Origin of the sequence: Bradyrhizobium barranii subsp. apii (assembly GCF_011516635.5) — a bacterium.
In the GTDB taxonomy this organism is placed as follows: domain Bacteria; phylum Pseudomonadota; class Alphaproteobacteria; order Rhizobiales; family Xanthobacteraceae; genus Bradyrhizobium; species Bradyrhizobium barranii.
On record NZ_CP096255.1, the window covers coordinates 4413149 to 4523481 of the forward strand.

At 64.5% G+C, this 110333-nt stretch carries 106 protein-coding genes, 2 tRNA genes and 11 pseudogenes (2 of these 119 running past the window's edge); 70 read left to right on the forward strand and 49 right to left on the reverse strand.

The genetic code is table 11. From position 1 onward, the window contains the following. Positions 1-1439: the 3' portion of an acyl-CoA carboxylase subunit beta gene (locus tag HAP41_RS20835; protein ID WP_166097198.1), read on the forward strand. It extends 94 nt beyond the left edge of the window; 1439 of the gene's 1533 nt are visible here — the last part of the coding sequence; its start codon lies beyond the left edge, outside the window; it ends in the stop codon at positions 1437-1439. 110 nt (positions 1440-1549) lie between these two features. Next, positions 1550-1897: a hypothetical protein gene (locus HAP41_RS20840; RefSeq protein ID WP_166097197.1), complete on the forward strand. Its 348-nt coding sequence runs from the start codon at positions 1550-1552 to the stop codon at positions 1895-1897. A gap of 105 nt (positions 1898-2002) precedes the next feature. Here the strand turns inward: HAP41_RS20840 and HAP41_RS20845 are convergent, their stop codons facing one another. After that, entirely contained in the window at positions 2003-2659 is a 657-nt protein-coding gene (locus HAP41_RS20845; protein ID WP_166097196.1) for a glutathione S-transferase family protein, read from the reverse strand. Positions 2660-2856: 197 nt separating this feature from the next. Next, the gene (locus HAP41_RS20850) at positions 2857-4815 is read right to left on the reverse strand and encodes an alpha/beta hydrolase domain-containing protein (protein WP_166097195.1); all 1959 of its coding nucleotides are present in this window, start codon (positions 4813-4815) and stop codon (positions 2857-2859) included. A gap of 106 nt (positions 4816-4921) precedes the next feature. Between HAP41_RS20850 and HAP41_RS20855 the strand changes: the two genes are divergently transcribed. From HAP41_RS20855 to HAP41_RS20870, 4 genes and pseudogenes are all read left to right on the forward strand, one after another. Continuing rightward, positions 4922-5086 (forward strand): hypothetical protein, encoded by a 165-nt coding sequence (locus HAP41_RS20855; RefSeq protein WP_166050469.1) that lies wholly within the window; start codon positions 4922-4924, stop codon positions 5084-5086. A gap of 40 nt (positions 5087-5126) precedes the next feature. Then, positions 5127-5962 (forward strand): annotated as a pseudogene (locus HAP41_RS20860) (IS5 family transposase). A 15-nt stretch (positions 5963-5977) separates the two neighbouring features. Continuing rightward, positions 5978-6190, forward strand: a pseudogene (locus tag HAP41_RS20865) (hypothetical protein); the annotation flags it as partial. Between the two features lie 134 nt (positions 6191-6324). Next, positions 6325-6606: a twin-arginine translocation (Tat) gene (locus tag HAP41_RS20870; protein WP_166097194.1), complete on the forward strand. Its 282-nt coding sequence runs from the start codon at positions 6325-6327 to the stop codon at positions 6604-6606. Between the two features lie 149 nt (positions 6607-6755). On the opposite strand, the gene HAP41_RS20875 is transcribed toward HAP41_RS20870, so the two are convergent. The 3 genes and pseudogenes from HAP41_RS20875 to HAP41_RS20885 form a co-directional block, all read right to left on the reverse strand. After that, on the reverse strand, positions 6756-6980 hold the full coding sequence (locus tag HAP41_RS20875; protein WP_166105877.1) for a GCG_CRPN prefix-to-repeats domain-containing protein: 225 nt from the start codon (positions 6978-6980) through the stop codon (positions 6756-6758). A 283-nt stretch (positions 6981-7263) separates the two neighbouring features. Further along, the gene (locus HAP41_RS20880) at positions 7264-8274 is read right to left on the reverse strand and encodes an alpha/beta fold hydrolase (RefSeq protein WP_166097193.1); all 1011 of its coding nucleotides are present in this window, start codon (positions 8272-8274) and stop codon (positions 7264-7266) included. 195 nt (positions 8275-8469) lie between these two features. Then, a pseudogene (locus HAP41_RS20885) lies at positions 8470-9167 on the reverse strand (ArsR/SmtB family transcription factor). A gap of 149 nt (positions 9168-9316) precedes the next feature. On the opposite strand from HAP41_RS20885, the gene HAP41_RS20890 reads away from it, so the two are divergent. The 3 genes from HAP41_RS20890 to HAP41_RS20900 all read left to right on the forward strand — a co-directional run bounded on the left by HAP41_RS20890 (position 9317) and on the right by HAP41_RS20900 (position 10881). Next, entirely contained in the window at positions 9317-9625 is a 309-nt protein-coding gene (locus HAP41_RS20890; RefSeq protein WP_166097192.1) for an NIPSNAP family protein, read from the forward strand. Between the two features lie 24 nt (positions 9626-9649). Then, positions 9650-10000, forward strand: a complete 351-nt coding sequence (locus HAP41_RS20895; RefSeq protein ID WP_028151163.1) for an antibiotic biosynthesis monooxygenase family protein — start codon at positions 9650-9652, stop codon at positions 9998-10000. Positions 10001-10071: 71 nt separating this feature from the next. Beyond that, positions 10072-10881 (forward strand): isocitrate lyase/PEP mutase family protein, encoded by an 810-nt coding sequence (locus HAP41_RS20900; protein ID WP_166097191.1) that lies wholly within the window; start codon positions 10072-10074, stop codon positions 10879-10881. Between the two features lie 162 nt (positions 10882-11043). Here the strand turns inward: HAP41_RS20900 and HAP41_RS20905 are convergent, their stop codons facing one another. Further along, positions 11044-11439 carry a hypothetical protein gene (locus tag HAP41_RS20905; RefSeq protein WP_166097190.1) on the reverse strand — a complete coding sequence of 132 codons (396 nt, stop codon included), beginning with the start codon at positions 11437-11439 and terminating at the stop codon, positions 11044-11046. Positions 11440-11605: 166 nt separating this feature from the next. On the opposite strand from HAP41_RS20905, the gene HAP41_RS20910 reads away from it, so the two are divergent. After that, positions 11606-12250: a trimeric intracellular cation channel family protein gene (locus tag HAP41_RS20910; RefSeq protein WP_166097189.1), complete on the forward strand. Its 645-nt coding sequence runs from the start codon at positions 11606-11608 to the stop codon at positions 12248-12250. 126 nt (positions 12251-12376) lie between these two features. Here the strand turns inward: HAP41_RS20910 and HAP41_RS20915 are convergent, their stop codons facing one another. After that, complete coding sequence (locus tag HAP41_RS20915) at positions 12377-13588, reverse strand: c-type cytochrome (RefSeq protein WP_166097188.1); 1212 nt, start codon at positions 13586-13588, stop codon at positions 12377-12379. Positions 13589-13859: 271 nt separating this feature from the next. Between HAP41_RS20915 and HAP41_RS20920 the strand changes: the two genes are divergently transcribed. The 8 genes and pseudogenes from HAP41_RS20920 to HAP41_RS20955 form a co-directional block, all read left to right on the forward strand. Next, a complete protein-coding gene (locus tag HAP41_RS20920; RefSeq protein ID WP_166097187.1) occupies positions 13860-17351 on the forward strand; it encodes an indolepyruvate ferredoxin oxidoreductase family protein in 3492 nt (1163 codons plus the stop codon). Between the two features lie 479 nt (positions 17352-17830). Then, entirely contained in the window at positions 17831-18988 is a 1158-nt protein-coding gene (locus HAP41_RS20925) for a thiolase family protein (RefSeq protein ID WP_166097186.1), read from the forward strand. Continuing rightward, a complete protein-coding gene (locus tag HAP41_RS20930) occupies positions 18988-19377 on the forward strand; it encodes a Zn-ribbon domain-containing OB-fold protein (protein ID WP_028154920.1) in 390 nt (129 codons plus the stop codon). Before HAP41_RS20925 ends, HAP41_RS20930 begins: the two co-directional genes overlap by 1 nt. Before the next feature lie 254 nt (positions 19378-19631). Further along, positions 19632-20492, forward strand: a complete 861-nt coding sequence (locus tag HAP41_RS20935; RefSeq protein WP_166097185.1) for a MaoC family dehydratase — start codon at positions 19632-19634, stop codon at positions 20490-20492. A 155-nt stretch (positions 20493-20647) separates the two neighbouring features. Continuing rightward, positions 20648-21526, forward strand: a complete 879-nt coding sequence (locus tag HAP41_RS20940; protein WP_166097184.1) for an SDR family oxidoreductase — start codon at positions 20648-20650, stop codon at positions 21524-21526. Between the two features lie 144 nt (positions 21527-21670). Beyond that, complete coding sequence (locus tag HAP41_RS20945) at positions 21671-22624, forward strand: dihydrodipicolinate synthase family protein (protein ID WP_166097183.1); 954 nt, start codon at positions 21671-21673, stop codon at positions 22622-22624. A 4-nt stretch (positions 22625-22628) separates the two neighbouring features. Continuing rightward, the gene (locus tag HAP41_RS20950) at positions 22629-23444 is read left to right on the forward strand and encodes an NUDIX hydrolase (protein WP_166097182.1); all 816 of its coding nucleotides are present in this window, start codon (positions 22629-22631) and stop codon (positions 23442-23444) included. Between the two features lie 80 nt (positions 23445-23524). After that, positions 23525-24175: pseudogene (locus HAP41_RS20955) on the forward strand (DMT family transporter); the annotation flags it as partial. 10 nt (positions 24176-24185) lie between these two features. On the opposite strand, the gene HAP41_RS20960 reads toward HAP41_RS20955, so the two are convergent. After that, positions 24186-25027, reverse strand: a protein-coding gene (locus tag HAP41_RS20960) for an IS5 family transposase (RefSeq protein WP_206706213.1) whose coding sequence is annotated in 2 segments (ribosomal slippage) — positions 24186-24952 and positions 24952-25027 — 843 coding nt in all. Because the reading frame shifts where the segments join, the coding sequence is not laid out codon by codon here. A 76-nt stretch (positions 25028-25103) separates the two neighbouring features. On the opposite strand from HAP41_RS20960, the pseudogene HAP41_RS20965 reads away from it, so the two are divergent. Together HAP41_RS20965 and HAP41_RS20970 are read left to right on the forward strand one after the other, a co-directional pair. Further along, positions 25104-25373: pseudogene (locus tag HAP41_RS20965) on the forward strand (EamA family transporter); the annotation flags it as partial. 124 nt (positions 25374-25497) lie between these two features. Further along, positions 25498-28185, forward strand: a complete 2688-nt coding sequence (locus HAP41_RS20970) for a PAS domain S-box protein (RefSeq protein ID WP_166097181.1) — start codon at positions 25498-25500, stop codon at positions 28183-28185. A gap of 8 nt (positions 28186-28193) precedes the next feature. Here the strand turns inward: HAP41_RS20970 and HAP41_RS20975 are convergent, their stop codons facing one another. Then, positions 28194-28547 carry a GrlR family regulatory protein gene (locus HAP41_RS20975; RefSeq protein WP_063986297.1) on the reverse strand — a complete coding sequence of 118 codons (354 nt, stop codon included), beginning with the start codon at positions 28545-28547 and terminating at the stop codon, positions 28194-28196. 260 nt (positions 28548-28807) lie between these two features. Here HAP41_RS20975 and HAP41_RS20980 point away from each other — a divergent pair, with 260 nt between their 5' ends. Next, entirely contained in the window at positions 28808-29302 is a 495-nt protein-coding gene (locus HAP41_RS20980) for a hypothetical protein (protein ID WP_085405488.1), read from the forward strand. A 50-nt stretch (positions 29303-29352) separates the two neighbouring features. Here the strand turns inward: HAP41_RS20980 and HAP41_RS20985 are convergent, their stop codons facing one another. Beyond that, positions 29353-29739 (reverse strand): VOC family protein, encoded by a 387-nt coding sequence (locus tag HAP41_RS20985; protein ID WP_166097180.1) that lies wholly within the window; start codon positions 29737-29739, stop codon positions 29353-29355. Between the two features lie 181 nt (positions 29740-29920). Between HAP41_RS20985 and HAP41_RS20990 the strand changes: the two genes are divergently transcribed. The 3 genes from HAP41_RS20990 to HAP41_RS21000 all read left to right on the forward strand — a co-directional run bounded on the left by HAP41_RS20990 (position 29921) and on the right by HAP41_RS21000 (position 31414). Beyond that, on the forward strand, positions 29921-30493 hold the full coding sequence (locus tag HAP41_RS20990) for a hypothetical protein (protein ID WP_166097179.1): 573 nt from the start codon (positions 29921-29923) through the stop codon (positions 30491-30493). Positions 30494-30654: 161 nt separating this feature from the next. Then, on the forward strand, positions 30655-31185 hold the full coding sequence (locus HAP41_RS20995) for a hypothetical protein (protein WP_166097178.1): 531 nt from the start codon (positions 30655-30657) through the stop codon (positions 31183-31185). A 152-nt stretch (positions 31186-31337) separates the two neighbouring features. Further along, positions 31338-31414, forward strand: a tRNA-Arg gene (locus HAP41_RS21000). A gap of 50 nt (positions 31415-31464) precedes the next feature. Here HAP41_RS21000 and HAP41_RS21005 read toward each other — a convergent pair. The 4 genes from HAP41_RS21005 to HAP41_RS21020 form a co-directional block, all read right to left on the reverse strand. Beyond that, positions 31465-31617 (reverse strand): hypothetical protein, encoded by a 153-nt coding sequence (locus HAP41_RS21005; protein WP_166097177.1) that lies wholly within the window; start codon positions 31615-31617, stop codon positions 31465-31467. A 188-nt stretch (positions 31618-31805) separates the two neighbouring features. Beyond that, positions 31806-32771 (reverse strand): AraC family transcriptional regulator, encoded by a 966-nt coding sequence (locus HAP41_RS21010; RefSeq protein WP_166097176.1) that lies wholly within the window; start codon positions 32769-32771, stop codon positions 31806-31808. A gap of 146 nt (positions 32772-32917) precedes the next feature. Then, on the reverse strand, positions 32918-33136 hold the full coding sequence (locus tag HAP41_RS21015; protein WP_224581018.1) for a hypothetical protein: 219 nt from the start codon (positions 33134-33136) through the stop codon (positions 32918-32920). Between the two features lie 141 nt (positions 33137-33277). Beyond that, a complete protein-coding gene (locus HAP41_RS21020; protein WP_071912916.1) occupies positions 33278-33556 on the reverse strand; it encodes a hypothetical protein in 279 nt (92 codons plus the stop codon). A gap of 101 nt (positions 33557-33657) precedes the next feature. On the opposite strand from HAP41_RS21020, the pseudogene HAP41_RS21025 reads away from it, so the two are divergent. From HAP41_RS21025 to HAP41_RS21035, 3 genes and pseudogenes are all read left to right on the forward strand, one after another. Beyond that, positions 33658-34493: pseudogene (locus HAP41_RS21025) on the forward strand (IS5 family transposase). Between the two features lie 75 nt (positions 34494-34568). Next, on the forward strand, positions 34569-34739 hold the full coding sequence (locus tag HAP41_RS21030; protein ID WP_166097175.1) for a hypothetical protein: 171 nt from the start codon (positions 34569-34571) through the stop codon (positions 34737-34739). Between the two features lie 66 nt (positions 34740-34805). Continuing rightward, complete coding sequence (locus tag HAP41_RS21035; protein WP_166097174.1) at positions 34806-35267, forward strand: host attachment protein; 462 nt, start codon at positions 34806-34808, stop codon at positions 35265-35267. Positions 35268-35297: 30 nt separating this feature from the next. Here HAP41_RS21035 and HAP41_RS21040 read toward each other — a convergent pair whose 3' ends face one another. Then, positions 35298-35561, reverse strand: coding sequence for a hypothetical protein (locus tag HAP41_RS21040; protein ID WP_028153618.1), 264 nt, complete (start codon positions 35559-35561; stop codon positions 35298-35300). Between the two features lie 291 nt (positions 35562-35852). On the opposite strand from HAP41_RS21040, the gene HAP41_RS21045 reads away from it, so the two are divergent. The 3 genes from HAP41_RS21045 (at position 35853) to HAP41_RS21055 (ending at position 38114) form a co-directional block, all read left to right on the forward strand. Further along, entirely contained in the window at positions 35853-36299 is a 447-nt protein-coding gene (locus HAP41_RS21045) for a hypothetical protein (RefSeq protein WP_063982650.1), read from the forward strand. Between the two features lie 98 nt (positions 36300-36397). Then, positions 36398-37270: a DMT family transporter gene (locus tag HAP41_RS21050; protein WP_028153619.1), complete on the forward strand. Its 873-nt coding sequence runs from the start codon at positions 36398-36400 to the stop codon at positions 37268-37270. A 97-nt stretch (positions 37271-37367) separates the two neighbouring features. Then, positions 37368-38114, forward strand: coding sequence for a hypothetical protein (locus tag HAP41_RS21055; RefSeq protein ID WP_063982651.1), 747 nt, complete (start codon positions 37368-37370; stop codon positions 38112-38114). Positions 38115-38170: 56 nt separating this feature from the next. Here HAP41_RS21055 and HAP41_RS21060 read toward each other — a convergent pair whose 3' ends face one another. Then, complete coding sequence (locus HAP41_RS21060) at positions 38171-38491, reverse strand: histone (RefSeq protein WP_071912924.1); 321 nt, start codon at positions 38489-38491, stop codon at positions 38171-38173. Between the two features lie 66 nt (positions 38492-38557). Continuing rightward, complete coding sequence (locus tag HAP41_RS21065; RefSeq protein ID WP_248577236.1) at positions 38558-39949, reverse strand: cryptochrome/photolyase family protein; 1392 nt, start codon at positions 39947-39949, stop codon at positions 38558-38560. A 169-nt stretch (positions 39950-40118) separates the two neighbouring features. Here HAP41_RS21065 and HAP41_RS21070 point away from each other — a divergent pair, with 169 nt between their 5' ends. Then, on the forward strand, positions 40119-41849 hold the full coding sequence (locus HAP41_RS21070; protein ID WP_166097173.1) for a methyl-accepting chemotaxis protein: 1731 nt from the start codon (positions 40119-40121) through the stop codon (positions 41847-41849). A gap of 165 nt (positions 41850-42014) precedes the next feature. Here the strand turns inward: HAP41_RS21070 and HAP41_RS21075 are convergent, their stop codons facing one another. Further along, positions 42015-42674 carry a peroxiredoxin gene (locus HAP41_RS21075; protein WP_014494579.1) on the reverse strand — a complete coding sequence of 220 codons (660 nt, stop codon included), beginning with the start codon at positions 42672-42674 and terminating at the stop codon, positions 42015-42017. Positions 42675-43066: 392 nt separating this feature from the next. Between HAP41_RS21075 and HAP41_RS21080 the strand changes: the two are divergent. Beyond that, a pseudogene (locus HAP41_RS21080) lies at positions 43067-43640 on the forward strand (hypothetical protein). Between the two features lie 34 nt (positions 43641-43674). Here HAP41_RS21080 and HAP41_RS21085 read toward each other — a convergent pair. Next, positions 43675-44510, reverse strand: a pseudogene (locus tag HAP41_RS21085) (IS5 family transposase). Positions 44511-44763: 253 nt separating this feature from the next. After that, the gene (locus HAP41_RS21090; protein ID WP_166097172.1) at positions 44764-46107 is read right to left on the reverse strand and encodes an IS1380 family transposase; all 1344 of its coding nucleotides are present in this window, start codon (positions 46105-46107) and stop codon (positions 44764-44766) included. 423 nt (positions 46108-46530) lie between these two features. Between HAP41_RS21090 and HAP41_RS21095 the strand changes: the two are divergent. After that, a pseudogene (locus HAP41_RS21095) lies at positions 46531-47366 on the forward strand (IS5 family transposase). A 73-nt stretch (positions 47367-47439) separates the two neighbouring features. Here the strand turns inward: HAP41_RS21095 and HAP41_RS21100 are convergent. After that, positions 47440-49293 (reverse strand): alkaline phosphatase family protein, encoded by a 1854-nt coding sequence (locus HAP41_RS21100; RefSeq protein ID WP_166097171.1) that lies wholly within the window; start codon positions 49291-49293, stop codon positions 47440-47442. A 515-nt stretch (positions 49294-49808) separates the two neighbouring features. Here HAP41_RS21100 and HAP41_RS21105 point away from each other — a divergent pair. Then, entirely contained in the window at positions 49809-50258 is a 450-nt protein-coding gene (locus tag HAP41_RS21105) for a hypothetical protein (protein WP_166097170.1), read from the forward strand. Positions 50259-50277: 19 nt separating this feature from the next. Here HAP41_RS21105 and HAP41_RS21110 read toward each other — a convergent pair whose 3' ends face one another. Beyond that, on the reverse strand, positions 50278-51120 hold the full coding sequence (locus HAP41_RS21110; RefSeq protein ID WP_166097169.1) for a GNAT family N-acetyltransferase: 843 nt from the start codon (positions 51118-51120) through the stop codon (positions 50278-50280). A gap of 100 nt (positions 51121-51220) precedes the next feature. On the opposite strand from HAP41_RS21110, the gene HAP41_RS21115 reads away from it, so the two are divergent. Continuing rightward, positions 51221-51925, forward strand: coding sequence for an SDR family oxidoreductase (locus HAP41_RS21115; protein WP_166097168.1), 705 nt, complete (start codon positions 51221-51223; stop codon positions 51923-51925). 278 nt (positions 51926-52203) lie between these two features. Then, positions 52204-53040, forward strand: coding sequence for an outer membrane protein (locus tag HAP41_RS21120; RefSeq protein WP_166097167.1), 837 nt, complete (start codon positions 52204-52206; stop codon positions 53038-53040). 69 nt (positions 53041-53109) lie between these two features. Here HAP41_RS21120 and HAP41_RS21125 read toward each other — a convergent pair whose 3' ends face one another. Further along, complete coding sequence (locus tag HAP41_RS21125) at positions 53110-54165, reverse strand: serine hydrolase (protein WP_166097166.1); 1056 nt, start codon at positions 54163-54165, stop codon at positions 53110-53112. 279 nt (positions 54166-54444) lie between these two features. Here HAP41_RS21125 and HAP41_RS21130 point away from each other — a divergent pair, with 279 nt between their 5' ends. The 3 genes from HAP41_RS21130 (at position 54445) to HAP41_RS21140 (ending at position 56373) form a co-directional block, all read left to right on the forward strand. Further along, a complete protein-coding gene (locus HAP41_RS21130; RefSeq protein ID WP_166097165.1) occupies positions 54445-54834 on the forward strand; it encodes an ArsR/SmtB family transcription factor in 390 nt (129 codons plus the stop codon). Next, positions 54834-55325: an SRPBCC family protein gene (locus HAP41_RS21135; protein WP_166097164.1), complete on the forward strand. Its 492-nt coding sequence runs from the start codon at positions 54834-54836 to the stop codon at positions 55323-55325. Before HAP41_RS21130 ends, HAP41_RS21135 begins: the two co-directional genes overlap by 1 nt. 205 nt (positions 55326-55530) lie before the next feature. Beyond that, positions 55531-56373 (forward strand): hypothetical protein, encoded by an 843-nt coding sequence (locus tag HAP41_RS21140; protein ID WP_166097163.1) that lies wholly within the window; start codon positions 55531-55533, stop codon positions 56371-56373. Here the strand turns inward: HAP41_RS21140 and HAP41_RS21145 are convergent. Both HAP41_RS21145 and HAP41_RS21150 read right to left on the reverse strand, forming a co-directional pair. After that, positions 56354-57031 carry a response regulator gene (locus HAP41_RS21145; protein WP_166097162.1) on the reverse strand — a complete coding sequence of 226 codons (678 nt, stop codon included), beginning with the start codon at positions 57029-57031 and terminating at the stop codon, positions 56354-56356. The genes HAP41_RS21140 and HAP41_RS21145 overlap by 20 nt on opposite strands. Beyond that, positions 57028-58413 carry a HAMP domain-containing sensor histidine kinase gene (locus HAP41_RS21150; RefSeq protein WP_166097161.1) on the reverse strand — a complete coding sequence of 462 codons (1386 nt, stop codon included), beginning with the start codon at positions 58411-58413 and terminating at the stop codon, positions 57028-57030. The genes HAP41_RS21145 and HAP41_RS21150 overlap by 4 nt, the downstream gene beginning before the upstream one ends. A gap of 188 nt (positions 58414-58601) precedes the next feature. Between HAP41_RS21150 and HAP41_RS21155 the strand changes: the two genes are divergently transcribed. After that, positions 58602-59468: a DUF3280 domain-containing protein gene (locus HAP41_RS21155; RefSeq protein WP_166097160.1), complete on the forward strand. Its 867-nt coding sequence runs from the start codon at positions 58602-58604 to the stop codon at positions 59466-59468. Between the two features lie 14 nt (positions 59469-59482). On the opposite strand, the gene HAP41_RS21160 is transcribed toward HAP41_RS21155, so the two are convergent. From HAP41_RS21160 to HAP41_RS21170, 3 genes are read right to left on the reverse strand one after another with little or no spacing between them, the layout of a single operon-like run. Beyond that, positions 59483-60514, reverse strand: a complete 1032-nt coding sequence (locus tag HAP41_RS21160) for an L-idonate 5-dehydrogenase (RefSeq protein ID WP_166097159.1) — start codon at positions 60512-60514, stop codon at positions 59483-59485. Between the two features lie 25 nt (positions 60515-60539). Next, a complete protein-coding gene (locus HAP41_RS21165; protein WP_166097158.1) occupies positions 60540-61307 on the reverse strand; it encodes an SDR family oxidoreductase in 768 nt (255 codons plus the stop codon). A gap of 12 nt (positions 61308-61319) precedes the next feature. Beyond that, positions 61320-62519 (reverse strand): mandelate racemase/muconate lactonizing enzyme family protein, encoded by a 1200-nt coding sequence (locus HAP41_RS21170; RefSeq protein ID WP_166097157.1) that lies wholly within the window; start codon positions 62517-62519, stop codon positions 61320-61322. A gap of 174 nt (positions 62520-62693) precedes the next feature. Between HAP41_RS21170 and HAP41_RS21175 the strand changes: the two genes are divergently transcribed. Then, complete coding sequence (locus HAP41_RS21175) at positions 62694-63461, forward strand: GntR family transcriptional regulator (RefSeq protein ID WP_166097156.1); 768 nt, start codon at positions 62694-62696, stop codon at positions 63459-63461. Between the two features lie 25 nt (positions 63462-63486). Next, positions 63487-64851 (forward strand): MFS transporter, encoded by a 1365-nt coding sequence (locus HAP41_RS21180; protein ID WP_063982669.1) that lies wholly within the window; start codon positions 63487-63489, stop codon positions 64849-64851. 45 nt (positions 64852-64896) lie between these two features. On the opposite strand, the gene HAP41_RS21185 is transcribed toward HAP41_RS21180, so the two are convergent. The 5 genes and pseudogenes from HAP41_RS21185 to HAP41_RS21205 form a co-directional block, all read right to left on the reverse strand. Continuing rightward, a complete protein-coding gene (locus HAP41_RS21185; RefSeq protein ID WP_166097155.1) occupies positions 64897-65130 on the reverse strand; it encodes a hypothetical protein in 234 nt (77 codons plus the stop codon). A gap of 97 nt (positions 65131-65227) precedes the next feature. Further along, a complete protein-coding gene (locus HAP41_RS21190) occupies positions 65228-66478 on the reverse strand; it encodes an arsenic transporter (RefSeq protein ID WP_166097154.1) in 1251 nt (416 codons plus the stop codon). Positions 66479-66503: 25 nt separating this feature from the next. Beyond that, entirely contained in the window at positions 66504-67790 is a 1287-nt protein-coding gene (locus tag HAP41_RS21195) for an MFS transporter (RefSeq protein WP_166097153.1), read from the reverse strand. A gap of 68 nt (positions 67791-67858) precedes the next feature. Beyond that, positions 67859-68299: an EamA family transporter gene (locus tag HAP41_RS21200; RefSeq protein ID WP_063982673.1), complete on the reverse strand. Its 441-nt coding sequence runs from the start codon at positions 68297-68299 to the stop codon at positions 67859-67861. Positions 68300-68309: 10 nt separating this feature from the next. Continuing rightward, a pseudogene (locus HAP41_RS21205) lies at positions 68310-70773 on the reverse strand (PAS domain S-box protein). A gap of 214 nt (positions 70774-70987) precedes the next feature. On the opposite strand from HAP41_RS21205, the gene HAP41_RS21210 reads away from it, so the two are divergent. The 4 genes from HAP41_RS21210 to HAP41_RS21225 all read left to right on the forward strand — a co-directional run bounded on the left by HAP41_RS21210 (position 70988) and on the right by HAP41_RS21225 (position 75569). Next, on the forward strand, positions 70988-72058 hold the full coding sequence (locus HAP41_RS21210; protein ID WP_166097152.1) for a zinc-binding metallopeptidase family protein: 1071 nt from the start codon (positions 70988-70990) through the stop codon (positions 72056-72058). 175 nt (positions 72059-72233) lie between these two features. After that, entirely contained in the window at positions 72234-74249 is a 2016-nt protein-coding gene (locus HAP41_RS21215) for an acetyl-CoA carboxylase biotin carboxylase subunit (protein ID WP_166097151.1), read from the forward strand. A 157-nt stretch (positions 74250-74406) separates the two neighbouring features. Beyond that, entirely contained in the window at positions 74407-75273 is an 867-nt protein-coding gene (locus HAP41_RS21220) for an isocitrate lyase/PEP mutase family protein (protein WP_166097150.1), read from the forward strand. Further along, positions 75270-75569, forward strand: a complete 300-nt coding sequence (locus HAP41_RS21225) for an acylphosphatase (RefSeq protein ID WP_014494616.1) — start codon at positions 75270-75272, stop codon at positions 75567-75569. The genes HAP41_RS21220 and HAP41_RS21225 overlap by 4 nt, the downstream gene beginning before the upstream one ends. Positions 75570-75613: 44 nt before the next feature. On the opposite strand, the gene HAP41_RS21230 is transcribed toward HAP41_RS21225, so the two are convergent. Beyond that, on the reverse strand, positions 75614-77134 hold the full coding sequence (locus HAP41_RS21230) for a PAS domain-containing sensor histidine kinase (RefSeq protein WP_166097149.1): 1521 nt from the start codon (positions 77132-77134) through the stop codon (positions 75614-75616). Positions 77135-77285: 151 nt separating this feature from the next. On the opposite strand from HAP41_RS21230, the gene HAP41_RS21235 reads away from it, so the two are divergent. From HAP41_RS21235 to HAP41_RS21255, 5 genes and pseudogenes are all read left to right on the forward strand, one after another. Next, complete coding sequence (locus tag HAP41_RS21235; RefSeq protein WP_166097148.1) at positions 77286-77843, forward strand: GbsR/MarR family transcriptional regulator; 558 nt, start codon at positions 77286-77288, stop codon at positions 77841-77843. A 16-nt stretch (positions 77844-77859) separates the two neighbouring features. Further along, positions 77860-78525, forward strand: coding sequence for a DUF4166 domain-containing protein (locus HAP41_RS21240; protein WP_166097147.1), 666 nt, complete (start codon positions 77860-77862; stop codon positions 78523-78525). Further along, complete coding sequence (locus HAP41_RS21245; RefSeq protein WP_166097146.1) at positions 78522-79958, forward strand: TIGR01777 family oxidoreductase; 1437 nt, start codon at positions 78522-78524, stop codon at positions 79956-79958. Before HAP41_RS21240 ends, HAP41_RS21245 begins: the two co-directional genes overlap by 4 nt. 9 nt (positions 79959-79967) lie before the next feature. Beyond that, on the forward strand, positions 79968-80435 hold the full coding sequence (locus tag HAP41_RS21250) for a hypothetical protein (RefSeq protein ID WP_166097145.1): 468 nt from the start codon (positions 79968-79970) through the stop codon (positions 80433-80435). A 40-nt stretch (positions 80436-80475) separates the two neighbouring features. After that, positions 80476-81311, forward strand: a pseudogene (locus HAP41_RS21255) (IS5 family transposase). Positions 81312-81469: 158 nt separating this feature from the next. Here the strand turns inward: HAP41_RS21255 and HAP41_RS21260 are convergent. Then, a complete protein-coding gene (locus HAP41_RS21260) occupies positions 81470-82774 on the reverse strand; it encodes an IS701 family transposase (protein WP_166065882.1) in 1305 nt (434 codons plus the stop codon). A gap of 171 nt (positions 82775-82945) precedes the next feature. On the opposite strand from HAP41_RS21260, the gene HAP41_RS21265 reads away from it, so the two are divergent. Continuing rightward, a complete protein-coding gene (locus HAP41_RS21265; RefSeq protein WP_166105276.1) occupies positions 82946-84382 on the forward strand; it encodes an IS701 family transposase in 1437 nt (478 codons plus the stop codon). Between the two features lie 8 nt (positions 84383-84390). Here HAP41_RS21265 and HAP41_RS21270 read toward each other — a convergent pair whose 3' ends face one another. Further along, entirely contained in the window at positions 84391-85242 is an 852-nt protein-coding gene (locus HAP41_RS21270) for a LysR family transcriptional regulator (RefSeq protein WP_166097144.1), read from the reverse strand. A gap of 113 nt (positions 85243-85355) precedes the next feature. Between HAP41_RS21270 and HAP41_RS21275 the strand changes: the two genes are divergently transcribed. Continuing rightward, positions 85356-85778, forward strand: coding sequence for a tautomerase family protein (locus HAP41_RS21275; protein ID WP_166097143.1), 423 nt, complete (start codon positions 85356-85358; stop codon positions 85776-85778). 45 nt (positions 85779-85823) lie between these two features. On the opposite strand, the gene HAP41_RS21280 is transcribed toward HAP41_RS21275, so the two are convergent. Next, the gene (locus tag HAP41_RS21280) at positions 85824-86537 is read right to left on the reverse strand and encodes a DNA helicase (protein ID WP_166105870.1); all 714 of its coding nucleotides are present in this window, start codon (positions 86535-86537) and stop codon (positions 85824-85826) included. 200 nt (positions 86538-86737) lie between these two features. Then, positions 86738-87475, reverse strand: a complete 738-nt coding sequence (gene lipB / locus HAP41_RS21285) for a lipoyl(octanoyl) transferase LipB (RefSeq protein WP_166097142.1) — start codon at positions 87473-87475, stop codon at positions 86738-86740. A gap of 82 nt (positions 87476-87557) precedes the next feature. Between lipB and HAP41_RS21290 the strand changes: the two genes are divergently transcribed. Beyond that, on the forward strand, positions 87558-87800 hold the full coding sequence (locus HAP41_RS21290; RefSeq protein ID WP_015685538.1) for a FliM/FliN family flagellar motor switch protein: 243 nt from the start codon (positions 87558-87560) through the stop codon (positions 87798-87800). 218 nt (positions 87801-88018) lie between these two features. Then, a tRNA-Leu gene (locus HAP41_RS21295) sits at positions 88019-88103 on the forward strand. 155 nt (positions 88104-88258) lie between these two features. Here the strand turns inward: HAP41_RS21295 and HAP41_RS21300 are convergent. Both HAP41_RS21300 and HAP41_RS21305 read right to left on the reverse strand, forming a co-directional pair. Then, positions 88259-89080, reverse strand: coding sequence for a DUF2182 domain-containing protein (locus HAP41_RS21300; protein ID WP_166097141.1), 822 nt, complete (start codon positions 89078-89080; stop codon positions 88259-88261). Positions 89081-89129: 49 nt separating this feature from the next. Beyond that, positions 89130-89759, reverse strand: a complete 630-nt coding sequence (locus HAP41_RS21305) for a DUF1326 domain-containing protein (protein ID WP_166097140.1) — start codon at positions 89757-89759, stop codon at positions 89130-89132. Positions 89760-90539: 780 nt separating this feature from the next. On the opposite strand from HAP41_RS21305, the gene HAP41_RS21310 reads away from it, so the two are divergent. Then, complete coding sequence (locus tag HAP41_RS21310; RefSeq protein WP_166097139.1) at positions 90540-91715, forward strand: lipase family protein; 1176 nt, start codon at positions 90540-90542, stop codon at positions 91713-91715. Between the two features lie 45 nt (positions 91716-91760). Here HAP41_RS21310 and HAP41_RS21315 read toward each other — a convergent pair whose 3' ends face one another. The 3 genes from HAP41_RS21315 to HAP41_RS21325 all read right to left on the reverse strand — a co-directional run bounded on the left by HAP41_RS21315 (position 91761) and on the right by HAP41_RS21325 (position 93646). Next, positions 91761-91946, reverse strand: a complete 186-nt coding sequence (locus HAP41_RS21315; RefSeq protein WP_063982747.1) for a hypothetical protein — start codon at positions 91944-91946, stop codon at positions 91761-91763. Continuing rightward, on the reverse strand, positions 91943-93163 hold the full coding sequence (gene zigA / locus HAP41_RS21320) for a zinc metallochaperone GTPase ZigA (RefSeq protein ID WP_166097138.1): 1221 nt from the start codon (positions 93161-93163) through the stop codon (positions 91943-91945). Before zigA ends, HAP41_RS21315 begins: the two co-directional genes overlap by 4 nt. 225 nt (positions 93164-93388) lie before the next feature. Continuing rightward, positions 93389-93646, reverse strand: a complete 258-nt coding sequence (locus HAP41_RS21325; RefSeq protein ID WP_174770120.1) for a hypothetical protein — start codon at positions 93644-93646, stop codon at positions 93389-93391. A gap of 215 nt (positions 93647-93861) precedes the next feature. Here HAP41_RS21325 and HAP41_RS21330 point away from each other — a divergent pair, with 215 nt between their 5' ends. Next, positions 93862-94236 (forward strand): hypothetical protein, encoded by a 375-nt coding sequence (locus tag HAP41_RS21330; RefSeq protein ID WP_063982749.1) that lies wholly within the window; start codon positions 93862-93864, stop codon positions 94234-94236. A gap of 3 nt (positions 94237-94239) precedes the next feature. Here HAP41_RS21330 and HAP41_RS21335 read toward each other — a convergent pair whose 3' ends face one another. Then, entirely contained in the window at positions 94240-95553 is a 1314-nt protein-coding gene (locus HAP41_RS21335) for a polysaccharide deacetylase family protein (protein WP_166097137.1), read from the reverse strand. 161 nt (positions 95554-95714) lie between these two features. Next, entirely contained in the window at positions 95715-96521 is an 807-nt protein-coding gene (locus tag HAP41_RS21340; RefSeq protein ID WP_155795146.1) for a polysaccharide deacetylase family protein, read from the reverse strand. Between the two features lie 82 nt (positions 96522-96603). Between HAP41_RS21340 and mgtE the strand changes: the two genes are divergently transcribed. From mgtE to HAP41_RS21360, 4 genes are all read left to right on the forward strand, one after another. Continuing rightward, positions 96604-98025 carry a magnesium transporter gene (mgtE, locus tag HAP41_RS21345; protein WP_028150524.1) on the forward strand — a complete coding sequence of 474 codons (1422 nt, stop codon included), beginning with the start codon at positions 96604-96606 and terminating at the stop codon, positions 98023-98025. A 227-nt stretch (positions 98026-98252) separates the two neighbouring features. Continuing rightward, positions 98253-98588, forward strand: coding sequence for a helix-turn-helix domain-containing protein (locus tag HAP41_RS21350; protein WP_166097136.1), 336 nt, complete (start codon positions 98253-98255; stop codon positions 98586-98588). A gap of 140 nt (positions 98589-98728) precedes the next feature. Further along, positions 98729-99547, forward strand: a complete 819-nt coding sequence (locus HAP41_RS21355) for an aldo/keto reductase (RefSeq protein ID WP_071913009.1) — start codon at positions 98729-98731, stop codon at positions 99545-99547. 49 nt (positions 99548-99596) lie between these two features. Beyond that, positions 99597-100589, forward strand: a complete 993-nt coding sequence (locus HAP41_RS21360; protein ID WP_166097135.1) for a hypothetical protein — start codon at positions 99597-99599, stop codon at positions 100587-100589. 253 nt (positions 100590-100842) lie between these two features. Here the strand turns inward: HAP41_RS21360 and HAP41_RS21365 are convergent, their stop codons facing one another. Next, positions 100843-101241 (reverse strand): hypothetical protein, encoded by a 399-nt coding sequence (locus tag HAP41_RS21365; RefSeq protein ID WP_135214881.1) that lies wholly within the window; start codon positions 101239-101241, stop codon positions 100843-100845. Between HAP41_RS21365 and HAP41_RS21370 the strand changes: the two genes are divergently transcribed. Then, positions 101231-101380, forward strand: a complete 150-nt coding sequence (locus HAP41_RS21370; protein ID WP_161495942.1) for a hypothetical protein — start codon at positions 101231-101233, stop codon at positions 101378-101380. The two genes, HAP41_RS21365 and HAP41_RS21370, sit on opposite strands and share 11 nt — an antisense overlap. Before the next feature lie 527 nt (positions 101381-101907). Here the strand turns inward: HAP41_RS21370 and HAP41_RS21375 are convergent. Further along, entirely contained in the window at positions 101908-102624 is a 717-nt protein-coding gene (locus HAP41_RS21375) for a DUF599 domain-containing protein (protein WP_166097134.1), read from the reverse strand. 130 nt (positions 102625-102754) lie between these two features. On the opposite strand from HAP41_RS21375, the gene HAP41_RS21380 reads away from it, so the two are divergent. From HAP41_RS21380 to HAP41_RS21400, 5 genes are all read left to right on the forward strand, one after another. Next, complete coding sequence (locus HAP41_RS21380) at positions 102755-103417, forward strand: glutathione S-transferase family protein (protein WP_166097133.1); 663 nt, start codon at positions 102755-102757, stop codon at positions 103415-103417. Between the two features lie 89 nt (positions 103418-103506). Continuing rightward, positions 103507-103875, forward strand: coding sequence for a YidB family protein (locus HAP41_RS21385; RefSeq protein WP_166097132.1), 369 nt, complete (start codon positions 103507-103509; stop codon positions 103873-103875). A gap of 205 nt (positions 103876-104080) precedes the next feature. Continuing rightward, a complete protein-coding gene (locus HAP41_RS21390) occupies positions 104081-104272 on the forward strand; it encodes a hypothetical protein (protein ID WP_014494643.1) in 192 nt (63 codons plus the stop codon). Positions 104273-104429: 157 nt separating this feature from the next. Beyond that, entirely contained in the window at positions 104430-105422 is a 993-nt protein-coding gene (locus HAP41_RS21395) for a hypothetical protein (RefSeq protein WP_166097131.1), read from the forward strand. Between the two features lie 43 nt (positions 105423-105465). Continuing rightward, positions 105466-105906, forward strand: coding sequence for a DUF1489 family protein (locus tag HAP41_RS21400; protein ID WP_166097130.1), 441 nt, complete (start codon positions 105466-105468; stop codon positions 105904-105906). A 9-nt stretch (positions 105907-105915) separates the two neighbouring features. Here HAP41_RS21400 and HAP41_RS21405 read toward each other — a convergent pair whose 3' ends face one another. Continuing rightward, positions 105916-106647, reverse strand: a complete 732-nt coding sequence (locus HAP41_RS21405) for a COG3904 family protein (protein ID WP_224580783.1) — start codon at positions 106645-106647, stop codon at positions 105916-105918. A gap of 94 nt (positions 106648-106741) precedes the next feature. After that, positions 106742-107593, reverse strand: coding sequence for a pantoate--beta-alanine ligase (gene panC, locus HAP41_RS21410; RefSeq protein WP_166097128.1), 852 nt, complete (start codon positions 107591-107593; stop codon positions 106742-106744). A gap of 280 nt (positions 107594-107873) precedes the next feature. Between panC and HAP41_RS21415 the strand changes: the two genes are divergently transcribed. The 3 genes from HAP41_RS21415 to HAP41_RS21425 form a co-directional block, all read left to right on the forward strand. Further along, on the forward strand, positions 107874-108797 hold the full coding sequence (locus HAP41_RS21415) for a division plane positioning ATPase MipZ (protein WP_063982760.1): 924 nt from the start codon (positions 107874-107876) through the stop codon (positions 108795-108797). A 343-nt stretch (positions 108798-109140) separates the two neighbouring features. After that, positions 109141-110001, forward strand: a complete 861-nt coding sequence (locus HAP41_RS21420; RefSeq protein WP_166097127.1) for an alpha/beta fold hydrolase — start codon at positions 109141-109143, stop codon at positions 109999-110001. A 145-nt stretch (positions 110002-110146) separates the two neighbouring features. Continuing rightward, positions 110147-110333: the start of a vWA domain-containing protein gene (locus HAP41_RS21425; protein ID WP_039147674.1), read on the forward strand. The gene runs 557 nt beyond the window's last position; the window shows 187 of its 744 coding nt (coding positions 1-187); it begins with the start codon at positions 110147-110149; its stop codon lies beyond the right edge, outside the window.

Here is a 110333-nt window from a genome sequence, read left to right on the forward strand (position 1 = left end):
AGCTGACCGCGCGCGAGCGCATCGAGCTCCTGCTCGACAAGGGATCGTTCGAGGAGTTCGACATGTTCGTCGAGCACCGCTCCACCGAGTTCGGTATGGAGAAGAACAAGATCCCCGGCGACGGCGTCGTCACCGGTTGGGGCACCGTCAACGGCCGCAAGACGTTTGTCTTCGCGAAAGACTTCACGGTGTTCGGCGGCTCGCTCTCCGAGACCCATGCGCTGAAGATCACGAAACTTCAGGACATGGCGATGAAGGCGCGGGCGCCCATCATCGGCCTCTATGACGCGGGCGGCGCCCGCATCCAGGAGGGCGTCGCCGCGCTCGCCGGCTATTCCTATGTGTTCCGCCGCAACGTGCTCGCCTCGGGCGTGATCCCGCAGATCTCCGTCATCATGGGCCCCTGCGCCGGCGGCGACGTCTATTCGCCGGCCATGACCGACTTCATCTTCATGGTGAAGAACACCAGCTACATGTTCGTCACCGGCCCCGACGTGGTGAAGACCGTCACCAACGAGGTCGTCACGGCCGAAGAACTCGGCGGCGCCTCGGTGCACGCCACGCGCTCCTCGATCGCGGACGGTGCCTTCGAGAACGACGTCGAGACGCTCTTGCAGATGCGTCGCCTGATCGACTTCCTGCCGTCCAACAACACCGACGGCGTGCCGGAATGGCCGAGCTTTGACGATATCGGCCGGGTCGACATGTCCTTGGACACGCTGATCCCCGACAATCCGAACAAGCCCTACGACATGAAGGAGCTGATCCTCAAGGTCGTGGACGAGGGCGATTTCTTCGAGGTTGCGGATGCCTTCGCCAAGAACATCGTCACGGGCTTCGGCCGTATCGCCGGCCGCACCGTCGGCTTCGTCGCCAACCAGCCGATGGTGCTGGCCGGCGTGCTCGACAGCGACGCGTCGCGCAAGGCGGCGCGCTTCGTCCGTTTTTGCGATGCCTTCAACATCCCGATCGTCACCTTCGTCGACGTGCCGGGCTTCCTGCCGGGCACCGCGCAGGAATATGGCGGCCTGATCAAGCACGGCGCGAAGCTGCTGTTCGCCTATTCGCAGTGCACGGTGCCGCTGGTCACCATCATCACCCGCAAGGCCTATGGCGGCGCCTTCGACGTCATGGCCTCCAAGGAGATCGGCGCCGACATGAACTACGCCTGGCCGACCGCCCAGATCGCCGTGATGGGCGCCAAGGGCGCGGTCGAGATCATCTTCCGCGCCGACATCGGCGACCCCGACAAGATCGCCGCGCGCACCAAGGAATACGAAGACCGCTTCCTGTCCCCCTTCATCGCCGCCGAGCGCGGCTACATCGACGACGTCATCATGCCGCACTCGACCCGTAAGCGGATCGCCCGGGCGTTGGCGATGCTGAAGGACAAGAAGGTGGAAACGCCGGCGAAGAAGCACGACAATTTGCCGTTGTGAGGCCTCGTAGCCCGGATGGAGCGTAGCGAAATCCGGGTCTTGCCTTAGTCCCGCATGTCGCTGCGCTCGTGCGGACGACTGGTTTCTTCTGATTTGGCATCTCGATCCAAATGACCGAAGACGATCTGACCGACGAGATTTCCGACATCGAAGACCGGATCGAGGCGCTGGCCGAGATCGCCGAGCGATGCCGGAAGTACATTCTGGCATCCAAGATCGCGATTGGCGGCGGCGGCGCGCTGTTGTTGATCACGATCCTTGGGTTGTTCGGGACAGGTCTGACCGCGGCGCTCGGATCGATCGCCCTGGTGCTGGGCGGGATCGTGTCGCTCGGTTCGAACATCAGCACGTTGCAGCAAACCGAGAGCGCCATCGGTGCTGCCGAGGCGCTTCGCGCGCAACTGATCGGCAGGATCGATCTTCGCGTGGTTGAGGACACGCCGCTGAAGTTGGTGTGAGGCGAAATTCGTAGGGTGGGTTAGCCCCGCGACTGCGCGAAGCGCAGTTTGCGCGGCGTAGCCCACCATCTTTGTTGAAACATGCGTTGGCGGATTACGCTTGCGCTAATCCGCCCTACGTTTGACATCCGCCGCAGCGAAATGCGCCATCTGATCGGCGTGGGCTTTTGCGAACGCCGGACGGCCCGTGGCGCGCGCGACGTAGTCGCGGCAGGCAGGACTGTCCGCCAGGCCGTCGAACTTGTCGACGACGCGCAGCACGTCCGACATCAGGATGTCGGCGACGGAGAAAGACCCCGCCAGCCATTCGCGCAGCGCAAGCACCGTCTCCATGTGCTTGAGGCGGAGTTTTAGGAAGTCGTCGACGAACTTCACGGCGGGTGAGCCATCGTCACTGCCGGTGAACTTGAACATGGTCCAGGGCAGGGCCGGCATCTCCACCGAATTGAGCGCCGCGAACACCCATTCGACCGTGTCGCTGCGGCCGCGCGGATCGATGGGCATCAGCTTCGCACTGAGTTCACCCAGATGCAGCAGGATCGCGCCGCTCTCGAAGATCGAGAGGTCGCCGTCGGTCAGCCACGGCACCTGGCCGAAGGGCTGGTGCGCGAAATGCGCGGCATCCCGCGGGCCGAACGGCACGCTCGCGACGTGGTAGGGCAACGCGGCTTCTTCCAGCGCCCAGCGCACGCGAAGGTCGCGCACGAAACCGCGCGGCATTTCGGGAACCCAGTCGAAGGTGGTGAGGGTGAGGTTGGCCATGCGGTGTCTCCGTGCTGTCTGGGCATAGGACGGATGAAGGACGGGCGTTCCGACAGCGTGAGACTTTTTTTTCTCCGCGGGCAGCGACCGTAGGGTGGGCAAAGGCGCGCTTGCGCCGTGCCCACCATCTTTTGGCCGACGATAGAAGTGGTGGGCACGCTCCGCTTTGCCCACCCTACGGGGCCAATGGGCTTCGCTCACTGCCCAAGCTTCGCCAGCTTGCCTTGCTTCGCGGCCTCGACCGCGCGCTCGGCATCCTCCGGCAGCAGGGTCCGCTCCGCCACCTGCCGCGCCGCCTCGCGCTTCACCGCGGCGACATACGCCCCGTCATCCGCATATCGCTCGGCGATCGACAAGCGCGGATCATGCACTTCCTTCCGCGCGGCCTCCGTCGGTGCGAATGGCACGACCGCGCCTTGCAGCGGATAGAGCGCTGTTGGGCCAAATCCCTGCGCGCGCGGATTCCACGCGGTGTAGGTCGCGCGCGGGACCGCCAATGCGAGTTGGCGGATGCCCGCGATCGCCATGCCGTCATTGTCCGCCTTCGGCACGAACACGGGATAGCGGCCGATCTCCTTGGGCGGCAGCACGCTCTGATCGGAGAAGGCGGCGAGCGTATGGATGCCGGCATAGGGCAAGCCGGGGATATCCATCGGCACCGCGCCTTGCGCCGGCACGAGCGTGCCGTGGGCGCGCATGGGGACGCGGCTTGCGGGCGGTTTGATGCCGTCGCTGATCCAGGCGTTGAGGTCGGTGAGCAGCGCGCGCATAGGCATGCCCGCATGCATCGGGTTTTGCGGCAGCGACATCGCAGGCAAACCCTTCTTCATCACGTCGGCGGCTTCGGCGAAATGCGGCGTGCCTGATATCATGTAGGCGCGGACATTGTCGGGCAGATCGAGATGGTTGCCGGCGAGGTCGGTGACCAGCAGCGAGGCGTGCGAGGCCCACCATTCGTGCTCGCTATCGGTCTGCATCACCTTCGGGCACGTCGCCGAGAGCGCGCAGCGGCGGAGCAGGCCGTCGGTCTTGCCGGAATAGGGATCGCTCAGGCTCGCATAGGTGAAGGGGAAGAGATCGGCCTGCCACGCCGGATCCTGCGGATGGCGCGGGTTGCGGCCGGGCTGGCCGAAGCGGACGTTGGTCGCCATCCGCCGCGTGCCCGCGACATGCGGCATCAATCCGTCGAACACGGTGCGCCCCTGAAGATCCTCGTTGAAGCCGAGATAGAGGAAGTCGCGGAGAAAGCGGCCGGATTGCGACACGCCGAAGCCGATGGCGCGGCTGACGGAGGGATGCAGGCCGTTCAGCAGCGGGTTCGCTTGCGTCTCATCGTGGCGGAGAAAGCTGACGACGTCGCGCACGGCGGCATAGCCCATGCCGAGCGGCACAGGATCGCGCGCGGTGTAGGTGATCTCGTAGAGCGCGCCGGCATCAAAACCGTCGGGCCGGGTGATCTCCACCGTCACGGGATCGACGAGCTTTGCGAGGAGGCCGGAAGGCGCCTGCCGCGCATCGGCCCAGGCGGCGCGTACGGAGACCTTGAGGTCGGCGGCGTCAGTCGCCGGCCAGGTCAGCGTCGCACGCGCGGGATTGGTCGTGTTGTCGAAGACCACCTCTTCGCGCGCGGGCCCGGTGACGGTCTTCAGCACCGGTGCCGTCATCGCCATCTGGCCGGGCTTGGAGGGGATGTCGCCCTGCCAGCCGACCCAGACCATCGTAAAACCCTGGCGGTGCAGGAAGCCGATGCCGGCATCCTCGGCCTTGTCGGCATTGTTGGCGCCGGGCTGGGCGGCATCGTCGAACAATTGCGGCGCCAGCTTGCGGCCGCGATTGGGCACCTCGAGCAGCAGTGTGCCGTTGCCGTGGGTGGGATCGGTGGGCCGCAGGATCACGACGTCGGCGGTGGCTGCCACCTTGCCGTCGGAGCTACGCGGCGCGAGCGCGAGGTCGGTGATGACAGCGTTGCGATCGTCCGACGGGTTGAGCGCGAAGGTCGCGCGCGCGGTGATGCGCTCATAGGTGCCGACATCGCCAAAGCTGCGTCCGGCAAAGGCGGGCTCGCGCGCGAGGATGTCGAAGCGGACGATTTCGGCGAGCGAGGCCGTGGGCCACAGGCACGTGATCGCAATGAGGCCCGTGATGATCCTGCGCATGGCCATTCCTTCCCCCATCGGCGCGATCCGAATGTTCCGTCGCGCGGGCTTTTTGTTGCCGCCACTATAACCGTCTATGCTGCGGCCAAACAACGGGAGGAAACACATGCCTGCTGCCTACTTCGTCGTTCGCGCGACCGTCACCGACGCCAGCAAGCGCGCCGCCTTCGACACATGGTACGAGACCGCGCATGTGCCGGACGCGGTGAAGGCGTTCGGCGTGAGTAAGTGTCTGTTCCAAAACATGTTGAGTCGAATGAATCGGTTGTGATTCAAGGTGAGCGGCCTGATTCGATGGGGACGCGCCGCCAATGTGGACTACCGAGAACCGTGCACGCTACGACCGCAGCCGCCTGCGCTATCCGAGCGACTTGACCGACGAGGAGTGGGCGCTGATCGCGCCTCGCATCCCGCCGGCCAAGCGCGGCGGCAACAAGCGTACGGTGGACCTGCGCGAGATTGCCAACGGGCTGATGTACATCCTGAGCACAGGTTGCCAGTGGCGCGCGATCCCCAAGGACCTGCCGCCGCGCTCGACGCTGTATGGCTACTTCGATCTGTGGAGCTGGAACGGCACGCTCGATAAAATTCATCACGCCCTCTATGTCGAATGTCGCGAAAGGGCCGAGCGCGAGGCTTCTCCCACCGCCGCCATCATCGATAGCCAGAGCGTGAAAAGCGCTGAAAAAGGGGGCCTCATGATCTCCATGGCTACGACGCGGGCAAGAAGATCAAGGGCAAGAAGCGGCACATTCTCGTCGACACGCAAGGCCTCTTGATGCACGCCATCGTGCATGCGGCGGACATCCAGGATCGCGACGGCGGCGTGCTCCTGATGGCAACGTTGTTCGGCCTCTATCCCTTTCTTCTGAAGCTCTACGCCGACGGCGGATATCAAGGGCCACATTTCCAGAAGGGGCTGCGTAGCGCTCTGAAGCGCGTGAACCTCGAAATCGTCAAACGCTCCGATCAGGCTCACCGTTTCGTCGTCTTGCCCAAACGCTGGATCGTCGAGCGTACCTTTGCCTGGCTCGGGCGATGCCGAAGACTGTCCAAAGATTGGGAATGCTTCAATCACAGGGCGCTCGCCTTTCTCAAGCTGGCCTCCATCCGACTCATGCTGCGAAAGCTATGCAATCCAAGGTAATCTTTCCGGACAGACTCTAAGGCCTGGCGGTTCTGGAGCCTGGACGATCCCTCGCTGCATCAGGCCATGTATCAGTTCGATGACGGGGCCAAGCTGGCTGCGATGCTGAAGGGCGATGCGTTGAAGCAGCTCGTCGCCGATTTCAATCGCGACTGGCCCGACGTGAAGCGCACGCGCGAGACGCTGGTGCTCGCGCAGGAGTTTGCGAAGCAGGACGCCGGAGCGTAGCTCGCACCGAGTCCCGCAGCTCGTTCGTCCCTGACACCCATGTCATGAACCTGAAGATGCGATTCAGCTTCCGTTCATGTCGTGACCGCGACACTCCCTCTGCATCACTTGCTCGATAGCCTAGAGGACACGTCATGGAGCGTCGGAACTTTTTGAAACTTGCATTCGGCGTCGCGGCTGGAGCCGCGACGTTGACCGCGACCGCACAAGCTGCGCCGTTGGCGCCGCAGCCGCTCGGTGATCCCGCGCGCGCGCCGCAAGGCAATCCCGACGCTCGTCCCGCCGTCACCACCAGTGAGGAGACCGCGCAGCTCAAGCCCGAGCAGGTGCATTGGCATGGCCACCACCGCCATGGGGGCTGGCGCCGCCGCCACTGGGGTTGGCATCGCCGGCGCTGGCACCGCCACCACTGGTAAGCTCGGCACAAGCCAGGCCTTGAACGGGGATCGCGATTGACGGTCCCCGTTTTGATTCGGAGCTGGCGGATGCGACGTCAGGCGTTCAAAACGAAAATGGCCGCGCAGGCTTTCGCCGCACGGCCATCTCGCAATACGAAAAGGTCAGATCAGATCGGGCGGCAGCGGCCACCCCACCAACGGAAGCCGTACGGGCAGACGCGGGCGCGGGGCACGACGACGACCGGCGGGGCAACCACCACCGGGCCGGGCCGCACAACGACCGCACCGCGCATCGGGCGGCAGCCGCCATAGGCGCCGCGGTACCAGCCGGGGCCGCAGCCGCCGGCGGCGCTGGCCGCTTCGCTGAAACCGACGACCGCGCTGGCGAGCATGACGGCGGCAAACAGGTCCTTGGGCAGGTTTTTGGGGCGCTTGCGGCGCACAATGAATCAAAAGACACGATTCGACACGTTAAATTTGGGCACGTGCCGACACGTCGCGATCCAAACCTGCCAATCATGATCTGAATGCGGCATGAACATTCTCTGCATGCGGCTTCCGGCGACAGCAATGGCGCTGGAGCGCCGTCCCGATGGAATCGGAACGGGGCTCCATGTTTTTTGTTTTGTCGCGTTTTCTTGACGCGAACCGGTATCCACTTCGCTCGAAAACGCTCTAGCGACCGAGAAAGCCCAGCACCAATTCCTTGTACTTCTCCGGCGCCTCCAGGAAGACGAGGTGGCCTGTGTCCGGGATCACTTCGGCCCGCGCGTTCGGCATCTTGGCCGCAAGCGCTTTCGCGAGCTCCGCGTTCTGGCCCATTTTCGCGCGCAATGCCTCCGGCGCGTTCGGACGGCCCGGCGCGTTGTGATCGTCGGCGCCCATGATGAACAGCGTCGGCTCTGTGATCAACGCGACCTCGTGCGCGACCGGCTCGCGATAGATCATCTGGCCGGAGCTGACGTAGGCGCGCAGCCAGCGCGGATAATCGGGGCTGCCCTTGATGTTGAAGCGGGCGTCGACGAACGGCGTGATCGCGTCTGGTGGCAGCTTGATCGCGTAATTGGTCTGGAGCTGCTTGCGATAGCCGTCGGGTGTGAGCTTGTCCTCGCTCTCGATGATCTTCTCGGTCGGCGTCGGGGGCACGTAGAGGCGGTAGTCTTCCAGCCCGATCGGCGCGGTCAGCACGAGATGGGCGACGCGATCCGGATAGGCGCGGGCGATGCGCACGCCCAGCATGCCGCCGAGCGAATGCGCGACGACCTCGGCTTTGTTGATCTTGAGATGATCGAGCAGCGCAATGGTGTTGCGCGCCAGATTGTCGAAGTGCAATTCGCCGGTCGGCTTCGAAGATTTGCCGAAGCCGATCTGGTCCGGCACCACGACGCGGAAGCCTGCCTCGCTCAGCATCTTGATGACGGGCGCCCAGTAGCTCGACGGAAAATTGCGCCCGTGCAGCAGCACGACGGTGCGGCCGTTCGGCCGCTCGGGCGCGACGTCCATGTAGGCCATGCTGAGCTGCTCGCCGTCATTGATGACAGGCAGCAGATGCACGGGATACGGATAGGCAAAGCCTTCGAGCGCGATGCCGTAGGGCTCGCGCGGGGTGGTGTCGGCGGCGTGGGCGGACGTGAACGGGGAAGCGAGGAGGGCTGCGGCAAGCGCGGCCGGGAGGATGCGGTTCATGAAGATCTCGTAATTGGAGCCGTCATTCCGGGGTACGTCGAAGACGCGAACCCGGAATCTGGAAGTTCCAGGTTCGATGCTTTGCATCGCCCTGGAACGACACTGCGCTTAAAGCGATGGATGGCCCGGTCAAGCCCGGCCATGACGGAAGGCGTGGTTCACACGCAAACGTGCGATCTCACGCACCTGGCGTGATCAATCCTTCCCGGTCCCGAACAGCGTCGCAAACTGCTTCTCGCCGGTACGGGTGAAATTCACCACGCGGCTGCCGGGCGTGGCGTCGCGCGCGGCCCATTTCAGCTCGGCGAAACGCTGCATCATGGCGGCGCCCAGCGTGCCCGCGAGATGATGGCGTCGCTCGCTCCAGTCCAGGCAGGCCTTGCACACCGGACGGCGCGGATGGGTGAGCATGTCGGGCGAGATCTGCAAATGCTTTGCGAGGAAGCGCTCGCCCTCGGCCGTCAGCTCGATGTCCTGTTCTTCTGTCTGACCAGGTTTCGCGTGCGTAGACTGTCCAGCATCTGCACGCCGAGATCGCCGGCGAGGTGGTCGTAGCAGATCCGAGCGCGCCGCAGCGCCGGATCCTTCGGCCCCGTGCGCACGCGCATGTGGCCGGTCCGCGCGGCAAGTCCCGCAAGGCCTTCGAGCACGCCGGCGACGTCGTCGTCGGTGAGGCGGTAGTAGCGGTGGCGGCCCTGCTTCTCCGGCTCGATCAGCCCGCCGGCCTCGAGCTTGGCCAGATGCGAGCTCGCGGTCTGCGGCGTGATGCCTGCCTCCTGCGCGAGCTCGCTCGCAGTGAGCGCGCGGCCGTTCATCAGCGCGGTGAGCATGTTGGCGCGGGCGGGGTCGCCGACCAGCGAGGCAATCATGGCGATGTCAGGACCTGATTTCATGCTTCGATGCTAGCCGAAGCATTGAAGTGGAGCAAGGACGTAGTCTGTCTTTGCGAACACGTCATTGCCAGCGAAGCGAAGCAATCCAGTTGCTTCAGCGGCGACGGTGTTGCTTGCGCTTGCCGCAATGAAAAATTAGGGAGCCCACCATGTCCGTCACCGTCTTCATCCGCTACCAGCTCGATCCCTTCAAGCGCGCGCAGTTCGAGGAGTACTCAAAGCACTGGCTCACCATCATCCCGAAATGCGGCGGCGACCTGATCGGCTATTTCATGCCGCATGAGGGCACCAACAACATCGCGTTTGCGCTGATCACCTTCGAGAGTCTGGCCGCCTATGAGGCCTATCGCGCCCGGCTGCGGCAGGACGCAGACGGCATGACCAATTTCCATTTCGCCGAGGAGAACAAATTCATCCTCGCGGAAGAGCGCACCTTCCTGCGCAAGGTGGTATTGTAGGCCGCCAACGCAAAGGAGACGCCCATGATTGCCGTGATTTTCGAAGTCTGGCCCAAGCCGGAACATCGCCAGGACTACTTCGACCTCGCGGCCGACCTGAAGCCGATCCTGCAAACCATCGATGGCTTCATCTCGGTCGAGCGCTTTGAAAGCCTGACCGAGAAGGGCAAGATCCTGTCGGTGTCGTTCTGGCGCGACGAGGCAGCAGTCCAGGCCTGGCGCAACACGATGGAACACCGGCGCACGCAGGCGAAGGGCAGGGCGAAGATCTTTGCCGATTATCACCTGCGCATCGCCAGCGTCATCCGCGACTACGGCATGAATGATCGCGAGCAGGCGCCGAAGGACAGCCGCGCCGTGCACGACGCGCACTAGCTTTTGCGGGCGCGCACTGGCGCTGCCCAGTGCGCGCGCTTATGTCTGCGCGGCCAACAAGGGAGAGAAACATGCATGTGACAACCGCTGACAAGCGCGCGACGTTCAAGACGATGCACGAGAGCGGCTGCTTCATCCTGCCCAATCCGGTCGACGTCGGCAGCGCCAAGGCGTTGCAGCATCTCGGGTTCAAGGCACTGGCCTCATCGAGCGCGGGCTTTGCCTGGACCATCGGCAAGGCCGACAACCACGTCACGGTCGACGATGTCTGTCAGCATCTGGCAGCATTGTGCTCGGCCGTCGACATCCCCGTGAATGCGGATTTCGAGGGCGGCTTCGCCGTCGAGCCGGACAAGGTCGCGGACAATGTCGAGCGCGGTGTACGCACCGGCGTCGCCGGCCTCTCGATCGAGGATTCCACCGGCGACAAAGACAAGCCGCTCTACGAGCGCGCGCTGGCGGTCGAGCGCATCAAGGCGTCGCGCAAGGCGATCGGCGACAGCGGCACGCTGCTGGTCGGCCGCTGCGAGGCGTATCTGTGGGGCGTGACCGACCTCAAGCTGGTCATCGACCGGCTCACGGCCTATGCGGACGCAGGCGCCGATTGCCTCTACGCGCCGGGCCTGAAGACGCGCGAGGACATCGCCGCCGTGGTGAAGGCTGTCGCCCCAAAGCCGTTCAACCTGCTGATCGGCGCGTCCGGGCTGTCCTTGCAGGAGGCCGCCGACCTCGGCGTGCGCCGCATCAGCGTCGGCGGCTCGCTCGCCCGCGCTGCCTGGGGCGGCTTCATGCGCGCCGCGAAGGAGATGGCGGAGAAGGGGACCTTTACCGAGCTCGGCACCGGCTATTCCGGCGGCGACCTCAACAAGATGTTCAGCTAAACGAAAAGCGGCGGGATGTGAGGTCCCGCCGCTCTCTCATCCTCTCGGTGTCATGCCCCGCGCAAGCGGGGCATCCAGTACGCCGCGGCCTCTCGATTCAATCTCCGCCGCTGGTGGAATACTGGGTCGCCCGGTCAAGCCGGGCGACGACAGCTGTTGTCGTTACTTCGCGCCCTCGGACGGGGCGGCCGGATCAGGCGCCGCCGGCTTGCTCGGGGCAGCACCCGTGGTCACGCCGGGTGCGGTGTTGTTGCGCGGCGTCACGTCACGCATGCCGGGAGGCGCGGCCGGATTCGCGGGCGGAGCCTGCTGGGCGGTCTGCGTCGCCGGCGTGTTGCTGGCCTGGTTGCCGGTGCTCGTGTTGTTCAGTCCGTAGAAAACGGCACCCAGTACCAAGGCGATCGCCACTGCGAACAAGGCTACCTTGCCGCTGGAGGCGGGGCCTTCGCCAAGCTCGGGATCGACCTGAAGCTCGGCATCCCGTCGCGCCGCACGGACATACTCATCATCGGCGAGATTCGGGCGATACGGATCGTTGGGAAAACGGTCGTCAGCCATCGATTTTGTCTCCTCGATTATTGCGGCTGGACAACCCGTAGATGCGAGATTCTGTTCCGCCCTCCATAGTGCTTTCGTCGCATGTTGCCCTTGCGCGAGGAATCGGGAACCTGTTCATTTTGGAACCGTGCGCGTCGGTTCCATCGATGGGGAAGGGAACGAGGCGATGTGGAGCTTGCCGCCAAGCGATAGCGTGCTGCATCTGTTGTCGCTGGTCGCGGTCGCAGCGCAAGGCATGACCGCCGCGCTCGCGGCCGGCCGCCGGAGCATGGACTGGCTCGGCGTCTGCTTCCTCGGCTGTATCACCGCGCTCGGCGGCGGCACCTTGCGCGATCTCTTCCTCGGGCATTATCCGCTGGCCTGGGTCGCTCATCCCATCTACCTCGCGCTGGCCGGCGGCGCCGCCTTCCTCACCATCCTGATCGCGCGGCTCGTGCACCGGCTGAAGGTGGCCTTCATCGTGCTCGATGCCATCGGCCTCGTGGTCTTCACCATGGCCGGCTGCGACATCGCCTGGCAGACGGGTGCCACGCTGCCGATCGTCATCGTCTCCGGCATGGTGACCGGCTGCGCGGGCGGGGTGCTGCGCGATGTGCTCTGCAACGACGTGCCGCTGCTGTTCCGCTCCGAGCTCTACGCGACCGTTTCGGTGGCGACCGGCCTGTTCTACGCCACCGCCTTCGGCCTCAATCTCAACGCGGAGCTCTGGACCATCTTGACGTTTATCCTCGGCGTCAGCTTCCGCCTGCTCGCGGTGCGCTACAAATGGGAGATGCCGAAATTCGTGTTCACGGAAGGCGAGGAGCGGTAGGCTCTTTCGTTCACTGTTCCATCTACGTCGTCATTGCGAGCGCAGCGAAGCAATCCAGCATCTTTCCGCGGAGGGACTCTGGATTGCTTCGCTGCGCTCGCAATGACGGAGAGGAGGCAGCAAGAACTACGGCTTTCCCTTCCGCGCCTTCGCCACCTGCGCCGTGGTCACCAGCGGCGCGGCGTTGCCCCAGGAATTGCGGATGTAGTTCGTCACTGCGGCGATCTCTTCGTCGGACAATTGCTTGGCATAGCCCGGCATCTCGCCGGCGTTGGGCGCGCGTGGCGTCGTCACGGTGTGGGCGCCGTCGAGGATGATGCGCAAGCTGGAGGACGGATTGACCGATTGCAGAAGCGCGTTGCCGGGCAGGGGCGGATAGATGCGCGGCGCGCCGGAGCCGTCGGCTTCATGGCAGGCGATGCAGAGTTTTGCGTAGACGGCCTGGCCGGCCTTCATCTCGGCCTCGTCGGGCGGCGTCACGATCGTCTCGCGCCGCGACGGCGGCAGGCTCTTCAGATATTCCGCGATGGCGCGCACATCGGCATCGCTCATCCTCGAGGTCGAGCCGACGACCACCTCGGCCATCAGCCCGCCGGCATGGCTTTTGACGTTTCGCCCGCTTTGCAGATATTCGGTGATGTCTTCGACGCTCCATGACTTCAGCCCGGTGCGCGCGGCGCCATCGAGCCTTGGTGCGTACCAGCCGCCGACCTCGTTGCCCGACAGCGCCTGCGCCGTTTTGTCCGCGCCGAAATAGTTCTTCGGTGTGTGGCAGGCGCCGCAATGGCCGAGCCCGGTGACGAGATAGCCGCCTCTGTTCCACGCCGCGCTCTGGCTCTGGTCCGGCTCGAACAGGCCGGGCTTGAAATACATGGCGTTCCAGACCCGCATCAGGCCGCGATAGCCGAACGGCCAGCGCAGCTCTGGCGGCTTGTTGCGGCTCGCCACGGGCGCCAGCGTTCCGAGATAGGCCCGGATCGCCAGCGTGTCGTCCTTCGTCATCTTCGTGAAATAGGGATAGGGGAAGGCCGGGTAATAGTTCGAGCCGTCGGGCGCGACGCCGGTGCGCACCGCGCGGGTGAAATCGGCGTCGGTCCAGGCGCCGATCCCGGTGTCACGATCCGGCGTCAGGTTCGGCGCGTAGATCGCGCCGAAGGGCGTATCGATGCGCTTTCCGCCCGCGAATGGCTTTGCCGGATCGGTGGTGTGGCAGCCCGCGCAGTCGCCGGCCTCGACCAGCGCCTTGCCATAGGCGATTAGCTCCGGCGATGGCTCGGCGGCGCGGGCCGCGCTCGCAACTGCACTGCACAATGCGACAACAGCCAGAATCATTCGCATCGAAAGCTTCCCCTGCGACCAATCGCCCGGATAGGAGCCTCACGTCGTTTCGCGTCGGTGGGGGTATGGTGACACAAATTGAAAATGCTTGATGCCTTTGCAGCCACGAAATTGCGATTATTACCCGGCGCTTCCTTTGGTCCAGATTTGTGATGCGGAGCGTTAAATATCCGACATAGAGTGGCGGAGTTGGTCGGCGCGCCCTAGCTAAAAACAACGGGCAGGCAACGGCTTAAGTGGCCAAACGCTCAAACGGGCGGAGAGGACAAGAATGGGTATCAACCAGGGTCCGATCAGTCTCGACCAGAAATACACCCAGGAAACCGGACACGTCTTCACCACGGGCATCCAGGCCCTGGTCCGGTTGCCGATGGCCCAGATCCGGCGCGACCGCGCCAACGGCCTCAACACCGCGGGCTTCATCTCCGGCTACCGCGGCTCGCCGCTCGGTGGCTACGACCAGCAGCTCTTTGCGGCGCGAAAACATCTCGAGCAGTACAACATCAAGTTCCAGCCCGGCGTGAACGAGGATTTGGCGGCGACTGCCGTGTGGGGCTCGCAGCAGCTCAACCTCTCGCCCGGCGCCAAATATGATGGCGTCGTCGGCATCTGGTACGGCAAGGGCCCCGGCGTCGATCGCTGCGGCGACGTGTTCCGCCACGGCAATGCCGCCGGCTCGGCCAAGAACGGCGGTGTGCTGTGTCTGGCCGGCGACGACCACGCTGCAAAATCCTCCACTGTTCCGCATCAGTCCGACCACGCCTTCATGTCGGCGCTGATGCCGTATCTCTATCCGTCCAGCATCCACGAGATGATCGAGATGGGCCTGCTCGGCATCGCGATGTCGCGCTATTCGGGCTGCTGGGTCGGCATGAAGGTGATCACGGAGACGGTGGAGACCACCGCCGAGATCGACCTCACCGACGAGATGAAGCCGTTCATCATCCCGCCCGATTTCGAGCTGCCGCCCGGTGGCCTCAATCTGCGCTGGCCTGACGACCGCTTCGAGCAGGACCGCCGCCTCCAGGACTACAAGGGCTTTGCCGCGATCGCCTTTGCGCGCGCCAACAAGGTCAACCGCGTCACCATGGATTCGCCGAACGCCCGTTTCGGCATCATGGCGTCGGGCAAGAGCTATGAGGACGTCCGCCAGGCGCTGCGCGAGCTCGGGATCACCGAGGAGGTCGCCGCCAAGATCGGGCTTCGCCTCTACAAGATCGGCATGCCCTGGCCGCTGGAGCCGGAAGGCGTACGCCAGTTTGCGGTCGGCCTCGAAGAGATCTTCATCATCGAGGAACGGCGCGAGATCGTCGAGAACCAGGTCAAGCAGGAGCTGTTCAACTGGCGCGACGACGTCCGCCCGCGCATCGTCGGCAAGATGGACGAGCACGACAAACGCTTCCTGACCTTCGCCGCCGAACTCAGCGTCGCCTCGCTTGCGACCTCGCTCACCGAGCGGCTTCTCCGCCTCAATCTCAACCCCGAGATCGCGGAGATGCTCCGCGCCAAGGCCGACTGGTTCAACGGCCGCCAGGCCACGCAAATGCAGGCGACGGCGCCTGTCTCTCGCGTGCCGTATTTCTGCTCCGGCTGCCCCCACAATACTTCGACCAAGGTCCCCGAAGGCAGCCGTGCGCTCGCCGGGATCGGCTGTCACTTCATGGCGCTGTGGATGGATCGCTCGACCGAGACGTTCACGCATATGGGCGGCGAGGGCGTGCTGTGGGTCGGCATCGCGCCCTTCACCAACGAGAACCACATCTTCGCCAATCTCGGCGACGGCACCTACTTCCACTCGGGCCTTCTCGCCATCCGGCAGGCGGTCGCCTCCAAGACCAACATCACCTACAAGATCCTCTACAACGACGCCGTCGCCATGACCGGCGGCCAGCGCCATGACGGCGATCTCTCGCCGCAGCAGATCACGTTCCAGCTCCACGCCGAAGGCATCCGCGAGATCTACCTGGTCTCGGAGGCGCCCGACACCTATCCGGCCGACACCATCGCGCCCGGCGTGAAGCTGTATCACCGCGACGAACTCGACAACGTCATGAAGATGTGCCGCGAGTACAAGGGCACCTCTGCGATCGTCTTCGTGCAGACCTGCGCGGCCGAAAAGCGGCGCCGCCGCAAGCGCGGCCTGATGGAGGATCCGGCGCGCCGCGTCATGATCAACCCGGTGGTCTGCGAAGGCTGCGGCGACTGCTCGGTGCAGTCGAACTGCATCTCGGTCGAGCCCCTGGAGACCGAGTTCGGCCGCAAGCGCGCCATCAACCAATCGTCCTGCAACAAGGACTATTCCTGCGTGAAAGGCTTCTGCCCGTCCTTCGTCACCGTCGACGGCGGCAAGCCGCGCCATCGTGCGCCGGCCGATCTCGGTGACATCGGCGAGCTGCCGGAGCCCGCGTCTCGGCCGACGGTGGATAAGCCCTATAACATCGCAGTCGGCGGTGTCGGCGGCACCGGTGTGCTCACGATCGGTGCGCTGCTCGGCATGGCCGCTCATATCGAGGGCAAGGCCTCGATGATCCTCGACATGTCGGGCCTGGCGCAGAAGGGCGGGGCGGTGCTCAGTCACGTCCGTCTGTCGGATCATCCGGCCGAGGTGACCTGCTCGCGCATCGTCACTGGTACGGCAGATCTCGTGCTCGCCGCCGACGAGGTGGTCGCAGTCGCCAAGGACACGATCTCGCTCTGCGACACCAGCCGGACCCGCGGCATCATCAACAGCCACGTCATTCCGACCGCCGACTTCGTCCTCAACCGCGATTTCAACTTCCAGACCCGCAAGCTGAATGGCTTGCTGGAGACGGCGCTGCACAAGGACTCGGTGTTCTTCGATTTCACCAAGCCGGCCGAGCAGCTGCTTGGCGACAGCATCGCCACCAACATGATGATGATGGGATATGCCTATCAGAAAGGCCTGTTCCCGCTGTCGGCAGAATCGATCGAGCAGGCGATAGAGGTCAACGGCGTCGCGATCAAGATGAACAAGGAGGCCTTCCGCCTCGGCCGCCTCGCGGTCGCCGATCCCCAGCGCCTCGCCGACATGCTGAAGGGGACGGACGAGGTTGTCGCGCCGAAGACGCTCGACGCAATGACGCTGGATGAGGTCGTCGCGCATCGCGCCAAGCACCTGACCGCCTACCAGAGCGGCCGCCTGGCAAAACGCTATCGCAAGCTGGTCGATCAGGTTCGCGATGCCGCCAAGCAGGGCGGTTATGACGATGCGCTGCCGCGCGCGGTCGCGGTGAACTACGCCAAGCTCCTGGCCTACAAGGACGAATACGAGGTTGCGCGCCTCTACACCGACGGCGCTTTCGAGCAGCAGCTCCGCGACCAGTTCGAGGGCGACTTCAAGTTCAACTTCAATCTGGCCCCGCCGATCCTCAGCAGTGGTGTCGACGCGCTGGGTCGCCCGAAGAAGCGCGCCTTCGGCCCGTGGATGCTGAAGGCATTCAGGGTGCTCGCGAAATTCAAGTTCCTGCGCGGCACACCGCTCGACATCTTCGGCCACAGCGCCGACCGCAAGCTCGAGCGCGATTTGATCGTAGGCTACGAGAAGGACGTCGCCACCGTGCTCGGCCTGTTGTCGCCGATCACGGTCGACACCGCCGTCGAGCTCTTGTCACTGCCCGATCGCATCCGCGGCTACGGCCCGGTCAAGGAGAAGGCCGTCGCGAACGCGAAAGCCCGCTACGCCCAGCTCGCGGCCGACCTCGCGAGCCCACCGCCCGCGCCGAGGCAGATCGCAGCGGAGTAGGGCGGTCTCGACGCGAACGCAATGCGTAGGGTGGGTTAGCCCTGCAGATGCGCGAAGCGCATCTGCAGGGCTAACCCACCACTTCTCCGTCCACGTGGAAAGCAAAGAGGTGGGTTACGCCTTCGGCTAACCCACCCTACGATTTCCTCTTTGAAATCAACCAGCGTCCTACTGTGCATGGGGTTGTTTTCGTAAAAAAAGAAAATCGCTTGCGCCGTCGGGCAAAACACCTTTAGGATTTTGGTCGTCGCGTTCGTCATTGCGAGCGCAGCGAAGCAATCCAGAAGTGCATCCGCGGAAAGCCTCCTGGATTGCTTCGCTGCGCTCGCAATGACGATGTGGACGCAGCCTAGGTTAGACCCCACTTGCGCCAACGCGCTGCCCTCTCGCCCGACGGAATATTTCCGCGCTTGCCAAGCTCGCCCCCGCGGTTCAGAAAAACGGAGCAAGAAGAAACGCGAGCGCGGAGACCTGACGTTTTGACCATCAAGGGCAAGGCCTACATTGCCGGGATCTACGAACACCCGACCCGGCATGCGCCGGACAAATCCACCGCCCAGCTCCATGCCGAGGTCGCCAAGGGCGCGATCGAGGATGCCGGGCTCAGCAAGGACGATGTCGACGGCTATTTCTGCGCCGGCGATGCACCGGGCGGCGCCTGGCCGATGGTCGATTATCTCGGCCTGAACACCAAAAAACTCCGCCACGTCGATTCCACCGAGACCGGCGGCTGTTCCTACATCATTCATCTCGGCCATGCCGCTGAAGCCATCGCGGCGGGCAAGTGCTCGATCGCGCTGATCACGCTCGCCGGCAAGCCGCGCACTGGCGTGATGCCGCCGCGCGCGGCCGGCGCGGAGGCCGATTTCGAGTCCGCTTACGGTGCGACCACGCACAATGCCTATGGCATGTGTGCCATGCGCCACATGCACGACTATGGCACCACGAGCGAGCAGCTCGCCTGGATCAAGGTCGCGGCCTCGCATCACGCGCAATACAATCCGCATGCGATGCTCAAGGACGTCGTCACCGTCGAGGACGTGCTGAACTCGCCGATGATCTCCGATCCGCTGCACCGCATGGATTGCTGCGTCGTCTCCGACGGCGGCGGCGCGCTGATCGTGACGACGCCGGAGATCGCCAAGAGCCTGAAGAAGCCGCTGGTCAAGCTGATCGGCCATGGCGAGGCGATGAAGGGCCCGCGCGGCGGCAAGGATCTCGACCTCACTTACTCCGCCGGCATCTGGTCCGGCCCGCGCGCGTTCGAGGAAGCCGGCATCACGCCGAAGGACATCAAATACGCCTCGATCTATGACAGCTTCACCATCACCGTCTTGATGCAGCTCGAGGACCTCGGCTTCTGCAAGAAGGGCGAGGGCGGCAAGTTCGTCGCCAACGGCAATCTGATCTCGGGCGTCGGCAAGCTGCCGTTTAACACCGACGGCGGCGGTCTCTGCAGCAACCATCCCGTCAATCGCGGCGGCATGACCAAGATCATCGAAGCGGTCAGGCAGCTGCGCGGCGAGGCGCATCCGAAGGTGCAGGTCAAGAATTGCGATCTCGCCATCGCCCACGGCACCGGCGGCCTTCTGGGCGTTCGCCACGCCGCCTCGACGGCCATTCTGGAGCGCGTGTGATGAGTGAAGCGAAGAAGTATCCCGCTCCCGTGACCAACCCCGAGACCGCCGCGTTCTGGGACGCCGCGAAGCAGGGCAAATTCATGATCAAGCGCTGCACGGCGTGCGGCGAGGCGCATTACTTCCCGCGCTCGATCTGCCCGTTCTGCTACTCCGACAAGACGGTGTGGGAGGAGGCTTCGGGCGAGGGCACGATCTACACCTGGAGCCTGATGCGGAAGTCGCCGACCGGTCCCTACGCCATCGGCTACGTCACGCTGAAGGAAGGTCCGTCGGTGCAGACCAACTTCGTCGACTGCGATCTCGAGAAGCTGAAGATCGGCCAGAAGGTGAAGGTGGTGTTCAAGCCGACGGATGGTGCACCGCTGCCGTTCTTCACGCCGGCGTAATTTCTTCCTTCCCCCCTTGTGGGGGAAGGTGGCATAGGCCGCCTGCGGCGGCCGTCCTTAAGAGACGCCGAAGCGAAGCTTCGGCTACGGCGCCGGATGAGGGGTATCGCTCCGCAGAGAAAATTTTCCGTGCGGAGGCAACCCCTCACCCCGGTGAGTTTGTTGCGAGCACCTCGTGGCCCTCTCCCACAAGGGGAGAGGGCACATCAACGGGCACCGCTGCTCGCGGAGAGAGCCGGGAGGAAACCAGAAAAATGTCCGCCAGATACGAAGAACTCAAAGGCCTGAAAAACATCGGCCAGAAATATTCCTACACTGATCGCGAGGTTATGCTCTACGCCTACGGCATTGGCCTCGGCGCCGATCCGATGGACGAGAACGAGCTCGCCTTCGTCAACGAGGGCACGCTGACGCCGCGGCCGCTCAAGGTGGTGCCGACCTTTGCCTCCGTCGCGGCGTGGGGCTCGGGGCCCGGCGAGATGAACCTCAACCGCGTCATGGTCGTGGACGGCGAGCGCGACATCACCTTCCACCAGCCGCTGCCGGTGGCCGCAAACATCACCGCCGATTCCTCCGTGGTCGAGGTCTACGACAAGGGCAAGGACAAGGGCGTCGTGATCAGCCACCAGACCGTGCTCAAGAACGAGAAGGGCGAGAAGCTTGCAACACTGGTCGCCTCGCGCTTCGCCCGCGGTGACGGCGGCTTTGGCGGGCCGAACCTGACCCAGCCCGATCCGCACAAGATCCCCTCGCGTTCGCCCGACAAGACCATCGACATCGTCACGCGCCCCGACCAGGCCCTGGTCTATCGCCTCTGCGGCGATCGCAACCCGCTCCACAGCGATCCCGAGTTCGCCAAGAAGGCCGGCTTCCCGCGCCCGATCCTGCACGGCATGTGCACCTACGGCATCACCTGCCGCGGCGTGCTCCAGACCTATGCCGACTACGACGCGTCGGCCTTCCGTCAGCACGTCGCGCGGTTCTCCTCGCCGGTTTATCCCGGCGAGACCGTGACCATGGACCTCTGGAAGGACGGCAACGTGATCTCGTTCGAGGCCAAGGTGAAGTCGCGCGGCGTCACCGTGATCAAGAACGGCAAGACGGTGCTGGGTTAGGTGGGTCTCGTGCCCCGGACGCAGCGCTCCTTAGCGGTGCGCTGCAGAGCCGGGGCCCAGAGAATGTCGAACGAAGAATGGGTCCCGGACGCGACGCAGCGTTTCACGCTGCATCGCGTCCGGGACACGAAAAACAAAAACAGGGAGAGGCCACCATGGGACTACTCGACGGCAAGGTTGCGCTGATCACCGGCGCGGGCGGAGGGCTCGGTGAGGCCTACGCAAAACTGTTCGCGCGGGAAGGGGCGTCGGTCGTCGTCAACGATCTCGGCGGCCCCCGTGACGGCTCCGGCGCCGACAAGTCGATGGCGCAGCTCGTGGTGGACGCGATCAAGGCCGAGGGCGGCAAGGCGGTCGCCAACGGCGCCGACATCTCCACCATGGAGGGCGGCCAGTCGGTGTTCGACGACGCCATCAAGCATTTCGGCCGCGCCGATATCCTCGTCAACAATGCCGGCATCCTGCGAGACCAGACCTTTTCCAAGGCCTCCGAATCCGACTGGGACAAGGTGATCAAGGTGCACCTGAAGGGCACCTTTTGTTGCACCATGCCGGTGTTTCGCTGGATGCGGGAAAACGGCGGCGGCGTCATCGTCAACACGTCCTCGACATCGGGCCTGATCGGCAATTTCGGCCAGACCAATTACGGCGCGGCCAAGGGCGGCATCTGGGGCCTGTCCAACGTGCTGGCGATCGAGGGCCGGAAGTACAACATCCGGATCTGGACGCTGGCGCCGGGCGCTTTGACCCGCATGACCGCAGACCTGCCCCGCTATAAGGAGAACCCCGGCGCGGCGCTGGGGCCGGACGGCATCGCGCCGGCCGTGCTATACATGGTCAGCGACTTGTCGGGCGACCAGACCGGCAAGGTGCTGGGTGTGTCCGGGCCCCGCGGCGTGCGCGAAATGCGGATGATGGAAATGGAAGGCTGGAAGCCGCCGCACTCGGGCTGGAACGCCCAGGACATCGTCGATCATGCCAAGGAGATCTTCTTCTCCGAGGAGCAGATCAAGATGGGGGCGCGGAGGTTTTAAAGGTCGTCATCCCGGGGCACGCGAAGCGTGAGCTATGATGCGCAATTACGCATCTGAGGATCCATACTCCGGATCGTGGTTATGGATTCCGGGCTCGCGACTGCGTCGCGCCCCGGAATGACAATAGAGAGAGACGAGGACTAGATGAAACTGACCGCCGACGCCAAGGGCACCTTCGCAATCGCGCCGACACCGTTCCACGATGACGGCCGGATCGACGAGCGCTCGATCGACCGCCTGACCGATTTCTACGAGGAGGTCGGCTGCGACGGCGTCACGGTGCTGGGCATCCTCGGCGAGGCGCCGAAGCTCGATGCCGCGGAGGCCGAGCAGGTGGCGGTGCGCTTCGTCAAGCGCGCCAAGAAGATGCAGGTGATCGTCGGCGTCTCCGCGCCGGGCTTTGCCACCATGCGCTCGCTGGCGAAGGCCTCGATGGATGCCGGCGCGGCCGGCGTGATGATCGCGCCGCCGCCGTCGCTCCGGACCGACGACCAGATCGTCGGCTACTATAAGCAGGCGGCGGAGGCGATCGGGCCTGATGTGCCCTGGGTGCTGCAGGACTATCCGCTGGCGCTCACGGTGGTGTTCACCCCTGCGGTGATCCGCAAGATCGTCACCGACAATCCGAATTGCGTGATGCTCAAGCACGAGGACTGGCCGGGTCTGGAAAAGATCTCGACGCTGCGCAGCTTCCAGAAGGACGGCTCGCTCCGTCCGCTCTCGATCCTCTGCGGCAATGGCGGACTCTTTTTGGACTTCGAGATGGAGCGCGGCGCCGACGGCGCCATGACCGGCTATGCTTTCCCGGAGCTCCTGATCGACGTCGTGCGCCTCTCGAAGGAGGGCAAGCGCGACGCTGCGCATGATCTGTTCGACGCGCATCTGCCGCTGATCCGCTACGAGCAGCAGCCGGGCGCAGGTCTGGCGGTGCGCAAGCACGTGCTGCAGAAGCGCGGCATCATCGCTTCCAGCGCCCAGCGCAAGCCGGGCGCGACCATCACGCCGGCGGCCAAGGCGGAGGTCGACTACCTCCTGTCGCGCGTCGCCCGCGTCGACAAGCGCGCCAATCTTGGTCCGCAATCCAGCGCCGCAGGTTAGTTGAATGCCAGAGACATCAGCATCACGCCCGGCTTCGACCATCCTCCTGCTCCGCGACGGCGCAAGGGTCGACGGCAAGAGCCGCGACGAAATCGAAGTGTTCATGATGGTTCGCCATCATCAGATCGAGTTCAACTCGGGCGCGCTGGTGTTTCCCGGCGGCAGCGTCGATGCTGGCGACAACGAAATCGTCGCCCGTGCCGACCTCTATTCGGGCGGCGAAGCCTTAAGTGAATCGGATCGCGGATTTCGGATCGCCGCGATCCGCGAGACCTTTGAGGAGAGCGGCATCCTGCTGGCGCGGGCGAAGGGCGCGGGTACGCCGATCGATGCCAGGCGCGCCGGCGAGATCGCCGACAAGCATCGCGTCGCCCTCAACGAACACAAGATCAGCTTCCTGAGCATCTTGGCCGACAACGGCCTCCAGCTCGCGCTCGATACGCTCGTGCCCTACGCGCATTGGATCACGCCGGAGGGCATGCCGAAGCGGTTCGACACCTGGTTCTTCCTCGCGGCCGCACCGCCCGATCAGCTCGGCGCCCATGACGGCCGGGAGTCGACCGACTCGATCTGGGTGTCGCCGCGCGAGGCGGTGGAGGGCGGCGAGAGCGGCCGTTTCAAGCTGCCGTTCCCGACCACGCGCAACCTGATCCGGCTCGCCAAGCAAGGCAGCGTGGGCGCCGCGCTGGAGCACGCCCGCGGCATGTCGATCGTCACGGTGATGCCTGTCATGACCAAGACCGAAGGCGGCCGCCAGCTCCGCATTCCCCGCGAAGCCGGCTACGACGGCGAGGTCTTCGAGGTCGGGGCGGTCGGCTAGGATACTTCGATACCAAACGAAGTATTGGCGGCCGCGGACGCGCTAGGTTCCGTCCATCGCGAATGGACGGGACGAGCAAAATGGATCAGGGACGGGACCCCAACATCGCCGTCGAGCTGGCGCTGCTGGTCGCGCTCGCAACGCTCTGGGGCGGCTCCTACACCTTCATCAAGCTCGGCGTCGCCACCATTCCGCCGATCACGCTGATCGCGGCGCGTACCACGATCGCCGGTCTGCTGCTGCTCGTCGTCATGTGGGCACGCGGCATCAGGATGCCCACGGATGCCGCGACCTGGCAGCGCTTCGCGTTCCAGGCCGTGCTCAACAGCGTCATCCCCTGGACGCTGATCGCCTGGGGCGAGCGTCATGTCGATGCCGCGCTCGCCACCATCCTCAACTCGGCCGGACCGATCTTCACCTTCCTGCTCACAGCCGTCGTCACGCGCCACGAGGTGACGACGCCGCGAAAACTGTTCGGCGTGGTCGCCGGTATGGCTGGCATCCTGCTGATCGTCGGCGTCGACGCTTTCCACGACATCGGCAGCGGCCTCGTCGCGGAGGCCGCCATCGTCGCCGCCACCATCTGCTACGCCTGCGCCGCGATCTTCGGCCGCAGTTTCAAAGGTCTCGATCCGATGGCACCGGCCGCCGGCTCGCTGCTGGCGGGTGCGGCGGCGCTGATCCCGGCCTCGCTGATCGTCGAACAGCCCTGGACGCTGTCGCCCTCGCTAAGAGCCTGACTCAAAATTGCATTGCTGTTTTTATCGCTGCGATGCGCCTTGTCATGAGTTGGACAGAGGCGAGGAAGAGCCAGGCAGTTGCGCTTTCGATGGTTCGCTCGAAGTCCTTGGCCAATCTGCGGTTGCGGCCGAGCCAGGCGAAGGTTCGTTCGACCACCCAGCGGCGCGGAAGCACCTCGAAGCCCTGTGCGGCATCGGAGCGCTTGATGATCTCGACAGTCCACCGGCCGATCTTTTCCAGCACCGCCTTGAGCTTTTCGCCGGCATAGCCGCCATCGGCGAAGATATGGCGCAGCCAGGGGAAGCGGTAGCGAATGCTGCACAGGACATCTGGCGTGCCGTCACGATCCTGGACGTCGGCAGCGTGAACGATCGCTCCGACCAGGAGCCCTTGGGTGTCGGTGACGATGTGGCGCTTTCGACCCTTGATCTTCTTTCCCGCGTCGTAGCCGCGAGGGCCGCCACTTTCCGTGGTCTTGACCGATTGGCTGTCGATCACGCCGGCCGTCGGCGAGGCCTCCCGGCCGATCGCCTCGCGCGCCAGCATCAGGAGTGCGTGGTTGATCGATTGCCACAATCCGCTGTCGCGCCATTGGTAGAAATAGTACTGCACCGTGGTCATTGGTGGAAACAGAGTGGGCGGCAGCATGCGCCACGGCAATCCGCCGCGCAGCAGATAGAGTACTGCCTCGACGATGTCGCGATAGCTCCATTTCGGGCGCCGCCCGCGCTTGGCCCGCACAGGAAGCAACCTCTCCAGCACGCCCCTTCCGCATCCGTCAAGTCGCTTGGCAAACGCAGCTCCTCTCGGGCAAACTGTGCCCGGGTGATATCAGTCCACATTCTCGATCCCTTTGATGCTTCGCAACACCGATGGAATCAGAACTCGCTGATATCACTCAACTTATTTTTCGGTCGGACACTAAGTTCCGTGCTGGCGCTGCTCGCGCTGGCGACCTTCTCGACTGCGGCGGCGTTCGCGATCTACTTCCGCCTGATCCAGACGCTGGGCTCGGTCGGCACCACCGCGCAGGCCTATCTGCGCGTGCCCATCGGGGTCGCCATCAGCGTCGGCTTCCTCGGCGAAACCCTGAGCCGGACCGCCTGGATCGGGCTTGCCTGCGTCGTCCTCGGCGTCGCCGCCATGACGATCGCGGCCCGGCGGCCGGCCAGCGTCAAAACGTCATAATCGGGAGGGGAGAAGGGCGGCGGGCTCGCGATATTAAGGATATTCGGCAGCGCGAGGCATGTTCCCCCGGGGCCGCAAACCATCGTATATTGGGCCTCCAATAGCCCGGTCCTCAAAAGCCCCAATGTCCGCCGAATTGACGCCGACCCCTGAGAAAAAGCGAACATTCTCGCTCTCCATCGGCCAGCTCACCTTCGGCAGCTTCCTCCTGGTGCTGGCCGTGATCATCGTCACCTCGACCGCGAGCGTGATCGCGATCCGGCATATCGATACGACCTTCGCCGAGTTGCAGCGGCTCCAGAGCGTCGGCGACCTCGCCGAGGACATCGACCGCCGCATGAACGAGCTGCGGCTCGCCGCGCGCGACTTCGTCACCGATCCCGGCGCCGGCACCCAGTTCAAGCAGGTCGGCGAGGCGGCCTCGACACTGAACGACATCCTGAGGAAGACCCGCATCGAGCTCGCGCCCGAGCAGCAGGACATGATCGACGGGGTCACGGAGCGCCTTGCGACCTATCGCAATGGCCTCGAGCGGATCTCGACCCTGATCGACCGCCGCGCCCAGCTGCTCGCCGGTCTGCCGCCGCTGCGCGACCGGTTCGACGTGGCCGTCGGAGCCGCGGCAGACCGCGAGCTTGCCTCCCGCCTGTCGGAAGCGCAGAGCCGGATCGCGCTCGGGCTGCTCGCGCGCAACCCGTCCGCCGCCGAGCAGGCCGCGCAGGGGATGCGGGCGATGGACATCGCGGACGCCAGGTTGAAGACGGCCGTGAACGATTACGCCGAGGCCATCATCGCGGTGGCCGTCCGGGAGCGACAGATCGCCGATATCGACCGCGAGGTGCTGGGCACCGAGGGCCGCCTGATCGGCCGCGTCACGGAACTCCTGCGCGAGGTCAGCGCCAGGCGCGGCCACGTGCTGTCGCGCGATTTCGCCCGCACGCTGACGGAGGCGCGCTGGCAGAGCATCGTGTTCGGCACCATCGGCGTCTTGATCGGCATTCTCGCGGCCGGCTTCGTGGTGCGGCGGACCGTCCGGCCGCTTGCGAAGATCGCGAGATCCATCCGCGCCCTCGCAGCGGGCGAGAAGGACACCTCGATCCCGTCGGCCGACCTCGACAACGAGATCGGCGACATCGCGCGCGCGGCCGAAGTGTTCCGCCGCGCGCTGGAGGAGGCCGACACGGCGCGTGAGGCGGCGGTGCGGGCGCTCACCGAGCAGCGCCTCGCCGAAGAGAGCTACCGCAAGCTGTTCGAGGGCTCGGTCGACGGCATCTATGTCACGACGCCGGCCGGCGATCTCCTCAACGCCAATCCGGCGCTGGCGCGGATGATGGGCTATGACAGCCCGCAGCAGCTCATCGACAGCATCAACGACATCGCCCACACCATCTACGTCCACCCCGAGGCGCGCGCCGAATACCAGCGGCTGATGGCGCGCGACGGCATCGTCCGCGAGTTCGAGTACCAGGTGCGCCAGCGCAGCGGCAACATCCTGTGGCTTTCCGACAGCGCCACGGGCGTGCGGGACGAGGCGGGCAACATCGTCCGCTACGAGGGCACGCTGCGCGACATCACCGACCAGAAGCGGGCGGAAGACGCCATCGCCGAAGGACGGCGCCTGCTCCAGCAGGTCATCGACACCGTGCCCGCGGTCATCAACGTCAAGGACCGCGAGCTGCGCTACGTGCTGATGAACCGCTACATGGCCGGCATCTTCGGCATCGAGCCCGCCGATGCGCTCGGCCGCACCACCGCGGATCTGATGTCGCGCTACGGCGCAGCCAAGACCGACGAGAACGACAAGCGGGTGCTCAGGCTTCGAAAAGGTCTCGGCTTCTACGAAGAGGAATACAAGGATTCCTCCGGCAACATGCGGCAATGGCTGGTCAACAAGCTGCCGCTGCTCGATGCCGACGGCGAGATCGAGCGGATCGTCACCGTGGCGCTCGACATCGGCGAGCGCAAGCGCGGCGAGCAGGAGATGCGCAAAGCCAAGGAATCCGCCGAGACCGCGTTGCGAAACCTGCGCGAGACCCAGGCCTCGCTGATCGAGGCGGAGAAGCTCGCCGCGCTCGGACGGCTCGTCGCCGGCGTCGCCCACGAGGTCAACAATCCCGTCGGTATCAGCCTCACGGTCGCATCCGCGCTGGAGCGCAAGACCGCGATGTTCACCTCCGAAGTCGAGCGCGGCGAGCTCCGTCGCTCCACGCTCAACGACTTCCTCAACACCAGCCGCGATGCGTCCTCGCAGCTCGTCTCCAATCTGAACCGCGCGGCCGAACTGATCCAGTCGTTCAAGCAGGTCGCGGCCGACCGCAACTACTCGGACCAGCGCAGCTTCGATCTCGGCGACCTCACCGAGCAGGTGGTGATGAGCCTGCGGCCCGGCTTGCGCAAACACAATCTGACGCTCAACGTCGAGTGCCAGCCGAGCCTGACCATGAACAGCTATCCCGGCCCATATGGCCAGGTGCTGACCAATCTGTTTCTCAATTCGGTGGCGCACGCCTTCCCGGACGGCCGGCCGGGGATCATCGACATCCAGGTGCGCGAGTCCGGCAAGGACAATGTCGAGATCATTTTCTCGGACAATGGCTGCGGCATGTCGCTCGACGTCCGCCGCCGCGCCTTCGATCCGTTCTTCACCACGCGGCGCGACCAGGGCGGCACCGGCCTCGGACTGCACATCGTCTACAGCATTGTGACGAACCGCCTCGGCGGGCGGCTCGATCTCGATTCCGAGCCGGGCGAGGGCACGCGCATCCAGATCATCCTGCCGCGTACCGCGCCGCTCGAGCAGGCTGCGGAATAGTCCCGCGCCTAATCAGCTTCCGCGAGCTTGTGCAGCGTGGCGCCGAAAATCAGGCTGGCCTTGCCGACGAGCGCTGTGCCCGTCATCTCGGCACGGGTGTCCGTGTAGGTCCCGCTGACGCCGATGCCGACCGGGGCAGGGCCGCCGAACAGCGGATTGTCGTCGCCCCGCGGCGAGGTGTGCCGTTGCACCAGCACCTCGCCTTTGAAGGTGTGGTCGTCCTTCACGACGTAGCTGCCCGTGTAATAGAGGTACGCATCGCCGCCAAGGATCTTGCCGTCGCGAAAAAGAATCACGCCGCTGCCCTTGCCGACTCGACCATCGAGCAGGTTCACGTGAATCGAGTAGAGGCCGTTCTTCATCACGTCCCACAGGCCGGCCGCCATCGCCCAACGGCGTAACCGGTAGAGCTTTTATGCCAAAGCGCGTTCCCGCGCGCAACGCGGCAGTTTGCCGGGCGGCGGTGCGATCTTGCCGCCGCCAGCCGTAGTTGTCCCGGCTTGTCTATGACACCACCATGACTGTCTGATCATGACGCGAGGCCAGTCGTTGCGAATCAAGTTGGCCCGCGAAATGCATAACCATTGTTGCACTGGCCGCGGGGTGCTGGAGCAAGACAAACGTGAGCAACTGGATCGATTCCGGCGGCGATGAGCCGCGTCTGTACAGTGTGCGTCCCACGATTTGCGAAACACAACGGCCGACCGGTGGTGCGCCACGTTGGCGAAGCATGGTGAGCCTCACTTGCGCCTTGGCTCTGATCGCGCTCGCAGCCCCCTCGGGGCATGCGCGCGACCGCGGCCAGTTCGTCAACACCAATGCCGAATTGAAGGCGTGGTTCGACGGCCTGCGCAGCGGCAAGGGGCCGTGCTGTTCCGATGCCGACGGCTCGGCGCTCTCGGACACTGACTGGGAGAGCAAGGACGGACATTATCGTGTCCGCATCCCGCGCCTGGGCCACGTGCTCGACGGCCAGCAGCAGGAGCTCGTCTGGGTTGACGTGCCCGAGGAGGCCGTCATCTCGGAGCCGAACCGGGTCGGCCGCACCATGGTGTGGCCGATCTACGGCTACATGGGCGTCGCCATCCGCTGCTTTATGCCGGGCAGCATGAGTTAGCCGGGCGAGCGCACGCCCGGCCTCTCGTCGACCTCAGATGCGGCGCCGCGTCAGGTGTATTTCTTGTCGCGCTCGAGCAGCTCGATGGAGATGCCTTCCGGGCCGCGGATGAAGCAGATGCGCACGCCGGGCCGGATCGTGGTCGGCTCGCGCGTGAAGGTGACGCCCTTGGTCTTGATCTCGGCCGCGACGGCGTCGATGTCCTTCACGGTGAGACCGAGATGGTCGAGGCCCTGATGCGGGTGCGGCGGCGGCGGGTTGACGGCGTTGTCGCCCTCGAGCGATGCGATGAAGATCTTTGCGCCGCCGAGATTCACGTCGATCCGTCCCGGTGCGCGCACGATCTCGCCGCCGAGGATGTCCCGCAGCCAAGCCGCTGTGGCCTCCGGATCGGGACTGCGCAGATGGACGTGATCCCAAGTGACGACGACTGGCATTTCATGTTCTCCCAACGGGGTCTTCGATGTTGCAGCGCATGTTAGCGGCCCCGGCTGGTGATCACCACCGTCCTTGCCGACTCGGCATGAGCGCGGGAACCTTAGTTCGTCTCCCGGATTAAGGTAAGCAGTGGCCGAGTCCGTCGTCGAACGAGCCCAGGCCGCGGTCGGTGATACAGCCATGAACGCCAGGTTTGATCGGATCGGGTGGGGACGTTTCGCCGGGAGCGGCGAGCGCCTGGCGCGAGCCGTGACGATCGCGAGCGTCTCGTTCGGGCGAAGCCTGCTCTGGCTACTAGCGGCGATCATCGTCGGCTGCGGGGTGTGGATGCTGCTGCCGCTCTCCAGGGGCAACAGCACCGAGCCGGTGAAGTCTGACGTGGCAACGGTCGAACCGGCACCTCCGGGCAGTACGGCGGCGGCGGTCTCGCCGATTGTCGAAGCTCAGGCGCCAGCTGCGGCAGAACTCGATCGCCTCAAAATCTCATCGCAGACCTGGCGCCGTGGCGGGCTCGGCTCGAAGGCGCTGGTGACGTTCACGCTGCGAAACGACAATGACTATGCCGTTAAGGATCTGGAGATCGTCTGCGCGTTCACGCGACGCGATGGCAGTCATCTCACCGACCGTAGCCGCGTGCTTGCCGACACGGTAACGATGAAGAGCCGCAAGACCTTTGCCCGTATCCCTGTCGGCTTCATCAACGTTAACGCCGATCAGGCGAAGTGTTCGCTGGTCGCAGCACGGCGCGCGTAACGCCCGGAGTTCCCGGTAGCGGAAAAGTTACTGTCCGCAGGCCTTGGCCGAAAAACTTGGCGTTGCCATTTGAACCAAGGGCCGGGTGCAGGAACCAATTAGAGTATCGCCGGTTTAAGGCGAAGAGCCCACGCGGGGATGCGGGGGGCGGAGCGTGGCCGATGCCCATTTTCAGGTACTTCGTTTTCGTCGGTGGAGCCTTGCTCGCACTGTTGTTTGTGGCGGATTACGTTCTGCCATCGCAACCGGTCGCACAGGCTATCGTCACCGCAAGCAACGATCAGCCGCTGATCCGGATCCGGTCGGATCGCCATTTGCCTGAGCGCGTCGTGCTCGACACCAGCCAGCCGACCATTGCCGCACCCGCAGTGAAGACCGCCGCGGTCGTTGCGCCTCAGCCGCCGGCGCAGGAGGCTGCTTCGCCGGAGCTGGCCGAGATGTCGGCCAAGGCGCGGGTGCGCGAGACCTTCGCCCAGTTTACGCCGGCCCCGAAGGCCAACGCCACTGCGGCCAGGAAGGCGGAGGCCAAGCCGCAAGTTCAGGCGCAGGCTCAGCTTCCTCAGGGGCAGACGCCTCAGATCCAGGCTCAGCCCAAGCGCAAGGTCGCCAGGGCGCACCCGGCGCCGCAACAGGGCCGGCCGATGCTGTTCGCGCAGCAGCCCCATTTCGGTCTCTTCAACACGACCTGGTAAGGGTGCCTCCGACCCGTCTCGAATCGAGACGGGGAGGGCTTTTTATTGGTCAATCTCTCTGCTAATTCGAACCGATCCGAACGCCGTCCGGTGCGCTGGCTTGCCAGCAGCGGTCCGGCGCTTCTCGGTTGCGGCCCCATACCCGGGCCGGGGCGCTCGTAGCTCAGCTGGATAGAGCATCGGATTTCGATTCCGAGGGTCGGAGGTTCGAATCCTTCCGAGCGCGCCACTTGCCAGGCCGGAGCCTTGAGGCCCGGCCGGCCCAATTCGCGGGTCCCATTACTTGCCCTGGATCTTCAGCCCATTGGGGCCGACATTGATCTGCACGCCGTCGGGCTGTTTCTCCGCCTGGTAGAGATTGTAGCCGAGCACGGCTGCCGTGACGACCAGAGCGCCGATGATCAGAAACAGGACGTTGCGGTTGATAGACATTCTCTTCCCTGAACCACTTGATGGACGGCGAGAAAAACCCCGCGCGTAGGGCGCGCGGGGTTTCTCAGCGCGCCCCCGGGGCTGGCTGGCGGCGCACTGCTCGGACCTGACAACCTCGTTCGAGGGAACCTGTTCCATAGCCCCCCGACGCGTGGTCAAGGCAAGCCATCGGCGTCGCGCCTGTGATGTCAGCTTGCGGAACGGCAGGTGTGCCGGGCCCGTGCCAGCGTGTCGGAGGGCGCCTCGTGGAAGGTCGCGCGGTACGCCGCGGCAAACTCGCCGAGGTGATGAAATCCCTGGGCGCGTGCGCATGTGGCGACCGTCGCGCCACCGCCCTTCAGGAGCCGCGAGCGTGTGGCCCACAGCCGCTTCAGGCGGATGTATTGATGCAGGCTCATGCCGCGCACCTTGCTCACCGCGCCGCCGAGCGTTCGGACCGAAACGCCCAACTCGCCGGCGAGATTGGCCGTATAGATCGGAGCGGTCGGATAGGCCGAGACGTAATCGTCGATCTGCTGCACGAGCCTGGCCGATCGCGCGCCGGCATTCGGGGCGGTGCGATCAGACAACGGGTCGATTTGAAACAGGTCGTCGAAGGCGAGCAGCAGACCCTCCTGGAGATGCGCGGCGACCTCTGTGGTTTCGAACATGTGCGGCTCTACGGACGCGGTCCGCAAGATGTCGAGAACAAGCTGACGCGCGTAGAGATGCGCCACGGGGTCCGCGATGCGAACCCACAATGCATCGGCGCGATCGAACCAGCCGCGATCCCTGAGCGCGGGGGAGAACATGATCAGCGCGTGGTAATTGGTCTGATGCTCGACGAAATGACAATGATGATTGCCGCGCAAGGCGATGAAAACGCGCGAGTCGAGTTCGATCCCGCTCGAGCTGGCCCGCAGATCGTCGGTCATCGGCAGGATCACCATGCCGCCCGGTGCGCGATAGGCGGTATCGAGAATCCGCGCAAACGACCTCGCCACGATGATCCGGCATCCCGGCAGGTTCACGATCGCGCGCGCCGCGGCGAAGTTGGCAACGTCGAGCGGAATGCTGCGGGCGTCTTCCATCGACTCGGCCGGTCGAAACGCGTCGACATCGGAAAACCGGATCAACTGGAGGGCGGAGGAGGGGGCGAGAGCGTCGAAGAACATGCTTCTGGCCGAATGCTGAAATGTGACAATTAAATGAAAATCGATACATCGCAATCAATGGCGAAACAGGATGATTCAGTAAACCGGATTCCGGGCCGTAGTATTGCGGACATCATGCCACGCGGCGCGGCGGGTCGATGTCACCGTCAACGGTCCCGGTTCATCGGTTGGCCTGAGGCGAGGTCGATGAAATGGAGACGCGTGCAGGCGGGACAGGCGAAGGACTCGAAGCTCCGCCCCTCGAGCCGCCGCCCCTCAAGCCTCCGCTCGTCAAGGCTCCGCTCGTCAGGCCTTGGCTGCCTCTCGAGATGCGTCTGCACATTCATGCCCGTCTGGGGGCATCGGAAAACAATGAAATCCACCATCGACGCAGAATGACGGCACATCGAATTTCATCTTTGATCTAGATCAGTTTTGGAATCGCTCCACGCAAGCCGCGAGCACGCGAATGGACACAACGCGCGATCTCGCAAAAGCGAAGGGGCCCGAGAGGGCCCCTTTGGAAATCACCAGCGGCGATAGCGTGGTCCGTAATAGCGAGGCCCATAGGCGCGTGGCCCATACCCATAATATCGGGGCCCGTAATACGGCCGCGGGCCGTAATACCCATCATAGTTCGGGCGCCAGAAACAGCGTCCCCAGGCGTCGCAGACCATGCGGACCTGCTCGACGTCGGAGACCTGCGGCGTCGCAGGTGCGGGCGCGATGGGCATGGCGGACGCCGCCGGTGATGCCATGATGGCACCGAACAGGGATGCGGCGACGAGGCCAGTCTTGAGATTCATGATGTCTTCCTCTGCTTAGTGTCTGTTCCAAAACATGTTGAGTCGAATGAATCGGTTGTGATTCAAGGTGAGCGGCCTGATTCGATGGGGACGCGCCGCCAATGTGGACTACCGAGAACCGTGCACGCTACGACCGCAGCCGCCTGCGCTATCCGAGCGACTTGACCGACGAGGAGTGGGCGCTGATCGCGCCTCGCATCCCGCCGGCCAAGCGCGGCGGCAACAAGCGTACGGTGGACCTGCGCGAGATTGCCAACGGGCTGATGTACATCCTGAGCACAGGTTGCCAGTGGCGCGCGATCCCCAAGGACCTGCCGCCGCGCTCGACGCTGTATGGCTACTTCGATCTGTGGAGCTGGAACGGCACGCTCGATAAAATTCATCACGCCCTCTATGTCGAATGTCGCGAAAGGGCCGAGCGCGAGGCTTCTCCCACCGCCGCCATCATCGATAGCCAGAGCGTGAAAAGCGCTGAAAAAGGGGGCCTCATGATCTCCATGGCTACGACGCGGGCAAGAAGATCAAGGGCAAGAAGCGGCACATTCTCGTCGACACGCAAGGCCTCTTGATGCACGCCATCGTGCATGCGGCGGACATCCAGGATCGCGACGGCGGCGTGCTCCTGATGGCAACGTTGTTCGGCCTCTATCCCTTTCTTCTGAAGCTCTACGCCGACGGCGGATATCAAGGGCCACATTTCCAGAAGGGGCTGCGTAGCGCTCTGAAGCGCGTGAACCTCGAAATCGTCAAACGCTCCGATCAGGCTCACCGTTTCGTCGTCTTGCCCAAACGCTGGATCGTCGAGCGTACCTTTGCCTGGCTCGGGCGATGCCGAAGACTGTCCAAAGATTGGGAATGCTTCAATCACAGGGCGCTCGCCTTTCTCAAGCTGGCCTCCATCCGACTCATGCTGCGAAAGCTATGCAATCCAAGGTAATCTTTCCGGACAGACTCTTACGCAATACAGGATATCGAAGTTGTTCTGATCAAATTGTGGCGGAACCGAAATGTAATGCTGATGAACAAATCTTCAGCAAAGCTCGCCGCAGACCTGACCTTCGCTTCGCAAGACTATCCCAGGTTCGCGCGCGTGACCAATGCTGCGCTTGCACTGGCGCTGCCTGGCAGGACATTGCGTTCATCTTTGATCCTGCGCAATTCGCCGGCACGACTTCATCCCTAGTCTTGCCGTAGCCAGCGCTTCGAGGAATTCGAAGAGCAGGCTCGCGAGATTGCCTGGAGCTGTGCAATGGACAAGATGAGACTAGACAAGGGTGACTGGCTGATCGTGTGCGACGGGCGCAAGGCGCTCATTTTGGAAAACCTCGGCGACGAGATGTTTCCGAACCTCCACACCCGGGAGGTGCACGAGCAGCCCAATCCCTCGACCAGCGCGCAAGGGACCGATGCGCCGGGCCGGCTGAACGCCGCCGTCGGCGGCGCGCGCAGCTCGGTCGAGCAGACCGATTGGCACGATGAGGCCGAGCGCGCCTTCCTGCGGAGCCTGGCCGGCCGGCTCGATGCCGCCGTCAGCGCGGGCGAGACCTCGGCCCTGACCATGGTAGCCTCACCACGCGCGCTCGGTATGATCCGCGCCGATTATTCGGTCGTGGTGCGCAAGGCGCTTCAGGGCGAGATCGGCAAGGACCTCGTCAAGCTGCCGGTCTACGAGATCGAGAAGCAATTGCTGCTGTCGGGCGCCGCCAAATAGCGGCACCCGCAGAGGATACGCCAGCGCCCCTCAGAAGCAGGGGTGCCGCCGGCCGTCCTGGCCGATATAGGTGGCCGAGCTCTGGTAGCAGCGGTTGTTCGACGGGCCGTCGTAGAAGGCGAAGGTGCCGGGGGTGATGCCGGGCCCGTAATTGTGCAGATAGCTGATCGGGTAGGGCAGCGGGTTGGTGTAGTGGCGGTGGTACCGGTGGTGTCCCCGCGCCTCCGCAAGGCTGGGGGCGAGGATTGCGGCCGACAGGGCAGCAACCGCGGCTACAAGCTTCAACGTGCTCATCTCGATTCTCCGGAACCCGCGCGAATAGGTCAGGTGTTTATAGCCATTTCGGGCCGCCGGGACACCCGTCCGGCGCCTGGAAATCGGGGCCAATCCCGCCGATTCCCGGGTGGGTGTGACAGAATTGCCCGGAGCAGGGTCGAAGGCTGCCCATTTTTGGCCTTTTCGGGATGCTTAACGAATTCCCCACACAAGTATGGCCAAAGAGAATTCGCTTAAGAATCCTGTCGCCGGCCCTTTGGGGGTCCTTCGAGGCCGGTCCATTCCTGAAGGCTTTCGCCGTCACGCACCATGCGCATCACGCTTTTGAGCCTGCTGTTGCTCTCCGTCGCCGCCGCTACGCCGGCGCGCGCCGAGCTGCACATCACCCGTGACCACGGCGGCTACGTCGAGGAGTACAAGGCCAAGTACAAGCGCGTCCGCGAGAAGGGTGAGCGCGTCATCATCGACGGCATCTGCAACTCGGCCTGCACCCTGGTGCTCGGCATGGTGCCGATGAACAAGATCTGCGTGACGCCGCGCGCCAGCCTCGGCTTCCATCAGGCCTATTACGACAAGGCCTTCACCTTCGGCATCAAGGTCACCAGCGCGGAGGGGACGTCCGACCTGATGTCCTATTACCCCAACACGGTGAAGGACTGGATCCGCCGCAATGGCGGGCTCACCACCGACATGAAGAAGATCAAGAACGGTGTCGAGCTCTGGAAGATCATCGATCCCTGTCCGGAAGAATGGTGAGCGGCTGAGCTGCGCTCCCGCTGACCGTCGCAGCGCAGCATCGCTCGTTTGGAAATTCGCGTTGCCGCATAGGCCCCGGTCGGGCAATGAGGGCGGCAATGAACCATAATCAAGAAGCCCTGACCGCCCGCGCCGCACCGATCCTGTTCGTCGTGCTCTGGAGCACCGGATTCATCGGCACCAAATACATCATCAACAACGCCGATCCCTTGACCTATCTCGCCATTCGCATGGCGATCGTGGTCGGCCTGATGGCGATCATCGCAGCGATTGCGCGACCGAAATGGCCGGACCGTGTCGACGTCGCGCATAGCGCTGTTGCCGGCATTCTCGTCCACGGCTTCTATCTCGGCGGCACCGCGATTGCGATCGCGCATTCGATCCCGGCCGGGCTCTCCGCGCTGATTCCGGGCCTTCAGCCGATCCTGACCTCGACCATCGCCAACCGTTGGCTCGGCGAACGCGTGACGCCGGTGCAATGGGCGGGGCTGGTGCTTGGCCTCGGCGGTGTAGCGCTGATCCTGCACGGCCGTCCGATGACCGGCGAGGCGGGGCTCGGCTGGCTCGCCTCGGTGGTGTCGTTGATCAGCATCACGCTCGGCACGCTCTATCAGCGCCGCTACTGCAACCACATCGACTGGCGCGCCGGCAATCTCGTGCAATATATCGCCGTCACCGTCTTCTTCACGGTCGGCGCCTTCCTGTTCGAGGACCGCGTGGTGCACTGGACGCGGGAGTTCGTGCTCGCGCTTGCCTGGCTCGCCGTGGCGCTCTCGATCGGATCGATCGGGCTGTTGTACTGGCTGATCCGCCACGCTGCCGCGACCTCGGTTGCGAGCCTGTTCTACCTGGTGCCCGCCGTCACGGCGCTGATGGCCTATCTGCTGTTCGGGGAGAAGCTCGATGCGCTGGCGATTGCCGGCATGGCGATGTGCGCGGCGGCGGTGTTCGTCGTCAACCGGCGTTTCTAGGCAGGCAGGCCAGTACGTCGGAATACATCCCTGACGTGCGGCGCGCGCTCGTGCTAGGCTGGACTGATTTCAGCTTCCCTTTGGCAAGGTGATTTCCATGAAAAAAGCACGGCGTGCACTGCTCGGCAGGTCCTTGAGGCCGGTCCGGATTGCCTGCATCAACTACGCCGAGGAGATGATGAGCGAGCGGATGATGGGGAGGCTCACGGCGGCGCTCCAGAAATGCTACGACGAGCATTTCCTGCCGGTCTGGGGTTATCCCATCGATCTCGACGTCACCCGCAACCCGAAGCCGACGGACTGGCAGCTGCTCTATTTTGACGACGCCACCCACAAGAACTTCCTCGGGCGGCACGAGCTGACGCACCGCGGCCAGCCGATCTCAAAGATCTTTCTGAAGGCACTCGGCGAGGACGATCCGGTCAGCCTGGCGGCCTCGCACGAACTGTTCGAGATGGTGCTCGATCCCATGGCCAATCTGTGGGCCGACAAGACTCGGCACACCCAATATGCCTACGAGGTCTGCGACGCCGTGGAAGAGGAGTCTTTTCTCGTCAACGGCTTTCCGATGTCGAACTTCGTCTATCCGTCCTGGTTCGAACCGTTCGAGCATCCCCGCGGCACCAAGTTCGACCATATGGGGTCGCTCAAGGCGCCGTTCTCGATGACGGAAGGCGGCTATGTCATCAAGAAGGTCAACGGCCGGAAGGTGATCAAGCAGTTCGGCTCATCCGAGAAGCGGAGGCGCTTCGCCAAGGAGGACCGGCGCGGCCATCGCAGCGAATTTCGTGATCCGCAAGGCGAGCATCACCCGGGCCGGCGCGCAGCCAAGCGGCGAGGGTAGGGGCGGGAGCAGTCTCCGGGCGCGCCCGCACCTGGAGACCTGCCCGAGCGCTGCGATCAGCGCTTGGCCTTCTTTTTCGACTTGGCTGCCTTCTTCGCGGACTTCCTGGTGGCCTTCTTTGCAGCCTTTTTGGCCGCTTTCTTCGACGACTTCTTTGCAGCCTTCTTCGAAGCTTTCTTCGCAGATTTCTTGGATGCCTTCTTGGTCGCCTTCTTGGCTTTCTTCTTGGAAGCCTTCTTCGGCGCTACTTTCTTCGCGACCTTCTTGGCGGCTTTCCTGACCTTCTTGACGGCGGTGACTGCGGCTTCGCTGGTTGCTTCCACGGCGGTGGTGATCGTGTCCAGCGCCTGTTCGGTGATCGGCTTCTCGTCGTCCATATCGTCCCCCACGGTTTGTATGGAGCGATGACGATAGCGGGTTTCAAAATCGAGTCAAAGCAGCGCTCAACCTTTGCGGATCTTTGCGTAGGCGGCGAGCGCGCGCTCGCGCCCCTTCGCGTGATCGACGATCGGCTGCGGATAGGTCTTGCCGAGCGTGACGCCCGCGCTCGCAAGCTCGATCGGTGATGCCTGCCAGGGCTGGTGGATCAGCTTGGCCGGCACGTCTTTCAGCTCGGGCACCCAGCGCCGGACATAGGCTCCATCAGGATCGAACTTCTCGCCCTGGAGAGTTGGATTGAACACGCGGAAATAGGGTGCGGCGTCGGCGCCGCAGCCGGCGACCCATTGCCAGTTGGCGGGATTGCTGCCGGCATCCGCATCGACCAGCGTGTCCCAGAACCAGCTCTCGCCGTCGCGCCAGTCGATCAGGAGATGCTTGACCAGGAAGGACGCCACCACCATCCGCACCCGGTTGTGCATCACGCCGGTGTGCCAGAGCTCGCGCAGGCCGGCATCGACGATGGGATAGCCGGTGCGTCCGCGCTGCCAGGCGGCGAGCGCTTTCTTGTCTCCCTTCCAGGGAAAGCCATCGAAATTCGTTTGCAGGTTTTCGGTGGCAAGGCTCGGGTGATCGTGGAGGAGGTGGCGGCAGAATTCGCGCCAGCCGAGCTCGCTCAGGAACTTTTCGACGCCGGGCCCGATCGCTGGATTCTCCGCTGCCGCAAAGCGCGCGGCGTGCCAGACTTGGCGCGGGCTGAGCTCGCCGAACCTCAGATGAGGCGACAGGCTTGAAGTCCCCTCGCGATCCGGACGGTCGCGATCGCCGACATAGATGTGCGCGGCGTGCTTGAGGAAGTCGCGGAGGCGTACGCGGGCCGAGGCTTCTCCCGGCGTCCAGGTCTGGCGCAGGCCGCCAGCCCAGTCGGGCTTTGTCGGCTCGAGCGTCCAGCTCTCCAGCGCGTCGCTGGCGAGCTGCGGCGCAGGGCGTAGCTCCCGCGGTGCGGGCAGAGGCTTGGGCGGATCGCCCAGCGACAGCACCCGCCGCCAGAACGGCGTGAAGACGCGAAGGCCGCGGCCCTCCTTGTTGCGGATCGCCGAGGGTGACACCAGCAAGTCGCCAGGGAAGCTCTGCGAGTCCACGCCGAGCTTTGCCAGCGCCGCTTCGAGCTGTTTCTCGACGGACTGATGTGGCGCCTGCGCGACCCCGTTCCAGTAGACCATTGCGGCTCCGCTCTCCCGCGCCACCTCGGGGATCACCTTGGCCGCCGGCCCCTTGCGCAGGATCAGCGATCCGCCGCGCGTGGCGATCTCGGCGCCGAGCGCCCGCAGCGACTGTGCCAGCCACCAGCGCGTAGCACCGCCCGGCGGCCGTCCGGCCATCTCATCCATCACATAGAGGCAGATCACCGGCGCGCCTATCTTGGCGGCAGCATGGAGGGCGGGATGGTCGGACAGGCGGAGGTCATCGCGGAACCAGGCGATGACAGGCGGCGCGCTTGGCGTGGTCAGGGCAGGCCTCGTTTACAATTTGGCAAGCATGCCGCGTGCGGCGGTGTGAACCGTCGTTAATTCGGTCGTAAGCCGATTGCATGAATATGCAGGAATTCCGGGGGTAGTTCCATTCATGTCCAACCGTGCGACGGCAAAGTTCTTGCCGCAATTCAAGCTGGGTACCAAGGCCGTCCTGTGCGCTGTGCTGCTGATCGCCGTGAACACGGCGCTTGTGGTCGGCGCCGGCTACTGGTCGCTCACCTCCGCCTTCAACGATCGCGCGCTGCGCGACATCGAGGTTAATTTGCGCACGCTGGCCCTGGCTTTTGCCGAGGTCGTTCCCGACGCGAAGATCACGATGCGGGATGGCGGGGTCGCGCGCGCCGAGATTCCCAAAATGCCGGAGTTCAGGGATCACGCCATCGTCGATCGCGCGGTGTCCTATGTCGGCGGCAACGCGACCCTGTTCGTGTTCGATGATGCGAGCGGGCAGTTCGTCCGCCGCTCGACCAACGTGAAGAAGGAGAACGGCGACCGCGCTGTCGGGACCCAGCTTGCCGCCGATCATCCCGGGCAGGCCGTCCTGCGCCGCGGCGAGGCGTACAAGGGCCCGGCCACGCTGTTCGGCAAAACCTTTATGACCGCCTATTTCCCGGTCGCGGATGCCACCGGCAAGGTCGTCGGCATTCTCTATGTCGGCATCCCCATGGCGCAGTTCGAGAGCATGCTGACCCAGGCCATCGAGAGCATGGCGATTGCGGCCGGTATTGCGGCGTTGCTGGTGCTGGTCCTCACCTTGCTGGTCGTCCGCCGTATCACCAGGCCGCTCACCTCGGTCACGCGCTCGCTGACGGCGCTGGCCGAAGGCAAGAGCGACGTCGAGATCGATTGCGAGGATCGCGCCGACGAGATCGGCGAGATCGCCCGCACGGTCGCCGTCTTCAAGAGCAACTCGCTGGAGCGGGCGCGCCTGCGCAGCGAGCAGACCGCGGCCACGGCTGCCGCGGCAGAGCAGCGCAAGGCGGAGCTGCGCAATTTCGTCGAGCAGTTCCGCGGCAGCGTCGGCGGCATCCTCGACAAGGTGCTGAGCTCCTCCGGTGAGTTCGAGCGGGTGGCGCGGCAACTCACCGACACCGCACGCTCCACCGCCGATCTGTCGGCGCAGTCGGCCGGCGCATCCGAGAACGCCTCCGAGCACGTGCGCACGGCGGCCTCGGCCTCCGACGAACTGTCTCAGTCGATCTCCGAGATCACCCGCCGGGTGCAGGAATCGAACGAGATCTCCGCCGAGGCGGTACGGCAGGCCGAAGCCACCGACCAGCGCATGGCGCAGCTCTCGGAGGCGGGCGCGCGCATCGGCGACGTCGTCAAGCTGATCACCTCGATCGCCGAGCAGACCAATCTTCTGGCGCTGAACGCCACCATCGAGGCCGCGCGCGCCGGGGACGCCGGTCGCGGCTTCGCGGTGGTGGCCCAGGAGGTCAAGACGCTCGCCGGCCAGACCGCCAAGGCGACGGACGAGATCTCGAACCAGATCGCCAGCATGCAGCTTGCAACGGAGGAATCGGTCACCGCCATCAAGGCGATCGGCCAGACCATCGAGCGCATCAGCGGCATCGCGGGCTCGATCTCGGCCGCGGTCGAGCAGCAGAGGAGCGCCACCCACAACATCGCGGCCAGCGTTCGCGCTGCGGCCTCGGGCACCGCCGATGTCGCGGTCAATGTCCGTCACGCTGCCAAGGGCGCGAGCGAGACGGGAGAGACCTCCAGCCGGATGTTTGCCTCTGCCCAGGCGCTGTCAGGCGAGAGCCTGCATCTGAAGGCCGAGGTCGACGGCTTCCTAGACCGCGTGCACGCGGCCTGATCCAACTCAGTCATTTCGGAGCGGTCCGAAGGACCGAACCCCTGGCGCGCAATGGCGCACCAGGGAATCTCGAGATCCTCAGGTGCGCAATTGCGCACCAGAGTTCGATGCTGACGTAGCGCCGCGGGATGACTTTTTGCGGTCGCTATCCGCGATCGCCAAAAGTCACTTCGGCTGCGGCACGATGCGGATGTAGGGCTTCGGTTCCTTCCAGCCCTGCGGATAGATCGTCTTCGCCTCGTCGTTGGAAACCGAGCCGGCGATGATGACGTCCTCGCCCTGCGTCCAGTCGGCCGGCGTCGCAACGCGATGCTTGGCGGTCAGCTGGAGCGAGTCGATGACGCGGAGGATCTCCTGAAAATTCCGGCCTGTGGTCATCGGATAGACCAGCACCAGCTTGATCTTCTTGTCCGGCCCGATGATGAAGACGTTGCGGACGGTCTGGTTGTCGGCCGGCGTGCGGGTGAGGGGATCGCCCGAGGTCGAGGCCGGCAGCATCTCGTAGAGTTTCGAGACGTTGAAGTCGGTGTCGCCGATCATCGGGTAGTTGGGGGCGGCGCCTTGGGTCTCCTTGATGTCCTCCGACCATTTGGAATGGCGGTCGACCGGATCGACCGAAAGGCCCATCAGCTTGACGCCGCGCTTGTCGAATTCCGGCTTCAGCTTGGCAAGCGCGCCGAGCTCGGTCGTACAAACCGGCGTGAAGTCCTTGGGGTGGGAGAACAGGAGGGCCCAGCTATTGCCGATCCAGTCGTGGAACTTGATCTTCCCTTCGGTGGTCTCGGCTTCGAAGTCGGGCGCGGTGGTGCCGATCGGAAGTGTCATGGTTCTACCTCATCTCATTGAATTTACTTGGTAATCTATCTTTGGTCGTCGCGGTCAGTATAGGGTCTCCGCGACCCCAAGTGAACGTCAAGTGAACCGCTTCAAGTAAAATGTGAATTCCTTCTTTGAAGAGCCGCTTTTCTAGCACCTTTCTGTTACAGCGGCGCCTGCGGCGAAACATCTCCACCGGGGCTGCACGGTCTCGATTGCCGCGATAAAGCCTTTTATGACCCGCATCACGCTCGCCCCGACGCCTCCGGAACCGAAATGGTCCTCGTAGCGACTAATCGGCAACCATTGAGAAAAGTCGCGATCCCCATATCGAATCATTAACCACCCCTTTACGCCCGCATGAAAATGCTGGTCGATCAGAAGAAATCTGGAAGTGAACTATGTCTGCCGCTGCGCATAAGTCTGTTGAGTCGCCGTCCCTCGAACCGTCCTGCCGCGATACCGCGGCTCATGCATTGACCGTCGTGCGCGACGGCGTGATCACGGGCGAAGGCCCGACCACCAAGGGCCGGGTCCACTTTTCCCGCTCGCTCGATGCCGATGACACCGCCTGGTGCGCGCGCATCCTGACCGCCACGGCCGTCAACGACCAGCCGGTCAGCCGCGCCGAAGCCGAGGCGCTGTTCGAGATCAATGAAGCCGCGACCGAGCGCACCGATGGCGGCCGGTTCGACGACCTGCTCGCCAAGGCCGTTGCCCATTAACGCCGCGAGCGCCTCGGGCCTGAAGGTGCCGCCGCGCAGCGTCGCGCTGTCGGCAGAGTCCGAGATCGAGAGCTGGGCGCCGTCCTACGCCGCCAAGGTCAACAGCGAGATGCTGGAGTGGATCGCCGGACAGATGCGCGGCAAGCGCCAGAACAACCGTCGCCTGATGGCGATGGTGGCGACCTTCCTGGGCGCCACTGCGCTGCCTTTGGCGGGCCAATTGCCGAACGTATTCGACATCGGCATGTAAAAGATCTGGGAATGTAAGAGTCTGTCCGGAAAGATTACCTTGGATTGCATAGCTTTCGCAGCATGAGTCGGATGGAGGCCAGCTTGAGAAAGGCGAGCGCCCTGTGATTGAAGCATTCCCAATCTTTGGACAGTCTTCGGCATCGCCCGAGCCAGGCAAAGGTACGCTCGACGATCCAGCGTTTGGGCAAGACGACGAAACGGTGAGCCTGATCGGAGCGTTTGACGATTTCGAGGTTCACGCGCTTCAGAGCGCTACGCAGCCCCTTCTGGAAATGTGGCCCTTGATATCCGCCGTCGGCGTAGAGCTTCAGAAGAAAGGGATAGAGGCCGAACAACGTTGCCATCAGGAGCACGCCGCCGTCGCGATCCTGGATGTCCGCCGCATGCACGATGGCGTGCATCAAGAGGCCTTGCGTGTCGACGAGAATGTGCCGCTTCTTGCCCTTGATCTTCTTGCCCGCGTCGTAGCCATGGAGATCATGAGGCCCCCTTTTTCAGCGCTTTTCACGCTCTGGCTATCGATGATGGCGGCGGTGGGAGAAGCCTCGCGCTCGGCCCTTTCGCGACATTCGACATAGAGGGCGTGATGAATTTTATCGAGCGTGCCGTTCCAGCTCCACAGATCGAAGTAGCCATACAGCGTCGAGCGCGGCGGCAGGTCCTTGGGGATCGCGCGCCACTGGCAACCTGTGCTCAGGATGTACATCAGCCCGTTGGCAATCTCGCGCAGGTCCACCGTACGCTTGTTGCCGCCGCGCTTGGCCGGCGGGATGCGAGGCGCGATCAGCGCCCACTCCTCGTCGGTCAAGTCGCTCGGATAGCGCAGGCGGCTGCGGTCGTAGCGTGCACGGTTCTCGGTAGTCCACATTGGCGGCGCGTCCCCATCGAATCAGGCCGCTCACCTTGAATCACAACCGATTCATTCGACTCAACATGTTTTGGAACAGACACTTAGCCCGCCCTATTCGTGAGAGCGCGGTATTTTGGTCCGACTGGTGCATCCGCACACCTCCGCTGACGAGGCGCACAGGATTGCCTTCGGCTTTTCACCGCCTGACGACCGGTACTTTGCAACGCGCTTGAGGGATGGGTTGGGTGAACGCGGGCGGACGCCCCACCGGTCAAGGACCGAGCGGCAGCAGCGCGCCGGGCAAGCTGCGGAAGAGGTCGGCTTCGGGGCATGCCGCGGCGAACGCAAGGCGAATGCGGCTCGCGGTTTCGACGACCCGGGCTGCGATTTTCAAGAGACGAAGACGCAGCGTCGCGAACTCGGCGGCGGCCAATTCCCGGACTTTGGGAATGGCGCCGCGCACGGTCAGCATCAGCCAATAAGCGGCGGTATGGAGAACGAGGCGGACTTGATTGGCGAGCGCCGAACGGCAACTGGTGCGATCGGAGGCGAGCTGCGTCTTATGCAGCTTGATCAGATTCTCGGCTTGGCCGCGCGCGCAATACAGGCTGTCGTAGATCCACTCGGCCGAGCCGACATCGAGGCTGGTGACGACGAAGCGGATGTCGAGGCCGAGCATCGTCGCCTCAATACGGGCGACGGTGCGTCGTTCGCGATCCCAGGACTTTGCCTTGTGGCGCGTCTCGGTATAGCCGCGCAGAACCGGCAGGTTCTCGATGGCGCGTCGCGTGCGGATGTCGTCGGCGACCGCGTCGACTTTTCTGGCGAGCGGCTTGGTGCCGGACAGACCGAAGATGTAGTCGATGCCGTTGGTCTCGCACCACGCCATTGCCTCCGGCCGGGCATAGTGCCCGTCGCCACGGAACGTAATTCGCGTGTTGTGCCACCGCGTCCGGATATGCCGTACCAGGCGGCGCAGATGGGCACGCACCTCGACGCCGCCCGGCGTCTTGCCGGGCCGCAGCACGACCGCCACGGGCCGGCTCTTCTCCGTGTCGTAGACGTGGATCGGCAGGAAGCAGCGTTCGTCATAATGAGCGTTGAACAGCGAGAGCTGCTGATGGCCGTGGACGACATCGCAGGTATCATCGATGTCGAGCGTGACGGATGCCGGCTCGCGCGGGTAGCTATCCATCCATGCGTCGACCAAAGTGTAGGTCAGTCGGATCACGTCGCGCAGGCGCGGAGCATTCTCCAGGCGCGACAGCGTCGGTTGGGAACACAGATCGCGACCCGTGTCCGGCAGCCGTCCGCAGGCCAGCTTGAATGCGGGATCGGACCGCAGATGATCGAGGTCGTCGGCGTCCTCGTAGCCGCAGCAGATCGCGAACATGCGCGCGCGGAACATATCGACCAGGCTGTGCACGACCCGCGTCGGATCGCGCCGATCCGGGAACACCCGGGCCAAATTGTCGGCCAAGCCGAGACGCCGCTCGGCCATCGCCAGAAGCATCACGCCCCCGTTCGAGGTCAGCCGACCGCCATCGAAGGCAGCTGTGACTTTCTTGGCGTGAACGGCTGGAAACGAGAAGGGCAGAATCGTATCGTCGGTCATGGCGGGCGTGGTGTTCGCGGCTGAAGGTGATGGGGTTGGCTTTGCAACCGAATCCTACGCCGCATCAGCGCTTTACACCACGCTCGCCAGCCTCTCAGGCGCCCTCTGACGAATAAGACGGGTTAGAACCTCTGCGCGCTTTCAACGTGGCTGCCGATTAGGCTTGACCTAGCGCACTTGCGAAGGTTCCATTATCGATTTACTTCAACCTCATTGCCCGCTAGGCTGTCATATTGCAAATCCGAAATACAATTTTGAGGTAGCGTTATGTCGATTGCAATCGAGTTAATCGTGGATGGCTACGCAAGACTTGGCGACCGCCAGTCGCTTGAAAATCTTAGTGTCTGTTCCAAAACATGTTGAGTCGAATGAATCGGTTGTGATTCAAGGTGAGCGGCCTGATTCGATGGGGACGCGCCGCCAATGTGGACTACCGAGAACCGTGCACGCTACGACCGCAGCCGCCTGCGCTATCCGAGCGACTTGACCGACGAGGAGTGGGCGCTGATCGCGCCTCGCATCCCGCCGGCCAAGCGCGGCGGCAACAAGCGTACGGTGGACCTGCGCGAGATTGCCAACGGGCTGATGTACATCCTGAGCACAGGTTGCCAGTGGCGCGCGATCCCCAAGGACCTGCCGCCGCGCTCGACGCTGTATGGCTACTTCGATCTGTGGAGCTGGAACGGCACGCTCGATAAAATTCATCACGCCCTCTATGTCGAATGTCGCGAAAGGGCCGAGCGCGAGGCTTCTCCCACCGCCGCCATCATCGATAGCCAGAGCGTGAAAAGCGCTGAAAAAGGGGGCCTCATGATCTCCATGGCTACGACGCGGGCAAGAAGATCAAGGGCAAGAAGCGGCACATTCTCGTCGACACGCAAGGCCTCTTGATGCACGCCATCGTGCATGCGGCGGACATCCAGGATCGCGACGGCGGCGTGCTCCTGATGGCAACGTTGTTCGGCCTCTATCCCTTTCTTCTGAAGCTCTACGCCGACGGCGGATATCAAGGGCCACATTTCCAGAAGGGGCTGCGTAGCGCTCTGAAGCGCGTGAACCTCGAAATCGTCAAACGCTCCGATCAGGCTCACCGTTTCGTCGTCTTGCCCAAACGCTGGATCGTCGAGCGTACCTTTGCCTGGCTCGGGCGATGCCGAAGACTGTCCAAAGATTGGGAATGCTTCAATCACAGGGCGCTCGCCTTTCTCAAGCTGGCCTCCATCCGACTCATGCTGCGAAAGCTATGCAATCCAAGGTAATCTTTCCGGACAGACTCTAAGAGTTAGACAAGACTGTCGCGCCCCTTGCGAGGCGCGACAGACAGCGGCGGGGTTATTTCCCCGCCGTTTTTTGTTTGCCGGCGTCCGGCTCGAGCCCGAGCGTGCGGCCCGGGAAACCGGCGGCGTCGAAATAGCGCTGGCTGCCGACGCGCTGGAAGTTCAGCACGGTCACCAGGCCGCCCTCGGCGGGCTTGGACTTCAGCGTGCCGGTATAGGCCTTCGGCACGATGCCGTTGGGCAGGGCCTCCGACATCACGCGGCCGACAAGGCCGCCGTTCTGCGGGCCGCGCAGGCCCATGAGCTGGGCGGCCGTCATGCCGACGTCGGCATTGCTGACCGGGATCTGGCTGACATAGCCGGCTTTGAAGTCCGGACCGATCGCGGCCATGAAGTTCATGGTGTCGCCGCGGCTGAAGCTGCCATGCATGCCCTGGCCCTGGCGCAGCACGGTGTCGGCGACCTGCACCGAGCAGTTGGTCGGCGCCTCACCACAATCGCTGGCATAGGAGCGGAAATTGACGACGATCGCCGGCGTTGGCGTCGCCGACTTGCCGCGCAGATTGATGCTCGACAGCGGCAGGGTACCGGGGATGCGGCCGAGCGAGTCGTCCACGAACAGGCCGGAGACGTAATCCTGCTCGAGCAGCGCCTTGACGGTCTTGACCGCCAGCTTCTTGTCCTTGTTCGGCAGGTAGATCAGGTCCGAGCCGCCATTGGTGGCGATGACGAGGTCAGGCTTGGTCGGATCCTTGCCGAGCACGCCGTTGCCGGCCTTCGGATGGGCGTTGCCGGTGACGGCGGCGTTCTTGTCGTTGGGGTCGAACAGCGGCAGGTCGAGCGCCTTGGCAAGGTCGATCGCCAAAAAGCCCATCGGCAAAAAGTCCTTCGGCGTGTCGTCATAGCTGACCTTGGCCGAGGGGCTGGTCTTGCTCTCCTTGGAGATGGTCGAGAAGCCGTGGTCGGCCTGGATCATGATGTTGGTATTCGCGGCCAGCCCGAGCTCGTCGAGCGCCTTGCGGAGCTGGGCGAGGTTGTTGTCGGCGTTCTTGATGCTCGCCATCGTGCTCGGGCCGTTGATGCCCGGCTTGATCTGGTTGAGGCTGTCGCCCTGGTTGTGCTGGGTGCCGTCAGGGTCGCGCGACCAGAACACCAGCACGAACGGCTTGTTGCGCGCCTTGAACATCGGCAGCACGGCCTTGGCGGCGACGTCGGCGAAATAAGCCTGCTGCGCGACGTTGGCGACGACGGTGCCGGGCGTCTTGGCATCGCCCGCCTTGGAATTGTCGCCGCGCGGCGGCGTGGCGAGGGGCAGACCGGCCTTGGTCAGCGCGTCCTTCACCTCGTCAGACAGCGCCACGCCGTTCTTGCCGCCGGTGGAGTCGTCGAACACGACCGAATGCAGGCCGGCCTTTTCGAGCTTGTCAGTGTGGTCGAACTGGTAGGTCGGACCGACCTTGCCGATCGCCGCGGTGCTGAAGCCCTTGTCGCGGGCCATCTTCAGAATCGTCTCTTCGTTGAGATAGTCGCCCTTGAAATGCTCGTCGATGTCGCCGAGCACGGCGTCGTTCTCGATGAAGGGGACCACGGTGTCGCCGGCGGGGACGGACGTATAGTTGGTCCAGATCGTGTTGGAGAACACGCCGGTGTCGCCGAGATAATGGCCGGTCGACATCGCCGAGCCGTTGGCCATGGTGAAGGTCGGGAAGAGCGAATGGGGGTTCTTGAAATTGACGCCCTTGTCACGGACCTCGGCCATCGCCGGCGCGGTTTCCGGCGTCACCTTCAGTGCGCGCAGACCATCGGGGATGAAGAGGATCAGGTTGCGGGGCGTGTTGTTCTGGGCGGAGGCAAGTCCGGTGGACAAGACTGTCAGTCCGGCGGACAGCAACACCAGTGAACGGCGCATCGAAATCTCCTGCGGTGAGGCGGCAATGGCCGCGACCGCGGCCCCCGGCCATCGTTTAGTTTTGCTGCATGACAGTTTTGTTACAAGGCCCAAGGAGCAAGCAGAAGTGACGGGGAGGTGACCAGGCACCCACGGATGGGGCGTTGTCGGGCACGAGATCGCAGTTGTTGCGCTCAGCCGCCTCGACGCCGTCACTGCGAGGGCACCGAAGCAATCCGGAATTCCTCCGCGGCAAGACCCTGGATTGCTTCGCTGCGCTCGGGGAGGAGGCGACTTCAAGCAAAATTGCCGCCGCCAAATTCGGCGAGCGCGATCAACTCCGATCAACGGGTCATGAGGACTACCCCCGGAACGAAGTGTCTGAAATCAGCACAGAATCCCGGGCGACTTGCCGCACCAAGCTCCCTGTTAATCCCGTGCCTTAACCAACAATTAATTATACGTTTGCGGGTGGGTGACGGCCCGGCCTAGCGTGCGGTGGGGAGCCGCCGAAGCCAAACGAGTTGGTGCGTATCATGATGTCCAGATCATATGGGGCGCTCTTCGCCTCGCTCAGCGCAGCCGCGCTGCTCCTTTCTGCCAATGACGGTTTTGCTAGGCCCGGCGCCACCGCCACCGCCGCGCACGGGATGGCCGGCGCGCCTTCCGGCGCGATCGCGCGTCCGCAGATCGGTCCTGGCGCCCGGTTCCGCGGCCGCAACACGCCTTGGGTCTATTGGCCGGGCGGCGGCGGGTTCTACGACAACGCAGGCTATAACCAGCCTTTCGTCGATGCCGGGCAGCCGACCTCCACCGACGTGCGTTACACCTATACGTACGACGTTCCCTGGGACTGGACCCATCGCTTCCCGCCGAACGTGGTGCCGTCCGACCGGCCCTATGTGCCGAGCTGCCCAACGGAGCAGGTGACGGTGCCCGGCCGCGGCGGCGCCGAGCACACGGTCAACATCATGCGCTGCTACTGAGCGGCGTCGTCCCGCCCAGCTAGCCCAGTTCAAAACTGGTCACGCCGAAGACGCGGTCGATCCGCAGCGGCGGGATCGGCCCTGTGTACATCCGCGCCGTCTCGAACACCGGCTTGAGCCCGAGCGATTCCGCGAGCGCAATGGCCTCGCGATTGATCGCGGGGACGTCGAGGAAGACTTCGCCGCCGCCTGCGCTCGCCAGCAGCGCCTGCACGATCGCTTCCGCCGCTCCGCGGTCGTCGGCGACGAGCGGGCCGATCTTGTGGCCGGTCCGGCAGGGCCGGATCACCCCCCATGCGGCGAGCTTGCCATCGCGCAGCAGCGCGCCGCCGAGATGGCCTGATGTGTTGATCCAGGCGCGCAGGAAGGTGCTGCGCGCGGCCGGGAAGACGGTCGCGTCGTCGGCTTCAACGAGCGCGAACGGGACATTGTCGAGCGCGACGATTTCGGCGGGTGGATTCGGCGGCGCGGCGACGATGCCGCCATACCGGATATTGGCGTAGGCAAGCTGGAAGCCGGACTTCTTGTAATTGTCCTGCTGCGCGACGACGCCATCGAGCCCGATCACGCGGGCGCCTGCATGCGCGATCGCCGCGTTCCAGATGCGCAGTCCGTGGCCCGCGCCGCGAAAGCCTGAGCGCACGATGTAGAAGCCGAGGAAGGCGAAGCGATCATCGTAATTGACGCAGGAGATTGTTGCGACCGGCTGGCCGTCGATCTCGCCGACGAAGAAGCCCTTCGCGTCCGGGATGGCGAAACAGGCGGCGTCGCCGAGGCCCGGATTCCAGCCCTCGGCCGCGGCCCAGTCGACGGCGATGGCGATCTCCTCGGGGCGCAAATTGCGGATCTGCAGATCGCTCATGACGGATGCCTTCGGCGGTGGACCTGGCGGCAGGTCCGGCGGTAGAAGGCCTCATGATAGGCCGGGCCCGGGGCTCGCCTCAACACAGGGATGATCGGTCATGGCAGCAGAGAAGGTCGCACTTGTCACGGCTGGCGGCAGCGGCATGGGGGCAGGGGCTGCGCGGCGGCTCGCGGCCGACGGCTTTCGCGTCGCGATCCTGTCGTCCTCCGGCAAGGGCGAGGCGCTGGCCGTCGAGCTCGGCGGCCTCGGCGTCACCGGCTCCAACAAGTCGAACGATGATCTGAAGCGGCTCGTCGACGGAGCGATGGCCAAATGGGGACGCATCGACGTGCTCGTCAACAGCGCCGGCCACGGGCCGCGCGCGGCGATCACGGAGATCACCGACGAGCAGTGGCACACCGGCCTCGACACGTATCTCCTCAACGTGATCCGTCCGACCCGGCTGGTGACGCCGGTGATGCAGGCGCAGAAGGCCGGCGCCATCATCAACATCTCGACCGCCTGGGCGTTCGAGCCGAGCGCGATGTTTCCGACCTCTGCGGTGTTCCGCGCAGGCCTTGCCGCCTTCACGAAGATCTTCACCGACACCCATGCCGCCGACAACATCCGCATGAACAACGTGCTGCCGGGCTGGATCGACAGCCTGCCGCAGCTGGACGCGCGGCGCGACAGCGTGCCGATGAAGCGCTACGGCAAGGTCGAGGAGGTCGCGGCGACGGTATCGTTCCTGGCCTCCGAGGGTGCCGCCTACATCACCGGCCAGAATATCCGCGTCGACGGCGGACTGACGCGCTCGGTGTGAGTCGGCGCGCGGCTTCGCTCCGCCATTCCGGTGCACTTGTCGTAACGCGACGCGCGGCTTGCGTCGCGCGCCGCTGCGGCGGGGCGATGCGTGGCGCTCGGGTCACACTCGTCGCTGGTCTTGCGCGATAAGTCACTGACTACGTCACAGTCCATACGAACTGCGCCGCAGACCGAGACGAACAGACATGCTCCGCCTATTCCCGATCTGCGCCGGATGGCTCCCATCTGCGCGCATCGAAAACGCGATGGTCAATCGCGTGGGGCATGGAGACTGGAATGAAGAAGTTTTTGCTGGCGGTCGCTTCGATTGTGCTCGGCACCGCATCCGCGCAGGCCGCCGATCTCGCCGCGCAATATACCAAGGCGCCGGTGATGGCGCCGGCCTACAACTGGACCGGCTTTTACGTCGGCGGCAATGTCGGCGGGCAGTGGGGCAGCGCCGATCTGAACACCTCGACCATCTGGACGCCGGCCGGCTATTTCGGCGCCAGCAGCGTTCCCGCCATCAATGCGGTCGGCGCCCAGGGCGTCAACAGCTCAAGCGTGACCGGCGGCTTCACCGCGGGCTACAACTGGCAGATGAACCACGCCGTGCTCGGCCTCGAAGGCGACATCAACTATTTCGGCTTCAAGGGCAGCGCGACCGGCACGGCCTTGTATCCCTGCTGCGCGCCGGACACCTTCACTGTCAATTCATCGGTCTCAGCCGACTGGCTTGCCACCATTCGCGGTCGCATCGGTTTCCTCGCGGCTCCGACCTGGCTGATCTACGGCACAGGCGGTGCAGCGATCGCCGAGGTGAAGGGTAATTTCAACTTCACCGACACGTTCATCGGTGGCGCGACCGAATCCGGAACGATCCGCGATACCCGCGTCGGCTGGACCGCAGGCGTCGGCACCGAATATGCGTTCGGCGGCGGCTGGTCGCTCAAGGCCGAATACCTCTATGTCGATCTCGGCAGCGTCTCGGCGACCAGCACCAATCTGATGACCTTCGCAGGCACCACACCGTCTCCGAGCAACGTTTATACCCACTCGGTCGATCTCAAGTCGAACATCGTGCGTGTCGGCGTGAACTACAAGTTCGGTGGACCGGTCGTCGCCAGGTACTGAGCTCATCCCGTTCCTGATCTGGCGCGGAAAGCCCCGGCTCTGCCGGGGCTTTCTGTTGCGAGAGAGGGTTCAGTGCGAGGCGACGAGCTTCGCCAGCGCGGGCAGGATCTTGTAGCGAACGATCTCGTGCGGGTATTCGCCGCGATTGGCGAGCAGGACGAAGCCGATCTGCCTGATAGGGACGAGGCCGAGATAGCCGGAGGCATTGTTGAGGCCGCCGGGCTTGTCGACGATGGTGGCGTCGGGGAGGTGGACCGTCTCCCAGGCGATGCCTTGTCCGAACTTGTCGTCGACGCGGAAGGTCTCGCGCTGCGTCATCCGCAGCGCCTCGCGCAAATGCGGATCGACCGAGCGGCCGTCGACGCAGGCCGCAACGAAGGTCGCGAGATCCCGCGCGGACGAAAACATCTGGCCGGCACCGGGAAAGTCGAAATAGCTCTGCTGGTTGCCGGGTGGGCCGATCGCCATGCCCTGATCCGAATAGCCTTGCACGACGCGCTGCATCCAGGCCACGTCCATGACGGCGCGGTTGTCCTCGCCGCGCTCCGGCAGAGAGGTCGCATTCATGCCGATCGGCCCAAGGATGCGCTGTTCGAACAGGGTTGCGATCGGAGCGCCGTAGCAGCGCTCGAGCACGAGCTGAAGCAGCACGTAACAGGCATGGCTGTAGATGCGCTGCTTGCCGGGCGCTTCGCCGGCCTGCGGCTTCCAGGCGTTGAACATGTCGATGAACTGCGCCTGCGAGAACGAGTCGTTCGGCCAGGGCGGATGGTCGGTCGACAGCAGCATGCCCGACGTGTGCGTGGCGAGCTGGCCGACGGTGACGCGGCGGACATAGTCTCCGGTGAGCTCGGGCAGATATTTCGGCAGGCGGTCGTCGAGCCGCAATTCACTCCGGAGCGAGCCCAGCGCCACCAGCGTCGCCTCGAACGGTTTGCGCAGCGAACCAAGGTTGAACAGTGTGTCCGGTGTGACCGGTCGTCGCGTGCCGTCGTCGGCGAAGCCGTAGTTGAAGAACTCGACATGGCGGCCGGCATAGAGCGCGGCGGCGAGGCCGCCCGGCTGGTCCGGCGTCGCGGTCGGCGCCAGCTCGTTGGCGACGATGTCGCGCATCTGCGCGATCATGTCGGAATCCGCGGATGCGCGGCGCGGCCAGGCCAACGCGAGGGGAACCAGCGCAGCCCGCGCGAGGGACCGCCGGGTGAGGTGTGATGAGGTGACAACAGACGGCACGGCTCTGACGCATGATGCGATGCGCCCCCTGTCTGTTTTAACGGGGAGGGCCGGCTGCCCCAATTCACGATTGCGCGTTGTGGGTTCCGCCGGCGGGGCTTGCGGAAAAATACTTAGCTTGTGGGCTAACAATTATTGACGTCGGGCGGTGGCGGGTCTATAGTTAGCTTCATGGCTAACCAATTATCCCAGCTCGACCAGATCTTCGCAGCCCTCGCTGATCCCACAAGGCGGGCGATCGTGATGCGGCTCTGCGCCGGCGAGGCGTCGGTCGGCGAGCTCGCCGATCCGTTCGAGATGGCGCTGCCGAGCTTCATGAAACACATCCATGTGCTGGAGACGAGCGGGCTCGTTCAGTCGGAGAAATCCGGCCGCGTGCGCACCTGCCGGCTCAGCCCGGACGCGCTCGTCGGCGCGGAGGACTGGTTCCAGCAGCAGCGCGCGATCTGGGAGGCGCGGCTCGACCGGTTCGAGGCTTACGTCATGCAACTGAAGAAAGAGAAGGAGAGGGCGGCCGCCAAGCGACCGTCCCGCACAACCAAACGGAAAGGTTCTGAGTGATGACGAATTCTGCCAATCCCGCTCTGTCGCAATGGTCGATCGACCGCGAGATCGTGATGTCGCGCGTGATCGACGCGCCGCGCGATCTGGTGTTCGAGGCGTGGTCCGATCCAAAACATCTCCCGCAATGGTTCGGGCCGAAGGGCTTCAAGATCGAGACCTTCGAGATCGACGTGCGCGTCGGCGGCGTCTGGCGCTTCAACATGATCGGTCCTGACGGCACCGTCTATCCGAACCGCATGCGCTTCCGCCGCATCGAGCGGCCGTCGCTGATGGAGATGGATCACGGCGTCGACCAGGACGATGATCCCGGCATGTTCCGCTTCACCCTCACCTTTGCCGAGCAGAGCAACGGCAAGACCGTGCTGATGATGCGGCAACTGGCCTCGAGCACCGAGCAGCGCGACGGCATGATCGGCTTTGGTGCCGTCGAATACGGCTACCAGACGCTGGACAAGCTCGCGGCGTATGTTGCCGGGATGAAGAAATAGAATCCCCAGCGTTATTCCGGGGGCCTCGAAGAGGCGCCCCGGAATAAGCTCGGAAACGCATGGGGAGAGCAGTCGCCTTCGCGAATATGACAGCGCGCAGGTCAATTATGACAGCGCCATAACGTAGATTTTTGTCGCGTCGTGCCGCCGATTTATGACAGAATTGCTACCACTAAATGTCATATCGGTTACGGCGGAGCGATTCATGTTGCAGTGGCAGGCGCGGTCAAATCCCCTCGCGTGGTGGTGGGGGTCCCTGACGCTTGTCAGCGGTGCCAACATTCTCGTCTGGTTCATGCTGTACCGCGAGTTCTATCCGACGGTTGCCGGCAGCGCCGGCGGCGGTTCGGATATCGGGCTGATGTTCCTGCTCTGCGCCGGCTATGTGTTCGGCTGCGCGTTCCGATCGTTCCTGCCGCGCGCCGACGTGCAGCGCATCTGCCTGTTCGACACCTGGCTCTCCAGCGTCTTCGTCGGCCGCACCGTCGCGACCGTGGCCGAGCTGTGCTTCGTCGCGCAATGGGCGATCATCCTGCATCAGCTGGGTCACATGACGGGCGCGGAGACCGCGGTGAACATCGCGCTGGTGATCGTGCCCATCATCATCGTCGCGGAGTGCTTCTCCTGGTACGCGGTCGTCACCACGAACTTCCTCTACAACGCGATCGAGAACTCGCTGTGGGCGGTGACGTTTTTCCTCGCCGGCATCGCGCTGTGCCGCCTCATGCCGGAATTCCAGGGACCGGTGCGCTGGGCGCTGATCGCCGGCATCGTCGGCATCGCCTGCTTCCTCGCCTTCCTCGTCACCGTCGACGTGCCGATGTATCTCAGCCGCTGGCGGGCAGGGCATCAAGAGGGCAACAAGCTCCTCGGCTTCCTCGAAGGTCTGCATGACGTCGCGACGCGCTGGGTGGTGACCCACGACATCGCGCATTGGAAGGGCGAGCTGACCTGGATGTTCCTGTATTTCACCGCTGCGGTGTGGTCGAGCCTCGCGCTCTGCGCGCTCTACGCCATGGAAGGCTATCTCACGCGTTATCTGGCCTGAGCGACCGGGCTTCGCCGAGGTCGGCCTGCGTCAGCAGGCCTTGCCGCAGCGCCAGCCGGACCAGCTCGATGTCGGAGCCGACGCCGAGCTTGTCCTTGATCAGCGAGTGCAGGTTCGCCACCGTCTTCGGGCTGACGTGCAGCGTCTCGGCGATCTCCTCCGTCGTGTTCTCGGCGAGCAGCAGCCGCAGCACCTCGAACTCGCGCGGCGTGAGGACGTCGGCGGCCGAGCTCTCGCGGCTGAGCGCGAGCTCGTGGTCGATGTCGGGGCTGATGGCGATCTTGCCGGCGAGCACGTCCATCACGGCGCGCACCAGCGTCTCGGGCGGGCTGGTCTTGGTGACATAGCCCCGCGCGCCGGCGCGGATCGCCTGCACGGCGAAGCCGGCATTCTCGTGCATGGTGAAAACGAGGATCCGTGCCGCCTTGTCCCATTGCCTGATGCGCCTGACGGCCTCGATGCCGCCGATGCCGGGCATGCTGAGATCCATGATGACGAGGTCGGGCGCCTCGGATTTGAAGAGACGGTAGGCCTCGGCTCCATCGGCGGCTTCGGCGACGACGCGAAGCCCCGGCTGCTTCTGGAGCACGGAGCGATAGCCCTCGCGGACGACGGAATGGTCGTCGACCAGCAGAATGGTCGCATCGGCCGCGCTCATGCCGCGCGCTCCAGTGGCTGCCGGTCGACGCCTGCAAGCGGAATGACCACGCGCAGCGCGGAGCCGCCGGTCGGCGTGGCCTCGAAGCTCAACTGGCCGCGCAAGGCCGCGACGCGCTCGCGCATGCCGAGCAGTCCCATTCCGGATTTTGCGACGGGATCGTTCGACCGTCCGTCATCGTCGATCGCAAGTGCGATCTCGTCGGCACGCATCGCAAGCTCCAGGCTTACCCGCGTGGCGCCGGCATGCTTGGCGGCGTTGGTGAGCGCCTCCTGCACGATGCGGTAGAGGCTCGCGCTGATCGTGGCGGGCAGGGTCGCGAACGCACCGTCGAAACGGATCGAAAACCGCGTCTGGCCGCGGCTGCGCCCGTTCCAGCCCGCGACCAGGCCTTCGAGGCTCGCCACGAGCCCGAGCTCCTCGACATCAGGCGGGCGCAGCCGGAACAGCGCGCCGCGCAGCGTCTCCATCATGCCGGTTGCGGTCCGCGCGATGCCGTCGCACTCGCCAAGCAGGGAGGGGCAGTCCTGTACGGCGGTCTGGCGGGCGGAGGAGGCGAGCGCGCGGATGGCGGCCAGCGACTGGCCGAACTCGTCATGCAGCTCGCGCGCGAGATGGCGGCGCTCCTCGTCCTGGAGTGCGATCAGTTTCCGCGTCAATTCGCTGCGCTCGGCCAGCGCGGTGTCGAGGCTTTCGGCGAGATGGTTGAAGACGTCGCGGATCGCCGACAGTTCGGCGAGATCGAACGGCGGCAGCCGCGTCGACAGGTCATTGGCTGCGATCCGTTCGAGGCCGGAGCGAATCATGCGGGTGGGGCGCAGCGCACGCGCCAGTGCGGCGTAGACCAGGACGCACAACAGCGGCAGTGCGATCGCAAGTGCGAGCATCAGGCGGCCGGCCTCGTGCCAGGCGTCGGCCGTCTGCACGGCCGGGTCGACCGAGACCACGGTCTCGCCGAGTTTCGTTCCGCGAACGATCACGGGCCGTGCCGCCTCGCGGCCGGGGTCGAACAGGCTGCGATAGAAAGCCACGAAGACTTGCGGCGGCGGGTTCGCCGGGATCGGCGCGCCACTGCAGAATCGCTGGAGGGTGTCGCCGCTCACGCCGCGGAACGCCAGGCACAGGCCGGGCGTCATCACGTAGGTCGAAACGGGGTCGAGGTTGGGGAAGTCCGAGCGCGGGCTCGCCACCCACTGGATCTTGCCCTGTTGCAGCTCCAGCGTCTTGGCCACGATGGCGGCGATGTCGTCGAGGCGCGCATGGGCCGCGCGGTCGGCGGTGATGAGGAAATAGGCGGAGATCGCGGCGAAGCACGCGGCCGATATGGCGGCCACGCGCAACGTCAGACGGACCTTGAGATCGAACCTCGGGCGGTTCCACATCGGCGGGCACCTGGCGCGAACGGAATTGTCGCCCCGGCATTAAACGGCAGAACGCAAGCGGCGGAAAGCGCCGCGCTTACCGCGGTGCAACGTCGTGAAATTTTCCCGGCCTTGGTCGGGACCAGCGCAGCTGCATGACCTGAGGCTGCCGTCCAGATTGCGCCGCCGCTCCATCACACGAGGCCCTCATGCGCCGTATCAGCTTGATCCTCTCTGCTTTCCTCCTCTTCGTCCTCCCGGCGGCCTCTTCGCCGGCCGGCGCCGAGGATGCCATCGGCGTTGCCATGGACGATTTCAGCTACACCGATACGTCGGCCGAGCCGGCCAACCAGACCGCCGCCCATGAGCGGCGGCTGTCGGCGTTCATGGCCGCGCTCAGGCGGGATATCAGTGCGGACGGCCGCTACCGGCCGGTGCCGTCTGCCCAGGACGGCGCGGCATTCAAGGTCATCGGCGGCATCCAGAAGACCAGCACGCTGGTGCAATGGGCCAAGGTCGCCGTCATCGACGTCGGCGCCAGGAAGCTCGTGATGGACAAGCTCTACACTTTCCGCGGCGACAACGATGAATCATGGGAGCGTGCCGAGATTTTCGTGTCTCGCGAGGTCATGGCCGCGCTCGCCACCCCCGCGCCGGTCGCGCTGGCCGTGTTCGATTTCGAGCTCGAGGACACGACCGCCGCCTCGGCTGGCACTTCAGCCACGTCGGATGCGTCATATCTGGCCGAGGTCACCGGCAGCGTGCGCGAGGCGCTGGGCCAATCCGGCCGCTACCGCATCGTTGATGCCGGCGGCGAGGCGGTCAAGGCGCGCGCCTTGCGGGATTGCGGTGGCTGCGAGGCGGCGCTCGCGCAAAAGCTCGGCGCGGATCAGTCGCTGATCGGCGTGGTGCGGCGGGTCAGCCGCACCGAATACACGCTCGGCTTCCAGGTCCGCGATGTCAGGACCGGTGCGGTGCTGTCGCGTGGCGACAGCGGCCTGCGCATGGGCGCGGACTATTCGTGGAAACGGGGCGCGGTCCGGCTGGTCAGCGATAAGCTGATCGGGAGCCAGTAGCGGCGATACTCGCCCTAGAACGTCAGCTGCACCTTCATCGACTGCGAGCGGTCGCTGGCGAGTTCGAACGCGGCGACCGCGTTCTCGAACGGCATGGTGGCCGTGATCAGCGGTTTCACGTCGATCAGCCCTTCGCCCATCAGCCGCACCGCGAGCTCGAATTCGGGGTCGAAGCGGAAGGTGCCGCGGAGCTGCAATTCCTTGGCGACGATGGAGTTGATCGGCAGCGTCATCTCGCCGCCGAGACCGAGCTGCACCAGCGTCGCGCCGGGCCGAAGCACGTCGAGCGCGGTGCGAAGCGCGGCCTGGTTGCCGGAGGCCTCGAACAGGGTGTCGAACACGCCCTTGCCGGCGCGCCAGGGATCGAGCGCTGTGGCATCGGTCGCGACATTGATGGCGTGGGTGGCGCCGAGCTTCTTTGCAACCGCGAGCGGCGCGTCGGCGACATCGGTCACCACGATCTCGGACGCGCCGCCGAAGCGCGAGACCAGGATCATCAGCGCACCGATCGGCCCGCAACCCGTGATCAGCACGCGCTTGCCGAGGAGGGGGCCGGCCTGCTTGCCGGCATGCAGGCACACTGCGAGCGGCTCGGCCACCGCGGCTTCCGCCAATGTCAGCTTGTCCGCGATCGGCACCGCCTGCGCGGCATCGACCGTGATGAACTCGCGAAAGCCGCCTTGGACATGGGGGAAGCGCATCGCGCTGCCGAGGAAGCGCATGTCGAGGCACTGGTTGCGCATGCCTTCCTGGCAATGCAGGCACTGGCCGCACGGTCTGCTCGGATTGACGGCGACGCGCGCGCCCGGCTTCACATTGGTGACGCCGTCACCAACGGCCGCGACCACGCCCGCGATCTCGTGGCCCAGCGCCATCGGCTGCTGGATGCGCACGACGCCGAAACCGCCGTGATGGTAGTAGTGCAGATCGGAGCCGCAGATGCCGCCGTTCGCAATCTTGACGCGGACTTCGCCCGGGGCAGGGGCTGGATCGGGATAGCTGTCGATCCGCAGGTCTTTCGGGGCGTGGATGACGACGGCGCGCATGGTCTCGTTCCCTTGGCTTTCGCGATTACATCGCGGCGATCATGCCGCCATCGATATAGATGATCTGTCCGTTGACGTAGGTCGAAGCGTCCGACGCCAGGAAGATCGCCGCGCCCACCAGCTCGTCCGGCCTGCCCCAGCGCTTGGAGGGGATGCGGCCCATCAGCCAGTTGTTGAAGTCGGTGCTGTTGACCAGCGCCTCGTTCATGTCGGTCAGCATGTAGCCGGGGCCGATCGCGTTGGCCTGGATGCCGTGCTGGGCCCATTCCACCGCCATCGAGCGGGTCAGGTTCTTGATGCCGCCCTTGGCCGCGGTGTAGGGCGCGATGGTGGGGCGTGCGAGCTCGCTGCCGAGCGAGCCAATATTGATGATCTTGCCACGCTTGCGCGGGATCATGCGCTTGCCGGCCTCGCGGCCGATCACGAAGGCGCTGGTGAGGTCAGTCTCGATTACCTTGCGCCATTCGTCGGTGGTGAACTCGACCAGCGGCTTGCGGTGCTGGATGCCGGCATTGTTGACGAGAATGTCGACCGCGAGCCCTTCGCGGTCGAAGCGCTCGAAGGCCGCGACGATCGCGAGCTCATCGGTAACGTTGAACGCGGCGCCCTCAGCTTGATGACCGGCGGCGCGAAATTCGGCCACGGCCTGCTCGACGCGCTTGGGGTCGACGCCGTTGATGATGATCTTGGCGCCGGCCTTGGCCATGCCCTCGGCAATGGCGCGGCCGAGCCCGCGGGAGGAACCGGTCACGAGCGCGGTGCGGCCGGAAAGGTCGAAGAGGGCGGTGCTCATCTCAAAAAATCCTCAGGCGTTGGAGCGACGCACGGTCAGATCGGAGCGGTCGAATACGGCGGGTAGAAGGTCGACGCCGAGGCCGGGTCCTTCCATCGGATAGACAAAGCCGTCCTTGATCGTCGGCATCGTGGTGACGAGCTCATTGTACCAGCCCCTGTAGAAGGCGCGCACTGATTCCTGGATCAGCGTGTTGGGCTGGCTGAACGACATGTGGATGGCGGCGATGAAGCCGATCGGGCCGATGCAGTCATGCGGCGCAAACGGGCGGTGATAGGTCTCGGCCATCGCCGCGATCTTGCGACCCTCGGTGAGGCCACCGGTCCAGCACAGGTCTGCCATCACCACATGCATGGCATCGCGGTCGAGCATGTCCTTGTAGGGGAAGCGCGAGCCCAGCGTCTCGCTGGCGCAGACCCAGACGTCGGTCGAGCGGGCATATTCGGCCAGCGCCTGCGGCGAGTTCATCCGGATCGGGTCTTCGTACCAGGTCGGCTTGTAAGGCTCGAGCGCGCGCGCGATCTGCTTGGCGGTCGGCAGGTTCCAGAGCGAATGGAGCTCGACCATGATCTCCATCTTGTCGCCGACGGCCTTGCGGATCTTCTCGAACGGTTCGATCGCCCGCTTCATCTGGGCTGCGGTGATGTAGAGGCCCTTGTTCTCCTGTGCCGCCGGATCGAACGGCCAGATCTTCATCGCGGAGATGCCGCTCTCCAGCAGGCTTTCGGCCAGCGCGTCGGCGTGGTGCATGAAGCCGTCGAGGTCTTCGTAGGGGCCTTTGGAGGCGCCGAGATTCCAGTTGGCGACGGGGCTGATATTGGTGGAGCGGACATATTGGGTGCCGGCGCAGGTGTTGTAGATGCGCTGCTTGTCGCGGCAGAGGCCGCCGAGCATCTGGTGCACAGGCTGATTGCAGACCTTGCCGAACAGATCCCATAGCGCGATGTCGATTGCGGAGGCCGCGCGGTATTCGACGCCGGTCGAGGACTGCGCCATCGGCAGGTTCAGCATGTCGCGATGGATCGCCTCGATGTGCAGCGGATTGCGGCCGAGCAGGCGGCCGGCAAAGGTGTCGTGGATCTGCGCTTCGACCGCGCCCGCGCCATAGAAGGTTTCGCCGAGACCGATCATGCCCGTGTCGGTGTGAACGCGCACCCAGATGACGTTGGAAAATTCCTCGGTGCGCAGCGTCTCGATTGACGTGATCTTCACGGCAACAATCCTCCCATCACAGGCGCCTCGCGCCTGACGTCTCATTTCGCACTGCAACATGTTGCAGGTCGCGCGAACGTCTTACGCCTGCTTGTAATATATCACAACATGTTTTAAGGGTCCCACAACTAAGGCGCCACCCAGCAATGAGAGCGCGGTTGACAGGAGGACGACATGGCACGGCGCAAGCGCGCGCTCGAGGTGGTGAGAAACGAGGACGACGGCGAGGGCAAGCCCTCCCGGCGCAACCGGCTCAACTTCTTCGAGCTGGCTTACCAGAGGATCGAAGAGCTGCTCGTCCACTGCGAGCTCAAGCCCGGACAATTCATGACGATGCTGGAATTGCAGCACATCACCGGCTTCGGGCGCACACCGGTGCATCACGCCGTCAATCGTCTCTCCGCCGATACGCTCATCATCATCCGTCCACGCCATGGGCTGCACATCGCGCCGATCGATCTTGCGCGCGAGCGGATGCTGCTGGCCTTGCGCCGCGACATGGAGCGCTTTGTCGTGCGGCTCGCGGCCGATCGCGCCAGCCTGTCGCATCGCAATCAGGCGCTGCACATCGAGCGCCTGCTGCGCGAACGCCGCGCCACCCTGACCCTCGACGAATTCAACAGCATCGATCGCCGCATCGACGCGCTGGTGCTGGAAGCAGCCGGCGAGCCCTTCCTGGTGCACACGCTGCGGCCGTTGCACACGCTGTACCGCCGCATCGGCTACATCCACCATCGCTTCATGCCGGGACAGGCCGAACTGTCAGGCACGATCGATCGCCACCTCGCCATTCTCGTTGCGGTCGCCGGCCGCCATGTCGAGGACGCCGTGAAGGCGAGCGATGCGTTGATCGACTACATGGACCACATGTTCACGGGCATGGAGGCGGGGATCGATCCGCGCCTGCTCGATTGCAGCATCGAGCCGCTGCGCGGCACGTAAGAAAGTTTTGAAGAGAGGACCAAAGATGTTAACGACGGCGATGCCACAACCGACCGCGAGCGAAGCCGCGGTCCGCTACCTCATCACGAACTACAGTCCCAAGGGCAACAAGGTCGGCTGGCTGATGATGGCCTCGATCCTGGTCGAAGCCTGGGATCTCTATTCGATCGCCTTCGTGCTGATCTTCATCAAGGAGCAGTACAATCCCGATCCGCTGATGCTCGGTCTCGCTGCAGCCGGCACGCAGGGCGGCGCCCTGATCGGCGCGCTGCTCGGCGGCTGGCTCTCCGACAAGATCGGCCGCCGCGTCATGTTCCTGGTGACGATGGTGCTGTTCATCGTGCTCGCGCTGGCGCAGGCCTTCGTGCCGAACGTGACCTGGCTCATCGTGATCCGCTTCCTGCTCGGCATTCCGCTCGGCTCGGATATTTCGACCGGCTACACCTACATCATGGAATCCATGGCCAAGGGTGAGCGCGAGGTCATGGGCAATCGCTGGCAATTCATGTTCGCCGTCGGTGAAGTTCTCACCATCGGTGTCATCGTGATCTTCCTGCTGATCGACATGCAGCACGAGATGCTGTGGCGCGTGACGCTCGGTCTCGGCGCGGTGCCGGCGCTGATCATCCTGATCATGCGTCACGACGTGCCTGAGACGGCGGTGTGGCTGGTGCAGAAGGGACGTTACCGCGAGGCCAAGAAGGTCGCGCGCGAGATGTTCAACGACAATCTCGACATGTTGCCGGACCAGGACGTGAAGGTGCCGAAGGTCAGCACACGTGCCTTCATCGCCGACCTCAGGAAGGACCCGATCCGCTGGCGCGCCACGATCTACGGCTGGATCGCCTGTTTCGCGCAAGGCAGCGAGTTCTCGACCTTCGCATTCTATCTGCCGGTGCTGTTCGTGATGGTTGGCGTGTCGAGCGTGCTCGGCATCAATCTGGTGACTATGGCGCTGTTTTCCTTCGCGGCTCTGTCCGGCTGGGTCGGTCCGCTGCTGACGCCCAAGATCGGCCACCGCGGCATCTCGATCGCCGGTTTCAGCATCGTGCTGGCCTCGCTGCTGGTCGCGGCCTTCGCGCTCTACACCGACAACAAGATCCTGCTGCCGTTCGCAGCGGCCGCCATGTTGTGGGGCCATTATTGGGACGCGTCGAACTGCATGACGATCCCGACCATGGTTGCGAAGCCCAAGTATCGCGGCACGGCCAGCGGCTTCGCCTACATGTTCGTGAAGCTGCCGTCGTTCCTGGCGATCTTCCTGTTCCCGACGGTGTTCGCGGCGATCGGCCAGGCGAATGCCACGCTGATGGTCGCGATCTTCCCGCTGATCGGATTGCTCGCCGCAATCTTCATCCTGCCGGAAGTCTACGGCTACGAAAACGACTAACGCGTTGCCCGGTCGCGGCCTTGTGGCCGCGATCGGGCTTTTCCGCTACGGGCTCAGGAAGACGGGATTGACCCCGGACCCATGGCCGAGCAGGCCGATCGCCTGAAGCTGGGCGCTGTGGAGGTCGATCTCCACGATCGCGAACAGGGTCAGCAGCACCACGACCGAGACGACGAGCAGGGGGTGATATGTCCCGCCACCTTGTTCCGGCGCGGTGAAGCTCCGAAACGACCGACGTAGGGAAAAACTCTGCGGCAATGCCTTTGACTGAATCTGCATGATGGACCTCCGTGCCGCGCCGTATGAGACTGCGCGACGCGAAGAAGCATAGGTCCGGCTTTGGCGGCGACATTGATGCGCCGCAAATTGCGCGCGATTACCAGATCGCAGCCGCAAGCGCTGCGATCAAGGCGGGGGGCGTCACCAGCAGGCCCAGCTTGAGGAACGGCCAGGCGCCGACCTCGATTTTTTCGCGGCGAAGCGCAACCAGCCACAGGATGGTCGCGAGCGAACCGGTGATCGAGAAATTCGGTCCCAGGTCGACGCCGATCAGGATGGCGCTGACGACCGAGGTGGGCAGGTGATCGGCGGCCACGATCGACCCGGCGACGAGGCCGACCGGCAGGTTATTGGCAATATTGGTGGCGATGGCGGTGGCGATCCCAACGCTCCAGCCGGCCCCGGGTACGGACTGCGCGACGGCCTCGTGCAGAAGTGCGCTGAGATGGCCGATCACACCAGTCTTCACCAGTGCTTCCACCATCACGAAAAGCCCGCCGACCAGCGGCAGCACGCTCCAGGACACGTGCCTCAGCACCGGCATGGGCGACTGACGGCTGAGCAGCAGGACGAGGCCGGTCGTCACGGCGCCGCAGATGAAGGTCGGCAGGCCAAGCTGCTTGTCGAGCGCGGAGGCCGTGATCAGCACGACGCCGATCGCAGCAATGCCGATCGCGGTCAGCTTGCCGCCGCGGCTGAGCACCTTGTGCGGCACGCGGCGCTCGATGATCTCCTGTTTCAGCGCGCGATGCTGGGTGATGCGCAGTACGACATAGGTCAGCACGATCGAGGCGAGCGAGGGCAGGGCGAACTGACGCAGCCATTCGGTCAGATGCGGCATGCGCGAGCCGAACACCACGAGATTGGCGGGGTTCGAGATCGGCAGCACGAAGCTTGCGGCGTTCGCGATGAAGGCGCAGACGAAGAGATAGGGCAGCGGCTTGGCGCCGGCCGCGCGCGTCGCGGCGTAGACGGCGGGTGTCAGCACGATCGCGGTGGCGTCATTGGAGAGCAGCACTGTGACGACGGTGCCCACGAGATAGATCAGCAGAAACAGCCGTTGCGGCGAGCCGGCTGCATATTCCACCGCGAGCGCGGCGAGATAGTCGAACAGGCCTTCGAGCCGGGCGAGCTCGGCGATCAGCATCATGCCGATCAGGAAGAGATAGACGTCGACGCCTTTCTCGATACCTGTGAGCGCATCCCGCCACGGCAGCAGGCCGAACAGCACCAGGGCGCCGGCACCGATCACAGCCCAGATCGCCTCGGGTAGGCGAAACGGCCGGATGATGACGCCTGCGGTCGCAGCTATGATGATGCTCCAGGCCCAGATGGCTTCAGACGGCACGTTCAGTCCTTGAGGTTGGGTCGGTTCATTCGGCAGCGATAACCGATGCTGGAGCCGCTGTCTTCCCCTGTGCCTGCAAGGTGCCACGCCGGGTCTCGGGCAAAGCGAGGAGGCAGACGATGGCGCCGATCGCGGCGACCGCGCCAAGCGTGATGAACGCCGCGCTGTAGCCGGCGCCGACCACGACGAGGCCCGCAAGCGTCGTCGACAGCGCCGCGCCGATGCTCTGGGCGGTGATGATGGCGCCCTGCGCGACGTTGAAGCGGCCGGTGTTGCGCATGAGGTCGGCGACGATGACGGGGAAGATCGCGCCAAAGATGCCGGCGCCGACGCCGTCCAGAAGCTGCACACCGACCAGCCAGAATGGATTGTCGGAGAGCGTATAGAGCGCGCCGCGAATGGGCAGGATCAACAATGCGGCGAGGAAGAAGCGCTTGTGGCCCCAGCGGTCGGCCTTCGCGCCGACCAGCATCGCGAACGGCACCATTACAATTTGAGCTGCGACGATGCAGGCCGACATCAGGCTGGTGCCCATGTTCTTGTCCTGGAGCGCGAGCTTTTGCCCGACCAGCGGCAGCATGGCCGCGTTGGACAGGTGAAACAGCACGACGCAGACCGCGAAGACGAGGAGGGGGCGGCAGGTCAGGAGCTCCGTGAGACCTGAAGGCTGCTCCGGCTGGTCACCGGTATCGGCGTCGTGCAGCCCGCGCGCGAGGTCGTGGTCGATGGCGCGGGCGGGGATTGCGAGAATGCTCACGAGGCTTGCGACCGCCATGGCAGCGAGAAGGTAGAACACGACGGTCGGGCCGAACCAATAGGCGGAAAGTCCCGCCAGCCCGGCGGCGACTGCATTGCCGGCGTGATTAAAGGTCTCGTTGCGGCCGATCCGCCGGGTGAAGGCGGCATGACCGAAGATGCCGAGCGAGACGGCGGCGATCGCCGGCGGAAAGATCACGGCGGCGGCCTGCGCGATGCCTTGCGAGACCGCGACCGGCAGGAAGCTGGGAAACAGCGGCAGCGACAATGACGCCAGCGTCACCATGATGGCGGCGATGACCATCGCCAGCCGCTTCGCCCGCGTCGCATCGATCAGCGCGCCGGCCGGCGTCTGCGCCACGATGCCGGCAATGGTCGCAATCGACATCACGAGGCCGATGCGTGCCTCGTCCCAGTGCTGCTCGGTGAGGAGATAGACGGCGAGATAGGGCCCAAGCCCGTCGCGGACGTCGGCGAGGAAGAAGTTGGCCGCATCCAGCGCGCGGCCGGCGCGTCTCGTCTGGTCGGTGGGGTAATGGGAGGCTTGGCTCGACATCGGTCTCTCGATCGAGGCTGGGAAGCGATCCGCCAGAAACCGATCTCACGCCACCTTTGTTCCGCCCTTCAAAACTTCACGGCCAGCAGCACCGCGCCGGCGCCGATCATGGCGATGCCGAGCCAGCCCTGTCCAGTCGGACGCTCGCCGAGAAAGGTGAAGGCGAAAAGGGCGACCAGTACGACGCTGAGCTTGTCGATCGGCGCCACCAGCGTCGCCGGGCCGAGCTTCAGCGCACGGAAATAGCACAGCCAGGACGCGCCGGTCGCAAGCCCGGACAGCACCAGGAACAGCCAGGTCTTCGACGAGACCGCCGACGGCACCGCGAATTGTCCGGTGAAGAACAGCAGCACCGAGAAGGCGAGCAGCACCACGATCGTGCGGATGAACGTCGCCAGATCCGGATTGATGTTCTCGACGCCGACCTTGGCGAAGATCGCGGTGAGCGCCGCAAAGCAGGCCGACAGAAGCGCCCAGGTCTGCCAGGCGGAGAAGAGGGCGGGTTTCATCGATTGTCTCTCACCTTGCCGCCGCCAACTTCTCCGTGATCGCCTTGCGCAAAATGCGCGACAGCGATTCCACGGAGTACGGCTTCTGGATCAGCTCGAACCCGCGATGCGCGTTCTCGGCGAGGACGTTGCTGTAGCCACTTGTGAGCACGACGGGCAGGCCCGGATAGCGCTCGCGGATGACGCCGGCGAGCTCGACCCCGTTCATGCCGGGCATGATGACGTCGGAGAAGACGAGGTCGACGGCGAATTCGTTCTCGCCGAGAATGCCGAGCGCCGCATTGGCATTGGCGACCCGGCGGACGACATAGCCGAGATCTTCCAGCAGCTCGGTCGAGAACTGGCCGACGTCGTCATTGTCCTCGACCACGAGCACGCGATAGCCGCGCCCGGTGGTGGCGGCCTCGCTGGTCAGTGCCGCAGCGTCCTTCTCCGCGGCGGGACTGTGCGCCTGCGGCAGATAGATGGTGAAGGTCGCGCCTTCGCCGCGCGTGCTCGTCACCGCGATGTCGCCCTCGGACTGCTTTGCGAAGCCGAAGGCCTGGCTGAGGCCGAGGCCGGTGCCCTTGCCGACCTCCTTGGTGGTGAAGAACGGCTCGAAGATGGCGTCGATGTTTTCGGGCGCGATGCCGCTGCCGGTGTCCGCAACCGAGATCGCGACGTAGTCGCCGCCGCGCGCCGCTCGGGATGCCCGCGACCTTGCGCACGGCGATGGTGAGGCGGCCTTCGCCCTCCATGGCGTCGCGGGCGTTGATGGCGAGGTTGATCAGCGCGGTCTCGAACTGCGCGATGTCGGCCACCGTGAAGCAGTCGGCATCGTTCACCTCGACGGCGATCGCGATGCGGCCGCCGACCAGCGGCCGGACCAGTTGCGCCACGGCCTCGACCTGGCTGCCGACGTTGAAGATCTGCGGCTTCAGCGGCTGCCTGCGCGCAAAGGCCAAAAGCTGCGCGGTGAGCTTGGAGGCGCGCTCCACGGTGTCGGAGATGGCGTCGACATAGCGGCGGCGGCGTTCTTCCGGCAGTTCGCGGCGGCGCAGGAAGTCGGTCGCGGAGCGGATGATGGTGAGGAGGTTGTTGAAGTCGTGGGCGACGCCTCCGGTGAGCTGGCCGATCGCCTCCATCTTCTGCGACTGCCGCAGCGCTTCCTCGCCGCGGCGGCGCTCGGTGATGTCGACGGCCTCGGGCACCGCACCGGTGATGTTGCCGTGGCGGTCGAGCACGGGACGCATGCCGAAGTCGAAATCGCGCTCTCCGATGGGCAGGCGCAGGCGCATCTCCAGCCGCACCGCTTCGCCTCTGAGCACGGTGTCGAAGGCCTCGCGCACGACGGCGCTCATGCCCTGGGTCTGGTTGAACCAGGGCGTGTCCCAGAACGGTTTGCCGATGACGTCGCGGGCCTCCACGCGAATGCCATCGAGCGCAGTCCGGTTCGCGTAGAGCAGCTCGCCCCTGAGATTGACCAGCCCCTGATACTGGTTGCTTGTCTCCAGGATCGCGCGCAGCCGCGCCTCGTTGGATTCGAGCTCGGCGGTGCGCTCGGTGATGCGCTCCTCCAGCGTCTCGTTGAGTCGCCTCAGCTCGATCTCGGCCTGCTTGGCGGCGGTGATGTCGTGGGCGACGCCGATGAAGCCGATGTGCTTGCCGGTCGGGTCCCAGCGCGGCTGCGATTCCGAGCGCAGCCACCGCCATTCACCGCTGGCGTTCTTGTAGCGCGCTTCCAGCACGAACGGCTTCAGCGACGCTTCGCCCTGGACGGATTGCTGCAGCACATGCGGCAGGTCGTCCGGATGCAATATCTTGCGCCAGTCGAAATCGATGGCCTGGTCGTAGGGCAGGCCGATGAAGTCGACATAGGCCTGGTTGGCGAAGGAGCGCGTGCGGTCGAGCTTCGTGACCCAGATCGGCACCGGCGCGCTGTCGGCTATCAGCCGGAAACGCTCCTCGCTCTCGCGCAGCGTCTCGCGCGCGAGCGCCTGGGCGGTGATGTCGATATGGGCGCCGACGAGGCGAATGGCGCGGCCGTCACTGTCGCGCTCGAACTTGGCGACGACGCGGATCCAGCGGGTCTCGCCGTCGTTGGGGCGGATGATGCGGTATTCGGCGGTGTAGTCTTCGTTCGTCCCGGCCAGCGCATCGAGGAAGTGCTTGACCGCGGCGTCGCGATCCTCGGGATGGATGCGGTTGACCCAATCCTCATGCGACTCGTCGGTGGCATCCGCCGGCAGCCCGTGGAGCATCAGATATTCCGGCGAGCGGCGGTTCTTGAAGCCTTCGCGGAAGTCGACCTCGAGGCCGCCGACCTTGCCGATGCGCTGGATACGCGCCAGCTCTGCCTCGCGGTCCTGGAGCGCGTGATAGGCGTTGTCGCGCTCGCGCGCGATCTCTTCGAGGTGCTGGCGCAGCCTTTCGGCGGCGGTGGTATCGGGCAAGGGATCGTTCAAGGTGTCGGCCGTTGTGATGCAAGAGCGCACGTGCCGGGCCGATATTCCCACAGACAAAGCGTGATAGCCATTACTCAAAAGGGGATAAGGACGGAAAGGCGCCACCGATCGCAGGGGCGGGTATGAACGAACGCCGGGTCTGGCTATTTGTTCCCGAATGTTGGAACGATGAGCCCCCCGCGCGCGTATTTGCGAGGCGTCGCAACTCTTAATCATAAGACTCCCTTCCCGAAGAGGCTAAATCTTGAAGCTCTTTGTCTGCCAGGACTGCGGCAACGTCCTCTATTTCGAGAACCGCGCCTGCGAACGCTGCGGCCACCGCGTCGCGTTCCTGCCGGAGAAGGAGACGATGTCGGCGATCGAGCCCGACGGCGAGGCCTGGATGACGCTCGCCGACAAGGGCAAGGGGCGGATGCTCTGCCGCAATGCCGAGTACGACGCGTGCAACTGGCTGACGGATGCGGGCGATACCACCGGCTATTGCCGCGCCTGCCGCCACAACGGCATCGTGCCCGATCTGTCCGATCCGGTTCAGCTCGCCGGCTGGCGCGAGTTGGAGGTGGCGAAACACCGGCTGTTCTATTCCCTGATCCGCTGGAATCTGCCGCTCCAGACACGGCAGGAAAATCCCGAACATGGGCTGATCTTCAATTTCCTCGCCGACGATCCGAACAGCGGGCAGAGGATCATGACCGGCCACGATAACGGACTGATCACGATCGCGCTGACCGAGACCGACGAGATCGAGCGCGAGCGGCGCAGGCTCGAGATGGGCGAGCCCTACCGCACGCTGCTCGGGCATTTCCGCCACGAGGTTGGCCATTACTTCTGGGACGTGCTGGTGCGCGAGGGCGGCAGGCTGGAGCAATGCCGCGCCGTGTTCGGCGACGATTCCGCCGATTACGGCCAGGCCTTGCAGCTCCATTATGCCGAAGGCGCGCCGCCGGACTGGCAGCAGACCTACGTCTCGGCCTACGCCACCACGCATCCCTGGGAGGATTTCGCCGAGACCTGGGCGCACTACCTCCACATCGTCGACACCCTGGAGATGGCCTCGGAGTTCGGCATGGAGGTGCGCCCCAGGGTCGATCGCGACGGGGAGTTGACGGCGCGCATCCGTTTCAACCCCTATGAGACGAGGGACGTCGAGGCGCTCGTCAACGCATGGCTGCCCTTCACCTTCGCCATCAACAGTGTCAACCGCGCCATGGGGCTGCGCGATCTCTATCCGTTCATCCTGTCGCCGGCGGTGGTCGGCAAGCTGGGCTTCATTCACGGCTTGGTCAGGGACGTGGCCAAGGCCGCGAAGCCGTAGGTCCGCTCATGGGCTGACCAGGCCCATTTCGGTCTTGCGCTGGTACGCCAGAGGGCGCGGATTTAGACCGTTGCCTCCGGCCGATTTTGATGTACCACGGGGGTCACACGGCCCGTCCCCGCAGGCCCCAACGGCCAGGGAAGGGTCCCGCCCAAGGTCGAGACTCAAGAAAAGCATGTTCAAACGCATTCTGATCGCCAATCGCGGCGAAATCGCCTGCCGGGTCATCAAGACCGCTCGCCGCATGGGAATTCAGACGGTTGCGGTCTATTCCGAGGCCGACCGCGATGCCCTCCATGTCGAGATGGCCGACGAGGCCGTTCTGATCGGCCCGCCCGCAGCCGCCGAGAGCTATCTGGTGATCGAGAAGATCGTGGAGGCCTGCCGCAAGACGGGCGCCGAGGCCGTGCATCCCGGCTACGGCTTCCTGTCCGAGCGTGAGGCGTTTCCGCGCGCGCTGGAGGCCGCCGGCATCGTCTTCATCGGCCCGAACCCGGGCGCGATCGCCGCGATGGGCGACAAGATCGAATCCAAGAAGGCCGCCGCGAAGGCCAAGGTCTCGACCGTGCCGGGCTATCTCGGCGTCATCGAGGACGACAAGCACGCGGTGAAGATCGCCGACGAGATCGGCTATCCCGTGATGATCAAGGCCTCCGCCGGCGGTGGCGGCAAGGGCATGCGCATTGCGCATTCGAGGAGCGAGGTTGCCGAGGGCTTCAACCTTGCCAAGGCCGAGGCGAAAGCCTCGTTCGGCGACGACCGCGTCTTCGTCGAAAAGTTCATCGTCGATCCCCGCCACATCGAGATCCAGGTGCTGGGCGACAAGCACGGCAACGTCATCTATCTCGGCGAGCGCGAATGCTCGATCCAGCGCCGCAACCAGAAGGTCATCGAGGAGGCGCCGTCGCCGCTGCTCGATGAGGCCACCCGCCGCAAGATGGGCGAGCAGGCCGTCGCGCTGGCCAAGGCGGTGAATTACGACTCCGCCGGCACCGTCGAATTCGTGGCAGGGCAGGACAAGAGCTTTTTCTTCCTGGAGATGAACACGCGCCTTCAGGTCGAGCATCCCGTCACCGAGCTCGTCACCGGCATCGACCTCGTCGAGCAGATGCTCCGCGTCGCCGCCGGCGAGAAGCTCGCGATCAGCCAGAAGGACGTTACGCTCACCGGCTGGGCAGTGGAATCCCGCCTCTACGCCGAGGACCCGTTCCGTAACTTCCTGCCCTCGATCGGGCGCCTCGTGAAGTATCGGCCGCCGGCCGAAGCCAGCCAGGACGGCATCACCGTGCGCAACGACACCGGCGTGCAGGAGGGCGGCGAGATCTCGATCTATTACGATCCGATGATCGCCAAGCTCGTCACGCATGCGCCGTCGCGCGCGGCCGCGATCGAGGCGCAGGCCACCGCGCTGGATTCGTTCTATGTCGAGGGTATCAGGCACAACATCCCGTTCTTGTCGGCGCTGATGCACCATCCGCGCTGGCGCGAGGGACGGCTCTCGACCGGTTTCATCGCCGAGGAATTCCCCAAGGGCTTTGCTGTGCGCGTGCCCGAAGGCGAGGTCGCGCGTCGGATCGCGGCGGTCGGCGCCGCCATCGACCACGTGCTCGGCGAGCGCAAGCGGCAGATCTCGGGCCAGATGGGCGGCCGCGTCGTGCAGCGCGAGCGTCGCCGCGCGGTCTGGCTCGACCGCCAAGAGATTCTGCTCGAGGTCGGACGCGAGGGCGAGGCCATCGCGATCCGCTTCATCGATGCCGAAGGCAAGGCCGGCAACGCACATCTGCTGCAGTCGCCGTGGAAGCCGGGCGATCCGGTCTGGCAGGGCACCATCGACGGCCATTTCGTCGCGGTGCAGGCGCGCGCTATCGCCAACGGCATTCGTCTGGCGCACCAGGGCGTCGAGGTGCCGGTCTATGTCTGGACCGAGGCGGAAGCAGCCTCGGCGCGGCTGATGCCGGTGACCACGGCCTCCGACACCGGCAAGAAGCTGCTCTGTCCGATGCCGGGCCTCGTGGTCACGATCGCGGTGACCGAAGGGCAGGAGATCAAGGCCGGCGAGACGCTCGCGGTGATCGAAGCCATGAAGATGCAGAATGTGCTCCGCGCCGAGCAGGACGGTACGGTGAAGAAGATCCACGCCAGCGCGGGCGCGACGCTCGCGGTGGACGCGCTGATTCTGGAGTTTGCGTAAAGCAAGTGAGTGGGGCCCTCACTGGCCCCACCAACACCGTCATTGCGAGCGCAGCGAAGCAATCCAGACTGCCTCTGCGGAAAGATTCTGGATTGCTTCGCTGCGCTCGCAATGACGGAGTATGTTGCGGCTGCGTCGCAACAGTTGAGAGGGCACCATGGCCTTTCGTTCCCGCCGCGAAAAACTGCGCTCGATCCTGACCGGCTCGGCTTGCGTTCATCCCGGCTCGGTCTATGACGCGATCTCCATCCGCATCACCGAGGATCTCGGCTTTCCGCTCGGCATGTTCGGCGGCTCGGTGGCCTCGCTCGCGGTGCTCGGCGACCCCGATGTCACGCTGATCACACTCACCGAACTTGCCGAGCAGATGCGGCGGATGTCGCGCGCGGCGACGCTGCCGGTGCTGGTCGATGCCGATCACGGCTATGGCAATGCGCTCAACGTGCGCCGCACGGTGCAAGAGCTGGAGACCGCTGGCGCCGCCGGCCTCACCATCGAGGACACGCTGCTGCCCGCCGCCTTTGGCGAGGCCAAGACACAGCTGATCTCGCTGGAAGAAGGCGTCGGCAAAATAAAGGCGGCGCTGGATGGCCGCGGCGATCCCTCGCTCGTCATCATGGGCCGCACTGGAGCTGCCTCGGTCACCTCGATCGAGGATGCGATCCGCCGGGCCAGGGCCTATGAGGCGACCGGCGTCGACGCGCTGTTCTTCACCGGCGTCAAGTCGCGCGCTGAGCTCGAAGCCATCGTCGCCGCTACGCATCTCCCCATCGTGCTCGGCGGCGCGCCGGACGAGTTGAACGCGATTGACTATCTCGCCAGGCAGCGCGTCCGCATCGCGCTTCAGGGCCACGCGCCGATCGCGGCTGCCATGCAGGCCGTCTACGAGACGCAGAAAGCGTTGCGCGAGGGCACGCCGCCGAAGAACCTCAAGGGCCTCCCATCGCCGGACCTGACCAGCCGCGTCATGCGCGAGGCCGACGTCAAGGCGCGCAGCGCCGATCTTCTCGGGCTGAAGAAATGAGCCGGGCGATCCTCCAGGTCATGATCCGCGGCCGCGTGCAGGGCGTCGGCTACAGGGCCTGGGTCGAGTACCAGGCGACAACAAGTGGCCTCGAAGGCTGGGTTCGCAACCGCCGCGACGGCAGCGTGGAAGCACTGTTCGCAGGCACACCGAAGCACGTCGCCGACATGGTCGCGCTGTGCCGCCACGGCCCGCCGTCATCGCGTGTGGATAGCGTGACGAGCGAGACGGCCGGTGCCGATGAGTTGAACCTGCGGAGGGCAGGGGAAGCGTTTTCGGTATTGCCGACGGTGTAGGTCTTCTCCCTCTCCCCGGTTGCGGGGAGCGGCGAAGAAGAGCCTCACCTTGGCAGCTTCGAGATCGCCTCGCTCAGCTCGTGAATCTCGTAGGGCTTGCGTAGGATCGGGAAGTCGCCGCGGACATCGGCGGCGGCTTCGCTGTAGCCGGTGGCGAGCAGGATCGGCAGGCCAGGGTGGATCTGGCGCAGATGATGGGCGAGGCCGAGCCCGTCCATCTTGCCGGGCATCACGATGTCGGTGAACACGAAGTCGACGCCGTTCTTCTCGAGCTCGCGCAAGGCGGACTCGGCGTCGGCAACCCGGTGCACGCGATAGCCGAGCTGCTCCAGCAATCCGATGCTGACGAGCGCGACGTCGGGATTGTCCTCGACCAGCAGCACGGTGCCGCTACCGGGAACCGGCACTGCTTCAGGGATATCGATTGGTGCGGTCGCGGTTTCGCGCGGCAGCAGGATGGTGAAGGTCGTGCCCTTGCCGAGCTCGCTTGTGACCTTGACCGTGCCGCCCGCCTGATGAGCGAAGCCGTGCACCTGCGACAGGCCGAGGCCGGTGCCTTTTCCGACGGGTTTGGTCGTGAAGAAAGGCTCGAAGATCTTGTCGACGACGTCGGAGGGGATGCCAAGCCCGGTATCGGCGACGGTGATGGCGACGTACTCGCCGCTGTGGAGCGGATCGTTCAGGACGACGTTGCGTGCGCCGACCGTCACCGTACCGCCGTCGGGCATGGCATCGCGAGCGTTGATGACGAGGTTGAGCAGCCCTGTCTCGAGCTCGGCAACATCAGCCTTGACCGACCAGACCTCGCGGTCGATGTCGAAGGCGAGACGAACGGCGCTCCCGACGCCGGCGTGAAGCACTTCGCGGATCGCCTCGATGCGGTCGCCGAAGCGGATCGCCTGGGGATTGACGCTCTGCCGCCGCGCGAAGGTCAGGAGCTGGCCGGTCAGCGCGGCGCCGCGCTTGGTCGCGGTCTCGATCGCGGACATCGCGCGCTGAATCTTGGCCTCGTCCTCATCGCGTTTCTTGAGGATGTGAAGGCTGCCGCTGATGATCATCAGGAGGTTGTTGAAGTCGTGCGCGACGCCGCCGGTGAGCTGTCCGAGCGCATCGAACTTCTGCGACTCGGCAAGCTGCCTCTGCATCGCTTCGAGCTTGAGCTGCGAATTGCGCCGCTCGGTGATGTCGCGGGTGATCTTGGCGAAGCCGACCAGGCTGCCGTGCTCGTAGATCGGATCGATGATGACGCTCGCCCAGAAGAATGTGCCATCCTTACGAACGCGCCAGCCTTCCTCCTCGTAGCGGCCATGGTCCCGCGCGATGCCGAGGGCACGCGCGGGCTTGCCGTTGGCGCGGTCGGTCTCGGTGTAGAAGCGCGAGAAATGCTGGCCGACGATCTCTTCGGGCGAATAGCCCTTGATCCGCTCGCCGCCGATGTTCCAGCTCGTGATGATCCCGGTGGGATCGAGCATGTAGAGCGCGTAGTCCGCGACTCCTTCCACCAACAGCCGAAAACTGCGCTCGCTTTCGAACAAGTCTCTCTGTTGACTGGACTTTGTCGTCATTCTCAACCCGCCTGGAACCGGGGCAAACGCCCGGAAGGGCGTTTGGTTCCGGTTCTCTGGGCCGTTTTTAAGCAAATACGACGGACGGTATACAGGAGGCAAGCCGCCGAGCGCTCTTGACAATCAGTCGCGCTCGTCAGATATTTCTGTCATGACAGAAGCAACCGAAAAGAAGAAACTGCCCGCCGCCGTCGAGCGCTTCATCCTGCATTGGGGCGACATGGGGGACGGGTGGGGCGTCAACCGCTCGGTCAGCCAGATCCACGGGCTGCTTTATCTCGCCGAGGCGCCGATGACGGCCGAGGACATCGCCGACACGCTCGGCATGGCGCGCTCCAACGTCTCCAACTCGCTGAAGGAGCTGCTCGCCTGGAACCTGATCCGGCGGGTGCCGATCCTTGGTGACCGCCGCGACCATTACGAGGCCGAGACCGACATCTGGGAGGTCGCCGCGAGAATCGCGGCGCGGCGCAAGAAGCGGGAGCTCGATCCGGCGATCACGGCGCTCAGGGCCTGCGTGTCCGATGCCGCCGACGATCCGACCATCAATCCGGTCGCAGCCAAACGGCTGAAGGAGATGCTCGCCTTCACCGAGCTCGCCGACCACTGGTTCATGCAGATGCTGAAAGTGCCGCGGCCGCGGCTGGTCGCCTTGATGCGGCTTGGCGAGAAGATCGCCAACCTGCTGCCGCTGGGCAAGGCCAAATAGCGTTGAGGAGGGTGCGATGACGTCGGCTCGATTATCAGGCTCCAGCGCATCTCCCTCAGCTCACGTCAAACTACTCGACGACCGCCGCTTCCGCGCGTTGCTGTCGGACGAGGATTGGGGCCGGCTGCCGCTCGCGACCTGGCGGCGCTTTTCGAAACGGGTCGCTGACGGCGACAGCGTCGTCTATGTCGGCGTGGTCGACGAGGTCTCCTTCAGTGACATCGGCTGGTGGTTCGCGCTAGCCGCCCGCCTGATCGGCGGACCGCTGCCGACCGGCCGCGACACCGGTGTCCCCATGATCGTGACTGTCACCGAGGACGGCGCGACCGGCGGCCAGACCTGGACCCGCATCTGCGCGCGCAAGCGCGGCTTTCCGCAAGTGATTCATTCCGCCAAGCGTTTTGCCGGCCCGACCGGGCTCGAAGAGTATGTCGGCTTCGGCGTCTCGATGGCGCTCCGCATCGCGGTCGAGGGACAGGCGCTGACCTTCCGTAGTGCCGGTTACGGACTCCAACTGGGACGCTTGTGGATCCCGCTGCCGCAATGGCTCACGCCCGGCGATCTCACGGTGACGCATAGCGATCTCGGCGAAGGCGCCTTCCGTTTCACCCTCGATGTCACTCACCCGCGTTACGGCGCGCTGATCCACCAGTCCGCCGTCTTCAGGGAGGCCGTATCATGACGCCGCTGTTGTGGACCCTCATCGCCATCCAGATCGTGATGGGCGTGTTCGACACCTTCTATCACCACGAATTCACTGAGCGCCTGGTCTGGCGCCCGTCGCAGCGCTTCGAGCTGAAGCTGCACGGTATCCGCAACATGCTCTATGCGCTGCTGTTCCTGCTGCTCGGCTGGTTGGAGGTTTACGGCGTGCTGGCGATCCTGATCGTCGCGGTGCTGGTCGCCGAGATCGTCATCACGCTGATGGATTTCGTCGAGGAAGATCTGAGCCGAAAGCTGCCGCCGAGCGAGCGGATTAACCACACGCTGCTTGCGATCAACTATGGCGCCATCCTGGTGCTGCTGCTGCCGGTGCTGATCGAATGGGCGATGCAGCCGTTCGGCGTGAGTGTCGTGTATCAGGGATTGCTCAGCATCGCCGCGACGGCCTGCGCGGTGGGAGCTGCGCTCTGCGGCGTCAGGGATTTTGCCGCGATGCGCCGGCTCGGGCGCATGAAAAGCGTGCCTGCGCACGGGCTCGTCGAGAAGGTCCCCGGCCGCAAGACCGTGCTGATAACAGGCGCCACCGGCTTCATCGGCAGCCGCCTTGCCGCGAGCCTCAGCGGGGCAGGGCACGACGTCATCGCGCTGATCCGCAACCCCGCGAAGGCCGAGATGCTGCCGCCGCCGGTCACGCTGATCACCAGCCTCGATCAGCTCGCATCGGACACGCCAATCGACGCCATCGTCAATCTCGCTGGCGAGCCGATCGGCAACGGCCTCTGGACCGAGGCAAAGCGCGCGAAAATTCTCGGCTCCCGCATCGACATGACCGGCGAGGTCGTAAAACTGATCGCGCGGCTCGAGCGCAAGCCGGAGGTCCTCGTCAGCGGCTCCGCGATCGGCTGGTACGGCCTATGGGCCGACCAGGTGCTGACGGAATCGGCGAAGTCACATGCGTGCTTCAGCCATGAGCTGTGCGCGGCGTGGGAAAAGGCGGCGCGGCCGGCGGAAGAGCTCGGCGTCCGCGTGGTCTGTTTGCGCATCGGCCTCGTGCTGGGCACCGAAGGCGGCTTCATCACGCGGATGCTGACGCCGTTCGAGTTCGGCCTCGGCGGTCCGCTCGGCACCGGGCGGCAGTGGATGTCCTGGATCGAGCGCGACGATCTGATCCGGCTGATTGCCTATGTGATGGCGACGCCCGATCTCACCGGGCCCGTCAACGCCACCGCGCCGATCCCCGTCACCAACGCAAAGTTCACCGAGGAGCTCGGCCGCCGTCTGCACCGGCCCGCGGTGTTTCGAATCCCCGGCGGCCTGTTGCGCCGGATCGACGGCGGCTTTGCCGACGAACTCCTGCTCGGCGGCCAGCGCGTGCTGCCCAACAAGGCGCTGAGTCGCGGTTTCGTGTTCAGGCACGAGACGCTGCGCAGCGCGTTTGAGGCGATCTTGTGAGGTGATGTCATGGCTTGCGAGACTTGCTCCCGGGCGACGCGGGGCTGGTTAGGCGGATGCCTGACGGCGACGGCCGTTATTCAGCTGTTCTTTCTGCTCATCCTGGCGTTGGCTAGTGCCAATCGCGTCACCCCAATGTCCCCGTGGGATTTTGTCTTCGCGATCTTGATCGGCGTGCCACTGATCCTGTTCTTCGTTTGCGTGCTCAGCGGCATTCCGTCGATCGCCACGATCTGGCTGAGCGAACGGCTTTGCATCCGCTCGCTTGTGTTCTTCGTGCTTGCCGGTGGTTTGATCGGGTCCGCGAGCCAGATGGTGCTTTACAGGTCTGTCAATGAATTGGGTTGGCTATACGTCACCGCCGGTTGCTTCGCCGGGCTGAATTATTGGTATATCGCAGGCAGATATGCGGGCGCGGAGACGGAGCAACCTAAGTGTCTGTTCCAAAACATGTTGAGTCGAATGAATCGGTTGTGATTCAAGGTGAGCGGCCTGATTCGATGGGGACGCGCCGCCAATGTGGACTACCGAGAACCGTGCACGCTACGACCGCAGCCGCCTGCGCTATCCGAGCGACTTGACCGACGAGGAGTGGGCGCTGATCGCGCCTCGCATCCCGCCGGCCAAGCGCGGCGGCAACAAGCGTACGGTGGACCTGCGCGAGATTGCCAACGGGCTGATGTACATCCTGAGCACAGGTTGCCAGTGGCGCGCGATCCCCAAGGACCTGCCGCCGCGCTCGACGCTGTATGGCTACTTCGATCTGTGGAGCTGGAACGGCACGCTCGATAAAATTCATCACGCCCTCTATGTCGAATGTCGCGAAAGGGCCGAGCGCGAGGCTTCTCCCACCGCCGCCATCATCGATAGCCAGAGCGTGAAAAGCGCTGAAAAAGGGGGCCTCATGATCTCCATGGCTACGACGCGGGCAAGAAGATCAAGGGCAAGAAGCGGCACATTCTCGTCGACACGCAAGGCCTCTTGATGCACGCCATCGTGCATGCGGCGGACATCCAGGATCGCGACGGCGGCGTGCTCCTGATGGCAACGTTGTTCGGCCTCTATCCCTTTCTTCTGAAGCTCTACGCCGACGGCGGATATCAAGGGCCACATTTCCAGAAGGGGCTGCGTAGCGCTCTGAAGCGCGTGAACCTCGAAATCGTCAAACGCTCCGATCAGGCTCACCGTTTCGTCGTCTTGCCCAAACGCTGGATCGTCGAGCGTACCTTTGCCTGGCTCGGGCGATGCCGAAGACTGTCCAAAGATTGGGAATGCTTCAATCACAGGGCGCTCGCCTTTCTCAAGCTGGCCTCCATCCGACTCATGCTGCGAAAGCTATGCAATCCAAGGTAATCTTTCCGGACAGACTCTTAGTCTTACTGCGTCATAAATTTCGATAGCCACTTTGACTTGAGAGTGCCCTGATGCAACAAGGGCATCGAGATAGTGTGACGACGAGCGCAGCGCTCAATCTTCGTCGGACGGTCGCAATCGAATTCGGAACGTGTCGTTCAGGCCGCAATGGCGGATCCCCTCGGCCGATAGGTTGCGGGAATAGCAGCTTCCTTGAAGATTTTGGTGGAGGCTGCTTCTGAGGGGGGAATCGTCTCTCGCTCGGAGACTAGAAAACCGTAGGCGGCAATGCACAATGTTGCGTGGTGGTGGAAGCCACGCCAGCTTCGTCCCTCGAAGTGACCAAGGCCAACCTCCTGTTTGAGTTCGTGGTAGTCGCGCTCGATGCGCCAGCGCAGCTTGGCAATATCGACCAGCTGACGAAATCCAATGTTGGCTGCAAGCGTTGAAAACCAATATTTGGTTGGTGCTGCCTCGCCCTCTGGCCACTCGATCAGCAGCCATTCCTCGGGCCGGCTTTCGGCGAGCCAGTAATCTCGATGTGCCGGACGGACGCGCACACGGGCAAACCGCGAAGACAACGGTTCTGCCGTACCCTCACGCCACGTGATCTTGTGCCAAGCATGTGCTGGCAGACCGATCGCAAGCTTCTTGACCGAAATCGGTCGGTGTTTGCTGTCACGCCGTAGCAGTTTCGGAGGTCGTCCGTTCCCCGACCATGCCTTCGGCGGCCGCGGTCCGGTTCCGGGCGCCCATACCGAGGTTTGTGGCAAGATGCCGGCCACGTAGCTCAGGCCCAGTTCGGTAATACTCCCACGCAGAGCGGTGTCGGTGCCGTAGCCGGCGTCCATCAGGACCACGCCGCGCGGCAAGCCCACCGCACAGGCCCAGCGCAAATGATCAAGTGCAATTGCCGGCTTGGTCTTGAAGGTGATTTCCTTGGGGACTCCGGCTTTGCGCCGACGTGTACGGTCCGTCACCCACTCCTTTGGGAGATAGAGCCGATAGGCCACCGGCAAGCTCGCATGATGGTTCGCAAGCGAAAGAGATACGGCCACCTGACAATTGTCTTGCTTGCCCAACTGGCCGCAATATTGCCGCGCAACGCCGACTGAATGCCGCCCCTTCTTGGGAAAGCCCGTATCATCAATGATCCACGCTTCGATCGGCCCGCAGCGTTCGATGCCCGGCAGCACTAACTCACGGACCTTGGCCAACACCTGCTGATCCGACCAGTCACCTTGACCGACTAAATGCAACAACGACTGATGTTGCGCTGCTGTCCGCTCAGGTGCCGTGATTGCCGCCATCGGCTCGACGCTCTTGCGATCGCATGGCATCATCAGCCCGGTACAGTAGTCGCGCAGCGGTTTGGCGCGTCCTGCATGGCCGATCACACTCGCAAGGCCCTCAATATATGCCGAAAACCGCGACGCTACGTCTCCCGATTTTGTCAGACTCATCTCAGCCCCCGCATGACGAAAAGTGAGTCTTCTCAAATATATGATTCCTGTCGACAAGGGCCGCGACACTCTGACTCAGTAAGACTAGAACGACTGAGTCACAAAACCGCAGGCTTTATCCGGCCGGAATCAGCGATGGTTGAAGCATGGACCATCAGCCGAGGAGGCTACATGAGCGGGCGTGGCACCAAGACCAGTGAGATGCGATTTGCGACGTATTTGGAAGGGCTTGCCAGCGTCATCGGTCATGCTGATCGGAAGGCACCGCTGCGCGACTATTGCGTCGGCCTCATGGCCTGTGGCGGTCGTAAGAGCGTGGAGCCAATGGCGGCGATGACGGCTCCGGAACGGACGGCCGCCCAACATCAATCGCTGCTGCATTTCGTCGGCAGCGGCGCCTGGTCGGATGAGAAGGTGCTGGGCAAGGTACGAGAGATGGTCCTGCCGGCGATCGAACGCCAGGGCCCGATCGAAGCTTGGATCATCGATGACACCGGATTTCCCAAGCAGGGGCGACATTCGGTTGGAGTTGCACGGCAATATTGCGGGCAGCTCGGCAAGCAGGATAATTGCCAGGTGGCGGTGTCATTATCGATTGCCAATCACCACGCCAGCCTGCCTGTTGCCTACCGCCTTTATCTTCCGAAGGAATGGACTGAGGATTGCGATCGGCGGCGCAAGGTGGGCATTCCTGCCGAAGTCGGCTTCCGGACCAAGCCGGAGATCGCGCTGGAGCAGTTGCGGTGGGCCTGTGCGACCGGCCTTCCGCGTGGTGTCGTGCTGATGGACGCGGGCTATGGCAACAACAGCGATCTGCGCACGGAGATCACGGCGCTGGGATTGACCTATGTGGCGGGTCTTCTGTCGAGCACAACGGTATGGGCGCCCGGCACCGGTCCCTTGCCGCCGAAGCCATGGTCGGGCCGCGGCCGTCCCCCGAAACTGATGCGCCGCAACCGTCAGCGTCGGCCGGCCGCCGTTAAAGCGCTCGCGATCGGCCTGCCGGCCAAAGCTTGGCGCACCATCACGTGGCGGCAAGGAACGAACGAAAAGCTGAGCTCGCGCTTTGCCCGCGTGCGGGTCCGTGCCGCGCACCGTGATTATTGGCAAACCACCCAGCGGTTGGAGGAATGGTTGCTGATCGAATGGCCGAAAGGCGAGGACCAGCCTACCAAATACTGGCTCTCGACATTGCCGGAGGATGTGGCATTCCGGACTCTCGTAGAGACGGCTAAATTGCGCTGGCGCATCGAACGCGACTATCAGGAACTCAAGCAGGAGGTCGGGCTTGGCCACTTCGAGGGACGCGGCTGGCGCGGCTTTCATCATCACGCAACGATGTGCATTGCAGCCTTCGGATTCCTGATCTCCGAGCGGGAGGCGTTTCCCCCCTCAGGCGCTCGGCGCGCCCGGCCGATCCCGCTCGCTCGCGTTTCCGCGGATTACAGACCCCGCGGTTCTGCCGCTACGGACCCAACGTCACATTCCAAATTCGATCACGACGATGCGACGGCGACTCGAACAAGGGCTGGTCCGAACGTTGTCGAGATGTCCTTGTTGTGCAATCAAGTTCGCCCATTTCACAGACCACCGTTTGTGACGCAGTAAGATTAGAGCTAAGCCGCCACGCTCCGGAACGTCGCCACCACCGCACGCAGCGCCGCGAGCTTGGCGGGATCGCTGACCTGCGAATGCAGCATTACCTTCGAGCTGCCGAGTTTCGGTAGCTTCTGCGCTGGCCCGATGTCGATCAGCCCGGGAGGCGCGATCCGGCGCGCGAGCGGCGCAATCGCGAGGCCAGCAAGCGCGGCCGCGACCACCGCGGTGACGCCGCCGCCGACAAAGCGTTCGCGCCAGGCGAGGCCGGCCTTGTCGAGCGCGCGGACGGCGATGGCGCGGACGCCGCAGGGCGGGGCGAGGGTTGCGAGCGGCAGCGGCTCACCCTTCGGCAGGGTGAAGCGCCGTGCGGCGAACCAGCCGAACTCGTCTTCGGCCAGCTTCTCGCCGCCGCGGCGACTGCCTTCCTGGCGCACGATCACGGCATCGAGCTGACCTGCGTCGTAAGCGTCCTGCATCTCGCGTGAGAAGCCGATGGTGACGGCGAGGGTGAGACTTGAGGACATCGCGTGCAGGCGTTCGAGCAGCGGCACCAGCTCGGGGCCCGCGGCATGGTCGGAGATGCCAAGCGAGAGCGATTGCGCAGTCGATGTTTCGCCCGACAGTGCACGGTCATGCGCCTCCATCAGCGCGCGGGCGCGATCGAGGAACGCGGCGCCGTCGGCAGTGAGCCGGACCGCGCGCGGCGAGCGCTCGACGAGGCGCTTTCCCAGCAATGTCTCGAGCCGCTGAAGCTTCAGGCTGACGGCGGCCTGCGTCGTGCCGAGTGCTTCGGCGGCGCGCGTAAAACTCTGGAGGTCGGCGACCAGCAGGAAGGCCTTGATGGTGGCGATGTCGAGCGTTGCTGTCATTATGAATGGTTATCACTGGTATCAACAGAGATAAGATACCAAAATGACGGGGCAAGGTCTAGCTTCTCACCAACGCCGCGCAAACTCCGCGCAGCATCTTGAGGAGAACCACCATGCCCCTGATCACCGTGTCCTACACCACCTCCCGCCAGTCGCCGTCGCTGAAGGCCGATATCGCCAACGCCGTGTCCGAGCTGACCGCAAAGATCCTGCACAAGGATCCCAGGGTGACCGCCATCATCGTGAAATCGGTCGACGCAGGCGACTGGTTCGCCGGCGGCAAGTCGCTCGCCGAACAGAAGCTTGCGAGCTACTGGATCGACATCCATGTCAGCGAAGGCACCAACACCAAGGACGAGAAGGCGGCCTATCTCGCCGCGATGTTCGAGCGCATGGCCGAGATTTTGGGCCCGCTGCATCATGAGACCTACCTGCATGTCGACGAGGTCAAGGGCGACGCCTACGGCTTTGGCGGCCTGACCCAGGAGCGGCGCTACATTGCCGGCAAGCTCGAAGTTGCGTTGCAGGCGGCGTAAGGTAGCTGGCCGCGGGTGAAGAATCTCACCCGCGGCCTGAAGCCGTCAGCTCGCCGCTCGGAACTGGACTTCGGCGTTGTTGATGAAGCACGGCTTGTCGAACAGCTTGAGGTCCAGCGGGTTCGGCAGCCTGATATCGTCGAGGTCTGGGCACGGCTTGACCGACGGATCATATGATCGATCGATCTGCGAGATGAAGACGACGATCAGCCCCGCATCGCGCGCGAAGGATTTCAGTGCGCGCACCTGAACAGCGAGATCAGGATTTTCCCGCCTCTGGTCGAGCAGTTGCAGATAGTCGATCACCACGACCGTGCCACGAGGCGCCGCGGCCATCTGCTTGACGACGTAGTCGGCGCTGATGGCGTCGGAGCAGTCAACCTCAAACAGTTTGTCGAACTGCGCCGGCTCCACACCGATCGCCCGCAGGCGATCCAGCACATCATTCTGCGTGTACTCGAGCGAGAAGAACGCCGCGCGATGGCCCGACTTCATGGCCTCGACGGCCAATTCGAGGCTCATCAGGGTCTTGCCCTGACCGGGGCGAGCCCCGACCAGCACCAGATCACCCGGCCGGAATTGCGGGAACAGGCGATTGGCGGGCGTCAGTGCGGCGGCCTTTGCCGCGAGCATGCTCCAGGCGGAAAACCCTTCCGTCGCAGCGATGCGGTCAAGCGCGTCGTGGAGCGGAATGCCTTCCTCGCGCGACAGGCGCTTGGCTCGTCGCTTCAGATGATAGATCGGCGCAGAGAGTCTCATCGTCAAAACCTCCCATTGCGAGCTGAAAGCGCAATCCCTCCTTATGCCTGGCGCTCGAACAGTCGGTCCGATGATCATTCGCCCGGCATGATGTCTGCTTTCCCGGCGGAGGGGGGAGGCGTGGGCGGCACCTGAAACGAGCATAGCCGATTCCACCACAAGCGGAGAATATGCGCCGGTACAGGCTCGAACAGGAAAAGTTAGACGGCCGCTTCCGCCACCAGCGCGCGGGTTGGTCCGAACAGCTCCTCGAACGCCTGGCGCAGCGCCACGTCGACATCGGCCATGGTCACGAGCTGGCCGAGATCGACCAGCGAGGTGACGCCGTAGCGGGGGTCGGCGACGCCGCAGGGCACGATGCCGGCGAAATGCGACAGCTCCGGCTCGACATTGATGGCGATGCCGTGGAACGAGACCCAGCGCTTCAGCCGCACGCCGATCGCCGCGATCTTGTCCTCGTGCTCGGGCCCCTTGTCCGGGCGCTTCACCCAGACGCCGACCCGGTCCTCGCGCCGTTCGCCGCGGATGTTGAAGGCGGCGAGCGTCCGCAGGATCAATTCCTCCAGGCTCGCGACATAGGCCCGGACGTCCGGCCGGCGCCGCTTGAGGTCGAGCATGACATAGGCCACCCGCTGGCCGGGCCCGTGATAGGTCAGCTGCCCGCCGCGCCCGGAGGCAAAGGTCGGGAAGCGGGGATCGAGCAGGTCGGTTTCCTTGCCCGAGGTGCCGGAGGTGTAGAGCGGGGGGTGCTCGAGCAGCCAGACCAGCTCGGGCGCCTCGCCGGCGGCGATCTGAGCGACTCGCGCCTCCATGGCGGCCACGGCCTCCGGATAGGGCACCGGCGCGTCCGAGATTCGCCACTCCACGGGCTCGCCGGTGGAGGCGGAAAACGACGTCAAATCGAGGTCTTGGCGGGGGTTTTGAGGCGAATTAACCATTGGCTAACCATAACGTGGTGATCATCTGGGGAGCAAATGCCAAGTCCTTTGGCTTAAGTCCCAAGTTGCGGCGGTCCTGACAGTGCCCACTCTCGATAAAGTCACCGTGGATCTCATGGTCGTCCTCGGGACGACCACCATGCCGATCCATCAAGTATTACGTCTTTCCCGCGGCGCCATCATCGAACTGGACGCAACCGAGGCCGACGAGGTCAAGGTTCTCGCCAACAATCTGCCGGTCGCCTCCGGCGTCGTGCTGGTCGACCGCAACCGGATCGCGGTCGAGGTCAAGCAGATGCTGCCGCGCACGACGGGCACGCGATAGCGGCCCGGGCACGCGGTAACGGCCTGGGCACGCGGGAGCGGCCCGGGGTAGCCGGCAGGGCCGGGGCCCTCGATAGGGCCGATCCGGGCAGGGGTCCGGATTTTTCCTGCCAAGCTTGTGGAATTCTGGGCCTTTGCAGGCTTGTACCCCTCTGATGGATTTGTTAGATCGGCGCCGTTGATCCGGCAGGCCTCAAGCCCTAAGCCGGCATCCCCAAAGCGCTCGTGGCGGAATTGGTAGACGCGCTGCCTTGAGGTGGCAGTGAGTAAAATCGTGGGGGTTCGAGTCCCTCCGAGCGCACCAACCTCAAAAGCCGATCGATGGAGAGACCGGCTCAGGCAGCCCAGGTCTTCGCCGTTCGGCCGTCCCCGCCTGACGGTTCGAGTGTAGGGCTGGCGGCTCGGCGTGATCGCCGTTTGCAACAGGGCACGCGTACTGAACATCACGCAGGTTGCTCATCACCGCGGCAACGACACCAGTAGCCAGACGCCGGCGGCCGCACACGCAATGCCGGCGGCGCGCGCGATCCATCGTCCGATCGGCGTAAGTTTCTCCAACAGGACGAGCAGGGCCAAAAGCGCAATCCAAAGCACGTTCATCACCCCGCCTACGAACAAAAGCGCCATCAAGACCCAGCAGCAGCCGACACAATAGCCTCCGTGCCGCAGCCCCAGCAGCAGGCAGCCTCGCAGGTCGTCGCGAAAGCCGCCGTGGCGCATCAGGAACAGAAATGGCGGCTGGCATTGGGCGAGACAGACGTCCTTGAGCGGTGTCCATTGATAGACTCCCGCCGCGATCAGCACGATTGCACTGAGCAGATTGCTGGCGATCGTCATCCGGGAATCCAGCAGGACCGCCCGCTCGATCGTCCATTGGAGTAGGGTTGCTGCCAGCGAAAAGCCGCCCCAGGCGAGGAGATAACCGGCCGCAAACCAGCCGGTCGCAGCGAACGGCTTGCCCTGCGCTTTCCCCTGTCGACCCACGCGGGCGTACATGAGGATCATGGGCGCTGCCGAGGGTGCCATCATTCCGACCATCATCACCACCCACATCAGCAACACATACGCGAACTCGATCGCTCGCCATGGCTCGCTCGCCGGCAACATGATTCCGATCCCGGCCGGGATCATGCGGAACCCGGTCATGTCCATGCCGCCCATGTCCATGTCCTTGGCGAGCCAGAGCACATAGGCCCATGCCAGTGCGACAATGATCCCGATCGCGCCGCCGACGATCCAGCGATCGCGCCGCAGCACGGTTTCCAGGGGGCCGTCGGTCATTTGCGATAAGTGTTGCCGGCCTTCTCGCAAGGCCGGGTCAGGAGTTGCATCACGCCTGGTTCGACCAGCGGATCGGCGCATAGAGGCCGTTCTTGCCGGAATTGTCCCAGCGCATGCCATGATCGCTGAACGTATTACCGGCGGCGCCGACCGCCATCACCATCCTGTCAGGGCTGACTGGATGGCCGATGTTGGCCCACATTTCCCCGCTCGGATGCATGGTCGGCAACGGGTCGACGGACATGTGCAGAATATCAGGGATTTCCGCGGACCGCGTCTTGCCCTCGATTCGGAATGTGATCGGGACCTTGCGAACCCCCAGGTTCTTGCTGATCAGCGGTGTGAACGCGGCCATCGGACCACCGGCGCCGCCGGTGAAGATCGCAGCTAGAGCCTCGGTCTGCTCATCGTTGGCGCGCTGGTCGATATAGGCGGCCACCGACCAATCTCCGTCTGCCATGATCCCCGGCGCGTGGAGGATAACCAGGACATTGAGTCCATCGAGCTCGATGTTGCCATAGCGGCCGCTCTCGACGTGGAAGATCAGCGGTACGTTACAGAAGCCCTCGGTCGGTCGCGCGGTCAGCGGGGGAGCCGCCGACACGAGGCAGGGACACACGATGCTGCAACTGCAATTCTCGAAGTAGTCGCCGGAAAGGTGCCATGGGACATCCGCCATCGCTATCTCCCGCTAGGCCGAACCCGTCAGATTACTTTCGAAGGAGCTACGTAGAATTGAAAGTTACGCTGCGTGGCGAAGTCCCGCAAGCTGAAGTCCCGCAAGCTATTGTGAGGTTCGGTCAATCGACTGGAAAAAGCACCTATCAGCTGGAGATCCACCTAAATTCTTTGCCCATTTCCGCAAGCCATTGAAACTTCGATAAATGCGACCGCCCTCCGAGCGCACCAAACGGCGGATCGCGCCGCTTTAGCCGGGGTAGGGGCCTGTTTCTGCCGAAATGCCCTCTCAGATCAAGTCGATGATCTGATCATAGAACATCAGACGAAAGTGGCTGCTCGGACGAGATGCGTCTGAGCGAATCTATTCAGCCAATCTGATTTGCCGAGATTGACCACGGCAGCCTGGCGCGGCGACGGTCCCCAATCGATTGTGTCGAAACTGAAATTATAGACTTCCTCCGGCGTGATCATCGAAACCTGTGGCCGATGAATCCGCAGATGCCTCATGTCGCTTTCGATAGAACAGTGCGCGTCCGGTTGGAATGAGTTGGAGCGGGCAAAGCCTGGAACACCGGCCACCCCGCGGGATCCTCCCTGCTCACGCAATTGTTCCTGGACGTAGTCTGCAGAGGCGCTGGTCGATCGACACCTTCTTATTGCGTTTCTATGCTATCACATCTTATAATTGATGAACTCCGAGAGACACGAAATATCGGTCGCTGGCTTCCGGGTCCGAACACGGGCGGCTGGAGTCGAGCACCTTTGCAAGGAGGGCAGCATGACGCTCAAGTCGGGATTCCAATTCGCGGAGGCGCAACTTCTGCTTGAGATGGCGCAGCGTGCCTACGCCGGCACGCCATCGCTGACCGAAGCGGTGGCAACCTGCGGCCTGCCCTCCGTGCCCGATCCAAGCTCAAATTGGGCGGTCCGCAAGGACCTCACCCCGACGAGTGCCACGCTATTGGATAATTACTGGCAGGTCTGGCAGAACCAGAGTGACACCACCCAATACGCGATCGCAGTGCGCGGCACGGTCGCAAGTGCGGCCAGCGTGTTGGCCGACTTGCTGTTCCCCCTGATCAACGCGCGCTTTGACGTGAAGCTCGGTCCGATCTCGCTGCCGTTCTATCTTGCCCGCGATGAGGGTGACAGTGCGGTGAAAGCCGGTGTGCATTCGGGCTTCGCTCTGAGTTTGCTGCTCATGCTGTTCACCACCGATAGCCCGTTGTTCGTGACCTTGGGGCTGCTCGCGGAACAGGGCAACGACGTCTACATCACCGGGCACAGCCAGGGTGCCTCGATCGCCACGCTGCTGACCTCGCTGGTCCGGCACTCGACGGATGTTTTCAAGGGGCCGGCCTACAAGACCTATACCTTCGCGCCTGCCAAGGCCGGCAACGACCATTACGCATACGATTACGCGCGGCTTGCCGCCGTCGACGGATACGGTTGGGCCGTGACGTCGACGCAGGACTGGGTGCCGCAGGCACCGTTTGCCCTGGAGTGGATATCAGACCTCAACACGCCAAATCCGCTGCGTGGGTTCGGCGGCAGTCCCAATCCTGAAGCAACGATCGCGCTCGGCAGCGTGGTCACCGACGGTGAGAACGCAGTCAATCGCGTTCGCGACGATGCGGTGAGGCGGCTCAAGCAGCGGGTCGAGAGTCTTTCTCGGAGACTGATATCCGAGACGATCCATTTGACCGCCGCCGATCTCGGCGCGGCAACCGCCGCACCGATCACGGGATCAACGATCTCGGACTTGATCCAACAGATCCTCGACCAGCTTCAGGCCTCGCTGAACTATGCTGACGTCGGCGCGCTGCTGCCGCTCTTCGCCAACCCGGGCGGCAACCCGACCGATGGGACGCCGGGATGCCAGAAGCTGGACTATTTCTGGCAGCACCACCTCGGCAACTACCTGAAATACATGAAGCAGCAATATGGCGGCTGAGCCGGGAAGGACTGCGTGCGCCCTCCGAGCGCACCACCTTCATCCTTATCGCTGTTTTGGCTGGATTTCGGCGACTGCCTCGCGCGGTGCTCGTTGGTCCAAGCGATCATCAGCTTGTCCGCCGGTCAAAGTGACCGGCGGGAATATGCTGTCGTAGATCGCACGCGCCTCACGGATGAGGCGCTGCCGCTCGAGCTCGGATTTCGGAACGAATCGAACGATTTTGGTCATTGGTGGTCCGCCTGGGCGATTTCATCCGCGCGGCGCCAGACCGGGAAGGGGTCTGCGAGCTTCGCCCATTCCGTGACGTTCATCGCCGGCTTTCCCGGGACGAGGCAGGCATCCAGACGGGCGCGGAGCGAACCTTCATCCATGCTGGTGCCGATGAACACGATTTCCTGGCGGCGATCGCCATAGATGTCGTTCCAGTTCGCACGCAGCTGCTTCCGCCAGGGCGGATCATCCGGCCATCGTTCCGCGGGTACGGCCGCCCACCAGAAGCCAAGCGCCTGCGTGCGCGTGATCGTGCCAGCCTGGCTGATCTCGCCAAGCCATTGCGGGCGTGTTGCCAGCCAGAAATGTCCCTTGGCGCGAATGACGCCGGGCCAGGGCTCCCTGACGAACTTGTCGAACTTTTCGGGATCGAACGGCCGGCGCGCGCGATAGACGAAGTTCGTCACGCCGTATTCCTCGGTCTCCGGCACGTGATCGGCAAAGCCGTAGAGCTCTTTGAACCAGAGCGGATGCTGCTGCGCCCGCTCGAAGTCGAACCGGCCGGTGTCGAGAATGCGATCGAAGGCGACCCGGCTGTGGTTGGCTTCGATCAGATCCGCGTCCGGATTGAGCGCGCGGATGATCTTTCGCGCTGCCTCGCGTTGTGCGGGCGACGCGTCGTCGACCTTGTTGAGAACGATGACGTCGGCAAATTCGATCTGCTCGACGAGGAGATCGACCAGCGTGCGCTTGTCGTTCGCCAGCGCTTCGCCGCGCTGATCGAGAAAATCCGTCGACGAATAGTCTTTGAGCAGGTTCACGGCGTCGACCACGGTGACCATGGTGTCGAGACGCGCCACATCGGAGAGGCTTTCGCCGTCTTCGGAACGGAAATCGAAGGTCGCCGCAACCGGCAGCGGTTCGGAGATGCCGGTGGATTCGATCAAGAGATAATCGAAGCGGCCATTTTCTGCGAGGGCGCGCACCTCCTTCAGGAGGTCGTCTCGCAGTGTGCAGCAGATGCAGCCGTTCGTCATCTCGACGAGCTTCTTGTCAGTCCGGGACAGGTTCGCACCGCCATCGCGAACCAGATCCGCATCGATGTTCACCTCGCTCATGTCGTTGACGATCACCGCCACCTTCAGGCCGTGCCGGTTGTTCAGGACGTGGTTCAGCAAAGTGGTCTTTCCAGCCCCGAGGAAGCCGGACAAGACGGTGACGGGGAGTTTTTGCATGGAGATCGAAGAGCCTTTTCAACGGGATAGGACGGTGACGCTTGGGGAGGGGCATTGGGACCGGGTATGTAATGTTATAACATTACATTCGCTGGCGGCGCCGCCGTCAAGTCGTTTCGCGGCTCAGCTGAAATTCACGCGAACATTGAGGTGGATGATCGTTGTAACGATCGGCTGCCGCTCAGCTCCAGGCAGCAGCGCGCTCGAAGGACCGGCGCGGGCCTCTCAGCCATATTCGTCGCCGATCCCGTATTCGCGGTAGATCTCGAGCGGATCCGTGTCCGGAAACAGGCGGCATTTGGCCTGGGCGAGATGCAGGCTCACCGCCGACGGCTCCTTGCCGTTCGCCAGCATCTTGCGGATGTCGTCCATATGCGCGCTCGGCTGGTGTTTTGGTTCGAGCTGCTCCAGCGCGACGAGCGCGGTCGCCAGGGCCTCGGTCAGCACCCAGTCGTCGTGGCCCGTGATTCCCTTCTTCGGCATCGGCAGACCCCACATGCGGTGGCTGTGCCAATGTACCGTAGCTTCCGGCGAATCTCCATCGCGCAGCTGGCAACCTCGCGTTTACGTGGAACACGCAGGCCCCGGTACTCTCGCTTGCATTATGAACGCGCGTGGCTAAAAGGCGGCCGGCGATCGTATCTTTGTCGAAATAAAGATGGCGTAGACGGGTCGCACCGCTCAGGGCTGGAGCCAGCATGGTCTTTCTTAGCTTCGTCTACCGCTTCGTGACGAACTTCGCCTTCATGGCGATGGTCTATTTCAGCCTGAATTTCATGGAGAAATACCAGAACCGGGCGATCCTCGCGATCCTGGTGCTGGTCTATGCCGGCATGCGCGCGGCCTCGACGCTGCGTGCGTTCTATTTCTTCCAGAAGATCGAGAAGCTGGAGGCGGAGACCAAGCGCCTGCAGGCTCCGATCAATGACGGTTCGGGCGCAACGAACGCGCGCAAGCAGGTCGTGGCCGACGTTGGCCGGCTGCGCCGCGACGGCGAGCTCAAGTCCTATATGGACCTGTTCTTCCTGGCGCTGATCGTGCTGCTCTGTGTCGCCAACATCATGCGCCAGTAGAGCTTACTGCGCGCGCTTCTTCAGGCTGGCGACGCGGGTCGGATGCGTCGCGGAACTCCGCGGTGTGGCGCCCTTGGGCGCCGTGCTCTTGGGGGCAATGCTCTTGGGGGCGGTGCCCGTAGCCTGCGCGGTGTGCTTCGCTCCGGCCGGCGCCGTATGTGCGGTCCGATGTCCGCGCGACTTGCCGGCCTTGCCCTTGGCCGCATGGGGCGTCTCGGCCGCCATTGCCAGCCGCATCGCGGCGCGCCGCGACAAGGTCGTCGACAGCAGGACCTCGACCGAGCCCTCGGGGATGGCAAAGAGATCGCGGTCGGGCACGGGCAGGGTGGCTGCGACATTCGCCAGCGCCATGGTCTTGCGCGGCAGCAGCGGCTGATGCTCGGTCTGCGCGTTGAGGTCGGCAAGCGAGGGCGCCGGCAGCGTCTTGGTCTGAGCGAACACGAAGTTCGGCACGGACGGCCAGCGGGCGATCGGCACGGTTTCGGTCGGCGGATGCAGCAGCCATTCCACCGGCGTGGTCGGCGTCGCCGGCCGGTCGGCGGTCGCGGGCACCACATGCACGATGCGATAGCCGCGCGCCTTGAGGTCGCGGATGATCTTCGGCAGCGCCGCCACCGTACGGGGCTGGATGTCGTGCAGCAGCAGGATGCCCTTGCCCTTGGCTTCCAGCCGCTGGATCGCGAGCTGATAGACGCGGTCGGACGACACATGGCGCCAGTCGTCGGCGGGGAAGTCGGCGCTCCAGACCTGGATGCCGCGCGAGATCAGCAGGTTTTCGACGCCTTCGGCGCGCATCAGGCCGGGAATGCGGAAGAACGGCGCGAGCTTGGACGAATCGGTCATCGCGGCCGAGGTCCACTCGATGCCGCCGTTGATCTGCGCCTCGGCCTTGTCGAGCGGCATCCGGTCGAACGTCAGCGGATGGTTCATGCTGTGCGTGCCGACAGTGTGGCCCGCGGCAATCAGCTTGCGCACGCCTTCCGGGTTCGCCTTGGCCTGCTCGCCGATGATGAAGAAGGTCGCCTTGATGCACTCGTCGTCGAGCATCTTGAGGATCTGGTTCGAATATTTCGGCAGCGGACCGTCGTCGAAGGTCAGGACGACTTCATGGTCCTTCAGCGGCAGCGTTTCGCGGTACTGCATGGTGCCGATGCGCGGATGCTCGCGCGGATCGACCACGAGGGTGCGGGAGGTCCCGAGCGCGTCCGGATGGCCGGGACAGTCCTCCGCAAGGGCCGCCGGTGAACCGACGACCAACAGCCCCAGATAGAGGACGATCCACGATCGCGTCCGAACAACAACGCTACTTCCGATCATGAACCTCGTCTGCCTCCTTACGCGACTGCCGCCTTAATTGGTCGGAGACGCCCAGAAACGGTTCAGGCGCAATACCCTCTACATCCTTGCATGCCGTAGCATGAACAGACTGTTAATAGGGCCCAAATCACCCCATTTTGCACCGCCGTGACATTACGGCATCAATGCGCATCGGCGCTCTTTTGTGATGTGCCCGCCGGCACGACGTGAACGACGCGATAACCGTTGTCCCTGAGGTACCGCAGGAAGGCCGGCATGATCGCGGCCGTGCGTGCCTTGGGGTCGTGGAAGAGGATGATGCCCTTGCCGGCGGCGGCGAGGCGCTCGGTGACGAGCTTCAATTCCTGCTCCGGCGTCATCTCGTTCCAGTCGCTGGCCCAGAGGTCGGCCCCGAACACGACGATGCCGCGTGACTGGAGCAGGTCGAGCTGCGCTGGCGTCCCCTCGAAATAGGGGAAGCGGAAGAACGGCGTCGAGGGCGTCGTCGTCGACGCGCCTTTGAGCGCCGTCTCGTCGGCTGCGATGCCGCGGTCGATCTCGCTCTTCGCCTTCTCGAACGGGATCCGCGCCATGAACGGGTGCGACCAGGTGTGGTGGCCGATGGAGTGGCCCTCGCGCGCGATGCGCTTGACCATGTCAGGATGTTCGGAGGCGTGCAGGCCGATCAGGAAGAAGGTGGCGCGCACGCATTCCTGCGCCAGCGCTGCCAGCACCTTCGACGTCGTCGGCGGATGCGGGCCATCGTCGAAGGTCAGCACGACCTCGTGATCGGCGAGCGGCAGCGTCTGCGGAAAGCTCTTCAGGCCGACGCGCGGCGTGGTCTTGGCGTCGACGCTCAGAACGCGCGAGGTGCCGAGCGCGTCCTTGCGCGGGCAGTCCGCGGCCTCCGAAGCGGCGATGCCGATGAGGCCCGCGAAGACCGCGCCCACCGAGATCGACATCCATTTCAGCCGAAGCATCTTTGCCATTGCGCTCGCAGTTCGCTTGTGGGTATTGCCTGACCGTCAGCTCAGACCACTCGTTCCAACCTGTCAAACGGCGAGGCGCGCCATGGATGAACATATGGACGGTGCCCCATCCGCTGAGGCCTCGGTACTCGACCACGTTCCGATGCGCAATGAAGACGGCGAAATTCGTCACGAATTCGTCGAGGAGATTGCCCATGCGATCGAGGCCGGCGACAGCGCCGCGCTGCGCGCCTGTGTCGCCGAGCTGCACGAGGCCGATCTCGGCGATCTGATCGGCGCTCTCGCGCCCGACCACCGCGTTCGCCTGGTCGAGCTGACCGGGCGCGACTTCGACTTCTCGGCGCTGAACGAACTCGACGAGGGCGTGCGCGAGGAGATCCTCGAGGAGCTGCCGCCGGAGACCGTCGCGGAAGGCGTCCGCGAGCTCGAATCCGACGACGCGGTCGAGCTGCTGGAAACCCTGGACGAGGCGGAGCAGGAGGAGATCCTCGAGAAGCTGCCGTTGCAGGAGCGCGTCGCGCTCGAGCGCAGCCTGCTTTATCCCGAAAATTCCGCCGGCCGCCGGATGCAGACCGAGTTCATCGCGGTGCCGCAGGATTTCACCGTCGGGCAGGCGATCGACTACATGCGCGAGACGCCGGATCTGCCCGACCGCTTCTACGAGATCTACGTCGTGGACAAGGACCAGCATTGGCAGGGCGCGGTCTCGCTCGACGTCCTGCTCCGCGCCCGCCGCCCGGTGGCGCTTGCCGAGCTGACCGACGAGGATCGCCGCCGCGTCTCCGTCCTGGAGGACCAGGAGGAGGTGGCGCGCATGTTCGGCAAGTACAATCTCGTCGCGGCACCGGTGCTCGATACCCAGGATCGCCTCGTCGGCGTCATCACCGTCGACGACGTCGTGGACGTGATCGAGGAGGAGGCGGACGAGGACCTCAAGGCGCTCGGCGGCGTCAACAGCGACGAAGAACTCTCCGACACCGTGTTCACCATTGCGCGGGCGCGGTTCAACTGGCTGCTGGTCAATCTCGCCACCGCCTTTCTTGCATCCTCGGTGCTCGGCCTGTTCGAGGGGCAGCTCGAGAAGATGGTCGCGCTTGCGGTGCTGGCGCCGATCGTCGCGAGCCAGGGCGGCAATGCCGCGACCCAGACCATGACGGTCGCGGTGCGCGCGCTTGCGACGCGCGAGCTCGGCTCCTCCAACGCCTGGCGCGTGGTGATGCGCGAAGGCCTGGTCGGGCTCGTCAACGGCCTTGCCTTCGCCTTGATTACGGGCATCGCGGCGGTCGCCTGGTTCAAGATCCCGGGCCTCGGCATCGTCATCGGGCTTGCGATCATCTGCAACCTCGTCGCCGGCGCGCTCGGCGGCATCCTGATCCCGATGGCGCTCGAACGCGTCAGGGCCGATCCGGCGGTCGCGTCAGGCACGTTCGTCACGACGGTGACCGACGTCGTCGGCTTCTTCTCCTTCCTCGGCATCGCGACGCTGTGGTTCGGGTTGAGGTAGCGGGCCGCACGCTCTCTCTCGTGTCCCGGGCGCGCTGCAACGCTCTTGGCGTTGCTGCGCGGAACCGGGACCCAGAAAGCGGCGAGGTCCACTGCGGCGAGATGGGCCCCGGCTCAGCAGCGCACCGCTGCGCGCTGTGCTGCGTCCGGGGCACGAGACCCTATACGCGGCGCTATCTTTAATCCGAACTTAAGCGACCTGCCGCATCATTGCCCGTGCTTGGGGGAATGAACATGCGGTTGCGGCTGAAGGCGGACGGACGGGTCGTCGAGTTGCGGGATGGGCAGGAGCTTCCGGTCCAGTCATTTCCAGTCCAGCCGTTGCCGGTCCAGCCGGCGGCCAATGCCGCCCCTGGCGATGATGCCAGCTCGCTCGCCGTGCGCGCTCTGCGCCGTCGCGCCTGCCTCACCCAGATGGAGTTCGCCGCCAAGCTCGGCGTTCCCGTCGAGACGATCCGCAACTGGGAGCAGGGCAAGCGCGCCCCGCGAGGACCCGCCCGCGCGCTGCTCGCCGTGATCGCGCATGCGCCGGACACCGTATTCCAGGCGCTCGCCAAAGCCTGACGTCCAGGCGCGAACCTCCCGTTAGCATTGCGCTGAATATCCGGCCCGGCGCCGGCGTCGTCCGTTGGCAGTGTCATGGGCCGGGTCCATAATGGCGCCCGGATGAAGTTTTGAGGCGATCGCAACAGAGAGGATTCCTCATGCTGTTCGTCGAGGCCAATGGCGCAAGGATACCGGCGATCGGGCTCGGGACCTGGGAGCTGAGCGGCCGCGCTTGCGGCCGCGTGGTCGAGCAGGCGCTGCGGCTCGGCTATCGCCACATCGACACTGCGCAGGTCTACGACAATGAGCGCGAGGTCGGCGACGGCCTGCGCGGCTCCGGCGTGCGCCGCGACGACATCTTCCTCACGACAAAGGTCTGGACCAACCATTTCGCGCCTCATGATCTCGAACGCTCGGTCAAGGAGAGCCTCGCCAGGATGCGGCTCTCCTCCGTCGATCTCCTGCTGCTGCACTGGCCCAATTCGCACGTGCCGCTGGAGGAGACGCTGGGTGCGCTGTCGCATGCCAAGCGCATGGGCCTGACCCGCCACATCGGCGTTTCCAATTTCACCGTGGCGCTGACCGAGCAGGCGGTGGCGCTGTCGCCGGAGCCACTCGTCTGCAACCAGGTCGAATATCATCCTTATCTCGACCAGACGAAGGTGAGGGCAACCTGCGACCAGCATGGCCTCGCGCTGGTCGCCTACAGCCCGATCGCCAGGGGACGCGTCAAGGCCGACCAGACGCTCGCCGGGCTCGGCCGCGCGCATCGCAAGACGCCGGCACAAATCTGCCTGCGCTGGCTGGTGCAACAGAATGTCGCCGCGATCCCGCGCACCTCGCGCGTCGAACGTCTGTCGGAAAACATCGATATTTTCGATTTCGAGCTCTCGGACGACGAGATGGCCCAGATCGCCGCGCTGGCAAATCCCAAGGGCCGTCTGACCGATTTCGGCTTCGCGCCAAAATGGGATTGAGAGGGGGCCGCTGTATGCTAGGACCGGCGTGGCAACCCAAGATCGATCGATGGAACTGCGGAAGATCATACGGACGGACATTGCAGCGTCGGCGGTCGCGCATCTGACGCTGGTGGCGCTGATCATCCTGATCAGCGAAGTCCATCCGTTTCACGCCGCGGCGCCCGAGACTGTTTCGGTGGACATCGTCACGCCGGAGCAGGTGAAGGAGGAGGAGGCCAAGGCCGAGGAGAAGGCTCAGGAGCAGGCGAAGGAGAAGCCGCCGGAGCCGCTGCCGGACCTGAAACTGCCGAAGCTGGATTTCAGCGACAAGGACAAGGCGGAGGCCGCGCCGAAGCCTGCGACCCAGCAGCAGGCCGCGGCGCCATCGCCGTCACCGCAGGCCTCGCCTGAACCGCAGCAGAAACAGCCGCAGCCGCAACCCTCACAGGCACCGAAGCAGCGGGAGGCCAATGTGCAGCCGCAGCCTCAACAGCCGCAGCCGTCGCAACAGCCGCCTCCGCAACCCCAGCAACACCCGCCGCCCCAGGCGATGCCGCAGCCGCCGTCGCAACAGCCGCCGCCACAAGCGATGCAGCAGCCACAGGCCGCGCCGCCGGCCTATCAGGCGCCGGAGCCTGACGTGACGGTCAAGTACGGCGTCATGCTGGGCCTGCCGCCGGAATTGCCGCCGGAGCTGCCGAAAGACGCCCCGAAGGACGATGGCGGCGATGCCAAGGATTCAATCGCAGCCAAGCTGCCATCCGAGGTCATCGCCGCGCTGCGTCGCCACCTGAAGAGCTGCGCCAAGCTGCCGGCCGGGGTCGACCCGACCGACAACGTCAACATCAAGCTGCGCACGGTGTTCGCCACCGACGGCACACTGGCCCGCCCGCCGATCCTGATCGAAGCTCCGCCATCCGCGAAGGGCGTGGCCATCGTGAAATCCGCGACCGCAGCGCTCCTGGCCTGCCAGCCCTACAAGATGCTGCCGCCCGACAAGTACGGCGAATGGAAGATCTTGGATCTGCCGTTCTCGCCGCGGGATTTTGGCGGAGGGTAGGCGGGTCGCTCCACTCTACCCATCCTGCGAGCTAAGGCCTCCCGGTTCGCGGCTTCAGCCATGCCATGATCACGGCCTGCGGCGTTCTCCGGCTGCGTGGCAAGCTATGTCTTTCGATGGTGCGCCGTGCAAACGCGCCGGCCTGCTCGGCGGAGCCTCGCTGCGCCGGCGCGAGAGCCATCCACTCGCGAATGACGGCACGTCGAATGTTCGATTTTGGCATCGGATCAAATCCATGAGTTCGGGTGGATGTTCACGCGGCCTGCCGAAGGGGGATGGCCTCCGAGCGCCGCGCCAGAAGCACGCTGCCGCAAGGATGCTCGGCGCCTTGCAGGACGACGAAGCCGCGCTTCGTCACTGCGGCACGAAGAGTGTCTTTCGCAGCTGCCTTCTGCGCGTCGAGCCAGATCACCAGCACGGCGCGGGGGCTGAGGAAATCGTCGAGCCAATCCACTGTCGCATCGAGTGCGTGAAGCGTGCGTCGCCGCCAATCCACGAGCGCGACTTCATATTGACCCGCCGGCCGGCCGCAATTGCCTGCCGCCGCTGCCAGCAGATAACCGCGACGATGCAGCTCAATCACCAATTCCATGCTCTTCGCGCCGACCACGACGATGCGCTGCCGCGTCGAGCAGTTCGCGATGGCCATCATCGGATCGATGATCCTGTCGCTGACCCCTGAATTCGACATCATTTCACCTGTTCGCTACGCCGCGCGAGCTTGCGCGACGGAGCGGATATGGTGCCGGATGCTGTATGATTTCGAGATTGGCGCGATCGCGGTTGCATAGGATCGGCATAGGACCAGCCTCGGCCCCGCGCTGCCGGAAACTTATGCCGCGCTTATAAACAGACGATGCACTCCCCATCGCATTCAAATGCCGTCAGCGCCATTCTTCCGGCCCGCGCTTGTCGTCGCGCCTTGCCTGGAGACAAAAATGTCCGCTTACCGTGCATTGATCGTGGGACTACACGATCGTCCCATCAGAATGATCCACATGGATTGCATTGACGACGAAGCTGCGATCAGCTCCGCGGAGAGGCTCGTCGACGGTCGCGACGTGGAGCTCTGGCAGATGGATCGGCCTGTGGCCAGATTCGATTGCCGGTCCGGGACGATGCGCAGGAAGTAAGCCGGGATATCGCCGAGTGGGCAAGCCTCGCGTCCTGGGATGACGGAGCCAGTCGTGTCGTCCTTGCGAACGTAGCGAAGCAATCCGGACTTTCACCGTGAAAAGATCCTGGAGTGCTTCGCTGCGCTCGCAGTGACGGTGTGGAGAAAACGCGTGCCGCCCTTCGCTCGCGCGCAGCAGATGCCTCAAGAACCGCGCTTCCGAGTCTCCGCACCATCCATCTCCTCCGGCGCCATCGCCGCCCAGGCACTGGACGCGAACTGCCTTCGCCAGGTCACGATCACCACCGCCGCCGTGGTCACGAACAGCACCCAGGGGCTGACGAACCAGCCGAGATAGCCGAGTGCGAAGAAGAAGGCGCGCTGGCCGCGGTTGAAGTGGCGGCCCGCGGATTCGAACAGGCGCGAGGTGCGGATGACGTGGGCCTCGGCCTCGGGCGTGTCGCGCCGGTCAGCCGGCGGCATGCCGCCGAACAGGATCGCGACATAGTTGAACAGGCGATAGGCCCAGGCGAATTTGAAGAAAGCGTAGACGCAGATCAGCACGAGGCCGACGCATTTCAGCTCCCACAGCGCGGGCGAGGGGCTGAGATCGATCGGCAGCTTGGCGAGGATGGTGATGGCGTCGTTGGTGGCGTGCAGCAGTGCCAGCGCGCCGCCGAGCGCGAACAGGCTGGTGGAAGCGAAGAAGGCGGTGCCGTTCTGGAGCGAGGCCATGATCTGCATGTCGACCATGCGGGTGTCGCGGTCGAGCAGGCGGCGGACCCAGACCTCGCGATAGCGGTTCATGCGCGCCGACAGGCTGTCGCGGCCATAGGCCGAGTGCTCCAGCGTCAGGGCATAGACCAGCCATTCGATGATGAAGAAGCCGACCGCGGTGATGTCGACCCAATGCCTGCCCATGTCTCACTCCTCGCGAAGATCGCAACGATTGCCACGCGCGGCCGGGTGCGGCAACGATTGATTGGCGGCAGGCGATGGCGCTAAAAGCAGCCGCATCCGCATCCAAAGGACCTAGGGAAGGACCAGCGACATGGCAGCGCTCAAGCTCGCGATCGGAAACAAGAACTACTCGTCGTGGTCGATGCGGCCATGGCTCGCACTGCGCGCCAATGACATACCGTTCGTCGAGACCGTCATTCCGCTCTACACGGATAATCCCGCGGACAAGGATCAGATCCTGTCCTTCAGCCGCGCCGGCAAGGTGCCGGTGCTGGTCGACGGCGACATCACGGTGTGGGATTCGCTCAGCATCATCGAGTACGTCGCCGAGCGCTATCCGGACGTGAAGCTGTGGCCCGACGATGTTGCCGCCCGCGCGCACGCCCGTTCGGTGTGCGCCGAGATGCATTCCGGCTTCATGGCCTTGCGCAACGAATGCGGCATGAACCTGCACCGCCCCGTGGGCGCCGTGACGCTGTCGGCGGACGCCAGGGCCAACGTCGCGCGCGTGCAGGAGATCTGGCGGGAGTGCCGGGCGCGCTACGGCGCCAAGGGACCGTTCCTGTTCGGCCGCTTCGGTGCGGCGGATGCGATGTACGCCCCGGTCGTGCACCGTTTCCGCACCTACGCGATCGAGGTCACGCCGGAGACCAATGCCTACATGGACACGATGATGGCGTTGCCGGCGTTCCAGGAATGGACCCGCGACGGAATCGCCGAAACGCTCGTCATCGAGAAATTCGAGAACGTCTAACCCGCGAATGTGATCGGGCGCCGCTTGACGATGTGCAGGCTGGCGGCGCTCAATCGCGGTGGAAGGACCGCTTGGGAGAGGGCAGGGGCATGGGAATTCTGGACTCGCTGGAAAACAACCCCGCGCTTCGCAGCGCGCTCGGCCAGCTCGGCGCCGCGGTCCTGCCGGCGGTGTTGAACGAGGTGCTCGGCAGCAACAATCAGGGCGGCCTCAGCGCAATCGTCGCGAAGCTCCAGCAGTCCGGCTTCGGTGACCAGGTCAAATCCTGGCTCGGTAATGGCCAGAACCTGCCGATCTCGGCCGACCAGCTCCGCGCGGTGCTCGGCAGCGACACGGTTCGGCAGCTTGCGGCGCGCTACAACATCCCGGTCGACCAGCTCGGCCAGATTCTGGCCCAGGAACTGCCCAAGGCCGTGGACCAGACAAGCCCGGAGGGGCATCTGCCCCACACCGCCTGAGGGAGCCGGTTCCAGCGGTATCCTCCACCCACCGGTTCCCGCACTATCGTCCTGAAAATACTGCCGGATCGGCCTATTTGCCATGCCTGTATACCGCTGGCCAAAACGCCGCATTGCGTGCTATATGTCACGCCGGGTTTTCAGCCGGTCCGACGCAGTGGGACCCTGGGCACGGCCGGCGCTGTTTGAGTCATGGAGATGGGCGTTGAAGCATAAATTCCCCGTGGGAACGCGCGTACTGTTCACTGCCAGCAACGTTGCGCGCCCGGCTGCGAGTGGCTCATACGAGATCATCCGCCTGCTGCCGACGGATGGCGACGACTGCCAGTACCGCATCAAGAGTTCGACTGAAGCGTTCGAGCGCGTCGCCAAGGAAAGCCAGCTCGCCCAATCCTGACGGATGACGGTGCCGCGCGTTGACATCGCGAAGGAATTCGCTTCGCTCGCCGTCAAAAGGTCCCCTTCGCCTCGACATGGTGAACCGGGGGCAGTTGCCGACTCGCGGGGGCTCGCTTTGACCATTCGCTCTTTGCTCGCGTGAGGGGACGTCGCGCATGAACTGGGCATGGGCCACTTCGTTCGACCAAATCTCGCGCCCGCAGGCCTTTCCGATGTGGATGATCCTGGTAGCCGCCGGCCTCCTCGGCCTGATTCTCCTGATTACGCTCGTGCGCGCCGAAAGGTCGGTTGCCAACGGCGCGCTGACCGTCATCACGCTGCTTTCCATTGCCATCGCCGTGGCGGCCACCGTGCGCGTTTATGGTCCGGCGGAGGAGGCGCCGCCGGGCGAGGCGCGCGCGCAGAGCGCGGTTGTCGCCAGCCTGCCGGCGCTGTCCTGTCTCGACGATCTCGCCGGCAATGCCGTGGCGATCGGTTGCGAGAAGGCGCTGTTCGGCTCGCCTGACGCGGCGGCTGCGGCCGTCTCCTACACCGCCGCGCGGATCGACCGGCTCACCGCGCTCGGCGATGCCGCGACCGCCGAGAAAAGCCTGACGCTGGACATGAAGGTGCTGCGCAAGGCGCTGGAGCGCGACCGCTACGGCCTCGTCGCGCAGGTGCTGGTTGCGCGCGACGGCTGCACGCAGTTCGACTGCCCCGCCTTCCGCTCGCTGACCGATCAGCAGCGGGTCGCCGCCAACATGGATTCCCATCTCTACGACACGCTGGTTGCACGCTATGCGCCGGGCTGGAACGCGCCCGCAACGGCCCCGGCGATGCCGGCCACCGCGGCGCTTGCCGGGATGCCGCCATCGATGCCGACGGGCAGGCCGACCAATGCGGAGTTCCCGAGCGCGTCATCGACGCCGCCGGTGAGCATCATGAATCCGGAGCCGCCCACGGCGGCGGTGCGACAGGCGGCGCCTGCCGGAGGCGCAGCCGCGGCGCCGCGCGTGTCCGCTCCGACCTCGGCGCAGGCCGCTGCTCCAGCGGCGCCGGCTGCGAAGAAGCCGCCGGCGCCGAAGGCCGCGCGTGCGCCGGCCGCAGCACCGGTTCCGCTCGCGCCGCCGGCCCCAGCCGCGGCTCCTGCGGCTGCGGATAACGAATAGTTCGGCATTCCAAATACGTGGCTGCCCGGCTAATGCTGGGGCCATGCCGCTACATTTGATCAAGCTCGCCGTCGGCTGCGACTCCGTCAAGGAATTGAAGGGGTGGGTCGCCGAACGGATGCAGACCGCCAAGAAGAAGGGTCTGCCGCAACATCACATCCACATCACCCGCATGGTGCCCAAGCGCGACGCCGAGATCCTGGCGGGCGGATCGCTCTACTGGGTGATCAAGGGCGAGATCGCCGCGCGTGAAAAGATCATCGGCATCGAGCCGTTCCGCGACAAGGACGGCATCGGCCGTTGCCGGATCGTGATGCAGCCGAAGGTGATCACGGTATCGCCGCGGCCGATGCGGCCGTTCCAGGGCTGGCGCTACCTCAGCGACGATTCCGTGCCGCCCGATCTCGGCAAGTTGGCCGCCGGCTCGATCGCGGCGATGCCGGAGCCGATGCGGCGCGAACTGCGCGATCTCGGACTGCTCTGACGCGGCCGCTCATGGCGACGTGACGATGTGCAGCCGCGCCCAGTCGGAGGGCGGCATCACGACCGGACGTCCGCCTTCGCCGATGGCGTCGATGATGTCGACCAGTTCGGGCTCGACGCCCATCTCGAGCAGGTACTTGCGATACTGCTCGCCAAAGATCGTCGTCAGGCTCTCGCGTTGTTCGGGCGCAACGTTGGGTGCGCGGCGATTGCGGATGGAACGGCCGGTCAGCACCACCGTCGCACCTTGCGGGAGGCTGCGATGCACCCCGCCGGCGAGCATGAGGACGCACGCGAAATCGCACGCCGGATCCGGCAGGGATACCTTGGCGTCGAGCGGTCCGCCCGGGCGCTTCAGCGCAAAACAATCCGCCTCCGGCCTGCCGGCGCAGGCCCCGACCTCGGTCGCGCCGGCGGTGGCATCCAGGCGGCGGTCGCGCAGGATGCGGCCCATGCTGACCGCAACATTGAGGTTGGAGCCGCCCCAGCTATGGATGACGAGCGGCATCTTGTGTCCCGCCTGGCGATCGAGAATCGCGATCAGCCGCTTGTAGCTGTCCCATTGCACCGTGCCCTCGGCGGCGATCCAGTCGGAGCAGCCCGGTCCGCAGGCCCCGGCGGGGCCATGGGCGACGTAGAAGATCATCGCATCTGGCGGCGACCCGTACAGGCCGATCGGCGGGCGCTGTTGTGCCTGGGCGGCAGTCGCGGCGACAAGCGCCAGCACGCCGTTCACGATCATCGTGCGGATGAATGACATGCCCCTGCCAGCCGGCTCGTTTCCTCGCCCCGATCATCCATCCGGGCGATGGAACGCGCAAGATCGAGCTCGGCGGTTACACCGCGATATTGTCGATCAGCCGGGTCGTGCCGAGCTTGGCCGCCACCAGGATCCGCAACGGGCCGTCCTTGCGCGAGGTGACCGGCGCGAGCGTCTCGGCATGGCGGGCCTCGAAATAGTCGAGCGCGAAGCCGGCCGCCGTGATCGTCCCGGCGCCGCGCGTCATCGCGGATGCGATCGCTTCGCCGGCGCGGATGCGCCCGGCGCTGTCCTTCATGGCGCGGTAAAGCGTGGTCGCGGTCTGCCGCTCCTCCGGCGAGAGATAGAAGTTGCGCGAGGACATCGCGAGCCCGTCACGCTCGCGCACGGTGCGGGAGCCGGTCACCTTGACGCCGAGGTCGAGGTCGCGCGCCATCTGCGTCACCACCCGCAACTGCTGAAAGTCCTTCTCGCCGAAGATCGCGACGTCCGGCCGGCACTGCGTGAACAGCTTGCTGACGACGGTGGCGACGCCGCCGAAGAAGTGCGGCCTGAAGCGGTCCTCGAGGCCGGCCAGCGCCGGCCCCTCCGGCACGATGCGGGTCGCAAAGCCTTCCGGATACATCGCCTCGGCGCCGGGGTGCCAGACGATGTCGACGTCCTCGGCGGCGAGCTTGGCGAGATCGGACTTCCAGGTGCGCGGATAGGCACCAAAGTCCTCGGTCGGGGCGAACTGGGTCGGGTTGACGAAGATCGACACCACGACGCGACTCGCGCGCCGCTTGGCGAGGCGCACCAGCGACACATGCCCGTCATGGAGGGCCCCCATGGTCGGGACCAGCGCGATCGTGGCCTTTCGCTTGCGAAGATTGTCGACGGCGCGTCGCAAGGCGGGGACCGTGCGGGCGATCAAGGGGCTTCGTGACATCAGGACTCGACAGGGTTGGGAATGGGAAGCGGGCGCGTCCCGGCGCCCGGCCGGCTAACCTTAACAAGCGCCGATCGTGGACGCCATGCATTCGGAAGCGGCACAGCATCCCGCGCGAGGCCGCGAACGATGTCGCGACATGGCTGAATCACAAGCGAGAGATGGTGCCGTGATTCATTTCGAACACGGCGCGCTGCGATTTGCATTTACTGTCACGCATTTCACTTGACCGCAGACGCGGCCAACTCGAAGATATTCATCAGGGGTGTTGAGGATCGCTATGCTTGTGCAGGCTAGCCAAGGCCAATCCGGCTCGGCGCATGTCGTCGTGCTCGGCAACGAAAAAGGCGGCTCCGGCAAGTCGACCACCGCCCTGCACATCGCGGTCGCGCTGCTGAAGGCCGGCCAGCGCGTCGCCACGATCGACCTCGACTGCCGTCAGCAGAGCTTTACCCGCTACATCGGCAACCGTTCCGCCTGGGCGCGCCGCACCGGCCTCGGCCTCGAGCTGCCGGTGCATCGCTGCATCAAGCTCGGCGAGACCATGCAGATCGCCGAGAACGAGAATTCCGAGTTCCAGCAGTTCATGGAGGCGGTCTCGGCGGTCGAGAGCAATTTCGACTTCATCGTCATCGATACGCCCGGCACCGACAGCTATCTGATGCGCTTGGCGCACTCGATGGCGGACACGCTGGTCACGCCGATCAACGACAGCTTCCTCGATTTCGACGTGCTCGGCACCGTCGATCCCGCCAACTACGCAGTGACTGGCGAGAGCCACTATGCCGAGATGGTGCGGGATGTCAGGCGCAAGCGGCGCCAGCTCGACGGCTCCAGCACCGATTGGATCGTCGTGCGCAACCGCCTGTCGATGCTCGGCTCCCGCAACAAGCAGCTCGTCGCCGAGGGCCTCAAGGATTTGTCGCTGCGGCTCGGCTTCCGCTACGTCGACGGCTTTGCCGAGCGCGTCGTCTATCGCGAATTTTTTCCGCGCGGCCTGACCGCGCTCGACGAGATCGACGAGGCCACGCTCGGCATGCGGCCCAACCTTGGCCATCTCACCGCGCGGGAAGAGGTGACGGGCCTGCTCCGCCAGCTCAAGCTGCCGCTCGACGAACGCGGCCGCCGCCGTGCGGCAAATCGCGCCGAGTGGTTCAGCCAGGTCGACAAGCCGCTCGAAGTCCACGACATCCTCGGCGCCTGAGGCGGCGGTATATCGCTACTTCCAGCCGATTGAAGCTGCCGGTTCCCGCCGGAACTGAGTGCGGACTTCGCCGTTTCACCCTGTGTTTACCGTGAAATTGAAGCCAATCGAGACCGGTTGCGTCGGATGGTAGCCTGCCACCTGACGTAGCCGCCTGAGAACGGGATGCCCAAGAAACGCGTGCGCCGCACAATGAAAGGGCTGAAGGTTCACAATATTTAAGCTTCCTGTCACGCGGCTGTGACATATATTAGGGAATAGGCGACCAGGGGCCGAAGAGCCCCGGAAGAACACGATTTTCAACAGGGATTCAGGCCGCAAGAGCCTGAGGCTGAGGACGAAAATGAAGCGTGGAATTGCCGTTCTGGTTTCGGTTAGTGCCCTCTGCGGCGTCGCCTATGTCACGGCGAGCAAGTGGGCGATCAGGCACGAGACCGTCACCTTCTACGACGCCTCGCGCGACAACCGCCCCGTGCCTGTCGATATCGCGGTCCGCCGCGACAAGGAAATGCAGGCTAATGCCGGCATGATCACGCTGCCGGTTGCCGTGATCAATCACGGCAACACTGTCAAGAATACCGAGTACGGCTTCCTCGCCAACATCTTCGCGGCGCGCGGCTACATGGTCGTAAGCCCGCAGCATGATTTGCCGACCGATCCTCCCATGGTGACGAAGCCCGGTGAGCTCTATGTCGGCCGGCTGCCGCAGATCCTGCGCGGCGTTGCCAACATCCATCTCGCCATGCAGGAGATGAAGAAGGTTCAGCCCAACGCCGATTACGACAGGGTGACGATGGTCGGCCACTCCATGGGCGGCGACATCACGATGTATTTCGCCAAGCAGTATCCGGATGAGGTCAAGAAGGTCGTCACGCTCGACAATCTGCGCGTGCCCTTCGTCACTGCCGGCAAGTTCAAGATCCTGTCCTTCCGTTCGCAGGATCCGCAGTTCAAGACCGACGCGGGTGTCATCCCAACCGATGAGGAATGCGAGAAGGCCGGCATCCAGGTCGTGAAGACCGAATTCCAGCACAACGACATGCGCGACACCGGTCCGGATGCGGCGAAGAACTCGATCCAGAGCATGCTCGACAAGTTCCTGAGCGACGGCGATAGCGCCGTCGCGCCCGTCGATACGCGCTCGGCCCCGCCCAATATCCTGGAGCCTGGTCCGGTTGCTCTGATGGCGCCTGCCAAGAGCTGACACCGACACAGGCTGACACCGACACCGCTCCGATCGTCTGCACGACCTGCAAAGCCTCCGCCGGCATCCGCCCGCGGAGGCTTTGCACATTGACCGGGCCGCAGGCGCTATCCACATTAGCGGCTCACGCAAGAAGCGAGCAGGGATGCCCGGCGAACCCGTCAAACCGCGTGGCCGTGATGCCGTCTCGAGCCAAACCGGCGGCACGCTGCCTCAAGCCAGCACCGCGGAGGACATCGCCGCGTTCGTCGCCAAGGCGCGTGCGCTGTCGCCGCATGCCCCCGGCGCGAAGGGGCGGCTGATTTTCGCGCTGGATGCGACGATGAGCCGGC

What these genes read in the sequence shown, in the direction of transcription:
- HAP41_RS21115 (WP_166097168.1), top strand. Translation starts at nt 51,221, where the DNA reads ATGGCAGCAGAGAAGGTCGCACTTGTCACGGCTGGCGGCAGCGGCATG.
- HAP41_RS21130 (WP_166097165.1), top strand. Translation starts at nt 54,445, where the DNA reads ATGGCTAACCAATTATCCCAGCTCGACCAGATCTTCGCAGCCCTCGCT.
- HAP41_RS21150 (WP_166097161.1), bottom strand. Translation starts at nt 58,413, where the DNA reads ATGTGGAACCGCCCGAGGTTCGATCTCAAGGTCCGTCTGACGTTGCGC.
- HAP41_RS21420 (WP_166097127.1), top strand. Translation starts at nt 109,141, where the DNA reads ATGAAGCGTGGAATTGCCGTTCTGGTTTCGGTTAGTGCCCTCTGCGGC.
- HAP41_RS20995 (WP_166097178.1), top strand. Translation starts at nt 30,655, where the DNA reads ATGCCCATTTTCAGGTACTTCGTTTTCGTCGGTGGAGCCTTGCTCGCA.
- HAP41_RS20930 (WP_028154920.1), top strand. Translation starts at nt 18,988, where the DNA reads ATGAGTGAAGCGAAGAAGTATCCCGCTCCCGTGACCAACCCCGAGACC.
- HAP41_RS20850 (WP_166097195.1), bottom strand. Translation starts at nt 4,815, where the DNA reads ATGCGCAGGATCATCACGGGCCTCATTGCGATCACGTGCCTGTGGCCC.
- HAP41_RS21055 (WP_063982651.1), top strand. Translation starts at nt 37,368, where the DNA reads ATGAAAAAAGCACGGCGTGCACTGCTCGGCAGGTCCTTGAGGCCGGTC.
- HAP41_RS21125 (WP_166097166.1), bottom strand. Translation starts at nt 54,165, where the DNA reads ATGATCGCGCAGATGCGCGACATCGTCGCCAACGAGCTGGCGCCGACC.
- HAP41_RS20845 (WP_166097196.1), bottom strand. Translation starts at nt 2,659, where the DNA reads ATGGCCAACCTCACCCTCACCACCTTCGACTGGGTTCCCGAAATGCCG.
- HAP41_RS21215 (WP_166097151.1), top strand. Translation starts at nt 72,234, where the DNA reads ATGTTCAAACGCATTCTGATCGCCAATCGCGGCGAAATCGCCTGCCGG.
- HAP41_RS20945 (WP_166097183.1), top strand. Translation starts at nt 21,671, where the DNA reads ATGAAACTGACCGCCGACGCCAAGGGCACCTTCGCAATCGCGCCGACA.
- HAP41_RS21145 (WP_166097162.1), bottom strand. Translation starts at nt 57,031, where the DNA reads ATGAGCGCGGCCGATGCGACCATTCTGCTGGTCGACGACCATTCCGTC.
- HAP41_RS21325 (WP_174770120.1), bottom strand. Translation starts at nt 93,646, where the DNA reads ATGCCGAAGAAGGGAATCACGGGCCACGACGACTGGGTGCTGACCGAG.
- HAP41_RS21265 (WP_166105276.1), top strand. Translation starts at nt 82,946, where the DNA reads ATGAGCGGGCGTGGCACCAAGACCAGTGAGATGCGATTTGCGACGTAT.
- HAP41_RS20985 (WP_166097180.1), bottom strand. Translation starts at nt 29,739, where the DNA reads ATGCCAGTCGTCGTCACTTGGGATCACGTCCATCTGCGCAGTCCCGAT.
- HAP41_RS21110 (WP_166097169.1), bottom strand. Translation starts at nt 51,120, where the DNA reads ATGAGCGATCTGCAGATCCGCAATTTGCGCCCCGAGGAGATCGCCATC.
- HAP41_RS21135 (WP_166097164.1), top strand. Translation starts at nt 54,834, where the DNA reads ATGACGAATTCTGCCAATCCCGCTCTGTCGCAATGGTCGATCGACCGC.
- HAP41_RS21315 (WP_063982747.1), bottom strand. Translation starts at nt 91,946, where the DNA reads ATGACCAAAATCGTTCGATTCGTTCCGAAATCCGAGCTCGAGCGGCAG.
- HAP41_RS21050 (WP_028153619.1), top strand. Translation starts at nt 36,398, where the DNA reads ATGAACCATAATCAAGAAGCCCTGACCGCCCGCGCCGCACCGATCCTG.
- HAP41_RS21280 (WP_166105870.1), bottom strand. Translation starts at nt 86,537, where the DNA reads ATGAGACTCTCTGCGCCGATCTATCATCTGAAGCGACGAGCCAAGCGC.
- HAP41_RS20935 (WP_166097185.1), top strand. Translation starts at nt 19,632, where the DNA reads ATGTCCGCCAGATACGAAGAACTCAAAGGCCTGAAAAACATCGGCCAG.
- HAP41_RS21225 (WP_014494616.1), top strand. Translation starts at nt 75,270, where the DNA reads ATGAGCCGGGCGATCCTCCAGGTCATGATCCGCGGCCGCGTGCAGGGC.
- HAP41_RS21245 (WP_166097146.1), top strand. Translation starts at nt 78,522, where the DNA reads ATGACGCCGCTGTTGTGGACCCTCATCGCCATCCAGATCGTGATGGGC.
- mgtE (WP_028150524.1), top strand. Translation starts at nt 96,604, where the DNA reads ATGGATGAACATATGGACGGTGCCCCATCCGCTGAGGCCTCGGTACTC.
- HAP41_RS21230 (WP_166097149.1), bottom strand. Translation starts at nt 77,134, where the DNA reads ATGACGACAAAGTCCAGTCAACAGAGAGACTTGTTCGAAAGCGAGCGC.
- HAP41_RS21380 (WP_166097133.1), top strand. Translation starts at nt 102,755, where the DNA reads ATGGCAGCGCTCAAGCTCGCGATCGGAAACAAGAACTACTCGTCGTGG.
- HAP41_RS21310 (WP_166097139.1), top strand. Translation starts at nt 90,540, where the DNA reads ATGACGCTCAAGTCGGGATTCCAATTCGCGGAGGCGCAACTTCTGCTT.
- HAP41_RS20840 (WP_166097197.1), top strand. Translation starts at nt 1,550, where the DNA reads ATGACCGAAGACGATCTGACCGACGAGATTTCCGACATCGAAGACCGG.
- HAP41_RS21165 (WP_166097158.1), bottom strand. Translation starts at nt 61,307, where the DNA reads ATGAGCACCGCCCTCTTCGACCTTTCCGGCCGCACCGCGCTCGTGACC.
- HAP41_RS20975 (WP_063986297.1), bottom strand. Translation starts at nt 28,547, where the DNA reads ATGAAGAACGGCCTCTACTCGATTCACGTGAACCTGCTCGATGGTCGA.
- HAP41_RS21155 (WP_166097160.1), top strand. Translation starts at nt 58,602, where the DNA reads ATGCGCCGTATCAGCTTGATCCTCTCTGCTTTCCTCCTCTTCGTCCTC.
- HAP41_RS21355 (WP_071913009.1), top strand. Translation starts at nt 98,729, where the DNA reads ATGCTGTTCGTCGAGGCCAATGGCGCAAGGATACCGGCGATCGGGCTC.
- HAP41_RS21340 (WP_155795146.1), bottom strand. Translation starts at nt 96,521, where the DNA reads ATGGCAAAGATGCTTCGGCTGAAATGGATGTCGATCTCGGTGGGCGCG.
- HAP41_RS20895 (WP_028151163.1), top strand. Translation starts at nt 9,650, where the DNA reads ATGATTGCCGTGATTTTCGAAGTCTGGCCCAAGCCGGAACATCGCCAG.
- HAP41_RS21175 (WP_166097156.1), top strand. Translation starts at nt 62,694, where the DNA reads ATGGCACGGCGCAAGCGCGCGCTCGAGGTGGTGAGAAACGAGGACGAC.
- HAP41_RS21070 (WP_166097173.1), top strand. Translation starts at nt 40,119, where the DNA reads ATGTCCAACCGTGCGACGGCAAAGTTCTTGCCGCAATTCAAGCTGGGT.
- HAP41_RS21195 (WP_166097153.1), bottom strand. Translation starts at nt 67,790, where the DNA reads ATGTCGAGCCAAGCCTCCCATTACCCCACCGACCAGACGAGACGCGCC.
- HAP41_RS21060 (WP_071912924.1), bottom strand. Translation starts at nt 38,491, where the DNA reads ATGGACGACGAGAAGCCGATCACCGAACAGGCGCTGGACACGATCACC.
- HAP41_RS21305 (WP_166097140.1), bottom strand. Translation starts at nt 89,759, where the DNA reads ATGGCGGATGTCCCATGGCACCTTTCCGGCGACTACTTCGAGAATTGC.
- HAP41_RS21120 (WP_166097167.1), top strand. Translation starts at nt 52,204, where the DNA reads ATGAAGAAGTTTTTGCTGGCGGTCGCTTCGATTGTGCTCGGCACCGCA.
- HAP41_RS21030 (WP_166097175.1), top strand. Translation starts at nt 34,569, where the DNA reads ATGCTGATGAACAAATCTTCAGCAAAGCTCGCCGCAGACCTGACCTTC.
- HAP41_RS21090 (WP_166097172.1), bottom strand. Translation starts at nt 46,107, where the DNA reads ATGACCGACGATACGATTCTGCCCTTCTCGTTTCCAGCCGTTCACGCC.
- HAP41_RS21335 (WP_166097137.1), bottom strand. Translation starts at nt 95,553, where the DNA reads ATGATCGGAAGTAGCGTTGTTGTTCGGACGCGATCGTGGATCGTCCTC.
- HAP41_RS20940 (WP_166097184.1), top strand. Translation starts at nt 20,648, where the DNA reads ATGGGACTACTCGACGGCAAGGTTGCGCTGATCACCGGCGCGGGCGGA.
- HAP41_RS21240 (WP_166097147.1), top strand. Translation starts at nt 77,860, where the DNA reads ATGACGTCGGCTCGATTATCAGGCTCCAGCGCATCTCCCTCAGCTCAC.
- HAP41_RS21275 (WP_166097143.1), top strand. Translation starts at nt 85,356, where the DNA reads ATGCCCCTGATCACCGTGTCCTACACCACCTCCCGCCAGTCGCCGTCG.
- HAP41_RS20855 (WP_166050469.1), top strand. Translation starts at nt 4,922, where the DNA reads ATGCCTGCTGCCTACTTCGTCGTTCGCGCGACCGTCACCGACGCCAGC.
- HAP41_RS21375 (WP_166097134.1), bottom strand. Translation starts at nt 102,624, where the DNA reads ATGGGCAGGCATTGGGTCGACATCACCGCGGTCGGCTTCTTCATCATC.
- HAP41_RS21415 (WP_063982760.1), top strand. Translation starts at nt 107,874, where the DNA reads ATGCTTGTGCAGGCTAGCCAAGGCCAATCCGGCTCGGCGCATGTCGTC.
- HAP41_RS20950 (WP_166097182.1), top strand. Translation starts at nt 22,629, where the DNA reads ATGCCAGAGACATCAGCATCACGCCCGGCTTCGACCATCCTCCTGCTC.
- HAP41_RS21005 (WP_166097177.1), bottom strand. Translation starts at nt 31,617, where the DNA reads ATGTCTATCAACCGCAACGTCCTGTTTCTGATCATCGGCGCTCTGGTC.
- HAP41_RS21140 (WP_166097163.1), top strand. Translation starts at nt 55,531, where the DNA reads ATGTTGCAGTGGCAGGCGCGGTCAAATCCCCTCGCGTGGTGGTGGGGG.
- HAP41_RS20910 (WP_166097189.1), top strand. Translation starts at nt 11,606, where the DNA reads ATGTGGAGCTTGCCGCCAAGCGATAGCGTGCTGCATCTGTTGTCGCTG.
- HAP41_RS21035 (WP_166097174.1), top strand. Translation starts at nt 34,806, where the DNA reads ATGGACAAGATGAGACTAGACAAGGGTGACTGGCTGATCGTGTGCGAC.
- HAP41_RS20970 (WP_166097181.1), top strand. Translation starts at nt 25,498, where the DNA reads ATGTCCGCCGAATTGACGCCGACCCCTGAGAAAAAGCGAACATTCTCG.
- HAP41_RS21160 (WP_166097159.1), bottom strand. Translation starts at nt 60,514, where the DNA reads ATGCGCGCCGTCGTCATCCACGCCCCGAAAGACCTGCGGATCGACAGC.
- HAP41_RS20880 (WP_166097193.1), bottom strand. Translation starts at nt 8,274, where the DNA reads ATGAACCGCATCCTCCCGGCCGCGCTTGCCGCAGCCCTCCTCGCTTCC.
- HAP41_RS20990 (WP_166097179.1), top strand. Translation starts at nt 29,921, where the DNA reads ATGAACGCCAGGTTTGATCGGATCGGGTGGGGACGTTTCGCCGGGAGC.
- HAP41_RS21300 (WP_166097141.1), bottom strand. Translation starts at nt 89,080, where the DNA reads ATGACCGACGGCCCCCTGGAAACCGTGCTGCGGCGCGATCGCTGGATC.
- HAP41_RS21185 (WP_166097155.1), bottom strand. Translation starts at nt 65,130, where the DNA reads ATGCAGATTCAGTCAAAGGCATTGCCGCAGAGTTTTTCCCTACGTCGG.
- HAP41_RS21235 (WP_166097148.1), top strand. Translation starts at nt 77,286, where the DNA reads ATGACAGAAGCAACCGAAAAGAAGAAACTGCCCGCCGCCGTCGAGCGC.
- HAP41_RS21100 (WP_166097171.1), bottom strand. Translation starts at nt 49,293, where the DNA reads ATGCGCCGTTCACTGGTGTTGCTGTCCGCCGGACTGACAGTCTTGTCC.
- HAP41_RS21045 (WP_063982650.1), top strand. Translation starts at nt 35,853, where the DNA reads ATGCGCATCACGCTTTTGAGCCTGCTGTTGCTCTCCGTCGCCGCCGCT.
- HAP41_RS21385 (WP_166097132.1), top strand. Translation starts at nt 103,507, where the DNA reads ATGGGAATTCTGGACTCGCTGGAAAACAACCCCGCGCTTCGCAGCGCG.
- HAP41_RS21020 (WP_071912916.1), bottom strand. Translation starts at nt 33,556, where the DNA reads ATGAATCTCAAGACTGGCCTCGTCGCCGCATCCCTGTTCGGTGCCATC.
- HAP41_RS21360 (WP_166097135.1), top strand. Translation starts at nt 99,597, where the DNA reads ATGGAACTGCGGAAGATCATACGGACGGACATTGCAGCGTCGGCGGTC.
- HAP41_RS21405 (WP_224580783.1), bottom strand. Translation starts at nt 106,647, where the DNA reads ATGATCGTGAACGGCGTGCTGGCGCTTGTCGCCGCGACTGCCGCCCAG.
- zigA (WP_166097138.1), bottom strand. Translation starts at nt 93,163, where the DNA reads ATGCAAAAACTCCCCGTCACCGTCTTGTCCGGCTTCCTCGGGGCTGGA.
- HAP41_RS20915 (WP_166097188.1), bottom strand. Translation starts at nt 13,588, where the DNA reads ATGCGAATGATTCTGGCTGTTGTCGCATTGTGCAGTGCAGTTGCGAGC.
- HAP41_RS21250 (WP_166097145.1), top strand. Translation starts at nt 79,968, where the DNA reads ATGGCTTGCGAGACTTGCTCCCGGGCGACGCGGGGCTGGTTAGGCGGA.
- HAP41_RS21075 (WP_014494579.1), bottom strand. Translation starts at nt 42,674, where the DNA reads ATGACACTTCCGATCGGCACCACCGCGCCCGACTTCGAAGCCGAGACC.
- HAP41_RS21040 (WP_028153618.1), bottom strand. Translation starts at nt 35,561, where the DNA reads ATGAGCACGTTGAAGCTTGTAGCCGCGGTTGCTGCCCTGTCGGCCGCA.
- HAP41_RS21270 (WP_166097144.1), bottom strand. Translation starts at nt 85,242, where the DNA reads ATGACAGCAACGCTCGACATCGCCACCATCAAGGCCTTCCTGCTGGTC.
- HAP41_RS21330 (WP_063982749.1), top strand. Translation starts at nt 93,862, where the DNA reads ATGGTCTTTCTTAGCTTCGTCTACCGCTTCGTGACGAACTTCGCCTTC.
- HAP41_RS21180 (WP_063982669.1), top strand. Translation starts at nt 63,487, where the DNA reads ATGTTAACGACGGCGATGCCACAACCGACCGCGAGCGAAGCCGCGGTC.
- lipB (WP_166097142.1), bottom strand. Translation starts at nt 87,475, where the DNA reads ATGGTTAATTCGCCTCAAAACCCCCGCCAAGACCTCGATTTGACGTCG.
- HAP41_RS21010 (WP_166097176.1), bottom strand. Translation starts at nt 32,771, where the DNA reads ATGTTCTTCGACGCTCTCGCCCCCTCCTCCGCCCTCCAGTTGATCCGG.
- HAP41_RS21260 (WP_166065882.1), bottom strand. Translation starts at nt 82,774, where the DNA reads ATGAGTCTGACAAAATCGGGAGACGTAGCGTCGCGGTTTTCGGCATAT.
- HAP41_RS21400 (WP_166097130.1), top strand. Translation starts at nt 105,466, where the DNA reads ATGCCGCTACATTTGATCAAGCTCGCCGTCGGCTGCGACTCCGTCAAG.
- HAP41_RS20900 (WP_166097191.1), top strand. Translation starts at nt 10,072, where the DNA reads ATGCATGTGACAACCGCTGACAAGCGCGCGACGTTCAAGACGATGCAC.
- HAP41_RS21350 (WP_166097136.1), top strand. Translation starts at nt 98,253, where the DNA reads ATGAACATGCGGTTGCGGCTGAAGGCGGACGGACGGGTCGTCGAGTTG.
- HAP41_RS21395 (WP_166097131.1), top strand. Translation starts at nt 104,430, where the DNA reads ATGAACTGGGCATGGGCCACTTCGTTCGACCAAATCTCGCGCCCGCAG.
- HAP41_RS20905 (WP_166097190.1), bottom strand. Translation starts at nt 11,439, where the DNA reads ATGGCTGACGACCGTTTTCCCAACGATCCGTATCGCCCGAATCTCGCC.
- HAP41_RS20870 (WP_166097194.1), top strand. Translation starts at nt 6,325, where the DNA reads ATGGAGCGTCGGAACTTTTTGAAACTTGCATTCGGCGTCGCGGCTGGA.
- panC (WP_166097128.1), bottom strand. Translation starts at nt 107,593, where the DNA reads ATGTCACGAAGCCCCTTGATCGCCCGCACGGTCCCCGCCTTGCGACGC.
- HAP41_RS21200 (WP_063982673.1), bottom strand. Translation starts at nt 68,299, where the DNA reads ATGAAACCCGCCCTCTTCTCCGCCTGGCAGACCTGGGCGCTTCTGTCG.
- HAP41_RS20920 (WP_166097187.1), top strand. Translation starts at nt 13,860, where the DNA reads ATGGGTATCAACCAGGGTCCGATCAGTCTCGACCAGAAATACACCCAG.
- HAP41_RS20890 (WP_166097192.1), top strand. Translation starts at nt 9,317, where the DNA reads ATGTCCGTCACCGTCTTCATCCGCTACCAGCTCGATCCCTTCAAGCGC.
- HAP41_RS21220 (WP_166097150.1), top strand. Translation starts at nt 74,407, where the DNA reads ATGGCCTTTCGTTCCCGCCGCGAAAAACTGCGCTCGATCCTGACCGGC.
- HAP41_RS21015 (WP_224581018.1), bottom strand. Translation starts at nt 33,136, where the DNA reads ATGGTGGATTTCATTGTTTTCCGATGCCCCCAGACGGGCATGAATGTG.
- HAP41_RS21365 (WP_135214881.1), bottom strand. Translation starts at nt 101,241, where the DNA reads ATGATGGCCATCGCGAACTGCTCGACGCGGCAGCGCATCGTCGTGGTC.
- HAP41_RS20875 (WP_166105877.1), bottom strand. Translation starts at nt 6,980, where the DNA reads ATGCTCGCCAGCGCGGTCGTCGGTTTCAGCGAAGCGGCCAGCGCCGCC.
- HAP41_RS21105 (WP_166097170.1), top strand. Translation starts at nt 49,809, where the DNA reads ATGATGTCCAGATCATATGGGGCGCTCTTCGCCTCGCTCAGCGCAGCC.
- HAP41_RS21370 (WP_161495942.1), top strand. Translation starts at nt 101,231, where the DNA reads ATGGCCATCATCGGATCGATGATCCTGTCGCTGACCCCTGAATTCGAC.